112 protein-coding genes and 2 pseudogenes (1 of these 114 cut by a window edge) are annotated in these 113,596 nt (G+C 69.4%); 73 read left to right on the top strand and 41 right to left on the bottom strand.

Annotation, left to right across the window (positions count from 1 at the left end):
* Positions 1-239: the 3' portion of a RidA family protein gene (locus tag BN39_RS16800; RefSeq protein WP_019203606.1), read on the top strand. 136 nt of this gene lie to the left of the window's left edge; 239 of the gene's 375 nt are visible here — the last part of the coding sequence; its start codon lies beyond the left edge, outside the window; its stop codon occupies positions 237-239.
* Between the two features lie 70 nt (positions 240-309).
* On the top strand, positions 310-885 hold the full coding sequence (locus BN39_RS16795; protein ID WP_019203605.1) for a MarR family winged helix-turn-helix transcriptional regulator: 576 nt from the start codon (positions 310-312) through the stop codon (positions 883-885).
* 15 nt (positions 886-900) lie between these two features.
* Here the strand turns inward: BN39_RS16795 and BN39_RS16790 are convergent, their stop codons facing one another.
* The 12 genes from BN39_RS16790 to BN39_RS16735 form a co-directional block, all read right to left on the bottom strand.
* Positions 901-1,929, bottom strand: a complete 1,029-nt coding sequence (locus BN39_RS16790) for an aromatic ring-hydroxylating dioxygenase subunit alpha (protein WP_019203604.1) — start codon at positions 1,927-1,929, stop codon at positions 901-903.
* A 3-nt stretch (positions 1,930-1,932) separates the two neighbouring features.
* The gene (locus tag BN39_RS16785) at positions 1,933-2,163 is read right to left on the bottom strand and encodes a recombinase-like helix-turn-helix domain-containing protein (RefSeq protein WP_019203603.1); all 231 of its coding nucleotides are present in this window, start codon (positions 2,161-2,163) and stop codon (positions 1,933-1,935) included.
* A 41-nt stretch (positions 2,164-2,204) separates the two neighbouring features.
* Positions 2,205-3,161 carry a PDR/VanB family oxidoreductase gene (locus tag BN39_RS16780; protein WP_019203602.1) on the bottom strand — a complete coding sequence of 319 codons (957 nt, stop codon included), beginning with the start codon at positions 3,159-3,161 and terminating at the stop codon, positions 2,205-2,207.
* Between the two features lie 69 nt (positions 3,162-3,230).
* Positions 3,231-4,868 (bottom strand): thiamine pyrophosphate-binding protein, encoded by a 1,638-nt coding sequence (locus BN39_RS16775; protein ID WP_019203601.1) that lies wholly within the window; start codon positions 4,866-4,868, stop codon positions 3,231-3,233.
* Between the two features lie 44 nt (positions 4,869-4,912).
* A complete protein-coding gene (locus BN39_RS16770; protein WP_019203600.1) occupies positions 4,913-5,695 on the bottom strand; it encodes an SDR family oxidoreductase in 783 nt (260 codons plus the stop codon).
* Between the two features lie 34 nt (positions 5,696-5,729).
* Positions 5,730-6,515: an SDR family oxidoreductase gene (locus tag BN39_RS16765; RefSeq protein ID WP_019203599.1), complete on the bottom strand. Its 786-nt coding sequence runs from the start codon at positions 6,513-6,515 to the stop codon at positions 5,730-5,732.
* A gap of 2 nt (positions 6,516-6,517) precedes the next feature.
* A complete protein-coding gene (locus tag BN39_RS16760) occupies positions 6,518-7,039 on the bottom strand; it encodes a cupin domain-containing protein (RefSeq protein WP_019203598.1) in 522 nt (173 codons plus the stop codon).
* Positions 7,040-7,094: 55 nt separating this feature from the next.
* Positions 7,095-7,874, bottom strand: coding sequence for an alpha/beta fold hydrolase (locus tag BN39_RS16755; RefSeq protein ID WP_040768560.1), 780 nt, complete (start codon positions 7,872-7,874; stop codon positions 7,095-7,097).
* Positions 7,871-8,827: a VOC family protein gene (locus tag BN39_RS16750; RefSeq protein WP_019203596.1), complete on the bottom strand. Its 957-nt coding sequence runs from the start codon at positions 8,825-8,827 to the stop codon at positions 7,871-7,873. Before BN39_RS16750 ends, BN39_RS16755 begins: the two co-directional genes overlap by 4 nt.
* Positions 8,828-8,906: 79 nt before the next feature.
* Positions 8,907-10,430, bottom strand: coding sequence for an aldehyde dehydrogenase family protein (locus tag BN39_RS16745; RefSeq protein WP_019203595.1), 1,524 nt, complete (start codon positions 10,428-10,430; stop codon positions 8,907-8,909).
* Positions 10,427-11,794 carry an MFS transporter gene (locus BN39_RS16740; protein ID WP_040768158.1) on the bottom strand — a complete coding sequence of 456 codons (1,368 nt, stop codon included), beginning with the start codon at positions 11,792-11,794 and terminating at the stop codon, positions 10,427-10,429. Before BN39_RS16740 ends, BN39_RS16745 begins: the two co-directional genes overlap by 4 nt.
* Before the next feature lie 456 nt (positions 11,795-12,250).
* On the bottom strand, positions 12,251-13,051 hold the full coding sequence (locus BN39_RS16735) for a hypothetical protein (protein WP_019203592.1): 801 nt from the start codon (positions 13,049-13,051) through the stop codon (positions 12,251-12,253).
* A 101-nt stretch (positions 13,052-13,152) separates the two neighbouring features.
* On the opposite strand from BN39_RS16735, the gene BN39_RS16730 reads away from it, so the two are divergent.
* Complete coding sequence (locus tag BN39_RS16730; RefSeq protein ID WP_019203591.1) at positions 13,153-13,776, top strand: TetR/AcrR family transcriptional regulator; 624 nt, start codon at positions 13,153-13,155, stop codon at positions 13,774-13,776.
* Position 13,777: 1 nt separating this feature from the next.
* Here BN39_RS16730 and BN39_RS16725 read toward each other — a convergent pair whose 3' ends face one another.
* Complete coding sequence (locus BN39_RS16725; RefSeq protein ID WP_019203590.1) at positions 13,778-14,530, bottom strand: isocitrate lyase/phosphoenolpyruvate mutase family protein; 753 nt, start codon at positions 14,528-14,530, stop codon at positions 13,778-13,780.
* A gap of 76 nt (positions 14,531-14,606) precedes the next feature.
* Between BN39_RS16725 and BN39_RS16720 the strand changes: the two genes are divergently transcribed.
* On the top strand, positions 14,607-16,595 hold the full coding sequence (locus BN39_RS16720; RefSeq protein ID WP_019203589.1) for an ABC transporter ATP-binding protein: 1,989 nt from the start codon (positions 14,607-14,609) through the stop codon (positions 16,593-16,595).
* Positions 16,592-17,353 (top strand): energy-coupling factor transporter transmembrane protein EcfT, encoded by a 762-nt coding sequence (locus BN39_RS16715; RefSeq protein ID WP_019203588.1) that lies wholly within the window; start codon positions 16,592-16,594, stop codon positions 17,351-17,353. The genes BN39_RS16720 and BN39_RS16715 overlap by 4 nt, the downstream gene beginning before the upstream one ends.
* Positions 17,354-17,411: 58 nt before the next feature.
* Here the strand turns inward: BN39_RS16715 and BN39_RS16710 are convergent, their stop codons facing one another.
* The 5 genes from BN39_RS16710 to BN39_RS16690 all read right to left on the bottom strand — a co-directional run bounded on the left by BN39_RS16710 (position 17,412) and on the right by BN39_RS16690 (position 21,515).
* On the bottom strand, positions 17,412-17,804 hold the full coding sequence (locus BN39_RS16710) for an ectoine synthase (protein ID WP_019203587.1): 393 nt from the start codon (positions 17,802-17,804) through the stop codon (positions 17,412-17,414).
* Complete coding sequence (gene ectB, locus BN39_RS16705; RefSeq protein ID WP_019203586.1) at positions 17,801-19,099, bottom strand: diaminobutyrate--2-oxoglutarate transaminase; 1,299 nt, start codon at positions 19,097-19,099, stop codon at positions 17,801-17,803. The genes BN39_RS16710 and ectB overlap by 4 nt, the downstream gene beginning before the upstream one ends.
* 31 nt (positions 19,100-19,130) lie before the next feature.
* On the bottom strand, positions 19,131-19,661 hold the full coding sequence (gene ectA, locus BN39_RS16700; RefSeq protein ID WP_019203585.1) for a diaminobutyrate acetyltransferase: 531 nt from the start codon (positions 19,659-19,661) through the stop codon (positions 19,131-19,133).
* Positions 19,662-19,770: 109 nt separating this feature from the next.
* Positions 19,771-20,655 carry a hypothetical protein gene (locus tag BN39_RS16695; RefSeq protein ID WP_019203584.1) on the bottom strand — a complete coding sequence of 295 codons (885 nt, stop codon included), beginning with the start codon at positions 20,653-20,655 and terminating at the stop codon, positions 19,771-19,773.
* A complete protein-coding gene (locus BN39_RS16690; RefSeq protein WP_040768156.1) occupies positions 20,652-21,515 on the bottom strand; it encodes a PfkB family carbohydrate kinase in 864 nt (287 codons plus the stop codon). Before BN39_RS16690 ends, BN39_RS16695 begins: the two co-directional genes overlap by 4 nt.
* Before the next feature lie 40 nt (positions 21,516-21,555).
* Here BN39_RS16690 and BN39_RS16685 point away from each other — a divergent pair, with 40 nt between their 5' ends.
* Positions 21,556-21,936: a VOC family protein gene (locus tag BN39_RS16685; RefSeq protein WP_019203582.1), complete on the top strand. Its 381-nt coding sequence runs from the start codon at positions 21,556-21,558 to the stop codon at positions 21,934-21,936.
* A 68-nt stretch (positions 21,937-22,004) separates the two neighbouring features.
* Positions 22,005-23,414 carry an LLM class flavin-dependent oxidoreductase gene (locus BN39_RS16680; RefSeq protein WP_019203581.1) on the top strand — a complete coding sequence of 470 codons (1,410 nt, stop codon included), beginning with the start codon at positions 22,005-22,007 and terminating at the stop codon, positions 23,412-23,414.
* Here BN39_RS16680 and BN39_RS16675 read toward each other — a convergent pair.
* Complete coding sequence (locus tag BN39_RS16675) at positions 23,387-24,991, bottom strand: alkaline phosphatase (RefSeq protein WP_019203580.1); 1,605 nt, start codon at positions 24,989-24,991, stop codon at positions 23,387-23,389. The two genes, BN39_RS16680 and BN39_RS16675, sit on opposite strands and share 28 nt — an antisense overlap.
* 326 nt (positions 24,992-25,317) lie before the next feature.
* Between BN39_RS16675 and BN39_RS16670 the strand changes: the two genes are divergently transcribed.
* The 7 genes from BN39_RS16670 (at position 25,318) to mutM (ending at position 30,912) form a co-directional block, all read left to right on the top strand.
* Positions 25,318-26,622 carry an MFS transporter gene (locus tag BN39_RS16670; RefSeq protein ID WP_019203579.1) on the top strand — a complete coding sequence of 435 codons (1,305 nt, stop codon included), beginning with the start codon at positions 25,318-25,320 and terminating at the stop codon, positions 26,620-26,622.
* 20 nt (positions 26,623-26,642) lie between these two features.
* Complete coding sequence (gene rsmD, locus BN39_RS16665; RefSeq protein ID WP_019203578.1) at positions 26,643-27,203, top strand: 16S rRNA (guanine(966)-N(2))-methyltransferase RsmD; 561 nt, start codon at positions 26,643-26,645, stop codon at positions 27,201-27,203.
* Entirely contained in the window at positions 27,200-27,676 is a 477-nt protein-coding gene (coaD, locus tag BN39_RS16660) for a pantetheine-phosphate adenylyltransferase (RefSeq protein ID WP_019203577.1), read from the top strand. Before rsmD ends, coaD begins: the two co-directional genes overlap by 4 nt.
* A 184-nt stretch (positions 27,677-27,860) precedes the next feature.
* Positions 27,861-28,652 (top strand): DivIVA domain-containing protein, encoded by a 792-nt coding sequence (locus BN39_RS16655; protein WP_019203576.1) that lies wholly within the window; start codon positions 27,861-27,863, stop codon positions 28,650-28,652.
* 60 nt (positions 28,653-28,712) lie between these two features.
* Entirely contained in the window at positions 28,713-29,291 is a 579-nt protein-coding gene (locus tag BN39_RS16650) for a DUF177 domain-containing protein (RefSeq protein WP_019203575.1), read from the top strand.
* Positions 29,288-30,028 carry a ribonuclease III gene (gene rnc / locus BN39_RS16645; RefSeq protein ID WP_051159035.1) on the top strand — a complete coding sequence of 247 codons (741 nt, stop codon included), beginning with the start codon at positions 29,288-29,290 and terminating at the stop codon, positions 30,026-30,028. Before BN39_RS16650 ends, rnc begins: the two co-directional genes overlap by 4 nt.
* Positions 30,028-30,912 (top strand): bifunctional DNA-formamidopyrimidine glycosylase/DNA-(apurinic or apyrimidinic site) lyase, encoded by an 885-nt coding sequence (mutM, locus tag BN39_RS16640; protein WP_019203573.1) that lies wholly within the window; start codon positions 30,028-30,030, stop codon positions 30,910-30,912. The genes rnc and mutM overlap by 1 nt, the downstream gene beginning before the upstream one ends.
* Positions 30,913-31,025: 113 nt before the next feature.
* On the opposite strand, the gene BN39_RS16635 is transcribed toward mutM, so the two are convergent.
* The 7 genes and pseudogenes from BN39_RS16635 to BN39_RS16605 form a co-directional block, all read right to left on the bottom strand.
* A complete protein-coding gene (locus BN39_RS16635) occupies positions 31,026-31,445 on the bottom strand; it encodes a nuclear transport factor 2 family protein (protein ID WP_019203572.1) in 420 nt (139 codons plus the stop codon).
* A 106-nt stretch (positions 31,446-31,551) separates the two neighbouring features.
* Positions 31,552-32,043, bottom strand: coding sequence for a tautomerase family protein (locus tag BN39_RS16630; RefSeq protein ID WP_019203571.1), 492 nt, complete (start codon positions 32,041-32,043; stop codon positions 31,552-31,554).
* A 55-nt stretch (positions 32,044-32,098) separates the two neighbouring features.
* On the bottom strand, positions 32,099-32,902 hold the full coding sequence (locus tag BN39_RS16625) for a crotonase/enoyl-CoA hydratase family protein (RefSeq protein ID WP_019203570.1): 804 nt from the start codon (positions 32,900-32,902) through the stop codon (positions 32,099-32,101).
* Positions 32,903-32,968: 66 nt separating this feature from the next.
* Positions 32,969-33,731 (bottom strand): annotated as a pseudogene (locus tag BN39_RS22835) (SDR family NAD(P)-dependent oxidoreductase).
* A gap of 45 nt (positions 33,732-33,776) precedes the next feature.
* Positions 33,777-35,351, bottom strand: coding sequence for an AMP-binding protein (locus BN39_RS16615; RefSeq protein WP_019203568.1), 1,575 nt, complete (start codon positions 35,349-35,351; stop codon positions 33,777-33,779).
* Between the two features lie 32 nt (positions 35,352-35,383).
* Positions 35,384-37,075 (bottom strand): aldehyde dehydrogenase family protein, encoded by a 1,692-nt coding sequence (locus BN39_RS16610; RefSeq protein WP_040768152.1) that lies wholly within the window; start codon positions 37,073-37,075, stop codon positions 35,384-35,386.
* 27 nt (positions 37,076-37,102) lie between these two features.
* Positions 37,103-38,332, bottom strand: a complete 1,230-nt coding sequence (locus BN39_RS16605) for an oxygenase MpaB family protein (protein WP_051159034.1) — start codon at positions 38,330-38,332, stop codon at positions 37,103-37,105.
* 224 nt (positions 38,333-38,556) lie between these two features.
* Here BN39_RS16605 and BN39_RS16600 point away from each other — a divergent pair, with 224 nt between their 5' ends.
* On the top strand, positions 38,557-39,222 hold the full coding sequence (locus tag BN39_RS16600) for a TetR/AcrR family transcriptional regulator (RefSeq protein ID WP_019203565.1): 666 nt from the start codon (positions 38,557-38,559) through the stop codon (positions 39,220-39,222).
* Positions 39,223-39,379: 157 nt separating this feature from the next.
* Here BN39_RS16600 and BN39_RS16595 read toward each other — a convergent pair whose 3' ends face one another.
* Positions 39,380-40,117, bottom strand: coding sequence for an SDR family NAD(P)-dependent oxidoreductase (locus BN39_RS16595; protein ID WP_040768150.1), 738 nt, complete (start codon positions 40,115-40,117; stop codon positions 39,380-39,382).
* A 48-nt stretch (positions 40,118-40,165) separates the two neighbouring features.
* On the opposite strand from BN39_RS16595, the gene BN39_RS16590 reads away from it, so the two are divergent.
* Positions 40,166-40,678, top strand: a complete 513-nt coding sequence (locus BN39_RS16590) for a MarR family winged helix-turn-helix transcriptional regulator (RefSeq protein ID WP_019203563.1) — start codon at positions 40,166-40,168, stop codon at positions 40,676-40,678.
* Between the two features lie 62 nt (positions 40,679-40,740).
* Here the strand turns inward: BN39_RS16590 and BN39_RS16585 are convergent, their stop codons facing one another.
* Complete coding sequence (locus BN39_RS16585) at positions 40,741-41,679, bottom strand: iron-siderophore ABC transporter substrate-binding protein (RefSeq protein ID WP_019203562.1); 939 nt, start codon at positions 41,677-41,679, stop codon at positions 40,741-40,743.
* A 132-nt stretch (positions 41,680-41,811) separates the two neighbouring features.
* Here BN39_RS16585 and BN39_RS16580 point away from each other — a divergent pair, with 132 nt between their 5' ends.
* The 4 genes from BN39_RS16580 (at position 41,812) to BN39_RS16565 (ending at position 48,062) form a co-directional block, all read left to right on the top strand.
* Positions 41,812-42,996, top strand: a complete 1,185-nt coding sequence (locus BN39_RS16580) for an ROK family transcriptional regulator (protein WP_040768148.1) — start codon at positions 41,812-41,814, stop codon at positions 42,994-42,996.
* Positions 42,997-43,119: 123 nt separating this feature from the next.
* Positions 43,120-44,601 (top strand): sugar porter family MFS transporter, encoded by a 1,482-nt coding sequence (locus BN39_RS16575; RefSeq protein WP_019203560.1) that lies wholly within the window; start codon positions 43,120-43,122, stop codon positions 44,599-44,601.
* A 100-nt stretch (positions 44,602-44,701) separates the two neighbouring features.
* Positions 44,702-45,676 carry a carbohydrate kinase family protein gene (locus BN39_RS16570; RefSeq protein WP_040768546.1) on the top strand — a complete coding sequence of 325 codons (975 nt, stop codon included), beginning with the start codon at positions 44,702-44,704 and terminating at the stop codon, positions 45,674-45,676.
* 4 nt (positions 45,677-45,680) lie between these two features.
* Entirely contained in the window at positions 45,681-48,062 is a 2,382-nt protein-coding gene (locus BN39_RS16565) for a glycoside hydrolase family 65 protein (protein WP_019203558.1), read from the top strand.
* A 15-nt stretch (positions 48,063-48,077) separates the two neighbouring features.
* Here BN39_RS16565 and BN39_RS16560 read toward each other — a convergent pair whose 3' ends face one another.
* The 4 genes from BN39_RS16560 to BN39_RS16545 form a co-directional block, all read right to left on the bottom strand.
* Positions 48,078-48,458, bottom strand: a complete 381-nt coding sequence (locus BN39_RS16560) for a MerR family transcriptional regulator (RefSeq protein ID WP_019203557.1) — start codon at positions 48,456-48,458, stop codon at positions 48,078-48,080.
* Positions 48,455-49,414: an aldo/keto reductase gene (locus BN39_RS16555; protein ID WP_051159033.1), complete on the bottom strand. Its 960-nt coding sequence runs from the start codon at positions 49,412-49,414 to the stop codon at positions 48,455-48,457. The genes BN39_RS16560 and BN39_RS16555 overlap by 4 nt, the downstream gene beginning before the upstream one ends.
* A 103-nt stretch (positions 49,415-49,517) precedes the next feature.
* Entirely contained in the window at positions 49,518-49,802 is a 285-nt protein-coding gene (locus BN39_RS16550; protein ID WP_148281518.1) for a hypothetical protein, read from the bottom strand.
* A gap of 249 nt (positions 49,803-50,051) precedes the next feature.
* Positions 50,052-50,534, bottom strand: a complete 483-nt coding sequence (locus BN39_RS16545) for a DUF1648 domain-containing protein (protein WP_019203554.1) — start codon at positions 50,532-50,534, stop codon at positions 50,052-50,054.
* Between the two features lie 122 nt (positions 50,535-50,656).
* Here BN39_RS16545 and BN39_RS16540 point away from each other — a divergent pair, with 122 nt between their 5' ends.
* From BN39_RS16540 to BN39_RS22825, 11 genes are all read left to right on the top strand, one after another.
* The gene (locus BN39_RS16540) at positions 50,657-51,094 is read left to right on the top strand and encodes an OsmC family protein (RefSeq protein ID WP_019203553.1); all 438 of its coding nucleotides are present in this window, start codon (positions 50,657-50,659) and stop codon (positions 51,092-51,094) included.
* Between the two features lie 2 nt (positions 51,095-51,096).
* Positions 51,097-51,378 (top strand): acylphosphatase, encoded by a 282-nt coding sequence (locus tag BN39_RS16535; protein ID WP_040768147.1) that lies wholly within the window; start codon positions 51,097-51,099, stop codon positions 51,376-51,378.
* 66 nt (positions 51,379-51,444) lie between these two features.
* Positions 51,445-52,179, top strand: a complete 735-nt coding sequence (locus BN39_RS22370) for a hypothetical protein (RefSeq protein WP_202803306.1) — start codon at positions 51,445-51,447, stop codon at positions 52,177-52,179.
* Position 52,180: 1 nt separating this feature from the next.
* Positions 52,181-53,386 carry a glutathionylspermidine synthase family protein gene (locus BN39_RS16525; RefSeq protein WP_040768146.1) on the top strand — a complete coding sequence of 402 codons (1,206 nt, stop codon included), beginning with the start codon at positions 52,181-52,183 and terminating at the stop codon, positions 53,384-53,386.
* Complete coding sequence (locus BN39_RS16520) at positions 53,383-53,832, top strand: DUF350 domain-containing protein (RefSeq protein ID WP_019203549.1); 450 nt, start codon at positions 53,383-53,385, stop codon at positions 53,830-53,832. Before BN39_RS16525 ends, BN39_RS16520 begins: the two co-directional genes overlap by 4 nt.
* A gap of 10 nt (positions 53,833-53,842) precedes the next feature.
* Positions 53,843-54,862, top strand: coding sequence for a LacI family DNA-binding transcriptional regulator (locus BN39_RS16515; RefSeq protein WP_019203548.1), 1,020 nt, complete (start codon positions 53,843-53,845; stop codon positions 54,860-54,862).
* Positions 54,863-55,039: 177 nt separating this feature from the next.
* The gene (locus BN39_RS16510; RefSeq protein ID WP_019203547.1) at positions 55,040-56,341 is read left to right on the top strand and encodes an MFS transporter; all 1,302 of its coding nucleotides are present in this window, start codon (positions 55,040-55,042) and stop codon (positions 56,339-56,341) included.
* Positions 56,342-56,352: 11 nt separating this feature from the next.
* On the top strand, positions 56,353-57,834 hold the full coding sequence (locus BN39_RS16505) for a glycoside hydrolase family 32 protein (RefSeq protein WP_019203546.1): 1,482 nt from the start codon (positions 56,353-56,355) through the stop codon (positions 57,832-57,834).
* A 49-nt stretch (positions 57,835-57,883) separates the two neighbouring features.
* Positions 57,884-61,474, top strand: a complete 3,591-nt coding sequence (gene smc / locus BN39_RS16500) for a chromosome segregation protein SMC (RefSeq protein WP_019203545.1) — start codon at positions 57,884-57,886, stop codon at positions 61,472-61,474.
* 127 nt (positions 61,475-61,601) lie between these two features.
* Positions 61,602-62,711: a DNA cytosine methyltransferase gene (locus tag BN39_RS22830; RefSeq protein WP_086010311.1), complete on the top strand. Its 1,110-nt coding sequence runs from the start codon at positions 61,602-61,604 to the stop codon at positions 62,709-62,711.
* 83 nt (positions 62,712-62,794) lie between these two features.
* Positions 62,795-63,184, top strand: coding sequence for a very short patch repair endonuclease (locus tag BN39_RS22825; RefSeq protein ID WP_081586179.1), 390 nt, complete (start codon positions 62,795-62,797; stop codon positions 63,182-63,184).
* Here BN39_RS22825 and BN39_RS16490 read toward each other — a convergent pair.
* The 5 genes from BN39_RS16490 to BN39_RS16470 form a co-directional block, all read right to left on the bottom strand.
* Positions 63,175-63,948, bottom strand: coding sequence for a hypothetical protein (locus BN39_RS16490; RefSeq protein WP_237741708.1), 774 nt, complete (start codon positions 63,946-63,948; stop codon positions 63,175-63,177). The two genes, BN39_RS22825 and BN39_RS16490, sit on opposite strands and share 10 nt — an antisense overlap.
* 1 nt (position 63,949) lies before the next feature.
* Positions 63,950-64,612 carry a hypothetical protein gene (locus BN39_RS16485; protein WP_237741707.1) on the bottom strand — a complete coding sequence of 221 codons (663 nt, stop codon included), beginning with the start codon at positions 64,610-64,612 and terminating at the stop codon, positions 63,950-63,952.
* A gap of 223 nt (positions 64,613-64,835) precedes the next feature.
* Positions 64,836-66,689 (bottom strand): hypothetical protein, encoded by a 1,854-nt coding sequence (locus BN39_RS16480; protein ID WP_148281517.1) that lies wholly within the window; start codon positions 66,687-66,689, stop codon positions 64,836-64,838.
* Positions 66,686-67,678 carry a PD-(D/E)XK motif protein gene (locus BN39_RS22360; RefSeq protein ID WP_051159032.1) on the bottom strand — a complete coding sequence of 331 codons (993 nt, stop codon included), beginning with the start codon at positions 67,676-67,678 and terminating at the stop codon, positions 66,686-66,688. Before BN39_RS22360 ends, BN39_RS16480 begins: the two co-directional genes overlap by 4 nt.
* Positions 67,675-70,260, bottom strand: a complete 2,586-nt coding sequence (locus BN39_RS16470) for a Z1 domain-containing protein (protein WP_019203539.1) — start codon at positions 70,258-70,260, stop codon at positions 67,675-67,677. The genes BN39_RS22360 and BN39_RS16470 overlap by 4 nt, the downstream gene beginning before the upstream one ends.
* 273 nt (positions 70,261-70,533) lie before the next feature.
* Here BN39_RS16470 and gndA point away from each other — a divergent pair, with 273 nt between their 5' ends.
* Entirely contained in the window at positions 70,534-71,976 is a 1,443-nt protein-coding gene (gndA, locus tag BN39_RS16465) for an NADP-dependent phosphogluconate dehydrogenase (RefSeq protein ID WP_019203538.1), read from the top strand.
* A 113-nt stretch (positions 71,977-72,089) separates the two neighbouring features.
* Here the strand turns inward: gndA and BN39_RS22355 are convergent, their stop codons facing one another.
* Positions 72,090-72,743: a hypothetical protein gene (locus tag BN39_RS22355; protein WP_019203537.1), complete on the bottom strand. Its 654-nt coding sequence runs from the start codon at positions 72,741-72,743 to the stop codon at positions 72,090-72,092.
* 282 nt (positions 72,744-73,025) lie between these two features.
* Between BN39_RS22355 and BN39_RS16455 the strand changes: the two genes are divergently transcribed.
* The 13 genes from BN39_RS16455 to BN39_RS16395 all read left to right on the top strand — a co-directional run bounded on the left by BN39_RS16455 (position 73,026) and on the right by BN39_RS16395 (position 83,213).
* Positions 73,026-73,991, top strand: coding sequence for a tripartite tricarboxylate transporter substrate binding protein (locus BN39_RS16455; protein ID WP_019203536.1), 966 nt, complete (start codon positions 73,026-73,028; stop codon positions 73,989-73,991).
* The gene (locus tag BN39_RS16450) at positions 73,988-74,494 is read left to right on the top strand and encodes a tripartite tricarboxylate transporter TctB family protein (protein ID WP_019203535.1); all 507 of its coding nucleotides are present in this window, start codon (positions 73,988-73,990) and stop codon (positions 74,492-74,494) included. The genes BN39_RS16455 and BN39_RS16450 overlap by 4 nt, the downstream gene beginning before the upstream one ends.
* A 2-nt stretch (positions 74,495-74,496) precedes the next feature.
* Positions 74,497-76,005 carry a tripartite tricarboxylate transporter permease gene (locus BN39_RS16445; protein WP_019203534.1) on the top strand — a complete coding sequence of 503 codons (1,509 nt, stop codon included), beginning with the start codon at positions 74,497-74,499 and terminating at the stop codon, positions 76,003-76,005.
* Between the two features lie 3 nt (positions 76,006-76,008).
* Positions 76,009-76,371: a universal stress protein gene (locus tag BN39_RS16440; RefSeq protein ID WP_019203533.1), complete on the top strand. Its 363-nt coding sequence runs from the start codon at positions 76,009-76,011 to the stop codon at positions 76,369-76,371.
* Positions 76,372-76,475: 104 nt separating this feature from the next.
* A complete protein-coding gene (locus BN39_RS16435; protein ID WP_019203532.1) occupies positions 76,476-76,778 on the top strand; it encodes an urease subunit gamma in 303 nt (100 codons plus the stop codon).
* Between the two features lie 8 nt (positions 76,779-76,786).
* Positions 76,787-77,113, top strand: coding sequence for an urease subunit beta (locus BN39_RS16430; RefSeq protein ID WP_040768535.1), 327 nt, complete (start codon positions 76,787-76,789; stop codon positions 77,111-77,113).
* Positions 77,110-78,822 (top strand): urease subunit alpha, encoded by a 1,713-nt coding sequence (gene ureC, locus BN39_RS16425; RefSeq protein ID WP_019203530.1) that lies wholly within the window; start codon positions 77,110-77,112, stop codon positions 78,820-78,822. The genes BN39_RS16430 and ureC overlap by 4 nt, the downstream gene beginning before the upstream one ends.
* Positions 78,823-78,832: 10 nt before the next feature.
* Positions 78,833-79,318, top strand: a complete 486-nt coding sequence (gene ureE / locus BN39_RS16420; RefSeq protein WP_019203529.1) for an urease accessory protein UreE — start codon at positions 78,833-78,835, stop codon at positions 79,316-79,318.
* Complete coding sequence (locus BN39_RS16415) at positions 79,318-80,022, top strand: urease accessory protein UreF (RefSeq protein ID WP_019203528.1); 705 nt, start codon at positions 79,318-79,320, stop codon at positions 80,020-80,022. Before ureE ends, BN39_RS16415 begins: the two co-directional genes overlap by 1 nt.
* Positions 80,023-80,033: 11 nt before the next feature.
* Entirely contained in the window at positions 80,034-80,645 is a 612-nt protein-coding gene (gene ureG / locus BN39_RS16410) for an urease accessory protein UreG (protein WP_019203527.1), read from the top strand.
* 7 nt (positions 80,646-80,652) lie between these two features.
* Positions 80,653-81,474: an urease accessory protein UreD gene (locus BN39_RS16405; RefSeq protein WP_019203526.1), complete on the top strand. Its 822-nt coding sequence runs from the start codon at positions 80,653-80,655 to the stop codon at positions 81,472-81,474.
* Between the two features lie 17 nt (positions 81,475-81,491).
* Positions 81,492-82,622, top strand: a complete 1,131-nt coding sequence (locus tag BN39_RS16400; protein ID WP_019203525.1) for a HoxN/HupN/NixA family nickel/cobalt transporter — start codon at positions 81,492-81,494, stop codon at positions 82,620-82,622.
* A 15-nt stretch (positions 82,623-82,637) separates the two neighbouring features.
* Positions 82,638-83,213, top strand: coding sequence for a GNAT family N-acetyltransferase (locus BN39_RS16395; protein WP_019203524.1), 576 nt, complete (start codon positions 82,638-82,640; stop codon positions 83,211-83,213).
* A gap of 27 nt (positions 83,214-83,240) precedes the next feature.
* Here BN39_RS16395 and BN39_RS16390 read toward each other — a convergent pair whose 3' ends face one another.
* Positions 83,241-84,260 (bottom strand): LLM class flavin-dependent oxidoreductase, encoded by a 1,020-nt coding sequence (locus tag BN39_RS16390; protein WP_019203523.1) that lies wholly within the window; start codon positions 84,258-84,260, stop codon positions 83,241-83,243.
* A gap of 436 nt (positions 84,261-84,696) precedes the next feature.
* Here BN39_RS16390 and ftsY point away from each other — a divergent pair, with 436 nt between their 5' ends.
* The 8 genes from ftsY to BN39_RS16350 all read left to right on the top strand — a co-directional run bounded on the left by ftsY (position 84,697) and on the right by BN39_RS16350 (position 95,117).
* Complete coding sequence (gene ftsY, locus BN39_RS16385; RefSeq protein ID WP_019203522.1) at positions 84,697-86,244, top strand: signal recognition particle-docking protein FtsY; 1,548 nt, start codon at positions 84,697-84,699, stop codon at positions 86,242-86,244.
* 3 nt (positions 86,245-86,247) lie between these two features.
* Positions 86,248-87,120, top strand: a complete 873-nt coding sequence (locus tag BN39_RS16380) for an alpha/beta fold hydrolase (RefSeq protein ID WP_019203521.1) — start codon at positions 86,248-86,250, stop codon at positions 87,118-87,120.
* 226 nt (positions 87,121-87,346) lie between these two features.
* Positions 87,347-88,612, top strand: a complete 1,266-nt coding sequence (locus BN39_RS16375) for an ammonium transporter (protein ID WP_051159030.1) — start codon at positions 87,347-87,349, stop codon at positions 88,610-88,612.
* A 50-nt stretch (positions 88,613-88,662) separates the two neighbouring features.
* Positions 88,663-89,001 (top strand): P-II family nitrogen regulator, encoded by a 339-nt coding sequence (locus BN39_RS16370; protein WP_019203519.1) that lies wholly within the window; start codon positions 88,663-88,665, stop codon positions 88,999-89,001.
* Positions 89,002-89,007: 6 nt separating this feature from the next.
* Positions 89,008-91,452, top strand: a complete 2,445-nt coding sequence (locus BN39_RS16365) for a [protein-PII] uridylyltransferase (protein WP_019203518.1) — start codon at positions 89,008-89,010, stop codon at positions 91,450-91,452.
* 19 nt (positions 91,453-91,471) lie between these two features.
* Positions 91,472-93,046: a signal recognition particle protein gene (gene ffh / locus BN39_RS16360; protein WP_019203517.1), complete on the top strand. Its 1,575-nt coding sequence runs from the start codon at positions 91,472-91,474 to the stop codon at positions 93,044-93,046.
* A gap of 14 nt (positions 93,047-93,060) precedes the next feature.
* Complete coding sequence (locus BN39_RS16355; RefSeq protein WP_019203516.1) at positions 93,061-94,140, top strand: amidohydrolase family protein; 1,080 nt, start codon at positions 93,061-93,063, stop codon at positions 94,138-94,140.
* A 107-nt stretch (positions 94,141-94,247) separates the two neighbouring features.
* The gene (locus BN39_RS16350) at positions 94,248-95,117 is read left to right on the top strand and encodes an endonuclease domain-containing protein (RefSeq protein ID WP_019203515.1); all 870 of its coding nucleotides are present in this window, start codon (positions 94,248-94,250) and stop codon (positions 95,115-95,117) included.
* A gap of 73 nt (positions 95,118-95,190) precedes the next feature.
* Here the strand turns inward: BN39_RS16350 and BN39_RS16345 are convergent, their stop codons facing one another.
* Together BN39_RS16345 and BN39_RS16340 are read right to left on the bottom strand one after the other, a co-directional pair.
* Positions 95,191-96,078 carry a MerR family transcriptional regulator gene (locus BN39_RS16345; RefSeq protein WP_019203514.1) on the bottom strand — a complete coding sequence of 296 codons (888 nt, stop codon included), beginning with the start codon at positions 96,076-96,078 and terminating at the stop codon, positions 95,191-95,193.
* Between the two features lie 34 nt (positions 96,079-96,112).
* Positions 96,113-97,372 carry an acyltransferase gene (locus BN39_RS16340; RefSeq protein ID WP_019203513.1) on the bottom strand — a complete coding sequence of 420 codons (1,260 nt, stop codon included), beginning with the start codon at positions 97,370-97,372 and terminating at the stop codon, positions 96,113-96,115.
* 452 nt (positions 97,373-97,824) lie between these two features.
* Between BN39_RS16340 and rpsP the strand changes: the two genes are divergently transcribed.
* The 20 genes and pseudogenes from rpsP to BN39_RS23545 all read left to right on the top strand — a co-directional run.
* Positions 97,825-98,292: a 30S ribosomal protein S16 gene (gene rpsP / locus BN39_RS16335; RefSeq protein WP_019203512.1), complete on the top strand. Its 468-nt coding sequence runs from the start codon at positions 97,825-97,827 to the stop codon at positions 98,290-98,292.
* The gene (locus BN39_RS16330; RefSeq protein WP_019203511.1) at positions 98,292-98,540 is read left to right on the top strand and encodes an RNA-binding protein; all 249 of its coding nucleotides are present in this window, start codon (positions 98,292-98,294) and stop codon (positions 98,538-98,540) included. Before rpsP ends, BN39_RS16330 begins: the two co-directional genes overlap by 1 nt.
* A 4-nt stretch (positions 98,541-98,544) precedes the next feature.
* Positions 98,545-99,066: a ribosome maturation factor RimM gene (rimM, locus tag BN39_RS16325; RefSeq protein ID WP_019203510.1), complete on the top strand. Its 522-nt coding sequence runs from the start codon at positions 98,545-98,547 to the stop codon at positions 99,064-99,066.
* Positions 99,067-99,077: 11 nt separating this feature from the next.
* On the top strand, positions 99,078-99,773 hold the full coding sequence (gene trmD, locus BN39_RS16320; protein WP_019203509.1) for a tRNA (guanosine(37)-N1)-methyltransferase TrmD: 696 nt from the start codon (positions 99,078-99,080) through the stop codon (positions 99,771-99,773).
* A gap of 144 nt (positions 99,774-99,917) precedes the next feature.
* Complete coding sequence (locus BN39_RS16315) at positions 99,918-100,274, top strand: hypothetical protein (RefSeq protein WP_019203508.1); 357 nt, start codon at positions 99,918-99,920, stop codon at positions 100,272-100,274.
* 79 nt (positions 100,275-100,353) lie between these two features.
* Complete coding sequence (locus tag BN39_RS16310) at positions 100,354-101,025, top strand: response regulator transcription factor (protein ID WP_019203507.1); 672 nt, start codon at positions 100,354-100,356, stop codon at positions 101,023-101,025.
* Positions 101,022-102,209 (top strand): cell wall metabolism sensor histidine kinase WalK, encoded by a 1,188-nt coding sequence (locus BN39_RS16305; protein ID WP_019203506.1) that lies wholly within the window; start codon positions 101,022-101,024, stop codon positions 102,207-102,209. The genes BN39_RS16310 and BN39_RS16305 overlap by 4 nt, the downstream gene beginning before the upstream one ends.
* A gap of 42 nt (positions 102,210-102,251) precedes the next feature.
* On the top strand, positions 102,252-102,551 hold the full coding sequence (locus BN39_RS16300) for a YbaB/EbfC family nucleoid-associated protein (RefSeq protein WP_019203505.1): 300 nt from the start codon (positions 102,252-102,254) through the stop codon (positions 102,549-102,551).
* The gene (locus BN39_RS16295; RefSeq protein WP_148281516.1) at positions 102,548-102,823 is read left to right on the top strand and encodes a hypothetical protein; all 276 of its coding nucleotides are present in this window, start codon (positions 102,548-102,550) and stop codon (positions 102,821-102,823) included. Before BN39_RS16300 ends, BN39_RS16295 begins: the two co-directional genes overlap by 4 nt.
* Complete coding sequence (locus BN39_RS16290; protein WP_019203503.1) at positions 102,820-103,704, top strand: hypothetical protein; 885 nt, start codon at positions 102,820-102,822, stop codon at positions 103,702-103,704. Before BN39_RS16295 ends, BN39_RS16290 begins: the two co-directional genes overlap by 4 nt.
* Positions 103,688-104,107: a hypothetical protein gene (locus BN39_RS16285; protein WP_019203502.1), complete on the top strand. Its 420-nt coding sequence runs from the start codon at positions 103,688-103,690 to the stop codon at positions 104,105-104,107. The genes BN39_RS16290 and BN39_RS16285 overlap by 17 nt, the downstream gene beginning before the upstream one ends.
* A 9-nt stretch (positions 104,108-104,116) precedes the next feature.
* Positions 104,117-106,540, top strand: coding sequence for a Tex family protein (locus BN39_RS16280; protein ID WP_040768137.1), 2,424 nt, complete (start codon positions 104,117-104,119; stop codon positions 106,538-106,540).
* Between the two features lie 64 nt (positions 106,541-106,604).
* The gene (locus tag BN39_RS16275) at positions 106,605-107,582 is read left to right on the top strand and encodes a hypothetical protein (RefSeq protein WP_019203500.1); all 978 of its coding nucleotides are present in this window, start codon (positions 106,605-106,607) and stop codon (positions 107,580-107,582) included.
* Positions 107,583-107,643: 61 nt separating this feature from the next.
* Complete coding sequence (rplS, locus tag BN39_RS16270) at positions 107,644-107,985, top strand: 50S ribosomal protein L19 (protein ID WP_019203499.1); 342 nt, start codon at positions 107,644-107,646, stop codon at positions 107,983-107,985.
* Positions 107,986-108,128: 143 nt separating this feature from the next.
* Positions 108,129-109,424, top strand: coding sequence for a sensor histidine kinase (locus tag BN39_RS16265; protein ID WP_019203498.1), 1,296 nt, complete (start codon positions 108,129-108,131; stop codon positions 109,422-109,424).
* Positions 109,421-110,122, top strand: a complete 702-nt coding sequence (locus BN39_RS16260) for a response regulator transcription factor (RefSeq protein WP_019203497.1) — start codon at positions 109,421-109,423, stop codon at positions 110,120-110,122. Before BN39_RS16265 ends, BN39_RS16260 begins: the two co-directional genes overlap by 4 nt.
* 72 nt (positions 110,123-110,194) lie before the next feature.
* Positions 110,195-111,100, top strand: a complete 906-nt coding sequence (locus tag BN39_RS16255; RefSeq protein WP_019203496.1) for an ATP-binding cassette domain-containing protein — start codon at positions 110,195-110,197, stop codon at positions 111,098-111,100.
* Positions 111,101-111,111: 11 nt separating this feature from the next.
* On the top strand, positions 111,112-111,837 hold the full coding sequence (locus BN39_RS16250) for an ABC transporter permease (protein ID WP_202803305.1): 726 nt from the start codon (positions 111,112-111,114) through the stop codon (positions 111,835-111,837).
* 1 nt (position 111,838) lies between these two features.
* The gene (locus BN39_RS16245) at positions 111,839-112,591 is read left to right on the top strand and encodes an ABC transporter permease (protein WP_019203494.1); all 753 of its coding nucleotides are present in this window, start codon (positions 111,839-111,841) and stop codon (positions 112,589-112,591) included.
* A 144-nt stretch (positions 112,592-112,735) separates the two neighbouring features.
* Positions 112,736-113,596 (top strand): annotated as a pseudogene (locus BN39_RS23545) (hypothetical protein); the annotation flags it as partial.

Genomic DNA, 113,596 nt, shown 5'->3' with positions numbered 1-113,596 from the left:
CGCTGGACGCCGCCGTCGACAGGATGACGGAACGCCTGGCCACAGTGGGTGGCTCGCTCTCCGACGTGGTCAAGCTGACGTACTATGTGACCGATGTCAGCCTGCGTGCTGACGCGAACACGCAGTTCGAGAGGCTGTTCGCCGAGCCGCGGCCTGCGCGCACCTTCCTCGAGGTGTCCGGCCTGCCGTACGGCGCGACGGTCGAGATCGACGCGATCGCCTCCGTCCCCAGCGCGTAGCGGCGTCCCGGACGGACGAAGGTGGTATTGCTGTAGCCGAGCGCGGTGCGCGGCAGGAGGGGACAGGACGATGGGCGACAGACGACCCGGGACGGCGTCGGCCGGGCGGTCGCGCGCCCGCAGGGAACCCGACACCGTCGACTTCGCGACCGCGCAGTGGGCGGAGAACTGGCCCGATCTGGACGTGTCGCCGCTCGCCGTGCTCGGCCGCCTGCATCGCACCTACCTGTTGTACTCGCAACAGCTCAACGACGTTTTCGAGAAGCACGGGATCAACCTGGCGTCCTTCGACGTGCTCGCCACCCTGCGCAGGTCGGGCCCGCCCTATCAGATGGCCTCGCGGGAACTGGCGCTCGCCTCGCTGGTGAGCACCGGCGGGGTGACGCTGCGCGTCGACCGGCTGGAGGCGGCCGGCCTGGTCGAGCGGGAGCGCGACAGGGACGACAGGCGCGTCGTGTACGTGCGGCTCACCGACGCCGGCCTGGAGAAGATCCACACCGTGGCGCGCGAGCACTTCGCGAACGAGGCCCGGCTGCTCGAGGGGCTGAGCGCGGCGGAGCGCTCCAGCCTGGGCGAACTGCTGTCCACGCTGGAGCGCTCGATCGTGGCGGCCGGCGGTGCGGAGCCGGAGTCCGACTCCGCGTGATCCGCCGGCGCCCCGTCATCCGATGAGGGCCTTGGCCTGTGCCTGCGCCTTGCCCTTGAACAGTCGACGCAGCCGCACGATCCCCAGGTCGTGCTGGTAGAGGTTCTCCGCGGAGTCCGCGTCGGCGGCCATCGCCTCCAGCATCACCCTGTCCTGCTCGAGGACCACCCAGTGGTCGGCCTCGAGTCGCGTGCGGTAGAGGAATCGCCACACGTCCCGCTCCCAGCCCTGCACCCGGCGGTACCGCCAGAAGAAGACCGCCGTGCGCTCCTCGTCGATCGGGGTGCCCATACCGACGATGCCGAAGTCGCCGCCCGGTCCCGCCGACGGCGGGTACGGGATCGAGAGGTCCACCCAGTCGGCGCCGGTGTGGCAGTACTCGACCCAGTCGAAGTTCTTACCGCGCTGGTCCGTCTTCTCGAAGAAGAAGCCCCGATCGGTCTCGCGGATCCGGAACCGGGCCGACGATTCACCGCCCGACATCGAGTGCGACTCCGCGTGCAGGTACGCGCCGTGCATGGGGTCCAGCAGGTTCTCCAGGGTGTACCGCCACGGGGTGTTCCACTCGGCGTAGCACAGGAAGCTCTCGACCTCGGGGTCGGCGAGCGGGTCCGGCACCTCGAACGGGGCCGTCTCCGACTCGCGGTCGGCGGGCAGGAACGCCATGATCGCGCCCGCGACCTCGCGGACGGGGAGGCTGGTCACCAGGTCCTGGCCCTCGAGCGGGCATCCCGGCATGCCGGGGACCGCGACCACCGTGCCGTCGCCGTCCACCTGGACGCCGTGGTACTTGCACTGCACCCGGTCTCCGAGGTGCATGCCCTGCGAGAGCGGGGCGCCGCGGTGCGGGCACCGGTCCGCGAGCATCCGCACGGCGCCGTCGGACCGGCGGAACAGCAACCAGTCGCGGCCCCACCGGGTGATCCGGCGCATGCCGCCCCGCTCGACGAAGGTCGACGGGCAGATCGCGTACCACTGATCACGCAGACCGGTGGCGAGGATCCGCTCGGCGTCGAGGCCCTTCTCGGTGTAGTAGTTCGCCATGATCTACGCTCCCTTCACACTCATCTCGGCGGTGAACGATTCACCGGTCCAAGGGTTTCCGTCCGGGGCGTGGATGCCCATGCCGTTGAGCCCGGAGACCACGGCGTCGAGCGCGTGCGCTCCCGAGGCGAAGATCTCCCGGAGCGCGCCCGCGAGCTTGTCGTCGTACGGCGTGTTCGGCGCCGTCCGGGCCTGGTCCGGTTCCAGGTATTGGCTGTCGTCGGTGTGGATCATCTCTCTCGTTCTCCAGTTCTGATGGGCTGCGGGTTCGGACGTCAGATGTCGAGTACCAGTTCGTCGGACAGGGAGCGGGAGACGCACAGCATCATGGTGTCGCCGGTCTCCTGCTCCGCCGCCGAGAGGATCGAGTCGCGGTGGTCGGGGGTGCCGCACAGCACGCGGGTCTCGCAGCTTCCGCAGATACCGTCGCGGCACGAGTTCGGCACGTCGATGCCCACTCCTTCGAGGGACTCCATGATCGACGTGCCGGGGGCGACGGTGACCGACATCTCGGACTGCTCGCACACGACCGTGAACTCGGTGTCGCCGGCGTCGTCACCGGCCTCGCGGGGCGCGGCCTTGAAGCGCTCCAGCTGGATCGCGCCGCCGGGCCAGCCGGCGCCCTGCTCCTCGACCGCGGCGAGAAGCCCCTCCGGACCACAGGCGTAGACCAGGGTGTCCGGGCGGGCCTCGCCGAGAAGCGTTTCCAGGTCGAGGATCCCGCAGGTGTCCTGCGGCACCAGGTGCACCCGGTCCCCGTACTCGGCGAGTTCGCCGAGGAAGGCCATGCTCGCGTGGGAGCGTCCGCCGTAGTGCAGCTCCCAATCGGCGCCCCGGCGCTCCGCTTCGCGGACCATCGCGAGGATCGGCGTGATGCCGATACCGCCGGCCAGGAACAGGTAACGCGGCGACTCCTGGAGGTCGAAGTTGTTGCGCGGACCGGCCACCGGCACGGTCTGTCCGGGCCGCAGGCTCTCGTGGACGTAGCGCGAGCCGCCGTGGCCGGCCTCCTCGCGCAGGACGGCGACCCGGTACCGGGTCTTGTCGTCGGGGTCGCCGCACAGCGAGTACTGGCGGATCAGGCCCGACCCGAGGTGAAGGTCGACGTGTGCGCCGGGATCCCAGGACGGGAGCGACGCGCCGTCGGCCTGCTCCAGGAGGAGCGAGACCACGTGCTGTGACTCCCAGCGGATCTGGCGGACCAGCAGGTCGAGTGTCTCCGGTGCGTTCATGTGCTTCTGCCTTCGTGATGCGTGATGGTGGCGGTGGCTGTGGCTGTGGCTGTGGGGCCCGGCGCGGTGTCAGGCCTTGCCCGGTACCGAGACCGGCGGGGTGAACGGCGCGGGCATCTCCCCGTAGCTCGCCAGGTCGACCTCGACGAGGACGGGACGGCGGCGGGACGCCGCGTCGCGCAGCACGTCCCGCGCCTCCGCGGCACCGCCGATGCGGAGGTACTCGATGCCCAGGGCCGCGGTCAGGCCCGCGAAGTCGGGAGTGGCGAGGTCGACGCCGTAGGGGCGCTGGCCGAGGCTCTCCTGCATGTTCCGCAGCACCCCGTAGCCGCGGTCGTTGAACACCAGCAGCACCAGCCAGGGCTGCTCCTGGGCGAGCGTCATCAGCTCGCCGAAGTGCACGGCGAGCCCGCCGTCGCCGACGATGCCCAGGGTGGGCCGGGTCTCGTCGGCCACGGCGGCACCCAGGGCCATGCCGAGGCCCTGGCCGATGCCGCCGCCGCGGGGGAAGACGTTGGTCCGCGGGTCGTGGATGGGGAGGAGCCGGTTGCCCCACGAGCTCGACGCGATGGTCACGTCGCGGGCGATCACGGCGTCCGCCGGGAACACCTCGGCGATCGCGTCCGGCAGCTCGGCGTGCGGCCCCAGGCCGGCGCGCTGTCGGGTGCGCGCCTCGAGGCGGGTATCGCGGCCGCGCGCCGTCCATTCCGGATCGACGGTGGGCGCGGCGCCGGGCTCGTCGAGAAGCGCCCGGAGGGCTGCGGAGGTGTCGGCGACGACGCCCGCCGTGGCCGGGTAGACCCTGCCGACGGCGCGCGGATCGACGTCCACCTGGATGTGCTCGGCGGGCACGGGCATGGTGTAGTCGCCGGTCTCGTTGGAGCGGAAGTGCGTTCCGAGACTGATCAGCAGATCCGATTCGGCGAGCAGCGCGCGGCCCAGGGGCGAGTTGGCGTAGTTGCCGATGCAGAGCTCGTTGTCCTCGTCGACCGCCCCGCGGCCCGAGTTGCTGGTGAGCAGCGGGATTCCCCACCGCTGCACCATCTCCGTGAGCTCTGCTCCGGCGCGCGCCGCGCCGCCGCCGGCCCAGATCACCGGGCGGCGTGCTGCCCGCAGGAGCGCGGCCGCCGCACGGAGTTCGGGCGCCGCCGGCTCCGGTGCGGCGGCCCGGGCGGGCGGCGCCTCCGGCTCGGGCGACTGGGCCGCGTACTGCAGGTCGATCGGCCACTCGATGCTGACGGGGCCGCCCGGGGCGGCCAGTGCCCGGGAGATGCCGTCACGCAACTGCTTCGCGGCGTTCGCGGGGTCGAGGATGGTCTCCGCGTGGTGCGAGACGGCGGTCAGCATGCCCAGCTGGTCCTTGGTCTCATGGATGAAGCCCCGGCCCGAGCCGAGGTGTGCGCTGTCGATGTTCCCGGTCACGTGCAGCACGGACGTTCCCGCACTGAGGGATTCGATGAGCGCCCCTGCCGCGTTGCCCGCGCCCGTACCGGTGCTGGTGAGGGCGCATCCGAGGCCGCCGGTGGCGCGCGCGTAGCCGTCGGCGGCGTTCACGGCGGAGGCCTCGTGCCGCACCGGAACGAAGCGCAGGTCCCGGCTCACCGCCTCCACCAGGGGCTGGTTGTGGACGCTGACGATGCCGAAGACGGTGTCGACACCGGCCTCGCGCAGCACCTGGACGAGAAGGTCGCCGCCGTTCGGGTTCATCGTTGATATCTCCTGTTACTGAGGGCTGGTGGGGGAGCGGTGGGTCATACGTAGCGGGCGACGCCGCCGTCGACCTCGACGGTGGTGCCGGTGACGTACGAGGACAGAGGGGACAACAGCATCGCGATGATCGGGGCCACCTCATCGGCGCGGCCGAACCGGCCGAGTCCGATGCCGCGGTCGGCGGCGATCTCGGCCTCCCACTCGGCGAACGAGTGCGAGGTCACCTCCGCCTCGTAGCGGCGGCGCCACTGCCCGGTGTCCACGAGGCCGAGCGCCACCGAGTTGACCCGGATGCCTTCGGCGGCGAGTTCCAAGGACATCGACTTGGAGAGGTTGAGCAGGCCGGCCCGTGCCGCGCTGGTGGTCACCAGGCGCGGTTCGGGCTGCCGGGCGAGGACGGCGTTGATGTTCACCACGGACGGCGCCGTCGACCGCCGCAGGAGCGGCAGGGCGGCCTCGACGGTGTTGAGTACGCCCGCGAACTTGAGGTCGAGTTCGTCCCGCCAGTCGTCGAGGGTGACCTGCTCGCGCGGCTTCATCCGGGATCCGCCGGCGTTGTTGACGAGGCCGTCGAGGCCGCCGAACCTGTCGGCGGCCGCGGCGACCAGCCGGTCGACCGATGCCCGGTCCCGCACGTCCGCGGCGCCGGTGAGAAGCCGGTCCGTGCCCGCCCCGCCGTCGTGGACCGCGGCGAGGCGATCGGCATCGCGGGCGCAGGTGGCCACGTTGGCGCCCTCCGCCAGGAGCACGCGCACGGTCGCCAGGCCGATGCCCGAGCTTCCGCCGGTCACCAGGTAGGTGCGGCCGCTGAGGGTCAGGTCCACGTCGGTTCCTCGTTTTCGTTGTGACGGTTGATGTTCAGTGGAAGACGAATCCGCCGTCGACCACGAGCTGTTGCCCGGTGATGTATCCGGCCTCGTCGCCGAGCAGGAACGAAACCGCTCCCACCAGGTCTTCGGGCCGCTGATCGCGGGTGAGGGCCCGGTTGTCGCGGTAGAGGCGATGCCGGTGCTCGGGGACGAGTTCGGCGGACTCGGATTCGGTCAGCCCCGGTGCCACGGTGTTGACGGTGATCGCGTGCGGCCCGAGGTCCCGCGCCATCGCGCGGGTGAGGGCGGAGAGCCCTCCCTTGGAGGCGATGTAGTGGCACAGGCGGCCGGAGCCGTAGAGCGCCGCGTCCGAGCCGATGTTGACGATCCGGCCCGCGCCGCCGGCGAGCAGCTGCGGGATCACGGCCCGGCTCACCAGGAAGCTGCCGCGGAGGTTCACGTCGAGAACGCGGTCCCACTCGGAGACCTCGAGCTCGTGCACCGCCTTGCCGCCGACCCCGTCGGCGAGGGCCGCGTTGTTGACCAGTCCGTACAGCGGCCCACCGGATTCCGCGGCCTCGCGGGCGACCGTCTCGGCCATCGTCGCCACCGAATCCTCGCTGCGCAGATCGACCGGGACGAAGCGCGCCTCGGCCCCGTCCGCGCGGAGTTCGGCGACGGCGGCCTCGCCCCAGTCCGTGCGGACGTCGGCGAGCCAGAGCGCCGCCCCTGCGCGTGCCAGGCGTCCGGCGATGGCGCGGCCCAGGCCGCGGCCGGCGCCGGTCACGAGGACGCGGCGGCCGGCCAGCGGCCGTGCGGGATCGGGTGCGGTCATGTCTAGTCCCGGGTGACGCCGTGCATGGCGGAGGTCTCGGGGTACGTCGGCAGCTGCGGCTTCTGCGTGCCGATGATGACGCAGAACAGGGCGTCGGTGTCGCCGGTGTTCTTCAGGCTGCGGGGTACCCCGGCAGGCACCACGATCATGTCGCGGTAGCCGAGTACGCGCGTGACGACCTCGCCGTCTCGATGCACGCCCACCTCGACCTGCCCCTCGAGCACGAAGAAGGCCTCCTCCACGTCGTGGTGAGTGTGCTCGGGGCCCTCGCCTCCGGGCGGGAGCAACATGTTGGAGAAGGTGAAGCCGCGCGACGGGATGGTCCGCGAATCGGCCGCGTGGTCGCCGGTGGCGCCGGACCCGACGTAGCGGATCTGCGCGCGGCGGAACTGGTCCCCGGCCTTGGCCTGGAAGCCCAGGGTGTCCCAGTCCTCGTGGCGGCTGTCCTTGGTGAGGATCAGGGAGTCGGTGTACTCGGTGAGATCCTGCTCCAGGTAGTCGATCGGTGCGCTCGCGGTGGTCATGGTGTTTCCTCCTCGGTGTGGTGTTCTCTGTGGGTTCGTCGGTGCCGACACGGTGTCAGCGGGTCATGAGGCGCTCGGTGATCTGGACGAAGGATTCGATCCAGGCGTTGAAGGCCTCGGGCTGTTCCTGATTGGCGAGGTGCCCGGCGCCCCGCACGGTGACGAACACCGCGTCGGGGATCCCGCCCGCCAGGATCTGGCTCGCGTCCCTCCCCGTCACGCGGTCCTCGTCGCCGCACAGCACGAGGGTCGGTGCGGTGATCCGGGGGAGGTCCGCGGTGTGGTCCGTCGCAGCGAGAGCCTCCGCCGCCCACCGGTATCCGGGGAGGCGGACGGACTCCGCCATCCGCGCCGCCGCGGTGGCCACGGCGTCCTCGGAGGCGCCGGGAGCCAGGAGCCGCCGGGCGCGGCGCTCCGCGAATCGCTGCGCGCCGAGCTCGTCGAGTTCGGCGCCGCGGGCGCGCATCGCGTCCGCCTTCTCCGCGGTGACGCCGGATCCGACGAGCGAGTCACCGAGCATCAGGCTGCGAACCAGGTGCGGGTACTTGAGTGCGAGACCGATGGCGATGGTCCCGCCCCAGGACATCCCGAGGACGTGCGCGCCGCCCTCGCCGGCGTGTTCGGTGAGGACCTGCGCCGCGGCGTCGACGTAGCCGTCCGCGCCGGGAGCGTCGCCGGGATCCGCGCTGCGCGCGTAGCCCGGTGCGTCCCAGGCGATCAGGCGGAGCCCGTGGATACCGCGGAACTGCTCGGCGAAGCTGTCGGCGGAGCCGCCGATGCCGTGCAGCATCAGCAGCGCGGGCCCGGTCCCCGCCGCGTCGACGTGGACGGTCATCGCGCGGGCTCCGGTGCGGGGATCGCGGAACCGGCGGCGTCGACGCGCCCGGCGCACGGTCCGGGGTCGGGGATGCCGGCCATGTGGGTGCGCACGTCCTTCGACGGCGGCCCCGCGGTGCCCCACGTGTCGGACAGCTCCGGTACGCGCCGCCACACCCGGCAGAGCCACGCGTCCTCGTCGACCTGCGCGATCCCGGACGTGTACTCGCACACCAGGCCCGCGGGGTCGGCGAAGTACGAGAAGGTGTTGTCGCCCGGCCCGTGGCGGCCCGGGCCCCACAGCGGCGTGATGCCGTGGTGCCGGAGCCGGCCGATGCCGCGCATGAAGTGGTCGACGGTGGGCATCTGATAGGCGACGTGGTTGACGGACGTCCACTGGGCCTGATTGAACGCGATGCTGTGATGGTCGGAGTTGCAGCGCAGGAACGCCATCTGGTGCTCGGACCAGTCGGAGACCCGCATGCCGAGGACGTCGGTGTAGAACGCGACGGCGGCATCGATGTCCACGGTGTTGAGCACGACGTGCGTGACCCCGACGGGCACGGCGTCGTCGGCGCCCCGCTTGGTGACGGCCAGCGTGTCCGCGGACAGCTCGATCAGTCGCCCCTCGGGGTCCACGAAGCGGAGTCCGTACCCGCCGCCCACCTGGTCGAGCGGTCCGGGGCCGAACAGGACGGGCATGCTCCGCTGCTCGAGCCGTCGGGCGGCCTCGTCGACCTCCCGCGGGGTGGCCACGGCGAAGGCGATGCGGCCCAGCCCGTTCCGATCCGCGTCGGACAGCTGGAGAACATGGTGCTGTTGGCCCGTGCCGCGGAGCCACGACGCGCCGTCTTCGCGCTCGACGACCCGCAGGCCCCAGACGTTCTCGTAGAAGTCGGTCGAATCGCCGACGGTGGGCACGCGCAGTTCCACGGACCGCAGGCTGCGGAGGTGTGCGATCGGTTGGCTCATGGCGATCCCTCTCATGATTGCTTAGCGCTAAGGTGATTTCTGGGCATGGGAGGCCCTTTCGATGCGTGACGGGCGGCGGCTAGTCGGCCCAGGGGTTGGGCTCGGTCCCGAGCCCCAGGTACACGGACTTCTGCCGGGAGTAGGCGGCGATACCGGCGCGCCCCTTCTCCACGCCGAGCCCGCTCTCCTTGACCCCGCCGAACGGCGTCGAGATGCTGAACTGCTTGTAGGTGTTCACCCAGACGGTGCCCGCCTGCAGACGGCGGGCGAGCCGCCACGCGCGGCGGTAGTCCGCCGTCCACACGCCGGCGGCCAGGCCGAACACGGTGTCGTTCGCCTGCGCGATGAGGTCCTCCTCGTCGGTGAACGGCAGCGCGATCAGCACGGGCCCGAAGATCTCCTCCTGGCACACCCGGGCCGAATTGGGCAGTCCGTCGATCACGGTGGGCAGGTAGTAGGCGCCGGCGGCGAGCTCGGGGTCGTCCGGAACGGCTCCGCCGCACAGGATCCGGCCGCCCTCGGACCGGGCCAGGTCGACGTATCGCGCCACGTCGCCTCGGTGGCGCGGGTGTACGAGCGGCCCGACCTGCGTGCGAGGATCGGTACCGGGGCCGACCCGCAGCGCCCGGGCGCGGCGCACCAACCGGTCGACGAACTCCTCGTACAGGCGGTCCGCGACGAAGAGCCGGGACCCCGCGATACAGCTCTGGCCGCTCGACGAGAAGATCCCGTACAGCACGCCGTTGACCGCGACGTCCAGGTCCGCATCGTCGAGGACGATGGTGGGAGACTTACCGCCGAGCTCCAGCGACACCGGCATGAGCTTCTCGGCAGCCTCGTGCGCGAGAGCACGCCCGGTGCCGGTGCCTCCGGTGAACGTCACCTTGCCCACGCCGGGATGCCGGACGATCGCGTCGCCGACCACGGAGCCCCGCCCCGGGAGGACGGACAGCAGGCCGTCGGGGAGTCCGCTCTCCTGAATGATCCGCGCGAGCGCCAGCGAGACCAGCGGGGTCCAGGCCGCGGGCTTGAGCACGACGGCGTTCCCGGCGGCCAGCGCCGGCGCGATCTTCTGGGCGTCGCTGGCGATCGGTGAGTTCCACGGCGTGATGGCACCGACGACGCCGATCGGCTCCCAGAGGCTCATCGTGAGGTACTCGCCGCGCGGCGCCGTGAGATCCGCGTCGGACGTCTCCAGCGCGGCGGCGAAGTACCGGAAGGTGCCGGCCGCACTCGCCACCAGCGCCGAGGTCTCCGCGAGGGTCTTGCCGGTGTTCGCGGTCTGCAGGGCGGCGAGCCGGGGAGCGTTCTCCTCGATCGCGTCCGCGATCCGGACCAGGTACCGGGCGCGCTGGTGGGGGAGCAGGTCTCGCCACTCCGGCGCCGCCGCCGCGCGGTGCCCGGCCGCGACGGCCGCGTCGACGTCGTCGACGGTGGCGTGTGAAACGGTCTGCAGCACTGCGCCGGTCGCGGGATCGAGCACCTCGGACGTGCCGCCGTCGCCGGTGATCCAGCGGCCTCCGACGAGGATCTCGTCGGGCACCGGCCGGAACTGCGCCGGGGCGTGCTCGTGGGCCTGATGTGTGGTGGTGGTGACGGTCATCGGTTGATCTCCTCCAGGCTGCGCTCCTTGGTCTCGATGCCGAACAGGGCCACGATCAGGCAGCCGACCAGGGCCACCACACCGAACACCGTGAACAGCAGGCTCAGCGAGTTGTTGCCGAGCTCGAGCACCTGGCCGACCACGATCGGCCCGAGAATGATGCCGATCCGCGCGGCCGCGCCGCCGATCGCGCTGCCCTGTGCGCGCACCGCCGTCGGGAACAGCTCGGCGGTCCACACGTACAGGGTCATGTTCACCGCGAAGATGAACAGGGCTGCGGGGGCCACCCACATCACGACGCCGGCCGCGCTCCCCGTGCCGACGAGCGCGAGGAGGAACAGGAACACCGCCGCGAGGGCGAGCGCACCGGCGATGCAGATCCGGCGTCCCAGGCGGTCCACCAGCAGAGCGACGGCGACACAGCCGATCAGGCCCGCGACGGACGTGATCACGGTGTAGTGCAGGGCCGTCGACTCGTCGACCTTGTAGACGCGGGTGAACAGGGTGGGGAGCCAGGACGCGATCCCGTAGTTGACGAAGTACGCGGTGGACCACGCGGCGCACAGCATCAGAGTGCGGTGCAGGTAGCGGCGGCTGAACAGGACCAGGAAGCTGCTCCGCACCACGGACTCGGCGGGAGGATCCGGGTCGTACGCGGGGAGCTCGCCGAACTGCTTCGCGACCTTCGCCTCGATCCGTTCCAGGCTCCGGACCGCGTCGTCGATCCGGCCGCGGGAGGCCAGCCAGCGGGGCGACTCCTCCAGGCGCAGGAGCGAGGGCACCAGCAGCAGCGGGATCGCGCCCATCGCGAACAGCACCTCGTAGCCCCATCGGGGGACGACGAACGACGAGACCAGGGCGGACGCGACCAGGCCGACGGGGAAGATGGTCTCGTACAGGAGGACGAATCGGCCGCGGCCGTGCGCCCGCGTGATTTCGCCGATGTAGCTCGCGGCGACCGGAACCTCGGCGCCGAGTCCCACGCCCTGGATGAACCGGAACACCATGAACCACTCGAGGTCGCCGGTGAGGGCCATCGCGATGCTGAGCGCCGAGTACAGCACGAGTGAGCCGATGATGACCGGCAGCCGGCCGAAGCGGTCCGCGCACCACCCGCCCAGCAGGGCGCCGAACAGCATGCCGATGCCGCCGATGGCGATCAACCACGCGATCGCGCCCGAGCCCAGGTGCCACTGCGCCGCGAGCTGCGGCATCGAGTAGGCGATCATGAGCTGGTCGAAACCGTCGAAGAAGGTGACGGCTCCCACGAGAACGCGGGCCTTGATGTGCCAGCGACCGCGGGGCAGCCGCTCCATCCGGGCGCCGATCACTTCAGCGCGAACCGGAGTTGCAATGGTACTCATCGATTGAGGGCTCCTCGGGGCTGGTGGAGCGTGAGCAATTATCTAAGCGCTCAACTACTTACCCCAAAGATGTAAGCGCGGTCACAGCGCTGTGTCAAGTGTGATCCTCGCATTTGCGGGTCTGATCGCCTCATGGTGCGGGAATGAATCGTGCGCCGACGGCGGCCGCGGGGCGGGTTTCGCTCGAACATCCGCTGCGCGTGGCGGATCGGGCCCGATCATGTTGCGATCGCAGGGTGGAGGAGGTGGTGGTGCCTGTTGGGTGCCGGGTGGTCCGCTCGATGTGCGATCGCACGAACGGCGCCGTCGCCCAGCGTATCCGGGCCCTGTGCGGCACGGCGGTGGACGCCCGTCGCTTCCGGTAGGGGTTGAAACCGTTGGTCTGCAATAGAATTCGATCGCATGACGGCTACGATCCGGCTGATCCGGTCTTCCCGGCGTCCCCTCGGTGGCGGATCAGGACGGGCGCGACGCGCCCGTCTCGCGCGCGTACGAGGCGAGCCAGTTGCCGAATTCGACGGCCAGGTGCCACTCGTGCTGCCGGAGCATCCAGGGAGGCGTGGTCGCGGGGAACTCCACCGTGAGCAGTGCCTCGAGGGTGCCGTCGCGATCGCGGAACTGGTGCCGCACCCCGCCGATGCGGGTGCCGTCGTCGAGGACGGCCTCCCCGGCGATCTGGACCGGGTATCGAGGGTCGGGCGGCGTGGCGAGGCGGTCCGTCCGCGCGTAGTCGACGAGGAATCGGGTGGCGACCGGCGATCCGCCCGTGGTCTCCACGACCTCCTGCCGGCCGTCCGGCAGCGCTCGGAGCAGGTAGTGGTCGGGGCATGCCCGCACCATCACGTCCTCGCGGTTCGACGCGACGAGGTCGTCGAACCAGGTGTCGATCCCGTCCGCCGACGGGCCCCGGGCCTCGAGTCGGGTGACGGAGAACGCGGACCGCCCGCGACTCGCGGCGACGGCCACGCGCGCGGTCGCCTCGGACGCCGCGAGGTCGGGGCGCAGCAGGGCGTACACCCCCGCGTGCCCGAGCCGGGCCTTCATCGCGGTCAGCGCCGCACGCTGCACATCGACCGGATCGGCGCGCAGTTCGCCGAGGGCTCGGCCGGCGAGGAGCTCGCCCATCGCACGCCGCCCCAACCGCGTCGCCAGCGTGCGCATCACGGCGCGCGCCCGCCGTTCCTCCCAGCGCCGGACGTCGTCGGCGGCGACCCGGCGGCCCTGGATGAAGGTGCGGACGTCGATCGGGTCGGTCATGGCGCTCTCCGTGCAGCCGAGAATGTTAACGCTATGAATAGTAGCGATAATCTCGATTGCTGCCTAGCCCCGTCGACACCCGGCGGGGTATGAATACCGGTATGGACGGCGGCGGAGGCGATGCTGTGGGCGGGGCCGCGGGGCCGCAGCGCAGGCGCACCGGTGGACGGTCCGCGCGGGTGCGCGAGGCGGTGCTCGCCGCTGCGCTGGCGCAGGTCGCCGAGCGCGGCATGGAGGGGCTGCGGATCGCCGAGGTCGCGGCGCGCGCGGGGGTCGCGGAGACGACCGTGTACCGGCGCTGGCCCACGTCGACGGCGCTCGTCGCGGACGCCGTCACCGAGCTGGCCGCGCGGGAGAATCCGCTGCCGGACACGGGAACGCTCCGGGGCGACCTCGTGTGCGTGGCGGAGCAGATCGCCCGGCTGCTCGACGGCCCGGGGATCGTCAGGCTGCTCGGCACGACCCTCGCCCTGGCCGTCGATCCCGAGGTGGCGGGGGCCCGTCGCCGGTTCTGGGAGGCGCGGTTCGCCGCCACCGCGCCCGTGATCGAGCGGGCCGTTGGCCGCGGCGAGTTGCCGCCCGGGGCCGAGCCCAGGGCGATTCTCGAGGCGGTGGCCGCGCCGCTGTACTTCCGGGTGTTGGTGGGGGAGCGCGTCCCCGACCGGGAGGCGGTCGAGCGGTGCGTGGACGACGCCCTCACGCTCCACGGCGGGCCGCGCGGCTGACTCAGCGCCAGCGCGCGAGGAGCTCCTTCGAGCGCTCGGTGAGATCCATCTGCCAGATCGGCCCGAAGCTGATCCGGCCGGCACCGGCGGCGGCGAGGCTCGCCAGATCCCCCGTGGCCGGGTTCGCGATGGCGTTCACCGGGAGCGGCAGGCCGTCGGCGAGGCGGCGCAGCGTGGCGTCGTCGTGGAAGCCGACCGGGTACAGGGAGTCCGCACCGGCGTCGGCGCACAGCCGCATCCGCTCGATAGCGCGGTCCACCCGGTCTGCCTCGTCGCCCACCTGGTTCTTGAAGAGGTCGGTGCGGGCGTTGATCACCACGTGCACCCCCGCCGCGTCGGCCGCGGCGCGGAGCGCGGCCACCAGGTCGGCGTGCTCCTGGGCGTCGCGGAATCGGCCGCCCTCGGAGTGGACAGTGTCCTCGATGTTCAGGCCCACCGCGCCGGCCTTGAGCAGACCGTCGATCAGCCGGTCCGCGGGCAGGCCGTAACCCGATTCGATGTCCACCGAGATCGGCACGTCCACGGCCGCGGTGATCTGGGCGACGCGGGTCATCGCCTCGTCGTACGACATGCCCTCCCCGTCGGGCCTGCCGATCGAATCGGCCATGGGGTGGGATCCGACGGTGAGGGCGGCGAAGCCGGCCGAGACCGCGGTGCGCGCGGACCAGGCGTCCCAGGTGGTGGGGAGGACGACGGGATCGCCCTTGCGGTGGAGGGATTTCAGTGCGGTGGCCAGATCGGCGAGCGACGTCATGCTCCCATTCTGGCCCTCGGGTGCGGATTTCTCATCCGCTCCGAACGGGTGATCGGTCAATGGATAATCTGCTGTGATGAACGAACGACGTTCCGGACCCCTCCGCCCCGTCGAGCTCGCTCACGCCGCGACGACCGCCGCCCTCATGGGCGCGATCGCCGTCCTGTCGATGGTGGTTCCGGGTGCGGTCGTGTTCGCCTGGGCCGGAGCCGTTCCCATGGGTGTGCTCTCCTACTACCACCGCGCCCGCGCGGCCGTCGCCACAGCGGTGGCGTCCGGTGTCATCGCGTTCATGATGGCGGGATTCGGCGGACTCGTCTCCGCGTGGACCTGCGTGTACATGGGGGTCATCTGCGGTCAGGTCCGCCGCCGCGGGCGCGGCCGGGGCACGATGCTCGGCGTGGCTGCGGCGTGGGGTGTGGTCGTCGCGTCCGTCGTCCTCGCGTTCCTCGCCGCGCTGCCCGGGATCCGGAACCTGGTGATCGGCGTGTTCGCCGCGAACGTGCACGGGCTCGGGGCGCTCCTCGAGCCGGTCCCGTTCCTCGCCGGAGCCGGTCGGGCGCTGCACGGGCTCGCCGACTTCGGCCTGGAACGCTGGCCCGTGTTCGTCTGGGTGTCGGTCTGGCTCATCGTGATCTTCGGTTGCTCCTTCGCCTGGCGGATCCTGACGCCGGTGCTGCGCCGCGTGCGGGCCACGAGCGCGGCGCCCCGGGACCTGTTCCCGGACACCGTCGAAACAGGGGCGCCGCGCCCCCTCCCGCTGGAGTTCCGCGACGTCGACTACCGCTATCCCGGCGCCGATCGGGACACCCTGTCGGCCGTGTCCTTCACCGTGGCGCCCGGCGAGCACCTCGCGGTGACGGGGGCGAACGGGACCGGGAAGTCGACGCTCATGCGGGTGCTCGCGGGCGCGGAACCCACCGGCGGTTCCGTGCTCCGACCCGGTCCGGTGGGGCTGGGACGAGTGGGCGGGACGGCGCTGGTACTGCAGCACGCCGACAGTCAGGTCCTGGGGATACGCGTCGCCGACGACGTGGTGTGGGGGCTGCCGGCGGACCACGCCGTGGACGTCGACGGGATGCTGCGGGAAGTGGGGCTGGACGGCATGGGGGACAGGGACACCGGGGCGCTCTCCGGCGGCGAGGCGCAGCGCCTCGCGGTCGCGGCGGCCCTCGCCCGCGAGCCGGCGTTGATCGTCACCGACGAGGTGACCACGATGGTGGACCGGGACGGTCGCGACGCCGTGCTCGGGCTGCTGGGCGGGCTCACCCGCCACCACGACCTGGGGCTGGTGAACATCACGCACTACCCGGAGGAGGCTGCCGGGGCCGACCGCGTCGTCGACCTCGGTGCCGCGCCGCGAGCGGTGAGGCCCGTCGAGACCGGGTCGCCCACGCGCCCGCCACTCGGCGACACCGTGCTGTCGCTCCGTGCTGCGTGCTTCGAGTACGACGCGGGAACCCCGTGGCGGCGAACGGCTCTGCGCGGAGTGGACCTGGACGTGCGGCAGGGGGAGGCGGTGCTGCTCTGCGGAGGCAACGGCTCGGGGAAGTCGACGCTCGCATGGGTGATGGCGGGCCTGCTCGCACCGACCGCCGGCAGCTGCTTCCTGGACGGCCGACCCGTCTCGGAGTGCGTGGGTTCCGTCGCGCTGGCGCTGCAGGCGGCGCGATTGCAGCTCATGCGCGGCACGGCGGGCGCGGCCCTCGCCGCCCTCGCCGGCTACCGCGAGGACGACGGGCGGGCGATCGAGGCGGCGCTCGCCGCCGTGGGGCTCCCCGCCGCTACCGCATCGCGGCTCGTGGACCGCCTGAGCGGCGGCCAATTGCGTCGCGTGGCCCTCGCCGGCCTGCTCGCCCGCGACCCGCGGGTGGTCATCCTCGACGAACCCCTCGCGGGGCTCGATCTCGACTCCCAGCGCGAGCTCATCGAGCTCCTCGTCGGTGTCCGCGACGGCGGGCGCACGCTGATCGTGATCTCCCACGACGTGGACCACCTCGACCGACTCTGCGACCGCACCGTGCACCTCGAACGCGGTGTCGTCGACCGGGAGGAGGTCGCGTGAGCGCGCTCGTACTGCGCCGGCTGCCCGGCGAGTCGTACCTGCACCGCCTGTGGGCGGGGACCAAGCTGCTCGCGGTCGTCGCGGTGTCGATCGTGCTCACCGTCGACCCCGGGTGGCCGGTCGTGGCGCTGTTCGCCGGGTTGCTCCTGGCCGCGGCCGCCGCCGCGCGGATCCCGTTGTCCTGCATCCCCTCCGTGCCGCGATGGCTGCTCGTGGTGTTCCTCGTCGGCGGCAGCCTGTTGGTGGCGAGCGGCGGCGATCCCGTCGTCTCGCTGGGGCCGCTGTCGGTCGGCCTGGGCGGCCTGCTCGGCCTCGCGCGCGCCACGCTCCTGGGGTTGGTGCTCGTGGGTGCGGGTGCGCTCATCGCCTGGACCACCGACCCCGGCGACGTGGCGCCCGCGCTCGCCCGGCTCGGAGCACCGCTCCGGCGGCTCGGCGCCCCCGTCGACGAGTGGGCGGTCGCCGTGGCGCTCGCACTGCGTACGTTCCCGCTCATCCTCGACGAGTTCCGCACGCTGGCCGCGGCACGCCGCCTGCAGCCGCCGGCCGCCGTGAAGCGCTCGCGCCGTGCGGAGTCGGTGGACCTGTCCGTGGCGGCGATGGTGGTCGCGCTGCGCCGCGCGACCGAGATGGGGGAGGCGATCGCCGCCCGCGGCGGGACCGGACGCATCGCCGCCCGGCCGGGCGGCCCCGGTCGCCTCGATGCGGCGGCGGCGTTCGTGGTGCTCGTGGCCTGCGTCGTGGCACTCGCCCTGTAGAGACGGCGATGCCCGACGGTGCCGGGCACCGTCGGGCATCGCCGGAAGCGACTGGGGCTCAGTCCGGTACGGCCACCAGGGGGTACACGCCGTTCTCGTCGTGCACCTCGGTGCCGACCACCGGCGGGTTGAACACGCACAGCATGCGCATCTGCGTCCTCGTGGTCACGGTGTGCCGCTCGTTCCCGTCCAGCAGGTACATCGTGCCCGGCGCGAGCGGGTACTCGATGCCCGTCTCGCGGTCGAGGAGCGTGCCCTCGCCCTCCACGAGCCACACGGCCTCGACGTGGTTGGCGTAGTGGAACTCGTTCACCGAGCCCGCCTCGATGGTGGTCTCGTGGAACGAGAAGCCCACCTTGTCGCCGCCGAGCACGATGCGCTTGCTGCGCCAATGGCCGGCGGCCACGTCCCGGTCGGTGCCGGTGATCTCATCGGTCGTACGGACGATCATGCGGACAGCACCTTCCGGGTAGCGGTGGCGAGGATGTCGAGGCCCAGATCCAGGTCCGAGTCGCTGATGGTCAGCGGCGGCAGCAGCTTGACCACCTCGTCGGACGGGCCCGAGGTCTCGGCGAGCAGGCCCTGCTCGTAAGCGGCCGCGCACACCTCGTTGGCGCGCTCGGCGTCCTCGAACACCAGGCCCTGCACCATGCCGCGACCGCGGTGGCTCAGCTGGCCGGGGAACTCCGCCGCGAGCTCGTCGAAGCGCTTCTCGATGTGGGCGCCCTTGCGGAGGGTCTCCTTCTCGAGGGTGTCGTCCGACCAGAACTCGTCGATGGCGTGCTTGGCCGTCACGAACGACGGGTTGTTGCCGCGGAACGTGCCGTTGTGCTCGCCGGGCGACCACACGTCGAGCTCGGGCTTCATCAGCGTCAGGGCCATCGGCATGCCGTAGCCGCCGATCGACTTCGACAGCGTGACGATGTCCGGCTGGATCCCGGCGGCCTCGAACGAGAAGAACGGGCCGGTACGGCCGCAACCCATCTGGACGTCGTCGACGATGAGCAGCATGTCGTGGCGCTCGCACAGCTCGGCGAGGGCGCGAAGCCATTCCGGGCGTGCGACGTTCACGCCGCCCTCGCCCTGCACGGTCTCGACGATCACGCCGGCGGGCTTGTTCAGGCCCGAGCCGGAGTCGGCGAGCACGGCCTCGAACCACTGGAAGTCCGGTGCGACGCCGTCGAAGTAGTTGTCGAACGGCATCGGCGTGGCGTGCACCAGCGGGATGCCGGCGCCACCGCGCTTCATCGAGTTACCGGTCACCGACAGCGCGCCCAGCGTCATGCCGTGGAACGCGTTGGTGAAGTTGATGATCGACTCGCGGCCCTTCACCTTGCGGGCGAGCTTCAGAGCCGCCTCCACGGTGTTGGTGCCGGTCGGGCCGGGGAACTGGACCTTGTAGTCCAGGCCGCGCGGCTTGAGGATCTTGTCCTCGAAGGTCTGCAGGAAGTCACCCTTGGCCACGGTGGACATGTCCAACGAGTGGGTGATGTGCCCCTCGGAGATGTAGTCGACCAGAGCCTGCTTGAGCTTCGGATGGTTGTGCCCGTAGTTCAGGGCGCCGGCGCCCGCGAAGAAGTCGAGGTACCGGTTTCCCTCACGATCGACGACCCACGATCCCTCGGCCCGGTCGAATACGGCGGGCCATCCGCGGGAGTAGCTGCGTACCTGCGACTCGCGCGTGGTGAAGATCGAGGGCTGCTCGAAATCGGCAGTGCTGGGGTGGTCTTCGGTAAGGGCGGACATGTGATCCTCCTTGTCGGGCCCTGCTGCGTCGTCAGGCTGGGTCGATGACATACAGCTGCTCGGGCTCGTGGGGGTCGGATTCGGTAGGGGAGATGTGATGCGAGGCGAACAGGTCGTGCACCACGAGGGTGGAACCGCGTCGCTTCGCGACGGAGCCGAACAGCTCCTGGGACGCCGTGTTGGATGCGGTGATCGTGGTCTCCAGGCGATTGACGCCCTCCACCGCTAGACGGTCCAACAGGTCGATGAGCATCCGGGATGCGATGCCGTGGCCGCGATGTGCGGCGTCCACCGCCACCTGCCATACGAACAGGGTGTCCGGGCGTTCCGGACGGCGGTACCCGGTGACGAAGCCTGCCACCGCGCCGTCGCGCTCGGCGACGATGGTGGTGGCGGCGAAATCGCGACACCACAGGGTGTACGCGTACGTCGAATTGAGGTCGAGAACCTCCGTGTCCCTCGCGATCTCCCACAGTCTGATTCCGTCCTCGACGGACGGTAGACGGGTGGTGACCTCCGTCGGGGCGGGGGTTGCGGGATTGCTCTGGTGAGACTGGCTCATCGCTTTCGACGCTAACAACAGGGCGATCGGAAGTCACCTGACGTGCATGATCCGCTCTCGGAACCGCCGAGTATCCCCAGCGAGGCGGGTCGATGTGAAATGGGTCACATCAGGAGGCGGATGGGGCGACTCGGGCCAGTGCCCCGACCTCCAGCGCCGCCCAGACGGCGCCGTCCGGGCCGAGGGCGATCCCGTGCGGTTCGGCGGCGGAAACCGGCAGGTCATGGCGGTCGATCCGGCCGTCGGGGCCGAGTGAGCCGATCGCGTTGCCCGCCCACTCCGTGAACCAGACCGTTCCGCCGGGCCCCGCGCACACCGCGTGCGGACGGGCACCGGGGTCGGGCAGCGCGACGTGGGTGGCGGCACCGTCGGGCGTCATCCGGCCGATCCGGCCCGCCCCGATCTCGACGAACCACAGCGCACCGTCGGGTCCCGCGGTGAGTCCGACGGGCGCCGAACCGGGGGGCCCGGAGGGGAACAGCGTGATGTCGCCGCCCGTGTCGATGCGGCCGATCTGGTCGGCCTGATTGAGGGTGAACCAGAGCGCACCGTCGGTCCCGGTTGCGATCGCAGAGGGGAAGGCGCCGGCGTGGGGCAGCGCGAACCCGGTCACCACCCCGTCGGTGCCGACCCGCCCGATCCGGTCGGAGGCCGTCTCGGTGAACCACAGCGCGCCGTCCGGGCCCGGGGCGATACCGAACGGACCGGACTCGCCGGGGAGGTCGATGTGGGTGATCACCGGGTCGGGGCCGGTGGTGATCCGGCCGATCCGGTGGGCGCGGTACTCGGTGAACCACAGGGCGCGGTCGGGGCCGGTGGTGATGATCGTCGGGCCGGTGTCGTCGCCCACGGCGTAGCGGGTGTGTTCCCCGGTGCGCACGTCGTACCGCCCGATCTCGCCGCTCCCGACGAGGGTGAACCACAGCGCACCGTCGGGTCCGGTGGTCAGCGCGTACGGGCCGTGCCCGCCCACTTCGTGGATCGTGACCGTCATCGGGACGTCCCGTTCGACTCGAGGAACGCGTCGACCTGCGCGGCCGACGGTGCCGCCGCCGCGCCGGGCGCCGTCGCGGTGAGGGCGCCCGCCGCGTTCGCGCGGCGCAGGCGGTCGGCGGGAGGCAGGTGCCAGGCCGCGGCGTAGGCGCCGGCGAAGGCGTCGCCCGCGCCGGTGGTGTCGACGACGTCGACCGCGTAGCCGGGGGACTCGGCGGTGCCGTCCGGGCCGCGTTCGCGGGCGCCGTCGCCGCCGAGGGTGGTGACCACGCGGGGGACGCGCGCCAGCTGCGCCGCCAGCGCCTCCTCCTCGTCGCGGTTCACGACGACGCCGTCGAGAAGGTCGATGAGCTCGTCCGGGAGTCGCTGCACAGGTGAGGGATTGAGCACGACGGCCGTGCCGCCGGCGCGTGCCGCCTTAGCCGCGTCGATCACCACGGGCACGGGGATCTCCAGTTGCAGCAGCAGCACGTCGGCGGCCGCGATCGCCGCGGCCGAATCGGGCCCCAGCTCCACGTGGGCGTTCGCGCCGGGCACCACCACGATGTGGTTCTCACCGGTGCGATCAACGGTGACGTTCGCGAACCCGGTGCCGCCCGGCACCCGCTGCACCTGTCCCACATCGACGTTCGCGGATTCGAGGGAGGCGAGTACTGTCGCGGCACCGGCGTCGTCGCCCACTGCGCCGATGAACGTGGTGCGGGCGCCGGCCCGCGCCGCCGACCGGGCCTGGTTCGCGCCCTTGCCGCCCTGTCCGAACGAGACCGAGACGCCCGTGACCGTCTCGCCCGGCGCGGGGAAACGCTCGCACACCGTCACCGCGTCCAGGTTGATGCTGCCGACCACGACCACTGATGTCATGCCCGAACCCTACGGCCCGCCGCGGCCGTAGGCTGGGCGCATGACCACGATCCGACCGTTCCTCATGTTCCAGGGAGGTGTCGCCCGGGCAGCGATCGACCTGTACGTCACCGCGTTCGACGGTGCGGTGCTCTCGTCGGTCCCGCACCCCGAGCCAGGGCAGGGCGTCATGCTGGCCGAGCTGGTGCTCAAGGGGCAGCACGTGCTCGTGAGCGACAGCTCCGTTGCACACGGCTTCGATTTCACGCCCTCCTCGTCGCTGTTCGTCGACTGCGACGACCGGGCGGAGCTCGAGCACCTCGTGGCGACGCTCGGCGAGGGCGGCTCCACGATGATGCCGCTGGGGGAGTACGGGTTCTCCACCGCGTTCGCCTGGATCGCCGACGCGTTCGGCGTCTCCTGGCAGCTCAACCTGCCCTGAACCGGACCTCGCGTCACGCTGAGCGCAAGGGTGGGAGCGGGCCCGGGCGCCGCATACCGTCGGCCACCATGACCCGCCAGATCCGCTTCAACGCCTTCGACATGAACTGCGTCGCCCACCAGTCCCCGGGGCTGTGGCGCCACCCGGAGGACCAGTCCCACCGGTACAAGGAGCTCGGGTACTGGACCGACCTCGCGAAGCTGCTGGAACGGGGCACCTTCGACGGCATCTTCATCGCCGACGTCCTGGGCATCTACGACGCCTACAAGGGCAACGGCGACGCCGCGATCAAACACGCGGCGCAGGTGCCCGTCTCGGACCCGATCCTCCTGGCGTCCGCGATCGCCGGCGCCACCGAGCACCTGGGGATCGGCATCACCGCGGGAACGGGATTCGAGCATCCCTTCCCGTTCGCGCGGCGCCTGACCACGCTCGATCACCTCACGAACGGCCGCATCGGCTGGAACGTGGTGACCGGGTACCTGCCCTCCGCGGCGAAGAACATGGGGCAGCTGGATCAGTTGCAGCACGACGAGCGCTACGACCACGCGGACGAGTACCTCGAGGTGCTCTACAAGCTGTGGGAGGGCTCCTGGGAGGACGACGCCGTGATCCGCGACCGCGAGTCCGGCGTGTTCACCGACCCGTCCAAGGTGCACCCGATCAACCACCACGGCAAGTACTTCGACGTGCCCGGCATTCACGTGGGGGAACCCTCGCCCCAGCGCAGCCCCGTGATCTACCAGGCCGGCGCCTCGCCGCGCGGCCTGCGGTTCGCCACGGGCAACGCCGAGGCGATCTTCGTGGCGGCGCCCACCAAGGCGATCCTCAAGGACGTGGTGCGCACGGTGCGCGAGGGTCTCGTGGCGAACGGCCGCGACCCGTACTCGGCCAAGGTCTACACGCTGCTGACCATCGTGACCGACGAGACCGAGGCCAAGGCGCAGGCCAAACTCGAGGAGTACCACCGGTACGCCAGCATCGAGGGCTCGCTGGTGTTCATGTCCGGCTGGATGGGCGTGGACCTGGGCGCGTACGATCCCGGCGATCCGGTGGGCGATGTGCAGTCGAACGCGATCATCTCCGCGGTCTCCAACTTCCAGCAGGCCGACCCGTCGGGCAAGGAGTGGACGGTCGAGGACATCGGTAGATGGGGCCGGATCGGCGGCATGGGCCCGGTGCTCGTGGGCTCCGCCGAACGCATCGCGGACGAGCTGCAGGAGTGGGTCGAGGAGACCGATGTGGACGGGTTCAACCTGGCCTACGCGATCACCCCCGGCACCTTCGAGGACATCGTCGAATTCGTGGTCCCCGAGCTGCGCAGGCGCGGCGCGTACCCGTCCGAGTACGCGCCGGGCACGCTGCGGAACAAGCTGTTCGGGCAGGGTGACCGCCTCGCTGCGGATCACCCCGCCCAGCGCTTCCGCTACGCCGGCGCGAGCGCCGAGTCCTACGCCGGCGCGAGCTCCTTGGTGTAGAGGGCGGCGCCCTTCGCGTCCCGCAGGTTCACGGTGAGGGCGCGCGTTCCGCCGTTGATGGTCACCTCGCCGAAGTGCTGGAAGCCCTCGGCGGGGGAGATGTTCGCCGCGGCCGGCGCGTGCACGAACTCGTAACGCGCGCCGAACGTCCCGTCGAGCGGACTCTGCGGGAACGCACCGGCGTTGAGCGGGCCGGAGACGAACTCCCAGAACGGGGCGAAGTCCTGGAAGCCGGCCCGGTCCGGGTGGTACGAGATCGCGGCCGTGTAGTGCACATCGGCCGTGAGGTAGACGATGTTCTGCACCTCTTTGGTCTGGGACAGGATGCGGGAGAACGCGATCTCGCGTCCCAGCGGCGCGCCGTTCTCGCCCTGCGCCACGCCCTCCATCGACTTGGGGCCGCCGTCCTTCGGGTCGGTCGACGCATCCGGGACCACGATGCTCAGCGGCAGGTCGTTCGCCACCACCTTCCACGTGGCGGTGGAGGCCTTGAGCCCGTCGATCAGCCACTGGGTCTGCTTGGCGCCCAGGACGCCCGCGTCGTCGGACTGCGCCCAGGCGTTGGGGTTCGGGTTCTTGTAGCTGCGCATGTCCAGGACGAACACGTCGAGCAGCGGGCCGTACGAGATCCTGCGGTAGAGGCGGCCGTCGGCGGCCTCGCTGGGCTGGACCGGCTGCCACTCGCGCCATGCCCGGTAGGCGAAGTCGGCGAGCTTGTTCACGTCGGTCTCGGTGTAGCCCTTGCGGTTCTGGCCGGCGAGTGATTCGCCCGGGAACCAGTTGTTGACCACTTCGTGGTCGTCCCACTGGATGAGCTGCGGGACGTTCGCGGCGAACCGACGGTAGTGCTCGTCCGTGAGGTTGTAGGCGTAATTGCCGCGGAAGTCGTCGAGCGTCTGAGCGACATGCTCCTTGGCCTTCGCGGTGACGTTGCGGTACACGCCGCCGTCCTTCTGCTCCTGCGTCTCCGGGACCGGGTTGTCCGCGTAGATCGCGTCGCCCGAGTGCAGGAAGAAGTCCGGGCGGGTGTCGGCGATCGCGCCCATGATCGCCATACCGCCGTGCCGGTTGATGCCCCACCCCTGGCCCACGACGTCGCCGGACCAGGCGAACTTCACGTCGCCCGCGGCGCCGGGAGCGGTGCGGAAGGTGCCGGTCACGGGCTCGGACTTCGCGCCGTTCTCGCCCTCCAGGGTGACCCGGTAGTGCACCGTCCGACCCGGTTCGAGGCCGGTCACCCGGAATCGGCCGGCACCGTCCGAGGACGGGCTCAGGGCGGGGCCCTGGAACCGGCGGGCGTTGCCGAAGGACTCCGACGACGCGGTCTCGACGATCATCGTCGCGGGGGAGTCGGAGCGGGCCCAGATGAGCGCCCCGTCCGTGCGGGGATCGCCGGTGGCCACGCCGTGGGTGAGGCTGGGCCGCCCGCGCACCACCCCGGGGGACGACGGTGCCGCGCCGCCGCCCGGGGACGAGCCGCAGGCGGCGAGGAGCGAGCCCGCGGGGATGAGGAGTGCACCGGCCGCACCGGCCTGCAGGATCGAACGACGTGAGAGCTGAGAACGGCTGAGGGACATGCGGGAGACCATTCCGTAACCGAGTTCCCGAACCGCGAACACTGGGTTACCAGCGCGGATGCAAACCGGTGTCCACCAGGTGAACCGTCGGGCCGAGAAGACTCTTCGATTCTGTTAACGTCGACCGCGCGGTAATCACACGTCCGGTGGGCCCGCTCGTCTAGAAACAGGCAGCCCGAGGTCCGCACGGTGACCAACGCCAGGGGCTGATGAGCATGCCTGATAACTCAACATCGCCCGGAAACTCCCCTCTCTCAGCTGAGGGGCTCCGGGAGACCGAACAGCAGCGGAAATCGAAGCTGCACAAAGCCATCGCCGCGTCAGCGATGGGAAACTTCACCGAGTGGTTCGACTACGGCGTCTACGCCGCGACCACCGCTTACCTGACCCAGGCCTTCTTCCCGGGGTCCCTCGGAACCATCGGTACCCTGCTCGGTTTCGCGATCTCGTTCGCCCTCCGTCCGTTGGGCGGCTTCATCTGGGGCCCGCTCGGTGACCGGCTGGGACGCAAGGTCGTTCTCGCGACCACGATCCTCCTCATGGCCTCGGCGACGGCGCTGATCGGCGTCCTACCCACGCATGCGCAGGTGGGTGTGCTCGCACCGATCCTGTTGATCACGCTGCGCGTGATCCAGGGCTTCTCCACCGGTGGCGAGTACGGCGGAGCGGCCACCTTCATGGCGGAGTACTCGCCGGACAACAAGCGTGGCCGGTACGGCAGTTTCCTCGAATTCGGCACCATGTGCGGCTTCGCCGGCGGTACCGCGATCGTGCTCCTGCTCCAGCAGATCCTCAGCCGCGAGGAGATGTACTCGTGGGGCTGGCGGCTCCCGTTCTTCATCGCGATCCCGCTGGGCTTCGTCGGCTGGTACCTGCGGCACCAGCTCGACGACACCCCGGTGTTCGAGGAGATGGCCGACGAGCAGGAGGAGCAGGGCAGCGCCTGGGACCGGTTCACCTCGCTGCTGACGAACTACAAGCGCCCCATCCTCATCATGTTCGGCATGGTGATCGCGCTGAACATCGCCAACTACACGCTGATCGCGTACATGCCGACGTACTTGCACAGCTCCATCGGCATGACCGAATCCGACTCGTCGATCCTGCTGCTCATCGGCCAGGTGCTGATGGCGGCGTGCATCCCCTTCTTCGGCGCGCTCTCGGACCGCACGGGCCGCAAGCCGATGTGGTGGATCTCGCTGGTCGGCCTGTTCGTGATGGCGTGGCCGATGTTCTGGCTGATGGGCAAGGGCTTCGGATGGGCGGTGCTCGGTTTCGTCGTGCTGGGCCTGCTGTACATCCCGCAGCTGTCCACCATCACCGCGACGTTCCCGGCCATGTTCCCCACGCAGGTGCGGTACGCCGGGTTCGCGATCTCGTACAACGTGGCCACGGCCGCGTTCGGCGGCACCGCGCCGCTGGTCAACGACGCCGTCGTGGAGAACACGGGGTGGATCCAGTTCCCGGCGTTCTACATGATGGGCGCCTGCGTGATCGGCATGATCGCGCTGCCGTTCCTGCAGGAGACCAAGGGCTGCTCGATCCGCGGCACCGAGGTGCCCGGTCCGGACACGGACGCCACACGACTCGCGAAGATCGAGGAGGCGCGGCTCGCGAAGGCCGATTCGTGAATCCGTGACAGAGTGGAGCGATGACCAGGATCATCGCCGGGGCGGCACGCGGGCGCAGGCTCGCTGTGCCGCCCCGCGGCACTCGCCCCACCTCGGATCGCGTGCGGGAGGCGGTGTTCAGCGCCCTCGCCGCACGCATGGACTTCGACGGGCTCGCCGTCCTCGACCTCTACGCGGGCTCCGGGGCGCTGGGCTTCGAGGCGCTGTCCCGAGGGGCTTCCCGGGTGGTCCTGGTGGATCAGGATCCCAAGGTGGTCATGGTGATCAACCAGAACGCGCGCGCGGTCGGCCTCGAGGGGGCCACCGCGCACCGTCGGGCCGCGAGAACGTTCCTCGGGCTCCCGGCCGAACCGTTCGACCTGGTGTTCCTCGACCCGCCGTACGACGTGCCGTCCGACACCGTCGACGGTGACCTGGCCGCGCTGACCGGCGGATGGCTCGCGCCGGACGCCTGCGTGCTGGTCGAGCGGTCGTCCCGGACCGCGCCGATCACCTGGCCCGAGGGCTTCGAGGTCGACGTGGCGCGCGACTACGGGGAGACGCGGATCGAGTTGGCCTTCTGGCAGGATCGGACCCCATGAGCAAGGCGTGCTGCCCCGGATCGTTCGACCCCATGACGCAAGGCCACCTGGACATCTTCCGGCGGGCCGCCCGGCTGTTCGACGAGCTGATCATCACGGTGGTCGTGAATCCGAACAAGCAGGGCATGTTCACCACCGACGAGCGCATCGCGCTCATCGAGGAGAACGTGGCCGACCTGCCGGGCGTCACCGTCGAGCAGTGGACGGGCCTGCTCGTGGACTACGCCCGCGAGCGGGACGTGGCGTGCATCGTCAAGGGCCTGCGCAACTCCACGGACTTCGACTACGAGCTGCCGATGGCCGGCATGAACCAGCACCTCACGGGCGTGGAGACGGCCTTCCTCACCACCAGCCCCCAGTACTCCTACGTGTCCAGCTCGCTGGTCAAGGAGGTGTTCAAGCTCGGTGGCGACGTCTCGGCGCTCGTGCCCGCGAACGTGCAGGCCGCGCTCGACGCCAAGGCCGGGCGCTGACCGAAACCGGCCCTCATTCGGGAGACGATGCGAATGCTGCGTCGTCATCGAGAATCGGCCCGGTTTCGGAACCGCGGGGGCGCGACCGACACGCGCCTGATCGGATCCCGCGAATCAGCGGCACCACGCGTAACAATGGTGTAGCGATCGCCACGAGGCGGTCGTGGGCGAAGGGGTTGAAGCCGTGTACCGAGTTTTCGAAGCGCTCGACGAGTTGGGCGCGATTCTCGAGGAGGCGCGCAGCGTCCCGATGACCGCCGGGTGCCTTGTGCCCCGCGGCGACGTACTGGAGCTCCTCGACGACATCCGCGACGCCTTCCCGGCCGATCTCGACGACGCACAGGACGTGCTCGATCAGAAGGACCGGCTGATCGGAGAGGCGCGCAGCCACTACGACACCACCGTCACCCAGGCGAATTCCGAGGCGGACGCCACGCTGAGCCGTTCCCGGGCCGAGGCCGATCGCCTCCTGGCGGACGCGAAGGCCCAGGCGGACCGCATGGTCGCCGAGGCGCACCAGCACGCGACCGGGATGGTCGCGGAGGCGCGGGCCGAGGACGAGCGGATCCGGCGCGGTGCCCAGCGCGAATACGAGGCCGTCACCGGCCGGGCGCGGGCCGAGGCCGAGCGGCTCGTGGCCGACGGCAACACCGCATACCAGCGGTCGGTGGCCGAGGGCATCTCCGAGCAGGAGCGCCTCGTGGCCGAGACCGAGGTCGTTGCTGCGGCCAAGGCCGAGTCCGACCGGATCATCGACGCCGCGCACGCCGAGTCCGACCGTCTGCGCGGCGAGTGCGACGTGTACGTCGACACCAAGCTCGCGCAGTTCGAAGAGGTGCTCGGAGCCACGATGCGCTCGGTCAACCGAGGCCGCCAGCAGCTGCGCACCGCTTCCGGTGTGCACGACTACAGCGACCACGGCGCCGCCGACGAGTACCTCGAGGAGTTCGCCGAGACGCACGCGGACGCGCGCTGAACCTGAGCTGACGTACAATCGGATGTTCGGCATCGTCGACCACGATTCTCCGAGGTAGTAGTGAACGAAAGCAGTGCGCCCGTACGCCAGCCCGCCGGCAAGCCGTACGTCCTGGACGTCCGCGCCTTCGGCCGTCGGCCCGGCACCTCCACCCAGGTGCATCGCACGGTGGCCGCCCCTGAGCGGATCGGCGTGGATCTCGTCGGCATCGACGCGGGCGAAGAGATCGACCTGGACCTCAAGGTGCAGGCGGTGTCCGAGGGGATCCTCGTGACCGGCACCGTCAGCGCCGACACCACCGGGCAGTGCGCGCGCTGCCTGGGCGACGTGTCCGGGGCGTTGAACCTGTTCCTGACGGAGCTGTTCGCGTACCCGGACAGCGAGACCGACAAGACCACCGACGACGACGAGATGTACCGCGTCGAGGACGACATGATCGACCTCGAGCAGGCGATCATCGACGCCGTGGGCATGGAACTCGATCTCGACCCGGTGTGTTCCGAGAACTGCCCGGGCCTGTGCCAGGGCTGCGGAGAGCGGCTGGCGGATCTCGAGCCCGGCCACAAGCACGAGGTCATCGACCCGCGCTGGGCCGGTCTCGCCAAGTTCGCGTCCGCCGACGGCGAAGACACCAAGTGAGCAAACGTCTGCCCACGCCTCCCGCGTCGAACCGCGCCCCGTTGCTGGACGCGCTGGGGGTGGGGCTCGACGACGATCTGCTCACCCTCGCGCTGACGCACCGCTCCTACGCCTACGAGGCGGGCGGCCTGCCCACCAACGAGCGACTCGAGTTCCTCGGGGACAGCGTGCTGGGCATCTCCGTGACCGAGTGGCTGTACACGACGCACCCGGACAAGCCGGAGGGCGAGCTCGCGAAGATCCGCGCCAGCGTGGTGAACATGCACGCCCTGGCCCGCGTCGCCCGCAAGCTGGGGGAGGGCGGCCTCGGCGCGCACCTCTACCTGGGGCGGGGCGAGGAACTGACCGGCGGCCGGGACAAGGATTCGATCCTCGCCGACGGTATGGAGGCGCTCCTGGGTGCCGTGCACATCGCGCACGGCATCGACACCGCGCGCTCCGTGGTCCTGCGGCTGTTCGAGCCGATGCTGACCACGTCCTCGTCGATGGGCGCCGGCCTCGACTGGAAGACGTCGCTGCAGGAGCTCACCGCCGAGCGCGACCTCGGCGCTCCCGCGTACCGGATCTCCTCGACCGGGCCCGATCACGACAAGGAGTTCACCGCTGTGGTCGTGGTCGACGAGAGCGACCTCGGCGAGGGCATCGGCCGCACCAAGAAGGAGGCCGAGCAGAGGGCCGCCGCGGCCGCCTGGAAGTCGCTCGACGGCGCCGACGCGCCCTCGAGCGAGCCCGCCTGATGCCCGAGCTCCCCGAGGTCGAGGTCGTCCGACGCGGCCTCGCGGATCATCTTGTGGGACGGTCGATCACGGCCGTCGAGGTGCTGCATCCGCGCGCCGCGCGGCGGCACGTCGCCGGCGACGCCGACCTGATCGGCCAGATCGCCGGCAGCACCGTGGCCTCCGCGGAACGGCGCGGGAAGTTCCTCTGGCTGCCGCTCGCCCGCGGCGGCCGCCCCGCCGACGCCGCGATCGTGGTGCACCTCGGGATGAGCGGGCAGATGCTGGTGGACGGCGGCGGCGCCGTCCGTCGTGACGGCGAGAGTGACGACAGGCACCTGCGCATCCGGGCGGAACTCGACGACGGTGCCGTGCTGCGGTTCGTGGACCAGCGCACGTTCGGTGGCTGGGCGGTGGACCCGCTGGTCGCGGTGGACGGCACGGTGGTCCCCGCGTCCGTCGCGCACATCGCCCGGGACCCACTGGATCCCGCGTTCGACCGCGCCGCGGTGATCGCCGCGATGAAGCGCAAGGACACCGAGGTCAAGCGAGTGCTGCTGGATCAGACCGTGATCTCCGGCGTCGGGAACATCTACGCCGACGAGGCACTGTGGCTGTCGAAGGTGCACGGGCGGCGGCACGCCGCCGCGCTCACCCGACCCGCGCTCGGGCGGCTGATCGACGATGCGACCGCCGTCATGCGGTCCGCACTGGACCAGGGCGGCACCAGTTTCGACTCGCTGTACGTGAACGTCAACGGCCAGTCGGGGTACTTCGAGCGGTCGCTCAACGCCTACGGGCGTGACGGTGAGCCCTGCCGCCGGTGCGGAGCGATCATGCGCCGCGAGCAGTTCATGAACCGCGGGTCGCACTTCTGCCCGAAGTGTCAGACCCGGCCGCGCTGACCGGTCCGTTTCGACACGGGTAGGCGCCGTGGCGGCGTGCTTCGCCATGAACCTCTGTGTGCCTGAGATGCCCCGCTCTACGACCGGAAGATTCTGCCACAGAGCGGATTCGGTCAGGACTTGAGAACACCCTCGCGAACGAGACCCGCATGCATGCGTTCAGCGAGTGCGTCGAGCCCGTTTCGAGGGCGCAGCATGACGGTGAATTCCTCGATCAGGCCTGATTCGTTCAGGTGAACGAGGTCCAGGCCGTGCACCTGTCGGTCTCCCACGGTCGCGCGAAACACGAGGGCGTGAGCGGTCGGAGTGCCGCCAGAGCCCGTCTCGCAGGTGCCGGAGAGATCCCCGATGTATCGGAAGTCGTCGAACACGCTGGTGAGCAGAACGCGGAACACCGTGCCGAGTGCTGCTCGACCGACGAGCGGGGAGAACTTCATCGGGCTGTAGAACCTCGCGTCGTCAGCGAAGAGCGAGTCCAGTTGCTCCACGTCGCGGGCCAGCACGGCGGCGCGTAGTCGTTCGATGGTGGTCATGTGCACCCTCCTCGGGGATAGGGAGTGGAGTGAGCGGGTATCTGCGAGCGCTGATCTCGCCGGGGATGCAGGGCCTGCGTCCCCAGCGAGAACGATTCGCCGGTGCCTACTCGGCGCCGCGACCGTGCCCGGCTCGACTTATCGCGATGCGGCGCTCTGCGACTTCGGCTGCCGTTTCCTCGTCGCCGATGACGGTGTTGATGATGTCCGCGAGGCCCATGATCGTGCCGCCGGCTCCCCAGTGGCCTTCAGGGATTTCGAGGGGGAACACCCAGACGCGGTGGTGTGCGTCGGGATCGTCGGAGTCCTCGGCCTTGACGACGGCGGCGGTGACGTCGGCGACGAGCGCCTGGCGGCGATCGAGCGTGTTCACTTGACCTTCGGGGACGGAGGCGATGACGCGGTAGTGCGGCTTCGCGGGCAGGCTCCCGCCCGCGTAGATCGGTGTGTGGTTGACGACCACCCATGCGATCTGCCGGACTACCGGGTTGGTGGGGTCTGCGCCTTCGGCTTTGACGAGGATCGTGGTCAGTTCGTCGACGAGCTGCTGCTCGCGTTCCGGCGTCAGTGCGTCGGCGGGCAGGTTGAGGTCGATCATGGGCACGGTTGGTTCCCTTCGTCGTTGTTGGCTCTGGTGTGGGTGACGGTGTCGTCTATTTGCCGGTGAAGCGTGCGTCGCGTCGTTCGATGAAGGACTGCATGCCTTCGCGGCCGTCGTCGGTGTGGAGGAGGGCCGTCATGTCGCTGTCGAGTCGTGCGAACGCTGCCTGGTCGCCGTCGTTGCGGGCGCGGTGTGCGGATTCGAGGGTGGTCTTCACGCCGAGTGGGGCGCTCTTCTCCGCGATGTGTTCCGCAAGCTCGAGGGCTCGTTCGAGCTGGTGGCCGGGTTCGACGACTTCCTGGACGAGGCCGATGCGCAGCGCTTCGGCGGCGTCGTAGGGCTCGCCGGTCAGCAGCCAGCGCATCGCGTTGCCCCAGCCGGCAGCGCGGGGGAGGCGCACGGTGGCGCCGCCGAATGCGTAGATGCCGCGGTTGATCTCCATCTGGGTGAACTTGGCGTCGGAGGAGGCGATCCGGATGTCGGCGGCGAGCGCGAGTTCGATTCCGAGGGTCATGACCCATCCGTGGACGGCCATCACGAGCGGTGTCGTCCAGATGTTGGAGCGCCGCCATGGGTCGAGGCGCCCGGGGCGGTCGTAGTCGACGCCGCCCTTCTCGATCTGCGGTCCGACCTCGTGGAGGTCGAGGCCACCGGTGAAGTTCTTGCCGTGCGCGAAGAGCACGCCGCAGCGGATCTCGGGGTCGTTCTCCAGGCGGTGATACGCCTGGGCGAGTTCGTCGATCATCCGCAGGTTGAACGCGTTGAGCTTGTCTGGGCGGTTGAGCCCGATCAGCAGAACGTGCCCGCGTTGCTCGACGGTGACCGTGGGCTCGATCGGGGTCGTGTTGTCCGGCATGAGGATTCCTTCCAGGAGAGGGCTTAGAGAGCGCGCTGATGCGCCGCGGTGTAGTCGGCCACGGGGTTAGGTGATGGTGACGCCGCCGTCGACGGGGAGGGTGGGGCCGGTGATGTATCCGGCCGCGTCCGAGGCGAGAAAGACCACCGTCGCGGCGAGTTCCTCGGGGCGTCCGAACCGTCCCGCTGAGGACGCGGCCGAGAGTCTTCTCGACGTAGTCGGCCGGGTACTGGTCGGTCATCTCCGAGGCGAAAAAGCCAGGGGCCACAGCGGTGACGCGGATGCCCTTGCGACCGGTCCACTGCGCGGCGAGATCGCGGGTGAGGCCGATGAGGGCGGCTTTGCTCGAGGCGTAGGCGGCCTGGGGCAGGCCGGCGGTCGTCAGCCCGATGACGCTGGAGATGTTGATGATCGCCGAGCCGGGCTTCATGACCCGGCCGCAGGCCTGGGCGAACCAGTAGGCGCCGTTGAGGTTGACGTCGATGACCTGGCGGAACTGCTCGGGGGTTTCCTTCGTCGCCGGCACTGCCGTGCCGATTCCCGCGTTGTTGACGAGAATGTCGACCTTCCCGAAGGCCGCCATGGCCTCCGCGACCACACGGTCGGCGTCCTGGGGATCGGCGACGTCGGCGCGGATCGCGACGGCTCTGCGGCCCAGCGCCTCGACCTTCGTCTTGGTTTCGGCGAGTTTGTCCTCGCGGCGGGCCGCGAGGACTACGTCGGCGCCGGCTTCGGCGAGCGCGACGGCGAACGCCACCCCCAGCCCCGACGAGGCACCGGTGACGACAGCGACTTTGCCGTCGAGCTTGAACATGTCGAGTACACCCATTGGTGACCTCCTACTAGTTGGAATCGTTGTCATAGCCGACCGTGGTCAGGACAGCGCTTTGAGGTCCTTGCGGAGGATCTTCCCGGCAGCGGACTTCGGGATCGTCGAGATGAAATCGACCATGCGGATGCGTTTGTGCGGTGCGATGCGGGAGCGGACCCAGTCGATGATCTCCTCGCTGCTCGCGCTCGCGCCCTGCTGCGGCACGATGAACGCTCGCGGGATCTCGCCCGCTTCCTCGTCCGGGTGCGCCACGACCGCGACGTCGGCGACCGCGGGATGTGTGAGCAATAGTGCTTCGAGCTCCGCGGGTGGTACTTGGTAGCCCTTGTACTTGATGAGTTCCTTGAGCCGGTCGACGACGTACACCTCGTGCCGGGGTCCGACCTCGACGATGTCGCCGGTGCGCAGCCACCCGTCCGGGGTGATCGTCGCTTCGGTGGCCGGGGCGTTGCCGAGGTAGCCGAGCATGACGTTCGGGCCGCGGACGAGCATCTCCCCGGGGCCGGTCCGCGCGCCCGGCGCCTGGGGGACATCGTCGCCGGTGTCGACGTCGACGACACGGAACTCGATGTTCGGCACCGCGATTCCGATCGATCCGATCGAGATGCTGTCGTCGCCGATCGGTGTCGTGTGCGAGAGGGGGCTCAGTTCGGTCATTCCAAAGCCCTGCATGAGCTCTGCCGGAATCCGCTGCAGCAGTGCGGTGCCGAGCGCTTCGTCCAAAGGGGCGGCGCCGGTGAGGATCCGGCGGATCGACGTCAGGTCGTAGTCGTCGACGATCGGGTGCTTGGCGAGGGCGACGGCGATCGGCGGGGCGATGTACAGGTACGTCACGCGACGGCGCTGCACGAGGTCGAGGAACGCCGGCAGCTCCATCTTCGGCATCGTCACCAGTGTGCCGCGGCGGTACAGGGTCAGGTTCATGATGGTGTTCATCCCGTAGATGTGGAAGAACGGGAGAACGGCCATGACCCGGTCGTCGCGGCTGACATCGATGGGGACACTGCTTTGCGCGATGTTGGCCACGAGATTGCGGTGAGTGAGCATGACGCCTTTCGCCAACCCGGTGGTGCCAGATGAGTAGGGCAGGGCCGCAAGCGCTGTGGACGGGTCGATAGCGACCTCGGGGACCGGATGATTGCGCTCGATGAGGTCGGCCAGCGATGTCCGGCGGTCCGAATGATCGGCGATGATGACCGCCTCGGGTGGGATATCGGCGTGTCGGGCGGCGGCGTGAGCAGTTGGCAGCAGCGGCGAGATTGTGATGTACGCCTTGGCATTCGAGCCTTGGAGCTGTTTGGCGACCTCGGTGACCGAGTAGAGGGTATTGAGCGTGGTGACCGTCGCGCCGGCACGCAGAATCCCGTAGTAGGCGACGGCGAACTCGGGCGAGTTGGGCACCTGCAACGCGATGACGTCGCCGGGCGCGATGCCGCGTGCTGCGAGTGCTCCTGCGAAGGCGTCGGCCTGTCGTCGGAGCTCGCGGTAGGTGAGGTCGACGGCACCGTCGGTGATGGCTGTGCGGTCCAGGTCTTCGTCGGTGAGGGATCCGAGGACCTCGGTGTAGACGTCTCCACGCGGAATCTCGACCGGCGGATAGGTGCTGCTGTAGATCATGTGGTTGTCTTCTGCTCTCTGTCTCAGGCTGGTCAGGCCCGGAACGCCTGGTTGAAGATGCCGGGTAGCGCGGCCCAGCTCGGGTGCGCGGCGAATCGGGTGAGCCGCTCGGCGACGCCCTTCGCCGAGCGAGCAGTGACGAACCACGCCGGCTTAGGTGACAGGGCGATCTCGCCGCCGGCGATCGATCGTGGGAACGGGCGGAAGGGCCCGTTGACGATGCTCCGTTCGACCTTGTCCAACAGGTGCGCGTTGTGCACGATGCCGATGCCGGAACCGACCTCGCGGAGGGTGTTGCCGGGGTACGCGCCCCACGAGAGTGCGGGCATGAGAAAGCCGACTGCGCTCCACACGTTGATCCCGATCGTGCCGTAGCGCAGGTCGGCCACCGCTTCCTCGAAGGCTGAACCCATGGCCGTGCGGTCGGCCGGGGCGATGACCATACTTGCGCCCAGGGTGCCGTCGAGTTTGTCGTTGGAGAACGTGATCGCGGCGCGGAGGAAGTCGAGGCCGGTGCCGGGGAGCTCGGTGTGCGCGAGCACTGGGCCGAAGTACTCGGTGGTCAGCGCGTCCTGCGAGGAATTCGCGTCCAGCCGCACGAGGGTGCGGCCGGTGACGACCTCCGCATCGGGATAGGAGGCCTGGGCCGCGGCGGTCTTCGCCTCGGTGCCCGGATACCAGGAGGTCCGGTCGGGCAGTCCGGCTACGACGCGGCGGATCTCGGCAAGGAAGGCATCCTTCTGCGGCCACGCCTCGGAGAGGATGAGTACCTGGCCGCCGATGCAATTGTGGCCGCAGTTGTGGAACCGCTGGGTCGCAACGTGTTCGGCCTGATACCGCAGGTCCTCGTCGTCCCAGTTGCCGGGTACGACGATGATCGGCGAAACGCCGCCCAGTTCACTGGTGATCGGCTTATCGAGAGTCGGCTTGCCGCTCTTGTCCGAGTCCGGGCCCCACACGATCGCGTCGTGCGTGTTGCTGCTGCCGGTGATGTGAATGTGGTCGATGCCCGGATGTCGGGTGAGGTAGCGGCCGACATCGGGCCCTCCGTTGACGATCCGCAGCAGGTCCGCGTCGATCAGGGGCTTGAATGCGGTCTCGTAGGCCGTGGTGAGGCCAGCGAACGTCGGGTTGAGCTTGAGGATGCTCACCCGGTTGTGGGCGATGAGCTCGTAGAGGACGTCGAGCGGTCCGATGGCTGAGACGTTGCCGGCGCCGAGCACGAGGCCGACACCGCCGTTGTCGCCAAGGCGCAGTGCGCCCAACCCTGCCGTTCGGCGGGCCTCAGCCGCTGTCACACCGGGCTTGAGCCACACCTCGGCAGTGAACCCGTTGAACAGGTTGAACTCGAACAGATCGGTAGGAAGCATCGCGAACGCGGTGCGGTCCCCCGGCGCGGGACGGGTCTTCAGGCCCGATGCCGGCGACTTGCCCACCGCGATCTTCTTCAAGCTGTCGGTGACCGCAGCGATCCCGGTGAGCGTGGCGTACGGGCCCGACATCCACTCCTCACCTTCGAGTGGCCCGGCGGGGATGTTCTTCGCGGCGATGGCGGCGGCCGCCCAGTCATCGGCGGCGGCCACCGCCCGGTGCGTCCGCTTGAGGAGTGTGATCCGCTCAGCGGTGCCCATTACGGCCCATCGCCGCGCTCCGCGGGTGAGGTCGTCCACAGCGGTGTCCACCTGGGCTTCGGTGGCGACGTCAGCACGATCGGTTGTAGTCATGAGAGTGTCCTGTCGGCGGTAGGAGAGCTACTGGTCGGTCGGGCGGCCATGGACCGGCGTGCCGCGGTACTGAGGCTTGACTCCGTTCAGGCCGCGTTCGATGGCGCGGTCGAGGATCTTCTGACCGTTCTTGTCGAAGTAGTTGCGCACCACTTTGAGTCGGGTGAGCTGGTTCGGGATCCTCAGCAGGATCGATGCCGCGCGGACTACCGCTTCCGCTACGGGGACCGGCTCGACGCCGAGGCATTCGCGGACGTCGCGGCCGGGCAGCGTGGCCGTCATCCTCGGGGCGAGCAGGTGGCGCGACAGTGCCTGATTGAGAGCTCGCGAACCACCGAAGTAGCCCATCTGTGTCGCGCCGGCGATAACGTTCTCGGTCAGTTCAGCGCCCTTGACGCACGGCTCGTACAAGTACTGGTGCTGGCGAGACTGGAGCTCGAACTCCTCGGCGTGGGTGCGGCCGAGCAACTGATTGTTGGCACCCTGGATGCGAGAGACCCAGCGCCACATCAACGCGAACCCGTCGCGCTCCTCCTGGCTGACGACACCACCGGCGAACTCGATCACGTTGACGCGATGCTGCCCGAAGATGTACGTGCACGCCGCGGTGGCGAGCTGGCCGATCGGTGCTCCCTCGTCACGGCGCTCCCACTGTCCGCTGCGGTGAATGCCAAGGCGGATCATCGTATGCAGCAAACGGATACGAACCCACAGAATCCAACGCTCGCCACCGGGAAGCATGCCGTCCGCATCGAGAGCGCCAACGAACCCCGCAACCGTCTCCAGCATCCGCCGCCGATAGTCACCCTTGCCGCCGGAGAGACGACCGGTCGAGGACATCACTTCAGACGTCGCCGGGTCGATGTAAGTGAACGGCAGCGCGGAGTGCGTGCCGATGTTCATTCCAAGAAGATTGCGGCGCCCCATGCTGCCACCCGCCCGCATCGCGTCGAGGTCGAACCAGGACGGCAGAGTCTCGACGTCCTGAAAGAAGGCGATTGCCTCTTCAGCACCGTCGACCTCAAGCTTCCGGGCATTGACGTAGAGGTCGCCGCCCATCATCTTCCTCTCACGCATCAGCTCGATCAGATCCTCGGCGAGTGGATCACCGACGTGACTCCACGCTTCGTAGTCGACCTCGTCAGGCGCGAGGTACACCTCGGCGCCGGGGATCCGAGCGAGCGCCGTCAGTTCGGTCACCCTTTCGGACAGCGGGCCTCGCAGTGCTGACTTGTCGGATGTGAGGGCTGTGCTCATGTTTCTCTCCTTGACTTGTGAGATGTCGCGCGACCAGGGCAAGTGCAACAGCTCGTGTCTGTAACGCGAATCTCACTGTAAATCAGAGTCAGACTCTAGTCTAGAGTCTGGCTCTGATTTATTGTGGAGTGATGATGCATCCGACACGTCGTCCACCCGCCTCGACGGCCGTGCGTCGGCGCAGAAGTGGGGCACAACGTTCAGCTGCACTACGATCTGCGACGATGACGATCGATAAGTCGGCTACTTCGACCGTTGAGCAGGCGGGGCCTGCAGCACGTGGCGAGCGGCGCCGGGCTAAGACTCGCGCGGCGATCATCGCTGCCGCCGAGGAGCTCCTGGGCCACACTGCGCCGGATTCCGTGCGAATCGAGGACGTCGCCACGCGTGCGGGGGTCTCGCCGGCAACGGTGTATGTGCATTTCGGCAGCAAGGACGGCCTGGTCGCGGCGACGACCGAGCATCTCCTCGAGGTAGCGACCGCAGAGGTTGCCAGTGTCACCAGCGGTGACGGTCCTGCCGTTGAGCGCATCATCGCGACGGGGCGCGCGTACCTCCAGCTCCTGATCGATCATCCGGCGTTGACCCGCTACCTCACCGGTAGGCAGTTGCGTACCGACGCGATTGTGTCCGCGTCCGACTTGCGTATCGATGAGCAGCTCGAAGGCTCGCGCCTCGCGTTCGAGCAGCTGATCCAGGACGCGATCGACGCGGGTGAGGTGCTGCCCCATGACGCACGCCTGATGTCGCACTTCCTCTTCGGCGCATGGGTAGGACTGGCCGCGTTATCCCTGGAGGGAAATCCCCGACCGCTCACCGACGAAGACGTCAGCAGAGCCGGCCTGCAGGCCCTGGAGGTCCTGACGCGGGGTGCCGCCGCTCGGCCATAGAGGTCGAATGTCGTTGCCGACGAGGTGCTGCGGTACGACCGTCACAGCGCCGTGCTCCCGAGCCGCAGCTGGTAGGCCGCTCCGACGATGCGAATCAGGTTGTACACGAACGGAGTGCTGACAGTGTCATCGCGAGTTCCTACTTTCTGCCGAACGGTCAGCGGGCGAGTTGGGCGCCGCCGTTGATGGGGAGGACCTGCCCGGTGATGTGTCCGGCGCCGGGGCTCGCCAGGAACGCGACCAGCTCGGCGACGTCCTCGGGCGACCCCGGCCGCCCGGTGGCTGTGCGTTCGACGAGTCTCCGGCGCCGGTCGTCGGTGAGTGCGCCGCCGAAGAACTCCGTGTTCACGACCAGCCCGGGCGCCACCACGTTGACCGTGATGCCGCGGGGGCCGAGGTCGAACGCCGCGTACGCCGTCCACGCCTCCAGCGCCGCTTTGGCCGCGCCGTAGCTGCCTCCTCCTCCGTCGCGTGCGGCGATGGAGCCGATCGCGATCACCCGGGCGTCGGTGGTGAACCGGTCGCGGAGCGCCTCGGTCACCAGCACGGTGGTCAGTACGTTGGACCTGAAATTCTCCTGCCACCCGACCGCTAGGTCGGCCAACGGATCCGCGAGTGTCCGACGCCCGAACTCGGTATTGGCGCCGGCGTTGTTGACCAGTGTGTGCACCTCCTCGGGTAGGGCCGCGAGCGCGGCGTGAATCTGATCGGGCTGCGATGCGTCGAAGCACACGGGGTGCGCGCCGATCTCCTCGGCGGTCGTGCGCAACACATCCGGGCGTCGCCCGGTCACCCAGACCTCCCAACCGCTGTGTATCAGCTTGCGCGCGACCGCCTTCCCGATCCCCGTGCTCCCGCCGGTGACTACCGCGTTCATATTTAGGTCTAAACTCATGGGTCGAAGAGTAGAGTATTTTTAGGTCTAAAGACAAGGGGCGCGTTGATGGCGGATATTGCCGGAGAGATCGTGCGGGCGTGGCAGCGGGAGTTGCCCGGCACCCCCACGGATTCCATCGAGATCATCACCCGTATCTGGCGGGCGGGGAAGCTCCTCGAGGACGAGCGCCGCCGAACGCTCGCAGCTCTCGGCATCGACCGGGCGACCATGGACCTGTTGTCGATGTTGCGGCGCGCGGGTGAGCCGTATCGGCTGGCACCCGCCGAGCTCGCCGCCCAATCGCTGGTCAGCGCCGGTGCCATGACTCAACGAGTCGCCAAGGCCGAGGCCGCAGGCCTGGTGACTGTGCGAAGGACTCCCGCCGGTACGCGCACGATCGACGTTGGACTCACTGCGGACGGACACAGATGGATCGATATCTCGGTCGCGGACCTACTGACACACGAATCGACGCTGGTCGAGCACCTGAGTGTAGAGCAGCGAGCCCAGCTGGCGGATCTGCTCGAAGTCTTTCTGGGGGGTCTGCACGCCCGTCTCGACGCTCCCGGTCGCCCGTAGCGCGACGAGGGGCTGATCGTTCGTCAGTCGGGTCGATGCGGCGCAGGGAGAGCGCGGTGGCGCTACTTCGTCATGAATTTCTGCATGTCCGAGAGGACCCGCTCCGCGGCGACGGTGGAGGCGTTGACGAACCAAGGATCGACGTCGACCTCGAAGGCGTGCCCGCGTTCGACGACCGGAAGCTTCTGCCACAGTGCGGATTCCGTCAGGCTGCGGGACGCTTTCGGGAAGGAGTAGAAGAGCCAGTCGGCGTCGAGCATGCCCACCTCCTCCGGCGAGAGCGGTCGGCTGGCCACATCGGTGAATCGTTGGGCCGGAGGGCGGGTGAGGCCCGCGTCGGTCCCGACGATGCTCGCGAGCGCCAGCTCGCCGAAGTACAGGTACTGATCTCCGCGCGCTCGGACCAGCGAGATCGTGGCGGAGTCCCCGCGGGTTCGCCCCCATTCGCGGGCCCGGTTCTCGTAGTCGGCGAGGAGCTTCTCGCCCGCCCGGGGTTGCTTGAGGGCGTCGGCCACGATGGCGAGGTCGGCCTTGAACGCCTCGGAACCGCCGGTGGTCTGGACGGTGGTGGCCATCCTGGACAGCTGGTCGTTCAGGGACTTGTCGTTGCGCTTGTTGGTCAGGATCAGGTCCGGTTGCAGTGCGGCGATCTTCTCCGGGGACGGAGAAGTGCGTTCGCCGACGATCTGGATCGCATCGAGGTCGTACTTGTCGCCGAAGGCGTCCCTGATGAACCGGGGGATTCCCGTGCTGTTGGTCGCGTCGGGTGCGACGACGGCGAGGCCCACCGGCACCGTGCCCAAGGCGAGGCAGTAGTCCAGGTGGCCCGTCGAGAGCGCTACGACGCGCTTCGGGGCATCGTCGTCGCGCGTCTCCTCAGGGGTGGAGCTGTCGCACGACGACAGGAGGGCCGCGGCGCCGAGCCCGCAGGCGCCGCGGAACAGCGAACGCCGGCTGACCCGAGGAGCGACGTCGACATCGGAGGGAGTCCATGTGAGCACTGCATTAGGTTAGCCTAAGATCGGTGCTCGATCTGCTGACCGCCCGGGTTTCGAGGCGCGGTCGCTTGTCGAAGGCATGCGTGGCCGCGCTAGTGCTGCCCGAATGCGCCGGGGTGCGTCATAAATCCTGGCATGATCTCGGCCATGGCTGAACGGTCCGGTCGCCCAGGGGCGCCGAGTGCGCTCCGTGAGCAGAATCGGCGCAGGGTGATTCACGCGCTCGAGGCGCACGGAGATCTGACCCAGGCGGATCTCGCGCGCGAGACGGGGTTGGCCACGGCGACGGTGTCGAACATCGTGCGCGCGCTCATCGGTGAGGGAACGGTGGCGACCGACAGCTCCCGCGCGCGGCGGACGGTGCACCTCGTGCGTGCGGCCGGCCACGTCGTGGGAATCGATCACGGGCACAGGCACGTTCGGGTGGCCGTGGGCGATCTCTCCCACACGATCCTCGCGGAGACGCGCGCCGAGCTCGCGATCGGGGTCACGGCGGAGGAGGGGCTGGCGGTCGCATCCTCGTTGTTGACCGACGTGCTGCAGCGCGCGGGCGTGGATCGGTCGACGGTGGTCGGCGCCGGGATGGGGCTCCCGGCGCCGATCGAGCGCGCGACGGGCAGGGTGGGCTCCCCGTCGATCCTGCCGGGTTGGGTGGGTGTGGACGCCTCCGCGGTCGCGACTCGGGCGCTGGGCCTTCCCGTGACCGTCAAGGTGGGGAACGACGCCAACCTCGGCGCACTCGCGGAGCGCCGCTGGGGAGCGGGCATCGGGGTGACGGACATGGCCTACCTGAAGTTGTCGGAGGGGGTCGGCGCGGGACTCATCATCAACGGCGACGTCTTCTCGGGGATGACCGGTACCGCCGGAGAGATCGGGCACACGACGACGGACGAGTTCGGAGACGTGTGCCGGTGCGGCAATCGGGGGTGCCTGGAGACCCTCGTCTCGGCCGGTCGCGTGTCCCGCTTGCTGGAACCCACCCTCGGGCGGCGCGCCACCATCGCCGAGATCGCCGACCAGGCGCGGCTGGGCCAGCGGGCCTGCGTCCGCGTGCTCGAGGACGTCGGACGCCTGGTGGGCCGGGCGCTCGCGGATCTCTGCAACGTCTTCAACCCCGAGCTGATCCTCGTCGGCGGGGAGCTGGCGCAGGCGTCGCCGGTTCTCATCCCCGCGATCCGTGGAGTCGTCGACCGGTGCGGCGTTCCCTCGGCCACCGCGTCTCTGCAGATCGTTCCCGCCAAGCTGGGGGAGAGGACGCACATCCTCGGCGCCTTCGCGCTCGCGGTGGAGGGGATCCCCGCGCCGACGTTCACAAGTTGAACGAAGTTTTCGGTAGTTCGGCCGCGTCCGAGGAATTCGTGGCCTCCAGTCCGCGCGGATGGCATTAGATGTGGTGAGTATCACGCATGGCGTCTGCGGTTGCAGCGACGAGAAAGGCCTGAGATGGAAAGTGGCGGAGGGTTCTCGAATGAACCGTCGGTATTCGGAGAGGACGAGAAGTCCGCGGGCAACCGGATCGTCCTGATCGCCGCGGTCGCGGCGCTCGGCGGGTTGCTGTTCGGCTTCGACAGCGCGGTGATCAACGGCGCCGTGAAAGCCATCGAGCAGGACTTCGAGGTGAAGGGCGCGGTCCTGGGATTCGCGGTGGCGTCCGCGCTCCTGGGTGCCGCCGCCGGCGCGATGACGGCCGGCCGCATCGCCGATCGCATCGGTCGCCTCCGCGTCATGCAGATCGCGGCGGTGCTGTTCTTCGCGAGCGCGGTGATCACCGGTCTCGCCCCCGAGATCGTCACGTTGGTGTTCGGTCGCATCGTCGGCGGGCTCGGCGTCGGTATCGCGTCGGTGATCGCCCCGGCGTACATCGCGGAGACGTCGCCGGCCCGCATCCGCGGCCGCCTGGGGTCGCTGCAGCAGCTCGCGATCGTGTTGGGCATCTTCCTGGCCCTCCTGGTCGACTACGTGCTCGCGGAGCTCGCCGGTGGCGCGAACCAACCGCTGTGGTTCGGCTTGGACGCCTGGCGCTGGATGTTCCTGTCGATGGCGATTCCCGCGGTGGTGTACGGCGTGCTGGCCACGACCATTCCCGAGTCCCCCCGATTCCTGGTCGCCACGCACCGGATCCCCGAGGCGCGCAAGGTGCTCACGCTGCTGTTCGGGGAGAAGAACCTCGATATCACCATCACCCGCATCCAGGAGAGCCTCGAGGGCGATACGAAGCCGTCGTGGCGTGACCTGAAGGGCCCCGGCGGAAAGGTGTACCCGATCGTCTGGGTGGGACTCCTGCTGTCCGTGTTCCAGCAGTTCGTGGGTATCAACGTGATCTTCTACTACTCCAACATGCTCTGGCAGGCAGTCGGTTTCGAGGAATCGCAGTCGTTCCAGATCAGCGTGTTCACCTCGGTGGTCAACATCGCGACCACGATCGTCGCGATCATGTTGGTCGACAAGGTCGGCCGCAAGCCGCTGCTGATGGTCGGCTCCGCGGGTATGACCGTCACGCTGGCGACCATGGCGGTGTGCTTCAGCACCGCCACGGAGGGGCGCAACGCCGCCGGCGAGGTGGTTCCGCATCTCGACGGCGCGTGGGGCCCGATCGCCCTGGTCGCCGCGAACCTGTTCGTCGTGTTCTTCGGGATGAGCTGGGGCCCGGTGGTGTGGGTCCTGCTGGGAGAGATGTTCCCGAACCGCATCCGCGGCGCCGCTCTCTCGCTGGCGGCGGCGGGCCAGTGGGCCGCCAACTGGCTCATCACGGTCTCCTTCCCGGAACTCGCGGATCTGTCGCTGGTGTTCGCGTACGCGATGTACGCCGGGTTCGCACTGCTGTCGCTGTTCTTCGTTTCGCGGTACGTCAAGGAGACGAAGGGCATGTCCCTGGAAGACATGGACGCCGCGGCGGGGATCGCACACCCCAAGAGCCCCGCCTGACGCCCGGCCCCTCTTCCCACACCTCTCGGAGTTCATGATGTCCCTTCCTGGTTCCCCCGTGCCCGAATCCGGTCCGGCCGCCGTCCGTAAGCCACGCAAGGTGGCAGTGCTCGGGCCGATCCCACGCGATCACGTGATCACGCACCGCGGTGAGGTCTTCGACAAGTACGGCTGCGTCCTCTACACCGTGGCGGCCCTGGCGGCGCTGCTCGGTCCGGATGACGTGGTCCGGCCGATCGTCCACGTACGCAAGCAGGACATGCCGCAGATCATGGCGATCCTGTCCCGCTTCGACAACATCGACTACACCGGCCTGCGGGACGCCTCGGACCGTGGAGACGTGATCGAACTGACGTTCCGCGACCAGAACTACCGCGACGAGCGGCAGGTCGGCTTCATGCATCCGATCACCCCGGAGGACGTCGAATTCGCCTTGGACTCCGACGCTTTCATCTGCGTTCCGGTCACCGACTACGAGGTGGCGCAGCCGACGCTCGCCTACATCCGCGCGAACAGCAACGGCGTCATCCTCCTGGACGCCCACGGGCCCACGGTGTCCCTGACATCGGCGGGGCACCGCGTGCCCAGGATGTGGATCGACCGCGACGCCTGGTTGCCCAACATCGACATCCTCAAGATGAACCTGGAGGAGGCGGGATGCAGTTGGTTCCCGCCGCCCGGTCACGATCCCGACCTCTTGGGCGCCGAACTCGCGCTCGACGAGTTGCCCGTGTTCGCCGAGCACTGCCTGCGGCACGGCGTGAAGGCGGTGTGCGTCACCCTCGACGAGGAGGGGTGCAGGGTCTTCTGGCTCGACGACGGCGTGATGCAGCAGCAGACCGTGCCGCGGATTCCCGTCGCAGAGGTGGTGGACACCACCGGGTGCGGTGATTCCTTCGCCGCTGGGATGGGATTCGGATACCTCGAGAGCGGGGGAGACTTCATCGCCGCCGCGCGGTACGGCAACGCGATGGGCGCGCAGCGGTGCGCGGGTCGCGAGATCGACGTGTACCTGCCGCTGGCGCAGACCAAGGCCCAGATCGACGCGGTCTACACGACGTCCGGGAGCGAGTGAACCGATGAACGACACCGATACACAGGATCCCGCCATCACTCCCGCCGGAGTCGGCTCGGGCGGCCCGTGGGAGATCGTCGAAGAATCCTGGGAACCGGGACGCGCCAACTATTTCGAGACGATCTTCACCGTGGGGAACGGTCGCCTCGGCACCCGGGGCTCCTTGGAGGAGGGGCACCTGGGGAGCGTCTCGGGCACCTACCTCGCCGGGGTGTACGACGCCCATGACTCCCAGGTCATCGATCTGGTGAACGCGCCGGACTGGTTGGCCACCGAGATCTTCGTCGACGACGAGCGTCTCGACACCGAAACCGCCTCCGTCACCGAGCATCGCCGCGTCCTCGACCTGCGGACCGGGGTGCTCGCCCGGACCACGGTGTTCACCCGCGGCGACGGTTCCCGGGTGAAGGTGCAGTCGCGACGTTTCGCGTCGATGCACGACCGCGACGCCTGCCATCTAGCCCTTTCGGTGACCCTGCTGGACAAGGCCGGAACAGTCACCGTCGCGACGAGCGTGGACGCGCACCGTCGGAACATGGAGTGCCTCCCGGTGTACCCGGAGGGCACCGTGTTCACCCACGAGCGGAAGTGGGAGAAGTGGGCGCTGTCCCAGCACCTGCACGAACAGGGCCACGGCTTCGCCGAGGACATCGGCTGGGTGGTGACCCGGACCATCGATTCGGGCATCGATGTGGCGTACGCGATGCGGGTGGCCCCGGTGGGCCGAACCGAACCGCAGACCCGCCGTCGTGGTCGGCACGAATCGGTGACCACCGAGCTGGCCTTCACGGCGGCGGTCGGCGAAACGGTCGGGATCGAGAAGACCGTCGCGGTCGCGACGTCGCGCGACGTGGACTCGGGCGACGCGGGTGCGCTGCTGCGGGCGCGCCGGACCGTCCTTGCGGCGCCGGGATTCGACGAGGCGCTGGCCGATTCGTCGGAGGCGTGGGCGGACATGTGGCGGGCGGCCGACTGCCGCGTCATCGGGGACGATCGCGCGGCCCTCGCCATGCGATTCGCCATCTACCACCTGTTGATCGCGGCGAATCCGGACGATCCCACCGTGAACATCGGCGCGAAATCCCTTTCCGGAGAGGGGTATCGGGGGCACGTGTTCTGGGATACCGAAGTGATGATGCTCCCGTTCTACCTCTTCACCCAACCCGGCACCGCGCGAGCGCTGCTCGGGTACCGGTTCCACACCCTCGACGGGGCACGTGCGGTCGCGGCGAACGACGGCAACGCCGGCGCGCGGTACCCGTGGGAGTCGGCTGACACCGGGCGGGAGGAGTGCCCGATCGTCACTCCCGACGGACAGAACCGCTTCTACACCCGCGACCAGGAACTGCACGTGACGGCGAACGTGGCCTACGCGATCGGCCGCTACCGCGAAGTCACCGGCGACACGCGTCACCTCCTCGACGAGGGGGCGGAGATCGTCTTCGACACGGCCCGGTTCTGGCTGGACCGATGCGAGGACGACGGCGGCAGACTGGTGCTCAAGACCGTCATGGGGCCCGACGAGTTCCATTCGTTCGTCGACAACAACGCGTACACGAACCGCATGGTGCGCTGGCACTGGGACTTCGCGGTATCGGTCTTCGACGAGCTGACGCGCGACGAACCCGCTCGCCTCGCCGAGATCTGCGCAGACCTCGGAGTCGGCGTGTCCGACCGTGACGCCTGGGCGGAGGCCGCCGAGCGGATCGTCGCTCCCCGAGACCCCGACTGCGGGCTCATCGAACAGTTCGACGGGTACTTCGCGCGCGAGGAGGTGCCCGTCACCGAGTGGGACGACAACGACATGCCGCGCTATCCCGCCGGTTTCAACCATTTCAACTGCGAGACCACCACGCTCCTCAAGCAGCCGGACGTGGTCCAACTGATGTTCCAATTACCGGACGACTACACCGAATCCACGCGGCGGGAGAACTTCGAGTTCTACGAGAAGCGGACCCTGCACAAGTCCTCACTGAGCCCGTCGATCCACGCGATCGTCGGACTCCGGGTGGGTGATGCGTCGATGGCCGAACGGTACTTCGCCCGATCGGCGTACGTGGACCTCGACGACAATCAGGGCAACACCGAGGACGGGATGCACATCGCGTCCGCCGGCGGTACCTGGCAGATCGCGATCCTCGGATTCGGCGGCTTCGGGGCCAACGACACCGGCCTGCACTTCGCGCCACGCCTCCCGGCATCGTGGGAGCGGCTGCGTTTCACGATCCAGTGGCGCGGCCGCGAGGTCGAGGCGGATCTGGGGCACGACGAGTCCCGGTTCCGCCTGCTCGGTGACGGTGGTCCCGAGACGATCACGGTCGACGGACGCGCCGTCGAACTCGAGGTCGGCCGCACTGCGACGATCGCGACCGCCGCGGTGAGATGACGCTCGCGCCCGACCTCACCGGCTCCGGCGCGGGGGCAGGCGCCGCGCGTAGTCGTCGATCTTCCCGTCGACGAGGTCGAGAGCGTCGTCGAGGCGTCGACGACGGTCGAGGATGCGTTGCCGGTGCTCCCGGAGAAGGGCCAGTCGTTCCGGGACTCCCGCGGGGTCGCGGGCGGCGTGGCGGGTGAACTCGGCGATGTCGGCGAGCGGCATGCCCGTCTCCCGGAGCCGCAGGAGGACTTCGATCAGGTGGACGTCGCCCTCCGTGTAGCGGCGTCTGCCGGCCGAGTCGCGGGTCGGCTCGGGCAGTATGCCGCGGCGCTCGTAGTAGCGGAGGGTATCGGCGTCCAGGCCCAGTCTGCGGGCGACGACACCGACGGGGTGGCCGGTGGTCATCGCCCCATCCTGGCAGCGTCGAGGGCCGTGAGGGAGTCGATCCCGAGAGAAGTCCGTACGGCCGTCGCGGCGGAGCGCAGCTGCGCGGGAGTGGACACCCCGACCACCGGCTGCACCCGCTGACGCCGCTGGCCCATCCACGCCAGAACGGTCTGGCCGGCGTCGAGCCCGGCGCTCGCCGCGACCTCGTCGAGAATGCGGAGGGCCCGTGCGGTGACCGCCGTGGCGTATCCGTCGGGGAGCGGGCGGTCGCCGCGGGTGTAGGCACCGGACAACAGCGGCGAGTACCCGAGCATCCCGATTCCGGCGGAGCCGCACGCGTCCGCGACCGCCTCGTCGAGGAGCACCTGTGGTGCGAGGTTCGCATCGGCGTCCGGTCGGAGGTAACTGAACCGCTGCTGGAGCAGCGAGTACCCCTCCCCGTTCCCGGCGCTCCTGATCGCCTCCCGCAGGCGCGGCGCGGGAAGATTGCTCGCGCCGATACGCCGGACGAGCCCGTCCCGCCGGAGCTCCTGCATCGCCCCGATCGTGTCGGCCAGCGGAACGGAGGAGTCGTCGATGTGGGCGTAGAGGAGGTCGACGTGATCGGTGCGCAGCCTACGGAGGCTGTCGTGCACCTGCGTCCGGATCGCAGTGGGGGACAGTCCGAGTGCGTCGGCGAGATCGCGACTGCCCGGACGCGGCCGCGCCCCGACCTTCGTGGCCACGTCGAGGGAGTCCCGTCGGCCGGGGTGGGTGCGCAGCCAGCGGCCCAGGACCGTCTCGGATTCGTCCCCGGATCCACCGGGGACCCAGAACGCGTAGTTGTTGGCGGTGTCCCACGACCGGATGCCGGAGTCGTACGCCTCGTCGAGCATGCGGGCCGCCGTGGGTTCCGGCACCGTGGTTCCGAAGTACATCGTTCCCAGCGTCATCGGGCTGCGGACCGTCGATGTGGTGTTCTCGTGTGACGTCATGGGGGGAATGGTCCGACCTGGACCGGGGTCCAGGTCAACCATCACCTCCCGGAGAGCGCGTCGGATGGGCGCCGCCGCGAATCCCGAGGTCAGAAGCGCGAGGTCAGAGGAACGGGTTGTTGCCCGTGCGGAGGCGCCGTACCGGTGGGGCGTCGCGGCGGGCGTCGATCACCGCGGGCGAGTGCAGGAACTTCTGGACGACGTCGACGGACAGCAGTACCTGGTAGGGCACGTTGAGGCGGTCGGAGAGAATCCGGATCGGATCGGCCGCGTCGGCGGCGTGCCGGGTCGCCCAGACCAGCGCCGCGTGCAGGTCCGGGAACCCGGCGGGTCGTGCCCACAGGTCCCACTTCGGCGCGGTACGGGCGATCATTCTCGCCGTGGGCACCGTCGGAGATGTCAAGGGGGCCACGGAATCTGGTTCGCGCTCGGTCATCTCGGTTCTCCCTCAGCGGTTTCCGTGGCGGTGCGCCCGGCCACCGCACATCACACGACAGCCGGTCGAGCGCTCACAAGGGTTGCTGAGGGTTGCATCGGATGTCAAATGGATTCAGCAGCAAGGACTTTCGTATTGCAACCGCACATTCGGCGAGGGTTCGGCGGGCGAGTTCGGAGGCCGAAACGATTCGATGAAGCGCTATTCCACGGGCGGGTGAAGGAGCTTCCAGATCAGGTACCCGACGGTCGCGAGTACGAGCACCGGAAAGATCCACGTGACCAGGCCGGTGGCCGCGTTGTCCTGCGGTGAGGCGATTGCACCGACCACCGACACCCCGACGAGCAGCTGCACGCCCGCGCCGATCCACAGCATCGAGCTCTGCAGGAGCGTGTCCAGTTCGCTGCGATGATCGGCGGCGAGCCAGTACTCGCGGTTCGGGGTGTTGATCATCCGCGCGGGGATCCGTGAGGTGAACGCGGCGATCGCGCCGAACAGGACCGCGGTGCCCAGGCTCGTGGCCGCGAGGAAGGCGACGGACTCGCCTCGCGGCCCCCACGAATCGGCCTTGCCGCTCGCGCCCCAATGGGTGGGGAAGGGGTCGGGCCCGGATGCCGCGGCCCAGGCCAGCGACACCGCGCAGAGGAGCACCGCGACGAGGAAGATCGACCACCGCGTGCGCATGTTACCCAGGCTACAAGATTGCCGGCGCCGTCTCGGCGACGCCGCGCGCCGCCCGCCGCACCGAATGTGTCCGTTGGATGTAGGTCGCAAGACGATGGGACAACTAACGGTAGATTGGTCACATGCCGGATGACACCACCGCACAGACCCCTTCGACCGAACTCTGGGTGGAGCGCACGGGCGTGCGCCGATACACGGGGCGCAGCTCGCGGGGCGCTGAGGTGCTCGTGGGCTCGGCCGATGTGGAGGGCGTGTTCACCCCCGGTGAGCTGCTCAAGATCGCTCTCGCCGCCTGCAGCGGCATGTCCACCGACCACGTGCTCGCGCGCCGCCTCGGTGAGGACTACGACGCCACCGTTCGCGTCTCGGGTGACGCGGATCGCGAGAACGAGACGTACCCCGAGCTCAACGAGATCCTCGAGCTCGACCTCTCCGAACTCGACGAGGCGGCACAGGAGCGCCTCATCACCGTGGCCCGGCGCGCCGTCGATCAGGTCTGCACCGTCGGGCGCACCCTCAAGGCGGGCACCGTCGTGAACCTCGACATCAGCACGGACTAGCGGTGGTCGACGAGCACGAGCGAATGACCGCCTGGGTCCACGGCAGGGTTCAGGGCGTGGGCTTCCGGTACTGGACCAAGACGCAGGCCCTGGAGCTCGGGCTCCTCGGATACGCGGCGAATCAGCCCGACGGCCGGGTGCGGGTGGTGGTGGAGGGTACGCGCAAGGCGTGCGACACTCTGCTGGAACGCCTGTGGTCGGGCAACGGACCTGGCAGGGTCGACCTGGTCGTGGAGCTGTTCGGACCCGCGCGCGGCGGGCTCCCGTACTTCGAGGAGAGGTGAGCGATGCAGCCATCGGTTCCTGAGAACCGACCGGCTGGGGAGATCCCTGGGCCGGAAACGAACTACATGCCCGTCCCAGGCATGCCCCCGAACGTCTCGATGCCCGATCCCTCGGCGAACCCGCAGGCGAACGGGCCCGACGGTCCGCCCGTGGGGCCCCGTCAGGGCCGCATCCGGCAGCAGGACGATTCGACGCGGGCGCGGCCCGAGACCGTCGCCGAGGCCCGCGCGCGGCAGCGTGCGCAGCGGCAGCGCGCCGAGGAGGAGGCCCGCCTCGCTCGCGAGGCGGCCGCGGAGGCGCAGAAGAAGGCCCGGCGCCGCAAGCAGATGATCGGCGCCGGCGTGGGCGTCGGCGTGGTCGGCGCCATCGCGCTGCTGTACGTGGCCATCCCCGACGGCAACGACTCGCAGCCCACGCAGACGGCGTACTGCACCACCGGCGACGGCCAGGTGGTGGCCGACAGCTACTGCTCGACGGGCTCCATGAGCCCCGTCACCGGGTTCATCCTGCTCAACGGCATGAGCTACCGGTACAACTACGGCGGCAACGTCGCCAACGGCCGCGTGACCGGAGGCAGTTACGACCGCCCCACGGGTACCGCGTTCCGCACCCAGTCCGGCACCGCGGTGGACCCGGGCAAGGCCACGTCGTTCAACTCCAGCGGGCAGACGAACGCCGGGAGCAAGCCCGCGCCGCCGGCGGCGAAATCCGGCGGCAGCGGCAAGAACATCGACCGCGGCGGACTCGGCACGTCCAACAAGGGCGGCTCGGGGTCCGGCGGCAAGTCGAGCGGGTCCTGACGTGCGACGGATGCGGGGAACACCCCGCGCGGGCTGGCAGCAGACCGTCGAATCGCAGGGACTGGTGTTCGGCACCCCCGCGCGCGACAGCGCCGGGAACGACCGCGATTACTGGGACGAGTCGGTCTACTACGAGTTCGACATGGACGAGGTGCTCTCCCTCGAAGCCCAAGTGGGCGTTCTCCATTCGATGTGCCTGAAGGCCGTGGAGAACGTGATCCTCACCGAGCGGTACGCCGATTTCGGCATTCCCGAATGGGCGTGGGGCGCGATCGAGGAGTCGTGGAAGCGCCAGGATCCGCACGTCTACGGCCGCTTCGACCTCCGCTACGACGGGCGTCGGCCGCCGAAACTGTTGGAGTACAACGCCGATACGCCCACCTCGCTGCTCGAGGCCGCCGTCGTGCAGTGGTACTGGTTCCAGGACACCGCGCCCGACACCCGCCCCTGGGACGAGGGCGGCTACGACCAGTGGAACTCGCTGCACGAGATGCTCGTCGAGCGGTGGGGCGAGGTGAAGAACGTGCTCCCCGCGTCGGAGCTCCACTTCACCTGGTCCGGTGCCGACGCCACGGGCGAGGACCACGTGACCACCGGCTACCTCCAGGAGACGGCCGCCGAGGCCGGGTTCGACACCGTCGGCCTGCCGATCGAGGACGTCGGCTGGGATCACGACCTCGCGACGTTCGTCGACCTCGAGGACGCGCCCATCAACGCGACCTTCAAGCTCTACCCGTGGGAGTGGATCCTCGAGGACGACTTCGGCAGGCGCGTCGTCGAATCCATCCCGAAGACCACCTGGATCGAACCGTTGTGGAAGACGATCCTCTCCAACAAGGCGATCCTCGCCGTGCTGTGGGAGATGTACCCCGATCACCCGAACCTGTTGCCCGCGTACATCGACAACCCGGGCTTCCTCACCGAGTACGTGAAGAAGCCCAAGCTGGGGCGTGAGGGCGCGAACCTCACGATCGTCGACGCGGGCCGGGAGACGGCGACCGGCGGCGTCTACGGCGCCGAGGGGTATGTGTACCAGCTGTTCGACCCGCTTCCCGAGTTCGACGGCTTCCGTCCCGTGATCGGGGCGTGGGTCGTGGGCGACGAGCCCGCCGGGATCGGCATCCGCGAGACGTCCGGCCTCATCACCGACGACGGGGCGGCTTTCATTCCGCACCGCATCACCCCGAAAGGCACCTCCGCATCATGAACACGACACTTCTCGCCGCCGCTGACTTCGGCACCCTGGGCAAGGGCATCGGCGCGATCTGCCTGTACGCGCTGGTCGGCCTCGTGCTGATGGTGGCCGGCTTCTACGCCGTGGACCTCTCGACGCCCGGCAAGCTGCGCGACCTGGTGCGGCTGGGCAAGCCCAACGCCACCTACATCACCGCGGCGGGCATGATCTCGATGGCGTTCATCATCGTGGTGGCGATCTACGCCGCCGGCGGCCGCCTGGTGGAGGGCGTGACGTACGCGGTGGTGTACGGGCTGGTCGGCATCGTCGCGCAGATCATCTGCGTGCGCGTGCTGGACCTGGTGACCAGCATCGACATGGACGACCTCATGTACTCGGACGTGTTCCTGCCGCAGGCCCGCGTGATCGCCGCGGCGCACGTCGCGCTCGGCCTGATCGTGGCGATGGCGGTCTTCTGATCGGCCACCGGTGACACCGCATCGCGTCACTCTGGCCGACGTCGCGCGGGAAGCGGGCGTTTCCGTGGCGACGGTGTCCTTCGTGCTGTCCGGGCGCGAGGGCATGCGGATCACCGAGTCGACGGCCGACCGCGTGCGCGCGGCGAGCGAACGCCTCGGGTACCGCCCGGATCTCGCGGCCCGCAGCCTGCGCGCGAAATCGACGATGACGCTGGGGCTGGTCTCGGACACGATCGGCTCGGAGCCCTACGCCGGCTACATGGTCCGCGGCGCGATCGAGGAGGCGTCCGCGACCTCGCGGATGGTGATCCTCGCGGAGACGGAGGACTACCGCGCGGACGGGGCCGACCTCGTGGAGGCGATGTTGGACCGGCGCGTGGACGGCCTGATCTACGGCGCGATGTTCACCCGGGACGTGGTCCCGCCGGCCCGGCTCGCCACCGTTCCCCACGTCTTCCTCAACTGCCTTCCCGCGACGCTGTCCGGACCGGCGGTCGTGCCCGCGGAGCGTGCCGCGGGCCGCACGGCCGCGGCCGCCCTCCTCGAAGCGGGGCACCGCGACGGGATCCACCACATCGGCGGGCGCCAGGTGTGCGACAGGCACCCCGACGGCATCTACGCCGGGCACGAGCGCCTGGCCGGTGTGGGGGAGGAGCTGGCGTCCTCCGGGGTCGAGCTCGCGGGTGTCGCCGAGTGCGAGTGGATACCCGAAGAGGGGTACCGCGTGGTGGCCGACCTGCTCGAGTCGACGCGTCCGTCGGCCCTCATCTGCGCGAACGATCGGACCGCGTTCGGCGCCTACCAGGCGTTGCAGGATTCCGGATTGTCCGTGCCGCAGGACGTTTCCGTCGTCTCGTTCGACGACTCCCAGCTCGCCGGGTGGATGCGCCCCGGGCTGACGTCGGTCGCGCTGCCGCATCTCGAGATGGGGGCGCGCGCGGTGGAGCTGCTGGTGTCCGGCGACCTGACGCCGGTGATCCACGAGGTGCCGATGGCCCTCGTCGCCCGGGATTCGATCTCCGCTCGCTGAGCGGACCCGGCTCCTTCCACGATCCGCTCGTCTCGTTCCGGCTGACGCGCCACGCGCCCGTCGTGCTGAAACGATTAGCTAAATCGTTTAATCCCTTGTCAGGGCGCTGCGTCGGATGTAGTCTTCGTCACACCCGGTCGCGACGATCGGGAGCAGACAGCGAGAGTTTGGAACCCCATGGCGTCGTTCACCCGGGCGTTGAGGAACAGGGCCTACCTGCATTCCTCCGTCTCCTTCCTGTTGTTCTTCGCCTCCTGGGGCATCTGGTGGTCGTTCTTCTCGCCGTGGCTCCTCAAGAGCCCGGAGGAGGGCGGTCTCGGCCTCACCGGCGCTGAGCAGGGCACGGTGTACTCCACCAACTCGGTCGCCGCACTGATCGTGATGTTCCTGTACGGCACGGTGCAGGACAAGCTCGGTCTCCGCCGGCACCTGGTCATCCTGGCCTCCGTGGCGATGGCGGGCGTGGGCCCGTTCTTCATCTACGTCTACGAACCACTTCTCAAGGGACAGTTCATGGTCGGCGTCGTCGTGGGCGCGATCTACCTGTCTTTCGGATTCCTCGCCGCGGCGGGGCTCCTGGAGGCGGTCAGTGAGCGCACCAGCCGCCGATTCGGGTTCGAGTACGGCCAGGCCCGTATGTGGGGCTCCTTCGGTTACGCGATCGTGGCCCTGGTGGCCGGCTTCCTGTTCTCGATCGACCCGCACCTGAACTTCATGGTCGGCTCAGCCTTCGGTATCGCCTGCCTGCTGGTCCAGATCTTCTGGAAGGACGAGACTCCGGCCGAGGCGGCGACGCACATCGAGCCGAGCACACCGTCCCTGAGCGATATGGCTGCGCTACTGAAGATGGGCCGGCTGTGGAAGATCATCCTGATCGTCTTCTGCACCTGGACCTTCTACACCGTCTACGACCAGCAGATGTTCCCCGACTTCTACACCCACCTGTTCGGCGACGTGAAGCACGGCGAGCAGGTGTACGGCGTGCTCAACTCGGTCCAGGTGTTCCTGGAGGCCGCCATGATGGGTGTCGTCCCGATCCTCATGCGCAAGGTGGGAGTGCGGAACATCCTGCTGCTCGGGTTCACCGTGATGACCCTGCGCATCCTGGGCACCGCGATCTTCAGTGATCCGATCATGGTCTCGATCGTCAAGATGTTCCACGCCCTCGAGGTGCCGCTGTGCATCCTCGGCGTCTTCCGCTACTTCACACTGCACTTCAACTCGAAGCTGTCCGCCACGCTGTACATGGTGGGCTTCCAGATCGCCTCGCAGGTGGGCGTGGTCATCCTCTCGCCGCCGCTGGGCGCGCTGCGCGACGCCATGGGCTATCGCACCACGTTCCTCATCATCTCCGGCATCGTCGCGGTCGCCAGCACCGTCGGCTACATCATTCTGAAGAAGGACGACGAAGAGGTCGACGGCGATCCCTTCTACCGGGACCGCCAGGAGCCCCTCGACACCGCGAAGGCCGGCGCATGACGGGCAGGGACATGACGGGGGTGACCATGGAAGCCGAGCTGGCGCGCGCCGAGCGCGCGGTGGCGGAGCTGGCCGCCGGACGCGGGGACCGCTGGTACCCTCTCGTGCACATCGCGGCCGACGCCGGCTGGATCAACGACCCGAACGGCCTGTGCCACTTCGCCGGCCGCTATCACGTGTACTTCCAGCACCACCCGTACGGCGCGCAGTGGGGTCCGATGCACTGGGGGCACGTCTCCAGCGAGGACATGGTGACGTGGCGGCACGAGCCGATCGCCCTCGCGCCCAGCCTGCAGGAGGACCGCGACGGCGTGTTCTCCGGCTCCGCGATCGTCGACGGCGACGACCTGGTCGTGTTCTACACCGGTCACCGGTGGCGGAACGGTGTCGACGAGGACGACGGGAACCTCCAGGTCCAGTGCGTCGCGCGATCGGGCGACGGGACGACCTTCGTCAAGGAGGGCGTCGTCGTCACCGGACCGCCCGAGCTCCCGCACTTCCGCGATCCGAAGGTCTGGCGGATCGGCGACACCTGGTACATGGTGTTCGGCGTGTGCTCGGCCGACGAGCGTGGCGAGGTGTGGCTCTACACCTCGACCGACGGCGCCGCGTGGGAGTTCGACCGCGTCGTGTTCCGCGACCCCGACCCCGAGGCGTTCATGCTCGAATGCCCGGACATGTTCCCGCTCGGCGACAAGTGGGTCATCGTGTACTGCCCCATGGGCCCGAAGCCCCGCGGATACGGCCTGCGAAACGGGCACAACGCGGGCTACGTGGTGGGGGACTGGGAGCCGGGCGGCGATTTCGTGCCGCTCACCGGCTTCCGCCCCGCCGATTGGGGCGGCAACTACTACGCGCCGCAGAGCTTCGAGGCGCCGGACGGCCGGCGCATCGCCTACGGCTGGATGGGCGGGTTCGACCACCCCATCGCGTCGATGCGTGATTCCTGGTGCGGTCAGCTCACCGTGCCGCGCGAGCTCGGGCTGGGCGCCGACCTGCGGGTCCGCTCCCTGCCGGTCCGCGAGTTCGCGCAACTCCGCACCGGCACCGTCGACCTCGGTGAGGTGACGATCGGGCGCGACGAGGAGGTCACGCTCATGCCGGGGCTGGACGCCGCCGACATCGAGCTCACCGTCCCGCTGGCCGACGGCGACGCGGAACGGCTCGGGATGGTGCTGCGTACCGACACCGGCAACGAGATCGTCATCGCGTACGACGATCAGGCGGGCCGCGTGCTCATCGACAGGCGGCGTGCGGGGTACGGCGAGCGCGGCTACCGCGCGGCCCCGGTCGACGGTCCTGTCCTGGAGCTGCGCATCGTCGTGGACCGGGGGAGCGTCGAGGTGTTCGTGGGCGACGGTGCCGAATGCGTCAGCTCGCTGGTCTTCCTCGGCGAGGGGGTGCGGTCGGCGGTGCTGTTCGCCGAATCCGGCACGGCGCGGTTCACGCGCGCCGTTGCGCACCGGCTGGGATCCATCTGGGAGGGCGTGTAGCCGCGTCGGGCGAACATCGGGCCCGTACCAGCGGGTAGTCTCACTGATCGTGTATCTCAAGTCTCTGACGTTGAAGGGCTTCAAGTCCTTCGCTTCGGCGACGACGCTTCGCCTCGAGCCCGGCATCACGTGCGTGGTCGGGCCCAACGGCTCGGGTAAGTCCAACATCCTCGACGCCCTGCGCTGGGTGATGGGGGAACAGGGCGCCAAGGGCCTGCGCGGCGGCAAGATGGAGGACGTCATCTTCGCCGGCACGTCCGGCCGGGCGCCTCTGGGCCGCGCCGAGGTCACGCTCACCATCGACAACGCCGACGGTGCGCTGCCCATCGACTACTCCGAGGTGTCCATCACGCGGCGCATGTTCCGCGACGGCGCCGGTGAGTACGAGATCAACGGCTCCAAGTGCCGGCTCATGGACGTGCAGGAGCTGCTCTCCGACAGCGGCATCGGCCGCGAGATGCACGTGATCGTGGGGCAGGGGCAGCTGTCCGCGATCCTCGAGTCCAAGCCGGAGGAGCGGCGCGCCTTCATCGAGGAGGCGGCGGGCGTGCTCAAGCACCGTCGCCGCAAGGAGAAGGCGGTCCGCAAGCTCGACTCCATGCAGGCCAACCTCGCGCGCCTGACCGACCTCACCACCGAGCTGCGCCGCCAGCTCAAGCCGCTGGGCAGGCAGGCCGAGGTGGCCCGTCGTGCCCAGACGATCCAGGCGGACCTCCGCGACGCCAAGCTCCGGCTGGCCGCCGACGATCTGGTGCGGCGCCGCGCCGAGCTGGAGGACCAGAGCGGCAACGAGGCGTCCATCCGCGCCGAGCAGCAGGAGGTGGCTGCCGCCCTCGACGAGGCCAACGCGCAGGTCGCCTCCCATTCCGAGGCCGTCGCCGCCCTCGATCCCGCTGTGAAGGCCGCGGGCGAGGGCTGGTTCTCCCTGTCGGCGCTCGCCGAGCGGGTCTCGTCGACGGGCCGCATCGCCTCCGAACGGGCGCGGTTGCTGTCCGAGCCCGTGCAGCACGCGCCCGGCCGCGACCCCGACGAGCTGGACGCCGAGGCGGAGCGCGTCGCCGAGGAGGAGGCCGAGCTCATGGAGGCGCTCGAGGAGGCCGCCATGGTCCTTGAGGGCGCCACCGACGAACTCGCCGAGCGCGAGGAGGCCGCTCGCGCCGCCGAGAACGCGCACATGGCCGCCGTCGCGGCCGTCGCGGACCGTCGGGAAGGGCTGGCCCGGCTGGCCGGCCAGGTGGAGACCCTGCGGACCCGCGCCGAGTCCGTCGAATCCGAGTCCGGGCGCCTGACCGCCGCGATCGCCGAGGCCGTGGAGCGGGCCGAGGGCGCCGAGACCGAGTTCGAACAGGTGCAGGGGCAGATCGCCGAGCTGGACGCCTCCGAGGCCTCGCTCGACGAGCACCACGAGCGCAGCATGGCGGCGTTCAACGCCGCGCAGGCGCGCGTCGAGGAACTGCAGGCCGAGGAGCGCGCCGCCGAGCAGAAGGTGGCGTCGCTGATCGCCCGCATCGAGGCGCTCGGGTTCAACCTGGAGCGCGGCGACGGCGCCGCGTGGGTCGTCGAGCACGTGGACGGCGTGACCTCCGCGGTCGCGGAACGGCTGTCGATCCGCGACGGCTACGAGAAGGCCGTCGCGGTGGCGCTGGGCCCCATCGCGGAGGCCGTCGCGGCACCGTCGGTCTCGGTGGCGGAGGCCGCCCTGACCCGGCTGCGGGAGGCCGACGGCGGCCGCGCCGCGCTGGTCGTGGAGGGCGTTGCGCCGGGCGGGCGCTCGGCGAGCGGCGCTCTGCCCGACGGTGCCGTCTGGGCCCTGGACTGCGTGAGCGCACCGTCGGAGCTGGAGGGCGTGGTCTCGTCCGTGCTCGCGGGGTGCGTGCTGGTGCGGACCGTCGGGGAGGCGGTCGCCGTGGTCGCCGAGAGGCCCGAGCTGCGGGCCGTGACGCCCGACGGTGACGTGGTCTCGCACGGCGTGCTCACCGGCGGTTCGGCGGCGCGGCAGTCGGCCCTGGAGGTGCAGAAGGCGATCGAGGCCGCGGAGGCGTCGCTGGAGGAGACCCGGCGGTCCGCGCAGTCCGTGGGCGCCGCGCTCTCGGGGGCGACCGAGGACCTGGCCGCGCGGCGCGAGGTGACCGAATCGGCGCTCGCGGCGCTGCACGAGTCCGATGCGCAGCTGGGCGCCGTGTACGAGCAGCTGGCCCGGCTGGGGCAGGCCGCGCGGAGCGCGCGCGACGAGGCGGAGCGGCTCGTGGCGCAGCGGGAACGGATCGAATCGTCGCGGGACGAGACGCGGGCGGCGCTGGCCGAGCACGAGGAGCGGCTGCGGCTGGCCGAGGAGATGCCGGAGGACGCCGGCGGCTCGGTGGGCACCGAGGCGCGCGACGCCGCGGTGGCGGCGTTGTCCGCCGCGCGGGGCGTGGAAATGGAGGCCCGGCTGGCGCGGCGCACCGCCGAGGAGCGTGCGGCCGGCGTGCGAGGGAAGGCGGAGGGCCTGCGACGGGCCGCCGCCGCCGAGCGTGCCGCGCGGGAGCGGGCCGAGAAGGCCGCGGCCGCGCGGATGGAGGCGGCCGCGGTGGCGGCGTCGGTGGCGGAGAGCGCCGAAATGGTGTCGTCCCGGTTGGGGCGGGCCGTGGCCAGGGCTGCGGCGCACCGGGATTCGCTGGAGCGGCAGCGGGCCGAACGCGGGGGAGCGCTGGACGTGGCGCGCCAGGAGTCGACCGCGCTGAGCGCCCGGCACACGCAGCTGACCGACGCCGTGCACCGCGACGAGGTGGCCCGCGCGCAGGCGGCGATGCGGATCGAGCAGCTCGAGGAGCAGGTGCTGGAGTCGTTCGGCATGGCACCGGACGATCTGGTGGCCGAGTACGGGCCCGACGTGCCGCTGCCGCCGTCGTCGTTGGAGCTGTCGGAGTACGAGGCTGCTCGGGAGCGCGGGGAGCAGGTGGTGCGTCCCGTGGGCATGCCGTTCGAGCGCGCGGCGCAGGAGCGGCGTTTGAAGCTCGCGGAGAAGGACCTGGCGACCCTGGGCCGCGTGAATCCGCTTGCGCTGGAGGAGTTCGCGGCGCTGGAGGAGCGGTACAACTTCCTCTCGACCCAGCTCGAGGACGTGAAATCGGCGCGGCAGGATCTGCTGAACGTGGTCGAGGAGGTGGACGCCAAGATCCTGCAGGTGTTCACCGAGGCGTGGGTGGACGTGGAACGCGAGTTCGTGGAGGTGTTCGCCACCCTGTTCCCGGGCGGCGAGGGCAAGCTGGTGCTCACCGACCCGTCGGACATGCTGGCCACGGGCATCGACGTGGAGGCGCGTCCGCCGGGGAAGAAGGTGAAGCGGCTGTCGCTGCTGTCCGGTGGCGAGAAGTCGCTGACCGCCGTCGCGATGCTGGTGGCCATCTTCCGCGCCCGGCCGTCACCCTTCTATGTCATGGACGAGGTCGAGGCGGCCCTGGACGACACCAACCTGCGGCGCCTGATCTCCCTGTTCGAGCAGCTGCGGGACAAGTCGCAGCTCATCGTGATCACACACCAGAAGCCGACGATGGAAGTGGCCGACGCCCTCTATGGCGTCTCCATGCGTGGCGACGGCATCACCCAAGTCATCTCCCAGCGGATCCGCGGCCAGGAGCTGGGCGCCCTGCCGGTGTAGGCATCCCGAACGTTCGATCGATCTTGTCGGTTGGGTCGGCTATCGTTTCGACCGCTGAGAGCGACGGGTGGGTGGCGCCGGCGCGCCTGCACCGTGTGGTCGCGAGAGACGAATAGAGTGGTGATTCATGTCCGACAATCGTTCTGGCGTCTTGGCGCCAATGGAGTCGCCGAGGATTGTGGACCTCTTCGCTGGGCCTGGAGGGCTCGACGTTGCCGCAACGTGGCTCGGGGTCGAGTCAATTGGCATCGAGCTGGACGAATCGGCGTGCGCGACGCGCGAGGCGGCGGGACTGAGGTATCGGCAGAGCGACGTTCGTGAGGTCGATCCCTTGGAATACCTCGACTACAACGTATTGGCGGGAGGACCGCCGTGCCAGACGTTCACCGTTGCGGGAAACGGAGCAGGCCGTCGGCAGCTCGACCTGGTGTTGCGTTTGGTTGAGTTGCTTGGTCGACATCGATACGGCGAGGTCAAGACTTTGCTGGCGGATGTCGACGATGAGCGCACGGGGCTGGTCCTTCAGCCGTTGCTCTGGGCTCTGAAGCGAGTCGGTTATCGAGCACCCTTCCAGGCGATCGTTCTGGAGCAGGTGCCGGCGGTACTCCCTGTGTGGAAGGCCATGGCCGACGTTCTGCGTGACCACGGCTACGGAGTGAAGTGTGATGTTCTATACACGGAGGAGTATGGCGTGCCTCAGACGAGGCGACGAGCGGCCCTGGTGGCTCGTCACGGAGTACCGGACTGTGCAGTCCGTCTGCCGGAGGCGACCCACGACCGATTCGACCCTCGGCGACCGGAGCTGAACACGAATGTGAGGTCGATGGGGGACGCGTTGCCAGAATTAGGCGCCTTCGAGGTCATTTCGAACTATGGATCGGGAGGGGTTTCGACTGCGCGTGGTCGTCGATTCTCGACGGCACCTGCGTTCACCGTGACTGGCAAAGTGTCGCGCAATCGTGTCCAGTGGGCAGATGGGAACGAGAGACGGTTCAGCGATGATGAGGCCGGCAGACTGCAGACGTTCCCCCGCGACTTCCCCTGGCGAGGCCTAGACGTTTCGCAGCAGATCGGTAACGCTGTTCCGCCGGCATTGGCAGTGCACGTCTTGGCGGCGGCATTCGGTTGGAGTGCGGCACGCCGTGATGATGCTCTGTCTTGTGTGAACCTGCGGTGGGACGAGCGGACCGGGACAGATCAGACGAACCAGGGAAGGTTCCAGGCCGCACTTGCGTGACGAGTCGGTCTGCGTAGACAGTGAATGACGTGCCTCGGAAGCATCAGACGTCCTGGGCGTCGTCCCCGGGAGTGCGGCGCTCGATGCAGGCGAACAAGAGTCGAGACACGCGACCTGAGCTGGCCCTCCGGCGCGCGGTTCACGGACTCGGCCTTCGATACCGCGTAGACAAGGCTCCCATTGCCGGCCTTCGACGGCGGGCGGATCTCGTGTTCCCTCGCCAGAAGGTGGCGGTATTTCTCGACGGCTGCTTCTGGCATGGTTGTCCTGAGCACCATACGGTGAGCAAGACAAACTCGGCCTTCTGGCAGGAGAAGGTTGAGGTGAATCGTCGACGCGACCGCGAGACCGACCGCCGCTTAGCCGATGAAGGGTGGACCGTCGTGCGGGTGTGGGAACATGAGAACGTTTCTGCAGGTGCCGCACGTGTCTATGCAGCGGTCCGACGGCCTACGACTGAACTTCAGTGCTGAAGGCTCGAGGTTGAGGTTTCGATGATCCTAAGTACCCAGTCTTCGATCTCGCGACCGCTCATGACTGAATCGTCGACGAATGCCATCTCTCGAAGTAGTCTCTGAGCTGCGTCGCGAATGAGATGTCGCCGGTCGATCTGTGAAGTCTTTGTGGCTTCTAGGTAGTGTGCGGCGAACGCGGACACGAGGACCGGATTCGCCCCGATCGTTGTGGCGCGTTCTGTGAGCTGGTTGAAGTCTGACTCCATCAGCGAGTCGAGTACGGTTGGGTTCGGTTCGAACTGAACGGCGCGCCACCACTGCCTTGCCCAAGAATGCCGCGTGAGGTCCGACCCGATCCAACGCTCTGTGTTCCAGGTTCCCCGCTTTCCAACCCACCGCCAGCGCCAATGGGTCACGTCAGGAAGCAGTGCGAGAGCGCACCAGGACCACACATCGCGCGACCCTGCCTCTGACCAGTTCATCGGCATCAACACAGGTAGAGCGCTCAGCACTTGGAGATCGAATCGGGCACGGGAGTCATCGCCGGGGTCTCCCTCCTGGTCGAACCCGCGTCTGCGATTGAAACCGAACTGGTTGGCGATGTCGACGACGCCGTCGCGCAGGGCGTTGATATCACGGCGGTTCGCTCTCGTACCCACGCTGCTGAACGAGAACTGTGAAGTGTCGAGATCGACCTTGGGGCCGCTGGTATCTGAAATCTCGGCCATCGCCGGCACCGACTTCGATCGGTCCATGCGGGGCCAGATCAACGGACCATCCACTTCAGAACATCCTTCCAGCCGAGATGCGTCGCGCGACACCCTGGAACGTCGATCTGCGGATCGACAGGGACGATGGATCACTCATATCAGCCAGGTTCATGTCGCCGGTCTGAATGAGGATGCCGCGGAGGACGTCGCCAACGGTCCCGTCGGCGTAATCGTCCGTTGTCAGCTCGCCTCGTGATTTCAGGGCGTAGGCAAGCTCGATGACCGTCTGCATGACACCGGCACTGAGCTCATCCAGTAGCGCCTGCTGCTCTCTGGTCGGCTTCTCGGTCTCGATCGCTCTGATCAGGTGGACGTCACGTTCATTGATCATCACCTGGAAGGTTGAGCTGAAGTTTGCATCCAGCGCCGTGGTCGTTTCGACGTGCCAGGATGCATCGTTGTCGTAGACCTTCCCAGCGAAATCAACCACCGCCATCGGGAACATCGAGCCGTCGCCTTCAAGAGTCGTGGCAACGGAATCGCGCGCGAGGATCGAGCCGCGATGACGTGGCGCCCCAGGAAGAGCGTCTTCGTTGTCGTCGAGCAACACCAATGCAGTCGTGATATGGACGGTTCCGCCGATCTCGGTACCGGGTAGGCGGGCCGTTATCTCGTTGCGAGGTTCGATGATCACCTTCTTGAACACGTGTCGTCGGATCTTGGAAGCGTCGCTCATCCAGCTCACTGTCAGCCCGAGTCTGGTGTCAGACGCGAGCATGCAGCGTTCTCGCACTGCGTCGATATCGACGTGGACCCCACGAGACAGAGCGAGGTCCGTACCTGACACCCAACCCTCCAACGGTGAGGTCAGCGGAGTCGAGTCACCATGTCGTTCAAGAGACCAGGGAAGCATCTCGACAGCAGTCGGGTTCGGTGTCATGTAAGGCGGCGTGAAGGTCTTAGACACGGGGCTCGACCTCCGATACGGACAGGCGGACCGCGACATCGTCGATCGCTGTAGCGCGGACCGTCCATTTTCCGACGCGCAAGTCCTCGGGCTTCACGTAATTACCTTCGACACGCATCGCGGTGTCATCGCCCGCATACCAGAACAGAATTGTCGGTGTCGCCGTTCGAGTCGGTGCGTCTCCGGGCTTCTCGCGTCTACCGCCTGCGAGTATCACAGCGATCTCGGCCTGCAACGCGAAATCGAACGTCTCGCGCGGAGCAACGATCACCGAGCACTCGACGTAGGCGACTCCAGCGTCCACGACCACATGCGAATCGGTGTCGGGCTCGACTCGCCTGGAACTTCTCGACCCGGACCCCCCGGTCTCGGTGGAGGATCGGTGTCCGCGGTCGTCGATGGAAGCTCTGGTGCCGGTCGCATTCTGAACGAGTGCTCCGAGCGAGCTCGACAGTCGGCCCAGACCCTCGACAGCCTTCGAACGTGAACCCGCACGCGCTTCGACCTGAAGCTTGCACTGTTCCAGGATCCACAGACGTGCCCTCTGAACGATCCCCTTACCTGGAGCGACGAGAGTCCCGATCTCCCAGGCGTCGTGGGTCGGCGGTTCGGCCTGAGCGAAGTATTCGTCCGTGTTCTCCGAGGCGACGAAGGCACCGACGTAGCCGACATTCGACGTGGGCATCGGGTCACCGGCGAGATAGTCAACGATGAGCTCCGTCTGTCGCATTCGTGCAATGTGCCGATACGGTGGAGCTATCGGTGCTGAATCGCCGCTCAATGTCTTCCATAAGGGCGTCGCGACGTCGAACATCTCGGGCATCGTTGCTTCGATCGAGAGGTGGCCCAGCCGACCCAGCGTCTTCTTGTGGGTCTGCATCTCGAAGTCGCTTCCTGAACGGAGGTAGACGCCGTCAAGGGCGGTTGCGAAGTCTGAGAGCACAGGCAGAGACTGAAGTGATGTGAAAGGGAATTGTTCACCGTCGACACTGACGGTGAAGTCGATGTTGCGAGAACGCCTCTCTGACCCCATTTTCGGCCACAAGTACCAGTACATGTAGGCGCGGAGCCGCTCAGCTAGGGTCTTGACATCGCCGCCCGTGTCGTCGAGATCGAGATTCGGCAGGATGACTGCGACGTCCGTCCCGGTGACCCCGTCGTCGAAACCTGGTAGGCCGAGCTCGCGCGAGACGGAGGCGGCGAGATCTCCCGTCAGTGGGTCGGGAATTCCATCGTTGATCTCACCCCACCAATGTCGGCCGGTAAGCCTGCGGCCGCTCGGGTCCACCTCGATCCCACCTAACGCTGCTCCCATCAACCGTCGTGAGGCGGAGTCAGCGTCGTTGTTGAGCGTGTCAACGAGTATCGCGCCGGCCGCACTGGTCCGGTAGAAGATCCCCTTTCCGAACCCGTAGGTTCCGCCGCCGAGTCGCTTGTCCCGTGGTTCGCCGACGTTCCGGATGAACTGAACGAAATTCGCTGTTCGGCCATGGGGATCATTCTCGTCTGAGCGGACAGGGCCACCCAGGCCGGTTGTCCCTCTGTCGGAAATCGTGAGGATCCACGAAGCGGAGTCCAATCGCGACAGTCGCCCCCGTTCCTCGCTTGATCGGCTGCTGTCGCCGAGCCTCGACCTCCACGCGACCGCTGAGTTTCCGAGCCGGCGTATGTCGACTCCGAAGCTGATGCGATCGGTCAGTCGCGCATCCCAGCTGTTCTGAGCGGCTTCCCTCACCAGGACGGCGTACTCGGGTAGGTGTGGGCGACCGAGTTGACGTTTGATTCCCTCTGCGGTCTGACCTCCCTCTGGCGGGAAGGGCTGTGACCACCATCGGATGTCGTTCAAGTGTCCGACTCCAATCGATCGATTCTGGTTGGGCGAAGGAACGGCGACAGTGATCGGAGGTCCAACTCGTAGCTGATACGGCGGATGGACTCCGAGACGTGGGGTGCGACTGTGGCTTTGATGATGCGAGGAAAGTCGCCTATCACCTCGGCAATCATGGTGGTCTGGACTTCGAAACGGGTCGGGTCAGCGTCGGTGTCGGACACCCCGAGTTTTGCGGCGGCATGTCGAATTCCGTTGGGATCGACGCTGGCGCAGAGGATTTCGCCGAGGACTTCGGATATCGTTCGACCCGATGCGCTCTCTATGATCGTTCGTACGACCAGGTAGAGCGGCTTGTCGTTCACGGAGTCGAGCTGGTCGAGGCCGTGGATGGTGACCGTCGTTGAGTCCTCTCCGATGGACTTCACCTCGATTGACTGCTCGGAGAGTTCGAAGTCATGGGCAGCGTGGTCAGGGCCGGTCCATGACGCGACCTCGAACCCTCCATCGTGTTCCATCAGTTCCTGCAGAACGGTGAGTTCCCCGAAGACCGCGATCTTCTCGGGGTAGGACAGGGTATGGCCATCGGCGAGGATCGCGAACAGTCTCCGCCATGCCCCCACGGTGGCGACCGCGGAGACGGCAGGGGTTGAGGAACCTTGCACGACATCGACGACGTCGGAGATAACCTTGTCGAATTGTGCGTTCAGTGCGTCGATGCGACAGTGGATATCCAAATAGTGGCCGGACACGTGCTCGAGCGAATCATGACCAAAACTGAAGTCCCGCACGGAAACTGCAAGCGGACTTCGTGTATTGGTGGGCACGCTCCCAGGCGCTTTCGGGACGAGCAGATGATGTTGCCCTTGGTCATCGATCGCCAGTGTGAGTCGTCGGCCGTCCTCCAGCGGGTCGATCTGCTGAAACCTCCACTCGCCGTCCGCATGGGTGGGGTGCGATTCGATCTCCGCCCAGATCGACGGCAAATCATTGCCCGTCGGCATCATTCCACTCCGTACATCTCGTCGGACGTGTCCACGACTTCGGCGTGCTGCGAGAGTTCGACAGCGAGGTGAGTCGACTGCACAGCGTCGCGCTCGCTCGCCGAGTACGTGGTCTTGGGGAAGACGATGGCTAGACCGAGGACAGGCGCGACGGCATCCATCGGGCCGCGGACTTCCTCGCTGGATGCTGTCTTCGGGACGCTGTTCTCATCGATCGGATACAGAACGATCAGGCCCTTGTCTTGGGTCTCCTCGTCCTGAATCCTCTTGACCTTGAGGGCTGCTTCCGTCATGTCACGGGCTTCTTTGAGCGAGACGCTGGGAACATCGACGACGAGGTCGGCCTTGCTCATCAGGGTCTTGATGTCCGCGAGATCGCCGGAGTCGGCGTAGGGCGCACGATTCGCTCTCTTCACGGATTCGCCTGCGAGGGTCACCTCGGGCCCTGAGCCGCCCACCACGGCGATGTTCCACTTCGTCAGTCGCGGTTCGTCCAGTTCGTTCTGTTGGCGGACGTACTCCAGAATCATCGGGAGGTCCATGTCCGCCTGCTTCGGTACCACGGAGTACGTGCCCAGGAACGAACGAACGCTGGCGACGTTGACGTTCCTGAGAAGTACGCCGTTGTCGAGGGGTTCGACGTTGATGAAGCGCTTCGCGTACGCAACGAGTTGCTCGCCGGCTGCCCAGTTGTTGTCCAGCCATTCGCGGTCGCGACGGAGGAAGTACCGAGTCTGGAGGCGAGCGCCGCCGAACGAGATCTGTGACGGTTGCGCCGCGCCCATCTTGGCCGTCACCCGAAGTGATGGATGAGTCCTGATCCGGACGGCCGCCTCCATCGGGGTGATGCCTTGGATCTCGTAGGCGGCCATGTCCTGGCGCATCTCGTATTCGACTAGCGATAAGTGGCGGAAGGCATCTCGCAGGGCGTTCGTGGTCCAGATCCGGGGGAGGTCCTCGTAACCGGGCCGGAAGCCGAACCAGCGGCCCATCTGCAGCAACGAATCGTATGTGTTGGTCGGACGCAAAAACACGCTCGAGACCAGACCTTCGAGCGTGATGCCGCGGGACAGGGTGTTTCCGCCGATCGCGATGATTGTATTCGTCTGGTCGGGGTGATATGCAAGTCGTTCGTCGCTCAAGTAGTTGTCCATGATCACCCTGGTGTCGTCGATGACACCGACGATTTGCGTCAACAGTTCGTCGAAGGTCTCCGATTGCCGCCCCCAGTCGCAGGCATCGACACGGGCCGTCTCATCCGCCCAGAGTTCCGCGAGCGCGGCTACCACTTCCGGGTCTTTATGTACGATGCCTGATCGTGTCTTCCGCAGGACCGACTCGACGACGCCCGTGTACGAGTGATGGATTTGGGTCTGGAATGAAGTGTGGATGAGCATCGAGCTGTCCGACGCGTCGCCGCGAACCCATCGCGCAGTCGTGGCGAGGAGGAACCAATGAATTGCGGCTCGCAGTTCTGCGGTCACAACTGGGACGAATCCGTCGGCCTCTTTCTTGTTCATGGGGCGGAGTTTAAATTCGTCGGCGTCCGGGATCAGTCGGATCATGTCCTTTCCGGAGTCGCCGTCGTTGTCCAAGTCGGTGGATTCGCGTCCGAACAAGGTCTCCGGTCCGAAGTATCCATCGGGTTGTGGTAGCGGATAGATGAAGTCGCGAGGGTAAAGGTCATCAGAGTCGGCGGGGTTGATGAAGACGTTCGCGAATGGGGTCGCGGTGTAGCCGATGTACGTCCCTCGAGGAAACAATGCCAACAGGTCGCGGATGAGAGGATTGATAGTTCCGGTTTCGACGGATGCCTGGTCTGCTTCGTCGTCGATCACCAGCACGGGGGCAGTCCGCAGTGCGTTCTTAGCCGAGGGCTTGTTGAGCCAGAGCAGGAGTTTGCGTAGGACTGCCGCGTTCTTCTTGACTACAAGCAGAGTGGTCTTGTCCTGGCTGGTCAGATAGGCGGTGGCGTCATGCTTGTGTGACGTCCCCGTGGATAGGCGCGTCAGGTCGAAATCGCCTTCTTCACCGGTGACGACGAACCAACGCTCAGGGTCGCTCGCGAGGTCATTGTTCAGTCTGGCCTGAGTCTGTCGCCGCAGTGCGTTGTGGATGCCCGCCAACACGATGACCATGCGATATCTGCGATCTGCCAACTTGGCTGCCACGGCGGTGAAGTTGGTCGTCTTGCCGCTCTGAATGAATCCGACGACGAGCCCCCGGGCGGAACGTGCGTCCCCGGTCGGGTTCGGCGTGAGGCCGACGATGGTGTTCGAAGACTCGTCGAGGTCGGGGATCAGTGTCTCGCGCCCCTTGTTGATGAGCTTCTCCTTGAAGGCTCCCCAGATGCGGTCGGAGTCCAGTGCGCCCTGGTACCACGTCTCCTCGTGCCGAGGCTTGATGACCGGCCCGCCCGTGCTCACTCGATCGCGATTGGTCTCGAATCTGTTGATGAGGTCGTCGGCCTGCGCGTCGTCGATCATCCCCGCATCGAGGAAGTAATCAGCGGCGTTTCGCGGGCCACCGTTCTGCATCGCCCACGTTGCGAAGATGTTATAGAACTTGTCTGGATCCTTGATCACTCTGAGGCCCCGTTTTCGACTTGTATCGCGCTGCGCGACGTCCCCTGCGTCGGCGGGCCCAACGGTACAACAGGCGGCTGACGATCTTGGACGAATCGCCCTCTGATCCAGTCGATCTGCCCGGATGCGGAACGGGAGTAGATGTTTCTGCGGTGGATGACGTGCGCGAGCGAACCAGCGCTCGCAGCGGACCATCTCGGCGCACCGTCGGGCGTGGGGACGTAACGTAGGGGCCGAGTGTGAACCACCATGAGGAAGAGGGAAGACCGGGCGATGACCAGCAACGATGCCAAGGCGAACATCGGAGTCGTGGGGATGGCGGTGATGGGCTCGAACCTGGCCCGCAACCTGGCCTCCCGTGAGGGCAACACGGTGGCGATCTACAACCGCTCGCCGGAGAAGACGCACGAGGTGGTCCAGAACCATCCCGAGGCGAACTTCGTTGCCAGCGACACCATCGATGAGTTCGTCGCCAGCCTCGCGACGCCGCGTACCGCGATCATCATGGTGCAGGCCGGCGCGGGCACGGACGCGGTGATCGAGCAGCTGCAGGAGCGGTTCGAGCCGGGCGACATCATCGTCGACGGCGGCAACGCGAACTTCCACGACACGATCGCCCGCGAGGCGAAGATCGCGCCGACGGGTATCCACTTCGTCGGCGCCGGCATCTCCGGCGGCGAGGAGGGCGCGCTCAGGGGACCGTCGATCATGCCCGGCGGCACCGCCGAGTCGTACAAGACCCTCGGCCCGATCCTCGCGTCGATCGCCGCGGTCGCGGAGGGGGAGCCGTGCGTGACTCACGTGGGCACCGACGGCGCCGGTCACTTCGTCAAGATGATCCACAACGGCATCGAGTACGCCGATATGGAGCTCATCGGCGAGGCCTACGACCTGCTGCGCAACGTCGCCGGCTACACGCCCGCCCAGATCTCGGACCTCTTCGCCACGTGGAACGAGGGGCCGCTCAACAGCTACCTCATCGAGATCACGATCGACATCCTCAAGCACGTCGACGCCGAGACGGGCAAGCCCTTCGTCGACATCGTCACCGACCAGGCCGGTAGCAAGGGCACCGGCGTCTGGACCGTGCAGACCGCCCTCGACCTGGGCGTGCCGGTCGGCGGCGTCGCCGAGGCCGTCTTCGGCCGCGCCGTCTCCTCCAAGCGCAATCAGCGCGACGCGGTGCAGGCCCTCGGTATCGAGCGCCCCACGGCCCCGCGGGTCGACGATTCCTTCGTCGACGACGTCGCGAAGGCCCTCTACGCCTCCAAGATCGTCGCCTACGCCCAGGGCTTCGACGCGATCATCGCCGGCGCGGAGAAGTACGGCTGGAACATCGACAAGGGCGCCGTCGCCAAGATCTGGCGCGGCGGCTGCATCATCCGGGCGCAGTTCCTCAACGTGCTCGCCGACGCCTACGAGGACAACCCGAACCTCGCGACCCTCCTCGAGGCGCCGTACTTCGCGCAGGCCATCCGCGACGGCGAGGACGCCTGGCGTCGCGTGGTCATCACCGCCACGCAGGCCGGCGTCCCCGTCCCGGGCTTCGCCACCGCACTCAGCTACTTCGACTCGCTCAACGTCGACCGCCTGCCGGCCGCGCTCGTCCAGGGCCAGCGCGACTTCTTCGGCGCGCACACCTACAAGCGCGTCGACAAGTCCGGCACCTTCCACACCCTGTGGTCGGGGGACCGCAGCGAGGTCCAGACGGACTAGGAGGACCACAACGAAGGGGCGCAGCCGCGATCGGCTGCGCCCCTTCGTGATCGTACGAACCGAACGGTACCGCGCCGCGGACCGTCGATGGGGGCCACCGGTACGAGCGTCGATCAGGCCCCGGGCTCGTCGCACGGGCCGGACGGCGGGCACCGGAGGTACCCCTTGAGAACGAAGCTGACCGCGAACGCGATCACGCACACCGACTCGAGCCAGAAGAACAGATTCGTGCGTCGGTAGAACTCGGGGACAAGGGCGTTCAGCGCCACCATCGCGACGATGGCCGCCCAGATCGTGAACCCCAGCGCCCGGTAGAGGCGCGCCTGCCACGCCTTCGAGGGCGGCACATCGCTCGGGAAGAGGAACACGGCGATCGCGCCCAGCAGCGCGAACAGGACCCCGGCACACGTTAGATGCACTGCCGCCAAGACGGACTCGGTGGGCGTCGGATCCGGGGGAGCGGCGTGGAAGAACGCCACGCCGAGCGCGGCGAGGCCCGCGACGGTGGTCACCACGTTCTCCACCGCCGCATCGCCGAACCGGTACGCCAGCAGGAACACGCCGATCACGCACACCGTGCCGGTGAAGTAGGGGCCGACGTCGGTGTAGTAGTACGCGCTGAGCGACTGCTGCACGTGACCGTCGAGCACACCGGCGACGAGCAGGACAGCAGGCAGGCTCAGCCCGACCCAGCCGATCAGCGCCCGCAGGCGCCGGTAGGTCATGGCGCTGTTCTCGCCTGCGGCGACGCGCACCCTGGTGTGCATCCGTGTTCACCTCGCTCCGGCGCGCGGGCGCACGCCGTGACGATTCCAGCGTAGGGCGGCGTCGGGCGCAGGTGCGGGAACGATCGCCGGGGTGTTCGCGCAGGTCGTCGAGAATTGCGTGTTTTGCGCGAACTACGCGTTATGGATAGATGTGGTTTTCGTTACGTTTCGTTGACAGATCGCTAGCGTGAGCGCTCACACACGGCTCATGAGGAGGTCAGCGTGACGGACGGCCCGGACGAAACAGGAACAGTGGATCGCCCACCAGGCAAGCGGAACATCGTGGGACTGGCGATCTACGGGATCATCGCGGTCGTCGTCATCGTGGCGGCGGTCGGGTTCTCCTTCCAGCGCGGCGGGCTCTCGGCCGACATCCGCAACAAGGCGACGCTCATCGCGCCCGCCGGCGCGGGCGGCGGCTGGGACCTCGTCATGCGCGAGTCGCAGGCGATCATGCGGGAGAAGAAGATCGCCACCAACATTCAGGTGGTCAACGTGCCCGGCGCAGCCGGAACCATCGGCCTCTCCCGGCTGCACTCGATGCACGGCCGCGCCGATGTGGTGATGGTCGGCGGCACCGGCCTCGTCGCCGGTGTGCAGCAGACGAAGTCGGCAGTGAAGATGAACGACGTCACCCCGATCGCGCGGATCTTCGAGGAGTACGACATCCTGGTCGTCCCCGCGAACTCGCCGTACAAGACGGTGCAGGATCTGGTGGCCGCGTGGCGGCAGAATCCGCACGGCATCGCCTTCACCGGCGGCGGCAGCTTCGACCAGCTGGTCATGGCGCAGTTCGCCAAGGCGGCGGGGATCGACCCCAAGAACACCACCTACATCCCCAAGGCCGGCGGCGGCGAAGTGGCGCAGGCGCTCGTCACCCACACGGCCGCCGCGGCGTTCTCCGGCTACGCCGACCTCATCGACCAGGTCGAGTCGGGGCGCCTGCGTGCCCTGGCGGTGGCGGCGAAGGACCCCGTGGAGGGTGTCGACCTGCCGACCCTCCGGCAAGCGGGATTCGATGTGACCCTGGCGAACTGGCGTGGCCTCTTCGCGCCCCCGGGCGTCTCGGACGGCGACGTAAAGAACATCCGCGACGTGTTCGACGAGGTGATGCAGACGCCGGACTGGGCCGAAGCGGAGAAGACCAACAAGTGGACGCGGGCGTGGCTCGAGGGGCCCGCGGTATCCACCTTCATCGCCGACGAGGACCGCGTCATCGCCGACCTGTACAAGGAGCTGGGCAAATGACCACGCAGGCACATGAATCCGCCGCGGCGGGGTCCGGTACGGGTCGCGGCGCACTGGTGGTCCCGGGGATCCTCGCCGTCGCGAGCACACTGGTGGTCATCGGCAACCTCATGATGGACGTGCAGTCCTCGGACACGCCGGGCCCCACGTTCTTCCCATGGCTGCTGGCGATCGCCGGGTACGCCCTGGCCGCCGCGCTCGCGGTGCACTACGTGCGGAACCCCGATGAGCTGGCCCGCTCCGAACGGCGCTTCCGGACCTACACCGACTGGGTGTCCGTGGGCTGGATCGTCGGCGGCATCGTCGCCTTCGCCGTCCTGCTGAACGTGCTCGGCTGGATCCTTGCCGCGGCACTGTTGTTCTGGTGCGTCACCCGCGCCTTCGCGAGCAAACGGCCGCTGTTCGACATCTCGGCCGCCCTGCTCATGTCGAGCTTCGTGTTCCTCGTGTTCGGCGTGCTGCTCGATGTACCCCTCCCGTCCGGAATCCTCGGAGGACTGTAGACATGGACCAATTCGGACTGCTGCTCGACGGATTCGCGGGCGCGCTGTCGCCGGCGAATCTCATGTGGGTCGTCATCGGCTGCCTCATCGGCACCGCCGTCGGCGTCCTCCCCGGCCTCGGTTCGTCGATGGCGGTGGCGCTGCTGCTGCCGATGACGTTCGCGCTCAACCCGACGGCGGCGTTCATCCTGTTCTCCGGCGTGTACTTCGGCGGCCTCTTCGGCGACTCCACGATGGCGATCCTGATGAACACCCCGGGCCAGGCCTCGTCGATCGCCTCGACCTTCGAGGGGCATCAGATGGCCAAGGCGGGCAAGGCCCCACAGGCCCTGGCCATCGCCGCGATCGGTGCGTTCATCGGCGGCATGATCGCCTCCGTCCTCGTCGTGTTCCTCGCCCCCTACATGGCGGACCTGTCGACGAAGTTCGGCCCGGCCGAGTACTTCGCCCTCTCGCTCCTCGCGTTCGGCGCCATCTCGTCCGTCGTTTCGGACTCCGTGGTGAAGGGCCTCGCCTCGCTCGTCATGGGCCTCATGCTCGCGACCGTCGGCATCGACCAGATCTCCGGCACCGAGCGCTTCACCTTCGGGTCCGCGAACCTGTTCGACGGGATCTCGCTCGTGATCGTCGCCGTCGGCATGCTCGCGCTCGGCGAGATCATCATCGTGGCCAGCCGTATCCGCCGCGACAGGGCACCGGAAGCCCTGGGCGCCAAGGCGGGCCGCGCGTGGCTCTCGCGCGCGGAGTTCATGGAGGCGCTTCCGGCCTGGGGTCGCGGCACCGCGATCGGCCTGCCGTTCGGCGTGGTCCCCGTCGGTGGATCCGAGGTGCCGACCTTCCTCGCCTACGACGTGGAGCGCCGACTCGACCGCCGCCGCAAGGTGCCGATGTTCGGCAAGGGCGCGCCCCGCGGCCTCGCCGCCCCGGAGGCGGCCGGCAACTCGACCACCGGCATGGCCATGGGCGCCCTTCTCTCCCTGGGGCTTCCCGTGTCGGCCACCGCCGCGATCATGCTGGCCGCGTTCCGCCAGTACGGCCTGCAGCCCGGCCCGCTGCTGTTCGACAACTCGCCCGACCTGGTGTGGGCGCTGCTCGCGAGCTTCTTCATCGCCATGGTGGTGCTGCTCGTCATCAACCTGCCGTTCGCGCAGCTCTGGGCGAAGCTCCTGCTGATCCCGGCGCCCTACCTGTATGGCAGCATCGTGGTCTTCTGCGGCCTCGGCATCTACGCCACCTCGCCCACGATGTTCGACCTGCTGCTGTTCCTCGGCGTCGGACTGCTCGCCTTCGTGTTCAAGCGGTACGACGTGCCTATCGCGCCGCTGCTCATCGGCATGGTCCTCGGCCCCCTCGCCGAGACCAGCATGCGCGACGCGCTGCTCTCGTCCGACGGGAGCTACTCCGTGTTCGTCTCGTCGCCCATCTCGATCGTCCTCTACGCCCTGCTGCTCGCCGTCCTGCTCCTCAAGGCGCGCCAGGTCGTCACCTCCCGTACCGGAAAGGATGTCTGACCCATGACCGTTCTCACCGCCCACTCCAACACCCCCGAGAGCGCCGCCGCGCTCGCCGCCTCCTACGAGGAGGCCGGCCGCCGAGGCAACGACGACGTCGTCGTCTTCGTCCTCGACGGCGACGCCCCGGACGTCGCGGATGCGCAGGCGCGGGGCCTGAAGGTCACCGTCGAGCATCCCAACGAGAGGGACAAGGATCCGGTGGGCGGCCTCGTGGACGCCGCGACCCGCCTCGACGCCGCCGTGATCGTCATTGGCATCAAGCACCGCACGGCCACGGGCAAGCTGCTGTTCGGATCGTCCGCGCAGAGGATCCTCCTGGACGCCCCGTGCCCGGTGCTCGCCGTCAAGATCCCGCAGGGGTAGCCCGACGGTCCGCGGGCCGGTCACGTTAACTTCGTGTTTCCAGCCTGTTGCGCCTGACGATCTGGCTTGACGGCCACGGGGGCAGGGGATTTGAGTGATCCTTCATGCACCTCTTGCCCCGCGAGCAGGACAAACTGCTCATCGTGGTCGCGGCCGACCTGGCCCGGCGCCGTCAGGCCCGCGGACTCAAGCTGAACTACCCCGAGGCCGTCGCGATCATCACGTACGAGCTGGTCGAGGGCGCACGGGACGGGCGCACCGTCGCCGACCTGATGACCTACGGGGCCACCATCCTGACCCGTGACGACGTCATGGACGGTGTTCCGGAGATGGTCCACGACGTGCAGGTCGAGGCCACCTTCCCGGACGGCACCAAGCTCGTCACCGTCCACCATCCGATCCGGTGACCACGGTGATGATCCCCGGAGAACTGCGGCTCGCCGCCGAGCCCGTCACCTGCAACGCGGGACGCCCGACCCGCACGGTGCGCGTCGTCAACACCGGCGACCGCCCCGTGCAGGTCGGCTCGCACTTCCATTTCGCCGAAGCGAACCCGGCCCTCGAGTTCGACCGCGCCGCCGCTCGCGGCCACCGCCTCGACATCCCGTCCGGGACGGCCGTCCGATTCGAGCCCGGCGACGGGAAGACGGTGCGCCTCGTCGCCCTCGCCGGGACGCGTGAGGTGTACGGGCTGGCGAACAAGGTCAACGGCCCGCTCGACCGGGATGGCGGTGCGTCGTGAGCTTCGACCTCAGCCGCCGCGAGTACGCGGACCTCTACGGCCCCACCACCGGCGACGCCGTCCGCCTCGCCGACACCGACCTGTTCGCCGTGGTCGAGAAGGACCTCACCGTGCACGGCGAGGAGGTGGTGTTCGGCGGCGGCAAGGTGATCCGGGACGGTATGGGCCAGAACGGGACCCTCACTCGCGACCACGCCATCCCGGACACCGTGATCACCAACGCGCTCATCATCGACCACACCGGAATCGTCAAAGCCGATGTGGCCCTGCGGGACGGGCACATCCTGGCGATCGGCAAGGCGGGGAACCCGCAGATCTCCGACGGGGTGACCATCACCATCGGCGTCGCCACCGAGATCATCGCGGGGGAGGGGAAGATCCTCACCGCCGGCGGCATCGACACCCACATCCATTTCATCAGCCCCGGGCAGATCGACACCGCGCTGAACTCCGGTGTCACCACCATGATCGGCGGCGGCACGGGGCCCGCGTCGGGCACCAACGCCACCACCGTGACGCCGGGGCCCTGGCACATCGCCCGCATGCTGCAGGCGCTCGACGACGTGCCCATGAACATCGGCCTGCTCGGCAAGGGGCATGCCGGCGCGACCGAGCCGCTCGCGGAACAGGTCCGCGCCGGCGCCATCGGGCTCAAGGTGCACGAGGACTGGGGCGCCACCCACGCCGCGATCGACAACTCGCTCACCGTGGCCGACGAGTACGACGTGCAGGTCGCGATCCACACCGACACCCTCAACGAGTGCGGCTTCCTCGAGGACACGGTGGCGGCGATAGGCGGCCGGGTGATCCACACCTTTCACACCGAGGGAGCCGGCGGCGGGCACGCGCCGGACATCATCGCGATCGCGGGGCTGCCCAACGTGATCCCGTCGTCGACCAACCCCACGCTCCCGTTCACGCGGAACACCATCGTGGAGCATCTCGACATGCTCATGGTGTGCCACCACCTCAACGCCGACATCCCCGAGGACGTGGCCTTCGCCGATTCCCGGATCCGCCCCGAGACCATCGCGGCGGAGGGGGTGCTGCACGACATGGGCGTCATCTCCATCACCTCCTCGGATTCGCAGGCCATGGGCCGCGTGGGGGAAGTGATCACCCGCACGTGGCAGCTCGCCGACTCCATGAAGCGCCAGCGCGGCGCGCTCGACGGAGACCCGGACGCTGGGGACAACGCGCGGATCAAACGGTACGTCGCGAAGTACACGATCAATCCCGCTCTCGCGCAGGGCATCGCCGACTACGTGGGCAGCGTGGAGGCGGGGAAGTTCGCTGACCTCGTGCTGTGGGACCCGGCATTCTTCGGCGTCAAACCGTCGCTGGTGATCAAGGGCGGACAGATCGCCTCCGCCCTGATGGGGGACGCCAACGCCTCCATCCCCACGCCGCAGCCCAGGACGATGCGACCCATGTTCGGGTCCATGGGCCACGCCGTGCACGACGCGGCGATCACGTTCCTGTCCACGGCAGCAGCGGAATCCGGTGTCGCCGAGGAGCTCGGCCTGCGCAAACGCACGCTGCCCGTCCGCGGGGTGCGGACGCTCCGCAAGCAGGACCTGCCGCACAACGGCGCGACGCCGGAGATCACCGTCGACCCCGAGACGTACACCGTCACCGTCGACGGTGCGTCCGCGCGTTCCGAACCCGCGTCGGCCCTGCCCATGACCCAGCGTTACTTCCTGTTCTAGGAGGCGAGAAGTGATCATCGACAGCGTCGCCGGAAACCTGGCCGACCTCACCGACGACGAGACCGCGGGCCTGCACATCGAGCGGGTCCCGCTCGCGGGTGCCGACCTGGTGAAGCGGATCCAGCGGGTGCGCACCGACCACGACCGCGAGATCGGGCTCCGGCTGGCCGCACCGGCCGGCCCGGACGGCGACCTCCGCGACGGCGACATCCTCCATCGGGACGACAAGAACCTCATCGTGGTCGCCGTGGAGGCCACCGACGTGCTCGTCATCGCGCCCCGCGGCATCACCGAGATGGGGCGCGTGGCACACGGACTCGGCAACAGGCACCTCCAGGCCCAGTTCTTCGACGCCGGATCCGAGTACGAGGCCGAAGTGATGGTGGTCCAGTACGACCACACCGTCGCCGATTACCTGGACCACCACGGCGTCCCCTACACCCGGCAGGACCGCGTGATGCCCACGCCGTTCCGGCACGCGGAGCACACCCACTGATGACCGTCCTGCCCACCTCGCCGTCGTACCTGCTGCCGCTGCTGCAGCTGAGCGATTCCGCCCTGCCCACCGGGGCGTTCAGCCACTCCTTCGGGATGGAGGCCTACCTCGCGGACGGGACGATCCACGACGAGGCGACCTTCGCGGCGTGGTTGCGGGCGTACATCGGACGCCAGCTCACCTACACCGACGGGATCGCGATCCGCCGGGTGTACGACGCGCTGCACGTGGGCGACCTCGACGCCGTGTGGCACCTGGACCGGCTGCTGGCCGCGCTCACCCTGCCTGCCCAGATGCGCGGGGCGACGGCCACGATCGGCCGGCGCACCGCCGAGGTCGGGGTTCTCGTGACGCCCGAATCCTTCCTCGGCGACTACCTCTCCGAACTGGACGCCGGGCGGTGCCACGGCCACCCGGCGATCGCGTTCGCCCTGATGGCGCACGCGGTGGACGCCCCCGTCCCGGCCGCGATCGAGGCGCACCTGTTCGCCGCAGCCGCGTCCCTGACGCAGAACGCGGTGCGTGCCATCCCCATCGGGCAGACGGCGGGGCAGCGGGTGCAGCGCGCGATGCACGACGTGGTGGGGGACGCCGTCGCTGAGGCGCTCACGCTGCTCGACGACGACCTCGGCGCCGTCTCGCCCGGTCTGGAGATCGCCCAGATGCGGCACCAGCGCCAACGGGCACGAATGTTCATGAGCTAGGAGGAAACACGATGACGACGATCCGGATCGGTGTCGGCGGCCCCGTCGGCGCCGGCAAGACCCAGTTGGTGGAGCGCATCACCCGGCACCTGGCCGACGAGGTGTCGATGGCCGCCGTCACCAACGACATCTACACCACCGAGGACGCGAAGATCCTCGCCCGCAACGGAATCCTGCCCCAGGACCGCATCGTGGGCATCGAGACGGGCGGCTGCCCGCACACCGCCATCCGTGAGGACACCTCGATGAACGAGGCGGCGGTCGCACGACTCGTGGCCGCGCACCCGGACCTGCAGATCGTGTTCATCGAGAGCGGCGGCGACAACCTCTCCGCCACCTTCAGCCCGGAATTGGTCGACTTCTCGATCTACCTCATCGATGTGGCGCAGGGCGAGGAGATCCCGCGTAAGGCCGGGCAGGGGATGATCAAATCGGACCTGTTCGTGATCAACAAGACCGACCTCGCTCCGCACGTGGGCGCGGACCTCTCGGTGATGGCCGCCGACTCCCGAGTGTTCCGCGGCGAGAAGCCGTTCTGCATGACCAACCTCAAGACCGACGAGGGCCTCGACGGGGTTCTGGACTGGATCCGCCGCGACGTCCTCATGCTCGACCTCGCCTGATCCTGCCGTGAACCCACCCACCGGCGAGCTCGCCCTGACCCTCGCACCGCGCGGTCCCCGCACCGTCGCGGTGGCGCAGCGGCACGCCGGCACCCTGCAGACGCTGCGGCCCGTCTACCTCGACGACACCGGCCAGGTTTGCTATCACATCGTCAATCCCGGCGGGGCCTGCCTGCAGGGCGACCGGTACACCATCGACGTCGACCTGGAGTCGGGCGCGCGGGCGCTGCTCACCACGCAGTCGGCCACCAAGGTGTACCGCACGCCCGGCGGCCACGCACACCAGGAGATGCGGCTGCGGCTCGGTCCCGGCGCTTCGCTCGAATACGTCCCGGACCAGCTGATCCTGTACCGGGAGGCCACCTATCGGCAGAACTGCGTCGTGGAACTCGACGAGACCGCGTCGCTGCTCATGACCGAGATCGTCACGCCCGGATGGTCGCCCGACGGTGCGCGGTTCCGCTACGACGAGCTGCGGCTGCGCACCGAGATCCACCGCGGCGGCGACGTGCTGGCCGTGGACAACGTGCTCGTGGAGCCCGGCGCGGCGGACCCGTCCGGCATCGGATTCCTGGAGGGCCGGAGCCATTTCGGTTCGCTGACCGTGGTCGACCCGCGCGTCGACGACGCGCTCCTAGATCGCATCCACGACGTCGCCGAGGCGGCCGGCGGGGTGCGGAGCGGGTTGACCGCGCTCGCCGGACCGGGCCTCGTGCTGCGCTGCCTGGGCGACGACACCGACGAACTCACGGCTCTGTTCGGGGCGATCATCGCGGAGCTGCGCGCGCGGTGGACCGGACAGGCGCCGCTCAACCTGCGAAAATACTGACGCTCGAAGGGAGCGAGATGACAACCGAAGGCGTATCGAACCGGCTGGCCGCGGCGTGGGCCGGGCTGGGCGGCGCGGACCGTCGGTCCCTGCTCGGCATGACCGCGTTCGTGGTGGCGCTGCACGTCGTGGGCATCGCGGTCCTGGTGCTGCTCATCGCGCCGAACCACTACGGGATCGGCGGCGGCGCCGAGTTCACGGTGGGGATCGGCCTGCTGGCGTACACCTTCGGGCTGCGGCACGCGTTCGACGCCGACCACATCGCCGCGATCGACAACACCACCCGCAAGCTGCTGGCCGACCGTGAGGTCGCTCTCGCGGCGGGGGAGAAGGAACCGAGGCGGCCGCTGTCCGTGGGATTCTGGTTCTCGCTGGGCCATTCGACGGTGGTGTTCGGCCTCGCAGCGCTGCTCGCCCTGGGCGTGCGTGCCCTCGCGGGCCCGGTCGAGGACGAGAACTCCACGATGCAGACGGTGCTCGGCCTCATCGGCACCTCCGTCTCCGGGGTGTTCCTGTGGATCCTCGGCATCATCAACCTGGTCGTGCTCGTGGGCATCGTGAAGGTGTTCCGGGACATGCGCCGCGGCCGCTACGACGAGGCCGAACTGGAGGAGCGGCTCAACCGTCGCGGCTTGATGAACCGGCTGCTGCGCGGCGTCTCGGGTTCGGTGCGGAAGCCGTGGCACATCTACCCGATCGGCGTGCTGTTCGGTCTCGGGTTCGACACCGCGACGGAGGTGGGCCTGCTGGTGCTCGCCGGCGGCATGGCCGCATTCACGCTGCCGTTCTACTGCATCCTGGTGCTGCCCGTCCTGTTCGCGGCCGGCATGTCCCTCATGGACACCATCGACGGGGTGTTCATGAACGCCGCGTACGGCTGGGCGTTCGCGAAGCCGGTGCGGAAGGTGTACTACAACATCACCATCACGTCGCTCTCCGTCGCCGTGGCGCTCGCGATCGGCACCGTCGAACTCCTGGGTGTGCTGGCCGAACGCGCGCACGTGGAGTCGGGCCCGCTCGCGTGGGTCGCCGGGATCGACCTGGACTACGCGGGGTTCGTCATCGTCGGCCTGTTCGTGGTCGTCTGGGCCGCGGCCCTGCTGATCTGGCGGTACGGCCGGATCGAGGATCGCTGGTCGGTGCGCTGAGCTAGCGTGAGCCGCATGAGCGGTATCGACGTGCGGGCGGCCGATGTCTTCGAGGACGTGCGGCAGGTGATCGGGCCGAAGAAGGAGACGTCGAACGTCTGCTTCTGCCTCAGCTACCGCATCGGGGCCAAGGAGAACCAGTCGCTCCGCGGACAGGAGCGCGCCGACCGTGTTCGGGGGCTCTGCGCGGAGGACCCGCCGCCGGGGGTGCTCGCGTACGACGGTGCCGAGCCCGTCGGGTGGGCCGCCGTCCACTCGCGCGCGGACACCAGCTTTGCGACCAACCGCCGGATCCCGCACGTCGACGGCCACGTCGATCCGTGGTCGCTGTGGTGCGTGCGGGTGCGGCCCGGTCACCGGAAGCAGGGGATCAGCCACCACCTCGTGGCCGGCGCGGTCGACTTCGCCCGCGAGCGCGGCGCGTCCGTCGTCGAGGCGTACCCCGTCGACAATCAGGGCGCCAAGGTGGATCTGACCATGGCGTACGTGGGAACCCGCGCGCTGTTCGAGCGCGCGGGTTTCGAGTACGTCATGGACACCACGTCGGTGCTGAACGGCTTCACCCGCGTCCTGATGCGGAGGGAGACGTAGGCGCCGGCGCCCAGGTCAGCGCCCAGGTCAGCGCCAGCCGAGGCCGGGGGCCACGTCGTTCACCAGGGCGCTCAACAGCTTCGTGTTGTACTCCACGCCCAGTTGGTTCGGGACGGTGACCAGAAGGGTGTCGGCCTCCGCGATGCCCTCGTCGTCGCGGAGCTGCTCGACGAGTTCGTCGGGCTCGGCGGCGTAGGTGCGGCCGAACACGGCGCGGAACGAGTCGATGTTCCCGAACTGGTCGCTACCGCGGCCCTCGTGCCCGAAGTAGGCGCGGCTCTCGTCGTCGACGATGGGCATGATGCTGCGGCTGACCGAGACCCGCGGCTCCCGGTCGTGCCCCGCTTCGGCCCAGGCCTCGCGGAACCTCCGGATCTGCGTGGCCTGCTGCACGTGGAAGGGCTCGCCCGATTCGTCGGTCTTCAGCGTCGAGCTCATGAGATTCATGCCCAGCTTCGCAGCCCACTCCGCGGTGGCGTCGGACGCCGCGCCCCACCAGATCCTGTCGCGCAACGTGGGGGAGTGCGGCTCCACCCGCAGCAGCCCGGGCGGATTGGGGAACATGGGCCGCGGATTCGGCTGCGCGAACCCGCCGCCCTCCAGCACCTTCAGCGCGATCTCGGTGTGCTCACGCCCCATGTCGGCATCGGTCTTGCCCTCCGCCGGCTCGTAGCCGAAGTACTTGTAGCCCTCGATCACCTGCTCCGGCGATCCGCGGCTCACGCCCAACTGGAGGCGCTCGCCGGCGATGAGGTCCGCCGCCCCGGCGTCCTCGGCGAAGTAGAGGGGATTCTCGTAACGCATGTCGATGACGCCGGTGCCGATCTCGATCCGCGACGTCTTCGCGCCGATCGCGGCCAGCAGAGGGAACGGCGAGCCCAACTGCCGCGCGAAGTGGTGCACGCGGAAGTAGGCACCGTCGGCCCCCAGCTCCTCCGCGGCGACCGCGAGGTCGATCGACTGGAGCAGCACGTCCGACGCGGAACGCGCGCGGGAGCCGGGGGAGTCGGTCCAGTGGCCGAAGGACAGGAACCCGATCTTCTTCATGCCCGCTCCAACCTCGGACTGCGGTCCGAATATTCCGCGGCCCCCGTCCGCTCGCTCGGGTCGCTTCGCGGGGTGTGCTGCTCCCAGCCGGGAGAAGGCGTCCCCGATGAGATTCGACGTCCCCCATGAAACTGTGTGCGCGCTGCCTGAAAACCATGGGGACGTCTTCTCCCGGCTGGGAGACGGAAGCCGGCGGAGCGTTGCGGCGGGGGATGGAAGCCTGCGGAGCGTTGCGGCGCGGGGTGGAAGCCTGCGGAGCGTTGCGGCGGGGGATGGAAGCCGGCGGAGCGTCGCGGTGAGGGGCGGTCGACGGGTGGTGGACGGTGGCGGCGGTGCGGCCGGGGCAGGTGCTCGCGGAGCGGGCCGGTGCGGGCGGGCGACGGGGCGATCGCGTGCGGCGCCGGACCGGCGGACACCCGTTGACTACAGTCGAGGCGTGAGTAATACGGGCATCGCGATCCTGATCGCCGTCGTCGTCGTCCTGCTGGTCCTGGCCGCGCTGGCCACGGGCCTGTACCTCAACAAGCGGCGCAAGGTGTCGCTCAAGGAGGAGACGCCGGAACCGAAGAGCCTCGACAAGTCGGGCGGCTACAAGGCCGGCGGCGGATTCAGCTTCAGTGAGGGCGCGCGCGAGCCCGAGGCCGTCCCCGTCACCCCACCGAAGGCGACGCCGAAACCGAAGGCCGAAGCGGCACCGCAGGTTCCGCTCAGCGACCTCGCCGAGACCGAGGAGCAGCGCCGCGCCGAGGAGAAGCAGGCGGACGCCGACGCCCGCCTCGCCGAGGCCGAGGAGATCAGCCCCGACATCGCGAACGTCGAGCCCGAGGCCCCCACCGAGATCGAGCTGATCGAGGACGCCGAGGACGCGGAGAAGGACGCCACGACGACGGCGGAGAAGCCCGACACCGGGGCCGCGCCGAGCACCGTCGAGCCCGAGAAGGCGCCCGCGGAACCCGCGGAACCCGACACCGACGAGGCGCTCGAGGCCGAGGTCGAGGCCGAAGTCGCCGCCGACGACGTGGTCGAGGTCGAGCCTGAGACCGCCCCGCAGCTCGACGAGATCGCGCCCACGTCGGGCCGCCTCGACCGGCTCAAGGGCCGCCTCGCGCGTTCCCAGTCGACGGTGGGCGCCTCCCTGCTGGGCCTGCTCGGCGCCGGTGACCTCGACGAGGACTCCTGGGAAGAGATCGAGGACACCCTGCTCATGGCGGACCTCGGCACCCCCACCACCCTCAAGGTCGTCGAGGAGTTGCGCGAACAGATCGCGTCCCGCGGCGTGGCCAGCGCCGCCGAGGCCCGGGCCCTGCTCCGCGAGGTCCTGATCACGGAGCTGCACACCGACTGGGACCGCAGCATCCGCGCGTTGCCGCACGCCGGCGCACCGTCGGTGCTGCTCGTGGTGGGCGTCAACGGCACCGGTAAGACCACCACCACCGGCAAGCTGGCCCGCGTGCTCGTCGCCGACGGCCGGCGCGTGCTGCTCGGCGCCGCCGACACCTTCCGCGCCGCCGCGGCCGACCAGCTGCAGACCTGGGGCGAGCGCGTGGGCGCGGGCATCGTCCGCGGCAAGGAGGGCGCCGACCCCGCGGCCGTCGCGTTCGACGCCGTCGCCCGCGGCACCGACGAGGGCGTCGACGTGGTCATGATCGACACCGCCGGCCGCCTGCACACCAAGACCGGCCTCATGGACGAGCTGGACAAGGTCAAGCGCGTGGTGGAGAAGAAGGCCAAGGTCGATGAGGTGCTGCTGGTGCTCGACGCCACCATCGGCCAGAACGGCCTCGCCCAGGCCAAGGTGTTCGCCGAGGTCGTGGACATCACCGGCGTGGTGCTGACCAAGCTCGACGGCACCGCCAAGGGCGGCATCGTCTACGCGGTGCAGCACGAGCTGAACGTGCCGGTGAAGCTCGTCGGGCTCGGCGAGGGCGCCGACGATCTGGCCCCGTTCGAGCCCGCCGCCTTCGTCGACGCCCTGCTGGGCTAGACGGTGCCCGTCGGCCGGTGGCGCTCCGGCGCGGGGCGCGACGCCTACCTGGCCGCCTACGACCGGGTCGTCGCTGCTCTGCCCGCGCACGAGACCGCCGACGTGCCCACCGCGTTCGGGACGGTGCGCGCCTACCGGTTCGGGAGCGCCGACGGTACGCCGCTGGTCCTGCTCCCGGGCCGCGGGAGCGGAGCACCGATGTGGCGCGAGAACCTCCCCGGCCTGGCGGAACGGCGCACCGTCTACGCCCTCGACGCGCTCGGCGACGCCGGGCGCAGCGAACAGACCGCGCCGCTGCGGGACGCCGCCGACCTCGCCGCCTGGATCGACGAGGCCCTCGCCGGCCTCGGCGTCGGCCGCGCCCACGTCGTGGGGCACTCCCTCGGCGGCTGGTCCGCCGTGAATCTGGCGGCCCGACGCCCGCGACGCGTGGCGAGCGCGACCGCGCTCGACCCGGTGCTCACCTTCGGCGACCTGCGGTGGCAGATGTACGCCGCATCGGTCCTCATGGTGCTGCCCGGCGTCCCGCGGCCACTCCGGGACCGCGCGCTCGGGTACGTCGGCGGCGGCCCCGTCGACCGGGAGGACCCGCTCGCCGCGATGGTCGCGCTCGGCAACCAGCACTACGAGGCGGCGCTGCCGCGGATCCGCCGCATCCCCGACGACGTGCTGCGCGGAACGACCGTGCCCGTGTACGCCGCGTTGGCCGCTGATTCCGCGGTCAACGGCGATGCACGCCGCGCCGCCGATACGGCCCGTGACCTCGTGCCCGACGTGGTCGCCGAGGTCTGGCCAGGCACCTCGCACTCCCTCCCGATGGAGCGGCCCGAGCGCGTGGCAGCGGCGATCGAGCGGTTCACCCGCGCCCACGAATGACGTCCGGGTCGTCCGACGACTCGAAACATTCGCGTAACGGAACGCGGGTGCACTGCCCGAACCGGTTACACACGGGCAACATCGGCGCGACGGGTGGGAAACCGCAGCCGCCGAAGCTTTTCTCAGCTGCGCCGCAAGGGCGCACCCGAGGAGGTTTTCACCCGTGCTCTTGGCTTCCGTACCCGATGAACTGTTCGGGAAAGTAGACACCGGCACCACTGCGTGGATGCTGATGTCGGCCGCGCTCGTGCTGCTCATGACGCCGGCGCTGGCGTTCTTCTACGGCGGGCTCTCCCGCCAGAAGTCCGTCCTGAACATGATGATGATGTCGATCGGCTCCCTCGGCGTGGTCTCCGTGGTCTACGTCCTGTGGGGCTACTCGACGTCGTTCTCCGGCGAGGGCAACTACCTCGGCCTGTTCGACAACCCGTTCACCTTCTTCGGCCTGGATCAGCTGACCCAGACCAAGGACGTCGCGGGCGAGACCCAGTACGTGCTCAACGCCGCGGGCAGCGGGCTCCCCGCGATCGTGTTCGCCGGGTTCCAGCTGACCTTCGCCGTGATCACGGTGGCCCTGATCTCCGGCGCCCTCGCCGAGCGCGTGAAGTTCGGCACCTGGCTGCTGTTCACCGCGATCTGGACCACCGTCGTGTACCTGCCCCTGGCGCACATGGTGTGGGGCGGCGGTCTGCTCTCCGGTAAGGAGGGCGGCATCGCGGCCGCCATGTTCGGCACCACCGACGGGGCCGCGAACGTGGCGCCCATCGACTTCGCCGGCGGCACGGTGGTCCACATCAACGCCGGCATCGCGGGCGGCATCCTCGCCATCGTCGTGGGCAAGCGGCTCGGCTTCGGCAAGACCGCGTACCGCCCGCACAACATCCCGTTCGTCATGCTCGGCGCCGCCCTGCTGTGGTTCGGCTGGTTCGGCTTCAACGCCGGCTCCGCGGGCACCGCGAACATGACCGCCGGCCTGGCCTGGGTCAACACCACCGCGGCCACCGCCGCCGCGATGCTCGGCTGGCTCGCGGTGGAGAAGTTCCGCGACGGCCACGCCACCACGGTGGGCGCCGCATCGGGCGTCGTCGCCGGCCTCGTCGCGGTGACCCCCGCCTGCGCCAACATCACCCCGGTCGGGGCCCTGATCCTGGGCGTCGTCGCCGGTGTCGCCGCCGCCTTCGGGGTGGGCCTCAAGTCCAAGTTCGGGTTCGACGATTCGCTCGACGTGGTGGGCGTGCACCTGGTGGCCGGCGTGATCGGCACCGTGTCGCTGGGCTTCCTGGCCAAGGACACCGGCCTGTTCTACGGCGGCGATTACAAGCAGCTCGTGGTCCAGGTGGTGATCGCAGCCGTGGCAATGGCGTTCACGGCGGTCCTGACCATCGTGATCGCCCTCGCTCTCAAGCCCCTCGGGTGGCGTGTCGACAAGGAGTCCGAGGCCGACGGCATCGACAACTCCGAGCACGCGGAAACCGCGTACGACCTGGTCTGACCGACCGACACATAAGCTGGCTACCACCCGAGTCGAGTAAGGAACTTTCAATGAAGCTGGTCACCGCGATCGTCAAACCGTTCACGCTCGAAGACGTGAAGGCGGGCCTGGAACAGGCCGGCATCCTGGGCATGACCGTCAGTGAGGTGCAGGGATACGGCCGCCAGAAGGGACACACCGAGGTGTACCGCGGCGCCGAGTACTCCGTGGACTTCGTGCCCAAGGTCCGTATCGAGGCCGTCGTCGACGACGCCGTCGTGGACTCCGTGGTCGATCTGATCGTCGACGCCGCCCGCACCGGCAAGATCGGTGACGGCAAGGTGTGGGTCACTCCCGTCGAGTCGGTGGTGCGCGTGCGCACCGGCGAACGCGGCGCCGACGCCCTGTAGCCCCGGGTGTCTCCGACCGCGGGCGGGCCCGGCGCCGCCACCGAGCTGGTGGCGGCCCGGGCCCGGCTGCTCGAGCGGGCCGTCGGCACTCACCGCATCGACCCGCCCACCCTGCGCGCCTCTCTCGCCGACCTCGCGGAGGTGTGGCTCGCCACCCACGGCTCCGCGGCCGGGATCGGCCCGGACAGCGGGCTCGCCCTGGTCGCCGTCGGCGGCCTCGGGCGACGGGAACTGCTGCCGTACAGCGACTTCGACCTCCTGCTCGTGCACGACGACGGGCTCGACCCGGCGCATGTCACCGAGGTCGCCGAGAGCATCTGGTACCCGCTCTGGGACGCGCACATCAAGCTCGACCACAGCGTGCGGACCGTGCCGGAGGCCGTGCGCGTCGCGGCCTCGGACCTGTCCGCGGCGCTGGGTCTGCTCGACGCCCGGCACATCGTGGGCGACGAGGAGATCACCAACCTGCTCATCAGCGGCGTCCGCAAGCAGTGGCGCGCCGACATCCGCACCCGCGTCGACGACCTCGCCGCGCAGGCCCGCGACCGGTGGCGCCGCTCAGGCGAGATCGCGCACCGCGCCGAACCCGACCTCAAGAACGGCCGCGGCGGCATGCGCGACGTGCAGCTGCTGCAGGCCCTCTCGCTCGCCCAACTGGCCGACGGCATCCCGACACCGTCGAGCATCGGCGGCGGGAGATCGGCGGGCGAACTGGCCGCGGCCTACTCCCGCCTGCTCGACGTGCGGACCGAGCTGCACCGCACTTCGGGCCGCGCCCGCGACCAGTTGCGCGCCCAGGACGCCGACGAGATCGGCGCCGCCCTCCGGATCGGCGACCGGTTCGACCTGGCCCGCGTGATCAGCGACAGCGGGCGCACCGTCGCCTACGCCGTCGACGTGGGCATCCGCACCGCGAGCAACGCCGTGCCCCGTCGTGGCCTGTCCCGGCTGCGCCGTCCGCCCGTCCGGCGGCCGCTCGCCGAGGGCGTCGTCGAGCACGCCGGCGAGGTGACGCTCGCCCGCGACGCGCACCCCGACCGGGACCAGGGCCTGACGGTGCGCGTTGCCGCCGCGGCCGCGACCTCCGGGCTCCCGATGTCGGCGTCGACGCTGGCCCGGCTCGCCGACGTCGCGCCCGCGCCGCGCAGCCCGTGGCCCGCGGAGACCGTCGCCGACTTCCTCGCCCTGCTCGGCGCGGGCCGCCGCGCCGTGCCCGTCATCGAGGCGCTCGACCGCACCGGCCTGTGGGGGCGCCTGCTGCCGGAGTGGGGTGCTGTCCGGGACCTGCCGCCGCGCGACGCGGTGCACACCTGGACCGTGGACCGGCACCTCATGGAGACCGCCGCCTACGCCGCGAACCTGGCCACCCGCGTCTCCCGGCCCGACCTGCTGGTGCTCGGCGCCCTGCTGCACGACCTGGGCAAGGGGCGGGGCGGCGACCACAGCCTGATCGGCGCCGAGCTCGCGGCGGCCATCGCCGCCCGGATGGGCCTGAGCGCCGCCGACACGGAGCTGCTCACCGGCATGGTGCGGCACCACCTGCTGCTGCCGTCCATCGCCACCCGGCGGGACCTCGACGATCCCGCGACCATCGATCTGGTCGCGGAGAAGATCGACCGCGACCCCGTGCTGCTCGAACTGCTCCGCGCCCTCGCCGAGGCGGACTCCCTCGCCACCGGCCCCGGGGTGTGGGGTGACTGGAAGTCGCGCCTCATCGGCGAGCTCGCCCGACGCACCGCCCGCGCCCTGGCCGGCGACGAGACGCCCCATCCGGAGCCCGTCGCGCCCGAGGTGGCCGCACTCGCCGCCGAGGGCGGCACCCACGTGCGGATCGCGCCGACCCCCGAGCTCGGCCCGCACACGTTCACCGTCACCGTCGTCAGCGAGGACCGGCGCGGAGTGCTCGCCCGCATGGCCGCCGTGCTCGCCCTCGCCGGGCTGCGGGTGCAGCGCGCCGTGGTCTCGGCCGTGGGGGAGTCCGCCGTCAACACCTTCGTCGTGGTGCCCACGTTCGGCGACCCGCCGGACCCCGCCGTCGTGCGGCAGCGCCTCCTCGCCGCGCTCGGCGGCGCCGACGTGCTCGCCGAACTGCGCGAGCGCGAGCGGGCGGCCGTCGCGCCGGTCGAGGGGGCCGTGACGGCTCCGCCGCTGCAGGTGGCGGCGCCGCCCCTGCTGCGCTGGTTCGACGGTGCGCCCGGCACCGTCGTGCTGGAGGTCCGGGCGGGCGACACCCCTGGCCTGCTCGCCCGCATCGCGGAGGCTCTGGAGGCCGCCGGGCTGGACGTGCGGTGGGCGAAGGCCGCCACCCTGGGGGCCACCGTGCTGGACGTGTTCTGCCTCGCGGTTCCCGGCGACGAGGCCGCGCTGCGGGCCCGCGCGGAGGCCGCCGTGATCGCCGTCCTGCCCGAGGCCGCGCCGCCCACGCCACCGGACGAAGCGGTGAGGCCCTAGCCTCCGATAGGCTGGAGCAATGTTCGAATCCCTTTCCGACCGGCTCGGCGGCGCGCTCACGGGACTCCGCGGCAAGGGCCGGCTCACCGACGCGGATATCGATGCCACCGCGCGGGAGATCCGGCTCGCGCTCCTCGAGGCCGACGTCGCGCTGCCCGTGGTCCGCACCTTCGTCGCGCGGATCAAGGAGCGCGCGAAGGGCGCCGAGGTCTCGGCGGCCCTGAACCCGGCCCAGCAGATCGTCAAGATCGTCAACGAGGAGCTCGTCGCCATCCTCGGCGGCGAGACCAGGCGCCTGAACCTCGCGAAGACGCCGCCCACGGTGATCATGCTGGCCGGCCTGCAGGGCGCCGGTAAGACCACGCTGGCCGGCAAGCTGGCGAACCACCTCAAGAAGCAGGGCCACACGCCGCTGCTCGTGGCCTGCGACCTGCAGCGTCCGGGCGCCGTCAGCCAGCTGCAGATCGTCGGCGAGCGGGCGGGCGTGCCCGTGTACGCGCCGCATCCCGGCACCTCGGTCGGCGGCGAGGGCGCACTCGGCGTCAGCGCCGCGGACCCCGTCGAGGTGGCGCAGGGCGGCATCGACGAGGCCCGCTCGCGCCAGCACGACGTGGTGATCGTGGACACGGCCGGCCGCCTCGGCATCGACGAGGAACTCATGGGCCAGGCCCGGGCGATCCGCGATGCGGTGAACCCCGACGAGGTGCTGTTCGTCCTGGACGCCATGATCGGCCAGGACGCGGTGACCACCGCCCAGGCCTTCGCCGACGGCGTCGACTTCACCGGCGTGGTGCTCACCAAGCTCGACGGCGACGCCCGCGGCGGTGCGGCGCTCTCCGTCCGCGAGATCACCGGTAAGCCCATCCTGTACGCGTCCACCGGCGAGAAGCTGGACGACTTCGACGTCTTCCACCCCGACCGGATGAGCTCGCGGATCCTCGGCATGGGCGACGTGCTCACCCTGATCGAGCAGGCCGAGCAGGTCATGGACCAGCAGAAGGCCGAGGAGGCCGCGGCCAAGATCACCTCGGGCGAGCTCACGCTCGAGGACTTCCTCGACCAGATGCTGATGATCCGCAAGATGGGCCCCATCGGGAACCTGCTGGGCATGCTGCCCGGCGCGGGCCAGATGAAGGACGCCCTCGCCGCGGTCGACGACAGCCAGCTCGACCGGATCCAGGCCATCATCCGCGGCATGACCCCCGCCGAGCGGTCCGATCCGAAGATCATCAACGCGTCGCGGCGGCTGCGCATCGCCAAGGGCTCCGGTGTCACCGTGACCGACGTGAACCAGCTCGTGGACCGGTTCTTCGAGGCCCGCAAGATGATGGCCCAGATGTCCGGCGTCGGAGGCGGTCCCAAGCGGATCCCCAAGCGCAAGCAGAAGGGCAAGAAGGGCAAGAAGAGTTCCGGCCGCGGGCCCACCCCGCCCAAGGGCGCACGGGGCGGGTTCCCCGGCGGCATGCCGGGGATGCCGGGCGCGCCGGCCGGGATGGACCTGTCGAAGATGCCGAAGGGCCTCGACCAGCTTCCCCCGGGGCTCGAGGGCATCGACATGGCGGCGCTGGAAGAGCAGCTGCGCAAGAAGCGCTGAGCTACAGTGCGCCCATGAGCATGCACTTCTCGGGAGTGGTGTTCCCCGGCGGGGAGCACGCCGAGTTCTGGGTGTCCGACGGTGCCGTCACGTTCGAGCCGGCCGCCGCCGACGTGGAGCTGACCGGCTACGCCGTCCCCGGGTACGTGGACGCGCACTGTCACGTGGGCATCGTCGAGGAGGGCGAACCCGATCTGGTGCGCGGCCGCGCGCTGGCGCTGGAGGACGTGGCCGTGGGCGTCACCGTCATCCGCGAGCCCGGGTCCGACCTCGACACGTCGCCGCTCGACGGGCAGGAAGGCCTGCCCCGGTTCGTGCGGATGGGGCGCCACATCGCCCTGGTCAAGCGGTACACCCGCGGCCTGGGGGAGCAGCTGGAGGACCCGTCGCAGCTGGTGGACGCCGTGCGGCACCGCGCCGCCGAGGGGCATCCGTGGATCAAGCTCGTCGGGGACTGGATCGACAGGGACGCGGGCGATCTCGCGCCGCTGTGGCCCGATGACGTTCTCGCCGAAGCGATCACCCTGGCCCACGACGCGGGCGCCCAGGTGACCGCGCACGTGTTCGGCGAGGACGCGCTGCCCGGGCTCCTGGATGCCGGGATCGACGCGATCGAGCACGGCTCCGGCCTCACCGACGACACCATCGACGTGATGGTGGAACGCGGGATCGGGCTGGTGCCCACCATGATCCAGGTCGAGAACTTCCCGTCGATCGCCGCGCCCGCCGTGGACAAGTACCCGGTGTACGCGCGGCACATGCAGGCCCTGCACGACCGGCGCGAGGAGACCTACCGCAAGGCGTGGGAGGCCGGCGTGGCCATGTACGCGGGTACCGACGCCGGCGGTTTCAACCCGCACGGCGCCCTGCCGCGGGAGATCGCCGCGCTCGCCGCGGTCATGCCGCCGGAGGAGGCGATCGCCGCCGCCTCGTGGCGGGCTCGGCAGTGGCTCGGCTTCGCCGGGATCGAGCAGGACGCGCCGGCCGACCTCGTCGTGTACGCCACCGACCCCCGTCGGGCACTGGCCGACGGTGCGCTGCCGGCCCCGTCGGCGGTCGTGGTCCGCGGCGAGCTCGCCGACCTGCCGCGCTGACCCGACCTGGAGGCGGAAACTGCGGCCGGGCGGCTCGTTCCGCCGCACAATCCGTCTATGAGTTCAGGGTGAGGGATCCTCGCGGCCCCCTGGTGCGTCCAATGTGTATGCAGGAGCGGACGCGGTCGCTGCGCACCGAATTCACCGCCCACGACGTGCGCACGCGATTCACCCAGGTGATCCACGGTGTGCGTCGCGACGGGGCCGGTGAGGTCACCGTCCGCGACAGGTACGACGCCCTCGCGGAGGTGTACCCGGATGCGGTCTTCATCGGCTGGTCGGCGGCGGGCCTGCACGGAGTGCCATACTCGGTGGGCCACCCGCCGGAGATCTGGCTCCCCACGCAGCGCCGCCGGACGGGTGTAGTGATCCGGACCGGACGGCTCCCCGACGAGGACGTCGTACCCGTGCTCGGCCGCCGCGCCACCACGGGGGTCAGGACCGCGGTCGATCTCGCCCGCACGGTCCGGGGCGATCACGCCGTCGCGGCCCTCGACCAGTGCCTGCACCTCGACGCGTTCGGCAGGTCGGTGACGACCCTTGAGGAAGTGCGGACCTACCTGAACGGGCATCCCGGGTTGCATCGCGGCGCCCGCGCGCGTCGAGTCCTGCGCGAAGCGGCCGTCGGAGCAGACTCGCCGTGGGAGACGTTCACCCGCCTAGTCGTGCATCGGGCAGGACTCCGGATGTTCCAGCCGCAGACGCCGATCGAGGGCACCCCGTTCCACGTCGATCTCGGCTCCCGAGAGCACCGAGTGGCCGTCGAATACGACGGCAAACCGCACCGGGATTCGCGGCAGCACGACAGGGACGCCGAACGGCTCAACGCGATCGTGGAGGCGGGCTGGTCGGTCGTCCTGGTGACAGCCGGCCAGTTACTCCACAAGCGCGAGCGTCTCCTCGCCGGGATCGCCCAGCGGCTGACTGATCGCGGCTGGAGCGGGCGGCCACCGTCGATCCCGCGCCTGGAGTTGTAGACGGAAACTGCGGCCGGGCGGCTCGTTCCGCCGCAGAATCCGTCTACAACCCCCCGACCAGACGCGGAGATGGCTATCCGTGTGCGCGGAGCGCGGCGATGAGCCACTCGGCCACCGGGACCGTCGCCGGACGCTGCGGCCAGCCGTTCAGCGTGCCCAGCAGCGACCAGTAGCGCTCGACGCGGGCGTCGGTGAACGTCGCCATCCGGTCGGCCAGGGCCGCGCGGTCCGTGCCCGCGGGTACGAGCGACTCCAGCAGCGTGGCCGCCTCCGGGGACGCGGGATCCGTGCCGTCCTCCGCGGGGCCGCGGGCGGCCTCCATGTCCAGCATCACGGGCGGCTCGGTCGCCGCTGCGCCCGTCACCGCCATCTCCCGGCAACGGTCACGGAAGTCCTTCTCGGACACCAGCTCCGCCAACTCGATCCACGCGTCCACCTGTGCGGGCGACGGATCGTCGGGCAGCACGGCGGGCATGGACCGCATGCCGTTCGCAATGTGGGCCCCGGGCGCGTCGGGTTCGATGCCCGCGAACGCCTCGTCGACGAACGCGTCGATGATCCGCTGGCGCTCGGCCGCGGACAGGTTCGCCATCTCGGTCATGATTCTCAACTCCTCGGTCGAACTGTTCCTTCGTGCGACCGAGCGGAGAACGGCCCGCCGGACCCGCAGGGTGCGGATCTCGGCGTCGAGCGCCTTCGCGTGTGCGTCGGCGACATCGGCCAGGCTCGACTGCTGCGCGAGGACGGATCGCACCGTCTTCACGTCGAGCCCGAGGTTGCGCAGCGTGCGGACCAGCTCGAGCCGGGCCACCGATTCCGCGTCGTACAGCCGGTATCCGGCGGCGCTGCGGTCGGCGGGCGGAACGAGCCCCTCGTCGGACCAGAACCGGATCGTCTTCACGGACAGGCCGGTGCGGGCGGCGAGGTCGCCGATGCTGAACAGGGTCTCTCGTTCGGTCACGGGAACCACCCTGGAGTCTCCAGCGACGGGAGAGTCAAGACGCGGTCTTCGCGGGCCGCTTCTTCACCGGGCGCGGACGGCCGATCCACCACTGCGCCTTGGGCGCGCGGCTGAGCAGTTCCACGATCGCCAACGTGATCGCGAGGGTCACGACGAACGCCACCGTCGTGTCGATCGGGTCCGGCAGCACCGAGGTGAGCCAGGGCGCACCGTCGGACGTCTTGGGGAGGACCAGTAGCGAGAGCACCATGACGTGCACCAGGAACACGCCGAACGAGCGCTTCGCGCCGAACGAGGCGAAGCGGGTGAGGCGGGGGAGCCGGTGCCGGTTACGGGCCAGGAGGAGCCCCGTGGTGTACACGGCGGCGACCAGTGCCACGTAGAGCACGAAGTTCGCGGGCTGGAAGACGGCCGAGGCGACGATCGGCGCGGTCTCCTCGTCGAGCCGCACCCGGTAGATCACCTGGCCCGCGACCACGGTGGTCGCCGCGATCGCGAACACCAGGGGAGCGTGCCGCAGCAGCACCTCCTCGACCCGCTCCCGGTGGAACGCGGTGATGACACCCAGGAGGATGAAGAACTGATACGGGATGAACGTGGCGTAGAGGTGCCAGAAGTTGTCGCCCCACCATCCCGTCGTGGGGTTCCAGTACGTCGCCGCCGTGTAGATCCCCAGCTGCAGAACCGCGCTCACCGCGAGCACCGGCACGTGGTAGCCGCGGGTGCGCTCGGCGAACGCCAGGATCAGCGGGAACAGCAGGTAGATCTGGATGGTGACGAAGATGAAGTACAGCTGGTAGCCGTTCATCCCGCCCCACTTCAGGTTGTCCCAGAAGTCGCCGAGGCTGGTGGGGATGGCGCCGCCGTTACCGGCGACGATCATGTCGAACACCCAGTAGGCGAAGGCCCACAGCACGAACGGGATCACCACGAGCCGGAGCCGCTTGCGCCAGAACTGCGTGGCGGGCAGCCGCGCGCCGCGCTCGACCACGCCGTACGCCAGGACGAGACCGGTCAGCGCGAAGAACGAGTTCCGGGTGAAGTGCAGGTTCATCGCGATCGCGTTCGTGATCGTCCCGTTGACCTCGTCGTTGGTGTTGGTCAACGAGTGGATGAAGACGACCAGCAGGAAGGTGATCGTGCGAACGAAGTCGAGCTGGTACAGGTATCCGGCGCCCTTGGTCCTGCGCGGTGACGCGGTGGCGCCGGGGGCGGCCCCGCCGGCCGTGGACGACGACCCGCTGCCGCCCCGGGCCGGGGCGGTCTCGGTGGTGCGATCCAGGTGCGTGGCCATAGGGGTGAGTCTGCGGTCCCATCCTGCGAGGTAGCTGTACGCGGCCTGGCAGGGGCTACACCGGGCTGAGGTGCTCCGCCGAGGCCGACAACGGGTCCGAAGTTTACTGACCCGTAACCTTCCAGCCGCATCCAACGCGCCAGGAGTGGCGAGTGTCACGTACGCACCGTGTTCCCCTTCAGTCTACCGGTGACGGTGCCCGGGGCCGGAAACCCGAACGCGCCGCGCGGTTCCCCGGCGCGCCGGCCGACGGACCGATCGCGGTGCCGACGCGGACGGCGCACCGCCGATTTCGCCCAGCTCGCGGGGCATGGCAGAATGGATCGCTGCTGACCGGCAGCGGCTGAGATACCGCCCGGCGGTCACGCTTACCAGACGGCAAAACCGGGTGCGTCCATCCTGGCGCATCGCTGAATTGCACGGTGACTACAACGAAAGAGGAGACGCCAACCATGGCTGTCAAGATCAAGCTCACGCGGCTCGGCAAGATCCGCAACCCGCAGTACCGCGTCGTGATCGCCGATTCGCGCACCCGCCGCAACGGCCGCGCGATCGAGTCGATCGGCAAGTACCACCCCAAGGAAGAGCCGTCGCTCATCCAGATCGATTCCGAGCGCGTCCAGCACTGGCTGAGCGTCGGCGCGCAGCCGACCGAGCCCGTGCTCGCCCTGCTGAAGATCACCGGCGACTGGCAGAAGTTCAAGGGCCTCCCCGGCGCCGAGGGCACCCTCAAGCAGCCGGCCGAGAAGCCGTCCAAGCTGGACCTGTTCAACGCCGCCCTCGCGGAGGCCGACAAGGAGCCCGCCGCTTCGGCCACCACGCCGAAGAAGAAGGCCGAGAAGAAGGCCGACGACGCCGCCGAGGCTCCCGCTGAGGCCGCCGCCGAGGCTCCCGCCGAGGCCAAGGCCGAGGGCGAGTAGTGAGTGCCGTCGTCGCCGACGCCGTCGAGCACCTCGTGCGCGGCATCGTGTCGAACCCCGACGATGTGCGGGTCGACCTCATCACCGGCCGTCGCGGCCGCGTGATCGAGGTGCACGTGAACCCGGATGATCTGGGCAAGGTGATCGGCCGCAGCGGCCGCACCGCCACCGCCCTGCGCACCCTCGTCACCGGCATCGGAGGCAAGGGCATCCGGATCGACGTCGTCGACACCGATCGCATCCGCTGATCGTATGGAGCTCGTGATCGGGCGGGTCGCCAAGTCGCACGGCATCCGCGGCGAGATCGTCGTGGACGTGCGCACCGATTCGCCCGAGCTCCGCTTCGCGGACGGCGCCGTCCTCACCGGCCGGCGCCCCCGCGAGAAGAGCACCAGCACGTACACCGTGGCAGCCTCCCGGAATCATTCCGGGAGGCTGCTGGTGCGTCTGCAGGGCGTCGCGGACCGGACCGCCGCCGACGAGCTGCGCGGCGTCCTCTTCGTCATCGACTCCGCGGACGTCGAACCCAGCGACGACCCCGACGAGTTCTACGACCACGAACTCGAGGGGCTGGCCGTCCGCATGTCCGACGGTGCCGAGATCGGCGTCGTCGCCGAGGTCCTGCATCCGCCGGGCGGCGAGCTGTTGTCGGTGAAGACGCCCGAGGGGCGCGAGATCCTGATCCCGTTCGTCAAGGCGATCGTCCCCGTGGTGGACGTGCCCGGCGGGTACATCGAGGTGGACCCGCCCGACGGCCTGCTGGATCCGGAGTAGCGGGGACGCGCATGCGGATCGACGTGGTGACGATCTTCCCCGAGTACCTCGCGCCGCTCCGGCAAGCGCTGCTGGGGAAGGCCGTCGACAAGGGGCTGCTCAAGATCGGTGTGCACGATCTGCGGGACTGGACCCACGACGTGCACAAGGCCGTCGACGATTCCCCCTACGGCGGCGGGCCAGGCATGGTCATGAAGCCGACGGTCTGGGGGCCCGCACTCGACGACGTGTGCCCCGACGACGCCCTGCTCGTGGTACCCACGCCGGCCGGCGTCCCGTTCACCCAGGCCATGGCTCACGACTGGGCGTCCGAGGAGCACATCGTGTTCGCCTGCGGGCGCTACGAGGGCATCGACCAGCGCGTCTTCGACGACGCCGCCCGCCGCGTGCGCGTGGTCGAGGTGTCGATCGGCGACTACGTGCTCATCGGCGGCGAGGTCGCCGTGCTGGTCATGGTCGAGGCCTTCGCCCGCCTGATCCCCGGCGTCCTGGGGAATCGCATGAGCCACCAGGACGATTCGTTCTCCGAGGGTGCCGAAGGGCTCCTGGAGGGGCCGTCCTACACCCGGCCCGAGACGTGGCGGGAGCTCGGGGTGCCGCCCGTCCTGCTGTCCGGCGACCACGCCAAGGTGGCCAGGTGGCGCCGTGAGCAGTCCGTCGAGCGGACCAGGGAACGGCGACCCGACCTGCTTCCGGACGACGACTGAAACTCTCTCCTGCTCAAAGCTATTCGTACTCGCTGAAGGCGTCTTCAGGTGGCTTCAGGTACGCCACAGCACCTTCCGGGCAACGTCGTGGCATCGAAGCGAGCGCTTCGACCGGCCCCGGCCGGTGACCCGAAGGAGAGACTCATGTCCACCCACCGCATTCCCCGTACCGTCCTCGCCGCCGCCGGCGGCCTCGCCGTCCTGGGCGGCGTCGTCCTCGGAGCCGGGAGCGCCGCCGCCGCGCCGGCGCCCGGCCCCGCGCAGCCCACCGCCGTGTGCGGCACCACCGGTCTCGACGGATCGCCCTCCCGCACCGTCCCGTGCAGCGAGATCCCCGCGGCGGCGACGTCCGACGGTGCGCGGTTCACCCTCGACGCGGACGGCACGATTCGCGACGCCGCCGGGAAGGTCGTGGGGAGGGCGGCCGTGCCCGCAGGTGCCCCCGGCGCCGTGAAGGTCGTGGAAGTGCGGGCGCCGCACAGCGAACCGGTAGGCCGCTGACAGTGTCCCGCCAGGCTGCCGGCGGTACCGTCGGCAGCCCGGCCGGCTCGCGTGCCGCCGTGAGCCCGAGGAGTGAGCCGTGCCCCGAATCCTGATCGCCGACGACGACCACCGCCTGGTCCGCGGCCTCGCCGAGGGCCTGCGCTATGAGGGATACGTCGTCGAGACCGCTCCGGACGGCGAGGCCGCGCTGGTCGCCGCCGAGGCCGGGACGTTCGACGTGATCGTCCTCGACATCCAGATGCCGGGGCGCAACGGGTATCAGGTGCTGCGGGCGCTGCGGGCCCGCGAGGACTGGTCCCCGGTGCTCATGCTCACCGCGAAGGACGGCGAGTACGACGAGGCCGAGGGCCTCGACGCGGGAGCCGACGACTACCTCACCAAGCCGTTCTCCTACGTGGTGTTGCTCGCCCGCCTGCGGACGCTGATCCGCAGGGGGCGCGACCGGCGGCCCGTCGTGCTCGGTGCCGGCGGGCTCGCGATCGACGTGGCGCGCCGGACCGTGGTGCGTGGCGCCGCGGCGATCCCCCTGACGGCGAAGGAGTTCGACGTGCTCGCGACCCTCGCCCGGGACGCCGGCCGGCCCGTCTCGAAGACCGATCTCGCGGCCGCCGTGTGGGACGAGGCCGCCGATGTGGCGGGCAACCGCATCGAGGTGTACATCAGCGCGCTGCGCCGGAAGGTGGACGCGCCGTTCGGCACCGACACCATCGAGACGCTCCGCGGGTACGGCTACCGGGTACGCGCGTGAGGTGGCCCGGTACGGTCCGAACGCGGCTCGCCGTACTCACCGGCGCGGTCGTGTTCGTCGGATACGCGGTGGTGGCCTTCGCGCTCGTGTGGCTCCTCACCGACGTGGTGCTCGCGGACATGAGGCCCGCGGCGCAGGCGCCGTCGGCGAGCGGGGACGCTGTGTGGGGACCGACCGGCGTCGACAGAATGGAAGGTGGCCCGGCGCAGGGTGTTCCGCGTCAGGCGACCGTCGCGGTGCGGGTGGAGCAGGTGCTCTCCGAATGGGGGCGGATCGGCGTGATCGCGACCGCGCCGCTCGCCGGGCTCATCACCGGCCTGATCGCCTGGCTCGTGGCGGGACGCGCGCTGCGCCCCGTCGGGGACATCGAACGACGCTTCCGCGAGTTGTCGTCCGGTGACCTGAGCCTGCGTGTGCCCGAGGTCGGCGGCCGGGACGAGGTCGCGCGCCTCGCCCGCACCATGAACGTCACCCTCGGGCGGCTGGAGGAGTCCGCGGACCGTCAGCGCCGGTTCGTCGCCGACGCCGCGCACGAGCTGCGCGGACCGATCGGCGTGGTCCGCGCGGATCTGGAGGTGGCGGCCGCGTACCCCGACCGCGTCGACCAGGCGGAGGCGGTCCGCGAGGCGCTGCTCGACGTGGACCGCCTGCAGAGCGTGGCCACCGACCTGCTCACGCTCGCCCGGCTGGAGGCGGGGGAGCAGGCGCTCGCAGTGGAAGTCCCGCTCGCCGCGGTGATCGGGGACCTCGACGCGCCGGGCGGCGTGGGATTCGCGGTGCGCGAGAGCGGCGGCGCCCGGGTCCGGGGCTCGCGGGCGCAGCTGGCGCGACTGGTACAGAACCTGGTGGACAACGCCGGCCGGCACGCGGCGTCCGCCGTCGAGCTGACGATCGGCGCGGCCGGCGACGAGGTGACGATCGCCGTGGACGACGACGGCCCGGGGATCCCCACTGATCAGCGCGAGCGCGTCTTCGGCCGGTTCCATCGCCTGGACGACGCCCGCTCGCGCGATGCCGGAGGCACCGGGCTGGGCCTCGCGATCGTCGCCGAGACCGCGCGGGCACACGGCGGTTCCGCGCGAGCCGTGGACTCGCCACTCGGCGGAGCCCGGATCCTGGTGACGCTACCGGCCGCGGACGGGATCGGAGGATCCCCGGGCACGGGCGGGACGTCCGGGGCATGATGATCGCAGTGGGCGTGGGGCGCCCGCGGACCTGGGGGATTCATGGAACACACGGGCGCCGCCGCGCTGCTGGCGGAGGTCGAACGGCGCGAGGCCGAACTCGCGCGACTGGACGAGGAGTTCCGGTGCGCGCGCGTCACGGCCCGCTCGCAGGACAGGCTGGTCGCGGTCACCGTCGACGTGCGCGGGCACGTGGTCGGCGTGGAACTCGCGCCCGGCGCGCCGCGCGCCCATCCACCCGAGCGTCTCGGGCCGCTGATCGCGGAACTGGCCGGGCGGGCGGTGGATTCGTTGCAGGACCACTACCGCGCCCGGGCCGAGCTGACAAGGGGCCCGTCGTGATGGAGATGGAACGCGCGGCGTGGGAGCGGGCCGCGCGCACCGTCGACGCGCTCGCGGACGGCCTGGGCGACCCGCCTCGGCTGGACCTGCCCGCGGACCGCTACGGCCGGGCGCTCGGGGGCGTCCCCGCCGCGTCGGACGCCGCGGCGCGCGACCTCCACGCCGCCGCGGTCGCCGACCTGCGCGCACTGGCCACCCGGATCCGCCGGCACGCCCGGGCGGCCGTCGATGCGGACGAGGCCGGAGCCCGCGCCATCGAGGCGGTGCGATGACCGCGGACGACCTCTGGCCCGTCGCCCCCGCCCCCTATGAGGGACGGTCCGGCGCCTACCTCGCGGCCGAGGCCGAGGCCCGGCGGATCGCCGCCGATCTGGCGGTGGCCGCACCGTCGGGCGTGCTGACTCGTGCGGCCGAACTCGACTCGGCCCGTGCCCGATTCGTGGACGACTACGCGCATCTCGTCGACGCGACCCGCGAACGCCTCACCGACGTGGCGGCGCGCACCGGGCTCGCCCGGCTGCAGGCCCGCGGGCAGGCGCCGCCCGACGATCCCGGGGCCGAGCAGGCCGCAGACCTCGCGGACCAGCGCGGCCGCGCGGAGGCCGAGGACGCCGCGCAGGAGGCGCAACGACGGTCCGCCGAACTCGCCGCCGGCCACGGCGCCGCGCTGTCCGGATTCGCGCCGATGGCGGCGATGGGGATGATGGGCCGCGCGATGGGCGGGGACGGGCAGCACCGGGCCGCGCATTACGACGTCCCGGGCGCCGCGCCCCAGGACCTCAACCTCCGGCTACGCGAATTGTGCGCCGCGGTAGGCGGTCCCGCGCGGTCCTGGGTGCGTATGGCCGTCGCCGCCGTCACCGATGAGGACGGACGCCCGTGGCGCCTCATCGGCACCACCGAGCTCGACGGTTACCTCCGGCCCGGCGTGGAACTGCGCGAGGGCGAGCTCGCCGCCGGCAACGAGGCGTGGCCGGAGCTCTCCGTCGCGACGTTCTGCGCCGCACACGGATTCGCGCCGGGCCCCGTGGTCGGCACCGTCGAACCGCCCGGCGACGTGAGCGAACACCTACGCGCTCTGGGCTTCCACCCCACGTGGTCACCGGATGCGTGGGCCGCGGGCTGGGAGGACGCCGATGCACCGCAGTACTAGCCTGCCGGACCTGGCCGAGACCGTCGCCGCCGTGCCTCCCGCGCGGCGGCACGCGGCGGGGGTCTCGCTCGTCGCCGACTCCCTGGACCGCGCAGCGGATCCGCGGCTCGACGCCGCGGGAGAGGTCCTGCTCGACGAACGCCGCGCGCCGGGCTCCCGGAGGGGCGAGGCGGAGCGCCTCGCCGCGGCGGTCGAGAGTCTCGACCGGGCCGCCCAGGCGTGCCGGGCCGACGGCGATCACACCGGCTACATCCTGGGCTTCCAGTCCGCGCGGGCGATGTCGGCGCTGTACTTCCTCGTCCGTGACGGCGGCGACGGGCTGCCCGATGTGGCCTACGAGGCGGTGATGGTGTGCGGCGCCACGGAGCCGGTGCTCGCGGAACTCGTCGGGGACCGTCGGTAGGGTGGCCGCGTGAATTCGAGCGCGCCCGTGAAGTCCGTATCCGCCCGCATCGCCGACGAGTTGTCGGTGGGGGAGAACCAGGTGGCCGCGGCCGTCAAACTCCTCGACGAGGGCTCGACGGTGCCGTTCATCGCCCGGTACCGCAAGGAGGTCACCGGCAGCCTCGACGACGCCCAGCTGCGCACCCTCGAGGAGCGGCTCGGATACCTGCGCGAACTCGATGAGCGCCGCGACGCGGTGATCGCCTCGATCGAGGAGCAGGGCAAGCTCACCGACGAGCTGCGCGCCGCCCTCCTCGCCGCCGAGACCAAGGCCAGGGTCGAGGACATCTACCTGCCGTACAAGCCGAAGCGGCGCACCAAGGCGCAGATCGCCCGCGAGAACGGGCTCCAGCCGCTCGCCGAGCGCCTCCTCGAGGACCCGTCCCTGGTTCCGGAGGAACTGGCCGCCGAGTTCCTCGGCGAGAACGTCGCCGATGCCGCGGCCGCGCTCGAGGGTGCGCGGCACATCCTCGTCGAGCGCGCCTCCGAGGACGCCGAGCTGGTGGGTTCCGTCCGCGAGAAGTTCTGGACCGACTCCACGCTGCGCACCGCCGTCCGCGAGGGCGCGGACCCGCAGAAGTCACAGAAGTTCCGCGACTACTTCGAGTTCTCCGAGCCGCTGGAGCAGATGCCCAGCCACCGCGTGCTGGCCGTGCTCCGCGGGGAGAAGGAGGAGGTGCTCTCGCTCGCGTTCGACGGCGGCGAGGACGCCGAGTACGAGGCGATGGTCGCCCGCACCCTGGGTGTGCGCAACGAGGGCCGCGCAGCCGACAAGTGGCTCGGCACGGTGGTGCGCTGGGCGTGGCGGACCAAGCTGATGGTGTCGGCCACCGTCGACGCCCGCACCCGGCTGCGGCAGCGCGCCGAGGACGACGCCGTGGGAGTGTTCGCGACCAACCTCAAGGACCTGCTGCTCGCCGCACCCGCCGGCACCCGGCCCACCCTCGGCCTGGACCCGGGCTTCCGCAACGGCGTGAAGACGGCCGTGGTGGACGGCACCGGCAAGGTGCTCGACACCCTGATCATCTACCCGCACCAGCCGCAGAACCAGTGGGACAAGTCCAAGGCGCTGCTGGCCGCGCTCATCGCCCGGCACGACGTGGAGCTCGTGGCCATCGGCAACGGCACCGCCTCGCGCGAGACCGACGCGCTGACCGCGGAGCTCCTGGCGGAGATCAAGAAGGCCGGCGCCAAGGTCCCGGCGAAGGCCGTGGTCAGCGAAGCCGGCGCGTCGATCTACTCCGCGTCCGAGTACGCATCGCAGGAACTGCCCGATATGGACGTCTCGCTGCGCGGCGCGGTGTCGATCGCCCGGCGCCTGCAGGATCCGCTCGCCGAGCTCGTGAAGATCGATCCCAAGTCGATCGGGGTGGGCCAGTACCAGCACGACGTGGCGCAGGGCAGTCTCGCCAAGAGCCTGGACGCCGTCGTCGAGGACGCGGTGAACGCGGTGGGCGTCGACCTCAACACCGCCTCGGCGCCGCTGCTCGCGCGGGTGTCGGGTGTCACCGAGACCCTCGCCACGTCGATCGTGGCGCACCGCGACGCGACCGGCGCGTTCCGCAGCCGCAAGGCCCTCCTCGACGTTCCGCGCCTCGGCCCCAAGGCCTTCGAGCAGTGCGCGGGCTTCCTCCGCATCCGCGGCGGCGACGATCCGCTGGACGCGTCCGGGGTGCACCCCGAGGCGTACCCCGTGGTGCGGACGATCCTCGACCGCTCCGGCCTGGCGCTCGCCGAACTCATCGGCAACGGTCCCGCGCTCGCGAAGCTGCGTCCCACGGACATCGCCGCGGAGCTCGCCGACGAGCGTTTCGGCGTCCCGACGGTGACCGACATCCTCGCCGAACTGGAGAAGCCCGGCCGCGATCCGCGCCCCGCGTTCGCCACCGCCACCTTCGCCGAGGGCGTCGAGAAGGTCTCCGACCTCACGCCCGGCATGGTGCTCGAGGGCGTCGTGACCAACGTCGCCGCGTTCGGCGCGTTCGTCGACGTGGGCGTGCACCAGGACGGGCTCGTGCACGTCTCGGCCATGTCCGACCGGTTCGTCTCCGACCCGCACGAGGTGGTCAAGTCCGGGCAGGTGGTCAAGGTCAAGGTGGTCGACGTGGACGTCGACCGGCAGCGCATCGGGCTCTCGTTGCGGCTCAACGACGACGCGGCCAAGCAGCGCAGCGGCGGGCAGCAGCGAACTCAGGGCGGTGGCCAGAACCGGGGCCAGGGCGGCGACGGCCGCAGGGGCGGCCAGGACCGGGGCGGCCAGGACCGCGGGCGTCGCGGCGGTGGCCAGAACCGCGGCGGTGGCCAGAACCGCGGCGGTGGGCGCGGACGCGAGCAGGCGGCACCGTCGGGCTCGATGGCCGACGCGCTCCGCAAGGCCGGTTTCGGGAAGTAGACGCGAACGCGGACCGTCGACCGACCTGACCGGGGACGACGGTGCGCGGCGCTAGGTTGGAGGCATGTCCACCTGGTTCGCTCGTGACGTCGTGGAAGCGGGGCGGCTGCCGCTGTTCTCCTTCTTCGTCGGTCTCATCGTGGGCTTCCTGTGCATCCGGGTCAGCGTCCGGCTGATCCGCGCGCAGGTGCGGTGGTGGTTCGGGAACGTCCGGCCCGGCGGCCTGCACCTGCACCACATGGTGTTCGGAGTGGTGTTGTGCCTGGGCGCGGCGATCGGCCTGATCGCGACCTTCGAAACGGCGACCCCGACGACGGCCGCGGTGCTCTCCGGGATCTTCGGGCTGGGGGCGGCCCTCATCCTGGACGAGTTCGCCCTGATCCTGTACCTGCGCGACGTGTACTGGCAGGAGGAGGGCCGCACCTCTGTGGATGCGGTATTCGTGGCCGTCGCGGTGACGGGCCTGCTGCTGCTGGGGCTGCGGCCGCTGGACTTCGTGGACATCGGTGGCTTCCGCGATTCGCCCGAGCGCGCCGCTCAGATCGGGTTCGCGGTGATCAGCATGGCCACGGCCGCGATCGTGCTGCTCAAGGGCAAGATCTGGACCGGTCTGGTCGGCCTGTTCTTCTTCCCGCTGCTGCTGATCGGCGCGGTGCGGCTCGCGCGTCCCGGCGCGCCGTGGGCCCGCTGGCGCTACGACCAGGACTCCCGCCGGATGCTGCGGGCGCTCCGCCGGGAGCGGCGACTGCGTAGGCCGCTGATCCGGGCGAAGATCGCCGTCCAGGACCTCATGGCCGGCCGCCCCGACCTGCTGCCGAGCCTCCGTGAGGACGCCGAGAAGGAACTGGACCGCACCGTCGTGCCCGCCCCGGCGCCGCCCCGCCGGCCCCGCTCCATGGCCCGTCGCCTCACGATTTCTCGAAAGCGGCGTCGATCTGGCACAATCAACAGGTTGCCTGGGCTGCGTGCTGCCCGGGCGTATCCGGCTGCGGAGCGGCCGGCAAGCCAGGAGTACGAACCGGTCGAACCCCCGCGGCGGTAGTCGCGTCGGGCCGCCAGGGTCCTCTGCTCGCGAAGAAGAAGCAAGAAACGGTGATCAAGCGATGAACACGCTCGACTTCATTGACCAGCAGTCCCTGCGCAGCGATGTGCCCGACTTCCGCCCCGGCGACACCCTTGACGTGCACGTCAAGGTCATCGAGGGCAGCAAGGAGCGCGTCCAGGTGTTCAAGGGCGTCGTGATCCGCCGCCAGGGCGGCGGCGTGCGCGAGACCTTCACGGTGCGCAAGGTGTCCTTCGGCGTCGGTGTGGAGCGCACCTTCCCGGTGCACTCCCCGAACATCGCCAAGATCGACGTCCTCACCCGTGGTGACGTCCGTCGCGCGAAGCTGTACTACCTCCGCGACCTGCGCGGCAAGGCCGCCAAGATCAAGGAGAAGCGCTGATCTAGCGCTTCGGAGAGGCTCTGACCTGCGAATTGATCGCAGGTCAGGGCCTTTTCTTATGGCCGGAACCGGTTGGCCGCGGGTGCCGAAACGGCGAACCGCCTTCTCGGACCGGTCGTCGCGCGGCGCTACCCTTGGCGAACATGGGGCTGGGCAGCGGAGAGGCGGCGCAGTGGGCGGACGCGTCGATGCTCGACCCGCGCCCGCACGGTCGGTCCGGCGAGCCGGAGACGACGTCCCCGTCGAAGGTCGTCGACTGGTTCCGGCGGCATTCTGCGGCCGTGGACGTCGTGGTCGCGACGTCGATCTTCTTGTACGACCTGATGTACACGACCAGCCTGTACCTCGGTGACGTCGGCGTCGCACGTCTCGGCGCCGCGGCCTACGCCGCTCTCGTGGCATCGTCCGCGGCGATCTGCGTGCTCTACGTGTTCCGGCGCCGGTCTCCGCTGGTCTCGTCGATCGCCGTCTATCTGGCCTCGTGGTTGTACATGCTGCTCGCGTCGGGGTTCGGCGTCGCGCCCATGATCGTGCTCGCGCTCATGCTCTACTTCCTCAGCACACGGCGTGGCGGGCCCGTGGTCGTTGCGGCCGTGGTCGCCGTCGCCGTGTGGATGGTGGCCGCGAGCATCCCCCTGATCGACGTGGGATACATCAGGATCGGCGAGGTCGGCGTGCTCGTCCTCGCCGATGTGCTGGCGGCGATCATCGGCGCCTTGACCCGGGTGCGTCGTCGGTACATCGCCGGATTGCAGGAGGTGGCATGGCGGCTGGCGCGGGAGCGGGACGCGCACGCGAAGGTCGCAGCTGCCGAGGAGCGGGCGAGGATCGCGCGCGAGATCCACGACATCGTTGCGCACGGTCTCGGCACGATGGTCGTCGCCGCAGACGGTGCCACCGTCACCGTCGACGCCGAACCGGAGCGGGCGAAGGCGATGATCGCGCAGGTGCGTGACACCGGCCGGGCGGCGATGTCGGACATGCGAAGGATGCTCGACGTGTTGCGCGACGACGCCGAGCCGGCCATGGCGCCACAGCCGGGACTCGCGCACCTCGACCAGCTGATCGTGCCGTTGCGGGCGAGTGGGACGAGGGTCGATGTGTCGGTCGCCGGTCAACCGCGGGAACTGCCTCCGGGGGTGGATCTGGCCGCGCACAGGATCGTTCAGGAAGCGCTCACGAACGCGCGGAAGCACGGTGGACCGATGATGAGCGTGATCGAGGTGTCGGTGGCCTACGCCGACGACGTGGTCGAGGTGCGCGTCGTCGACGATGGCGATGGGCCTCGCAGCGATCTCGCCTGGACCGACACCGGCGGCCATGGCCTGGTGGGGATGCGCGAAAGGGTGAACGCGTACGACGGCGAGGTACGGTTTCGCCGCCGTGCCCGGGGAGGCTTCGAGGTCCACGCGGTGCTGCCCACCGGAGGTGAGCGATGACGATCCGACTCGTGCTGGTCGACGATCAGGAGATGTATCGGATGGGGTTCCGGGCGGTACTGGAGTCCCGGCCGGAGTTCGAGGTGGTCGGGGACGCCGACGACGGCGATACCGCTCTCGACCTGCTCACTGAAGTCGATGCCGACGTCGTGGTGATGGATGTGCGCATGCCGCGCATGAACGGGGTGGTAGCGACTCGCCGGATCAGGGAAGCCGGAGGGCCGCCGGTGTTGGTGCTGACGACATTCGATCTGGACGAGTACGCGTACGAGGCGATCGAGGCGGGCGCGTCGGGCTTCCTGCTGAAGGACGCCCCGCTCGCCGAGCTGGCGGCCGCGATCACGCACGTGCACAACGGTGACGCAGTCGTCGCTCCGAGCACGACCCGTCGGCTGTTGGAACACTTCTCCCCACCGGTCGCCGTTCCGCCGGCTCGATCCGGCATCCGTCTGGATGTGCTGACTCGACGCGAGCACGAGGTGCTCACGCTGATCGGCTACGGCCTGTCGAACGCCGAGATCGCGGAGCGCCTAGTGGTCGCCGAGAACACCGTTCGTGTGCACGGCCAGCGCATCCTCACGAAACTGGAGCTGCGGGATCGGGTTCAGGCCGTGGTCCTGGCGCATCGGCTCGGCCTCGTCACGGCCCGGAACCATGAACCGTGCCGCCGGACCGGCTGCCCTCAGTCGGCGGGATAGTGCGGATCGACTACGCGAAGATAGTCGTCTGAGCAGACGATATGCCGCTCCGTACACGGAAGCATCGAGGGCATGTCGTTCGTCGTCGCCACGGAGAAGCTGACCAAGAAGTACGGGGACCACCCGGTCGTGCAGGACCTCGACCTGCGAATCCCCGAGGGGGCCGTCTACGGGTTCCTCGGCCCGAACGGATCGGGCAAGTCGACCACGATGAAAATGCTGCTCAATCTCATCCGTCCGTCCAGTGGACACGTCGAAGTGCTTGGCAAGCCGATGAATCGGGGCACTCGGCGGGAGCTGCTGGGGAAGATCGGCTCGCTCATCGAATCGCCTCCCGGCTATGCCCACCTGACCGGGCGGGAGAACATGAAGATCGTCGCGCGCCTGCTGGGGCTCACCGACCAGCACGTCGACCACGCCGTGCGAACCGTGCGCATGGAGCGCCACATGGACAAGAAGGTCCGCGAATTCTCCCTGGGGATGAAACAGCGCCTCGGTATCGCCATGGCGCTGGCCCGCCGGCCCGAGTTGCTCATCCTCGATGAGCCGACCAACGGCCTCGATCCCGCCGGGATCGAGGAGATCCGCGGCCTTCTGCGCCGGTTGGCCGACGGTGGAGTGACCGTCATGGTGTCCTCGCATCTGCTGGGGGAGATCGACAAGACCGCCACGATGCTGGGGATCCTCTCCGAGGGGCGGATGATCTTCCAGGGCAGCCGCGATCAGCTCTTCTCCGCCGCGAGGCCCGACGTCCTCATCGAGTGCGCCGAGCCGCGCCACGCGCACAGCCTGTTGGCGCGGGAGTACGGCACCCGCCTCGATAACGCCGTCGTGCGCGTCCCCGGTGTCGACGACCGCACCACGGCCGGCATCGTGGCCGGTCTGGTTCGCGAGCGCATCGGGGTCTACGGCGTCCGCCGCGACGAACAGTCGCTGGAGGACGTGTTCATGACTCTGACCGCAGGTGGCTCCCTATGATCCCGTCGGTCGTGGTCAACGAGTTCGCCAAGATGCGCCGCCTGCGCAGCGGGCCGATCGCTCTCGCCCTGTTCGTGCTGACGCTCGCGATCGTCTTCTACTCGGCGTCGGGACCCGGTTTCGTCCCCGGGGCGGAGCACGCGTGGAATCTGCTGCTGACCGGTATCGGGCAAGGCGCGCTGACCGCGTCCCCTTTGCTGATCGCCGTGCTCGCCAGCCGCCAGGTCGACATCGAACACCTCAGCAAGGGGTGGCTGTCGTCTGCGACGTCCGGTGCGGCGGCGGGGCGCGTGAGCCGGGCGAAGTTCGTCGCACTCGGGGTGATCGTGACGACGGCAGTGGCGCTCGCCGCCGTGATCGCACTGGTCGCCGGGGTGTTCGTGCTCGGCAACGAGATCCCGCTCGGGCGGTGGTGCGGCATCACGCTATCCGTATTGGTCATCAACCTCGTCGTCCTGGCGGTGCACGTCGTCCTGGCGGCGCGGATCGAGAACCAGCTCGCCGGAATCGGCGTCGGCCTGCTCGGCCTCGTCTTCGCCCTCGTCGCCTCCGGGATGCCCGACTGGGTGAACCACTTGGTGCCGTGGGGGTACTACACGCTGGCGATGCCCGCCGAATATCGGGGCACGACACTGGTTTCGGTGCCTCCGGCTCACGTGAGTGTCGCCGTTCTCGGTGTGGTCGTCATTGCCGCGTTCGCGCTCGTCACCGGTCGGCTCGACCGTCAGGAGGCCTGACATGCGGACGATCGGCGCCGAGCTCATCAAACTCAAGCGATCCATGGCCTGGGTGATCGTCCTGATCCTGCCGATCGTGCTCGCCGTGACCGGCGTGGTCAACACCCTCGTCGACGGTGCGCCGCTCGAGGACGGTTGGCACACCCTGTGGCTGCGGTCCGTCGTGTTCTACGGGCTCTTCCCCCTCGCCATCGGCATCGGGGTCCTCGCCTCGCTGGTCTGGCGCTCCGAGCACCACGGCTCCAACTGGAACGCCCTCATGAGCGGACCCACCCGGTCCTCGTCCATCGTCGTCGCCAAGACCGCTGCGGTCGCACTGCCGGCGGTGACCATGCAATTGGTCATGCTCGGAGCCGTTGTCGTCCTCGGCAAGACTGTTTTCGGCCTCCCGGGCATGCTTCCGGCCGAGTACCTCCTCGTCAGTGGGCTCGTAGCCCTGTCGAGCGTTCCCGTCGCCGCTCTGCAATCGGGGCTCTCGATGCTGCTGCGGTCCTTCGCCGCACCTATTGCGGTCGCTCTGGTGGGATCGGGCCTATCCGCCGCATTGCTGACGATGAACGTGGAGGCCGTCATCTTCGTCAGCCCTTACGGATTGGTCAGCCGCGCGACCCAGCTCGGCACCGAATCCTTCGCCGACGACGGCATCATCGGCGTGGCGATCGTCGTCTCGATCCTGATCGCCGCCGCGCTCCTGACGACGCTCGTCATCGCGACCGTCGACCGCGTGCTCGAACACCGCGACACACGGATCTGATCATCGGGTGCGCCCGCGGTGTCCGTCGTCAATGCCACCGAATGGTGCGGATGTGTTATACGGTGCCAATGAGGCTCGTGATGCTCTTGGGACGTAGGGGTGTCGAGGAGCGGGGCGCCGGCCATGCACACAGGGAGGCGACTGATGGCACATCCCGATTCGAGATTCGCCGCACGATCGATCATGGTCGCGGTCGCCGCCGGCGCACTGCTGGTGGGCGAGGCGGCCGCGGCGGGAACGGCGCGGGCCGAGCCAGGCGGGGAGAACGTGGTCGCCCGCCTGGTCGACCGAGTCGCGCGGGCCGACCAGAGGATCGCCGACCTCCGCGGAGCGGTCGCCGCCCGGCGACAGGCGGTGAACCGCGCCGTCGTCGACGTTCAGAGTTCGCTCAACGCCAAGCAGGCCGCGTCGAGCGCCATCGCGATCGCCGACAAGCGCGTCGCCGAGGCCGACGGCCGGATCAGGTCCTCCCAGGAGCGCTTCGACCGCGTGGTCCGTGATCGGTACAAGCAGGGCAACACCGCCGGCACGCTCGTGAACGCGCTCGGCGGCAACGATCCCGGTGTCGCGATCGAGCGCCGCTCCACTCTCGATGCGCTCGCGCAGGACCAGCGGCGGGCCATAGAGAAGCTCCGCGTGGCCAAAGACAGGGCGGTGGCCTCGCGCGGCGCGGCCCGCGCGAGCAAGATTCAGGCCGATGCCGCCGCCCGTGCGGCCGTGGACCGCAGGCGCACTGCGGAGGATTCGATCACCGCGGCGGTGGTCGCGCTGCGGAAGCAGGAGGGGGAGCAACAGGCGCTCGTGCAGAGCCGCGAACTCGCGGGGAGGGCGCTGGCCGATGCCAAGGCCGCCGCCGACGACCGCGCCGAACAGCGCCGGATCTACGACGCGTACGTCGTCGCGGAGGAGCAGCAGGTGCCCGTCGCGCAGGCCCAGGCACCCGCCGCACCGGCTCAGGCCCCCGCGCCGCGGCCGCGCAGCCCCAGGCGCCGGCCGCGGGGCAGG

The sequence above is a fragment of the Tsukamurella sp. 1534 genome (genome assembly GCF_000312385.1).
Classification (GTDB): Bacteria; Actinomycetota; Actinomycetes; order Mycobacteriales; family Mycobacteriaceae; genus Tsukamurella.
This window is presented reverse-complemented; position numbering and strand designations above follow the sequence as displayed.

Excerpts from the sequence above, each read along its gene's own strand:
- ureG (WP_019203527.1), top strand. The coding sequence starts at position 80,034 with ATGACGACGATCCGGATCGGTGTCGGCGGCCCCGTCGGCGCCGGCAAG.
- BN39_RS16580 (WP_040768148.1), top strand. The coding sequence starts at position 41,812 with ATGATCTCGGCCATGGCTGAACGGTCCGGTCGCCCAGGGGCGCCGAGT.
- BN39_RS16340 (WP_019203513.1), bottom strand. The coding sequence starts at position 97,372 with ATGGCCACGCACCTGGATCGCACCACCGAGACCGCCCCGGCCCGGGGC.
- mutM (WP_019203573.1), top strand. The coding sequence starts at position 30,028 with ATGCCCGAGCTCCCCGAGGTCGAGGTCGTCCGACGCGGCCTCGCGGAT.
- BN39_RS16790 (WP_019203604.1), bottom strand. The coding sequence starts at position 1,929 with ATGGCGAACTACTACACCGAGAAGGGCCTCGACGCCGAGCGGATCCTC.
- rimM (WP_019203510.1), top strand. The coding sequence starts at position 98,545 with ATGGAGCTCGTGATCGGGCGGGTCGCCAAGTCGCACGGCATCCGCGGC.
- BN39_RS16730 (WP_019203591.1), top strand. The coding sequence starts at position 13,153 with ATGGACGGCGGCGGAGGCGATGCTGTGGGCGGGGCCGCGGGGCCGCAG.
- BN39_RS22370 (WP_202803306.1), top strand. The coding sequence starts at position 51,445 with ATGCCCGTCCCAGGCATGCCCCCGAACGTCTCGATGCCCGATCCCTCG.
- BN39_RS16560 (WP_019203557.1), bottom strand. The coding sequence starts at position 48,458 with ATGACCACCGGCCACCCCGTCGGTGTCGTCGCCCGCAGACTGGGCCTG.
- rsmD (WP_019203578.1), top strand. The coding sequence starts at position 26,643 with ATGACCAGGATCATCGCCGGGGCGGCACGCGGGCGCAGGCTCGCTGTG.
- BN39_RS22825 (WP_081586179.1), top strand. The coding sequence starts at position 62,795 with ATGCAGGCGAACAAGAGTCGAGACACGCGACCTGAGCTGGCCCTCCGG.
- BN39_RS16670 (WP_019203579.1), top strand. The coding sequence starts at position 25,318 with ATGGGAAACTTCACCGAGTGGTTCGACTACGGCGTCTACGCCGCGACC.
- BN39_RS16735 (WP_019203592.1), bottom strand. The coding sequence starts at position 13,051 with ATGACCGACCCGATCGACGTCCGCACCTTCATCCAGGGCCGCCGGGTC.
- BN39_RS16605 (WP_051159034.1), bottom strand. The coding sequence starts at position 38,332 with ATGAGCACAGCCCTCACATCCGACAAGTCAGCACTGCGAGGCCCGCTG.
- BN39_RS16740 (WP_040768158.1), bottom strand. The coding sequence starts at position 11,794 with ATGAGTACCATTGCAACTCCGGTTCGCGCTGAAGTGATCGGCGCCCGG.
- BN39_RS16600 (WP_019203565.1), top strand. The coding sequence starts at position 38,557 with ATGACGATCGATAAGTCGGCTACTTCGACCGTTGAGCAGGCGGGGCCT.
- BN39_RS16315 (WP_019203508.1), top strand. The coding sequence starts at position 99,918 with ATGTCCACCCACCGCATTCCCCGTACCGTCCTCGCCGCCGCCGGCGGC.
- BN39_RS16275 (WP_019203500.1), top strand. The coding sequence starts at position 106,605 with ATGTCCACCTGGTTCGCTCGTGACGTCGTGGAAGCGGGGCGGCTGCCG.
- BN39_RS16440 (WP_019203533.1), top strand. The coding sequence starts at position 76,009 with ATGACCGTTCTCACCGCCCACTCCAACACCCCCGAGAGCGCCGCCGCG.
- BN39_RS16415 (WP_019203528.1), top strand. The coding sequence starts at position 79,318 with ATGACCGTCCTGCCCACCTCGCCGTCGTACCTGCTGCCGCTGCTGCAG.
- BN39_RS16390 (WP_019203523.1), bottom strand. The coding sequence starts at position 84,260 with ATGAAGAAGATCGGGTTCCTGTCCTTCGGCCACTGGACCGACTCCCCC.
- BN39_RS16255 (WP_019203496.1), top strand. The coding sequence starts at position 110,195 with ATGTCGTTCGTCGTCGCCACGGAGAAGCTGACCAAGAAGTACGGGGAC.
- BN39_RS16595 (WP_040768150.1), bottom strand. The coding sequence starts at position 40,117 with ATGAGTTTAGACCTAAATATGAACGCGGTAGTCACCGGCGGGAGCACG.
- BN39_RS16785 (WP_019203603.1), bottom strand. The coding sequence starts at position 2,163 with ATGATCCACACCGACGACAGCCAATACCTGGAACCGGACCAGGCCCGG.
- BN39_RS16765 (WP_019203599.1), bottom strand. The coding sequence starts at position 6,515 with ATGACCGCACCCGATCCCGCACGGCCGCTGGCCGGCCGCCGCGTCCTC.
- BN39_RS16720 (WP_019203589.1), top strand. The coding sequence starts at position 14,607 with ATGAACGAACGACGTTCCGGACCCCTCCGCCCCGTCGAGCTCGCTCAC.
- BN39_RS16485 (WP_237741707.1), bottom strand. The coding sequence starts at position 64,612 with ATGAGCGACGCTTCCAAGATCCGACGACACGTGTTCAAGAAGGTGATC.
- BN39_RS16265 (WP_019203498.1), top strand. The coding sequence starts at position 108,129 with ATGGGGCTGGGCAGCGGAGAGGCGGCGCAGTGGGCGGACGCGTCGATG.
- BN39_RS22830 (WP_086010311.1), top strand. The coding sequence starts at position 61,602 with ATGTCCGACAATCGTTCTGGCGTCTTGGCGCCAATGGAGTCGCCGAGG.
- BN39_RS16260 (WP_019203497.1), top strand. The coding sequence starts at position 109,421 with ATGACGATCCGACTCGTGCTGGTCGACGATCAGGAGATGTATCGGATG.
- BN39_RS22360 (WP_051159032.1), bottom strand. The coding sequence starts at position 67,678 with ATGATGCCGACGGGCAATGATTTGCCGTCGATCTGGGCGGAGATCGAA.
- BN39_RS16575 (WP_019203560.1), top strand. The coding sequence starts at position 43,120 with ATGGAAAGTGGCGGAGGGTTCTCGAATGAACCGTCGGTATTCGGAGAG.
- BN39_RS16725 (WP_019203590.1), bottom strand. The coding sequence starts at position 14,530 with ATGACGTCGCTCGCCGATCTGGCCACCGCACTGAAATCCCTCCACCGC.
- BN39_RS16355 (WP_019203516.1), top strand. The coding sequence starts at position 93,061 with ATGAGCATGCACTTCTCGGGAGTGGTGTTCCCCGGCGGGGAGCACGCC.
- BN39_RS16680 (WP_019203581.1), top strand. The coding sequence starts at position 22,005 with ATGACCCGCCAGATCCGCTTCAACGCCTTCGACATGAACTGCGTCGCC.
- BN39_RS16520 (WP_019203549.1), top strand. The coding sequence starts at position 53,383 with ATGAACACGACACTTCTCGCCGCCGCTGACTTCGGCACCCTGGGCAAG.
- BN39_RS16710 (WP_019203587.1), bottom strand. The coding sequence starts at position 17,804 with ATGATCGTCCGTACGACCGATGAGATCACCGGCACCGACCGGGACGTG.
- BN39_RS16450 (WP_019203535.1), top strand. The coding sequence starts at position 73,988 with ATGACCACGCAGGCACATGAATCCGCCGCGGCGGGGTCCGGTACGGGT.
- ectA (WP_019203585.1), bottom strand. The coding sequence starts at position 19,661 with ATGAGCCAGTCTCACCAGAGCAATCCCGCAACCCCCGCCCCGACGGAG.
- BN39_RS16630 (WP_019203571.1), bottom strand. The coding sequence starts at position 32,043 with ATGATCGACCTCAACCTGCCCGCCGACGCACTGACGCCGGAACGCGAG.
- ectB (WP_019203586.1), bottom strand. The coding sequence starts at position 19,099 with ATGTCCGCCCTTACCGAAGACCACCCCAGCACTGCCGATTTCGAGCAG.
- BN39_RS16540 (WP_019203553.1), top strand. The coding sequence starts at position 50,657 with ATGCCGGATGACACCACCGCACAGACCCCTTCGACCGAACTCTGGGTG.
- BN39_RS16775 (WP_019203601.1), bottom strand. The coding sequence starts at position 4,868 with ATGAACCCGAACGGCGGCGACCTTCTCGTCCAGGTGCTGCGCGAGGCC.
- BN39_RS16300 (WP_019203505.1), top strand. The coding sequence starts at position 102,252 with ATGGAACACACGGGCGCCGCCGCGCTGCTGGCGGAGGTCGAACGGCGC.
- BN39_RS16350 (WP_019203515.1), top strand. The coding sequence starts at position 94,248 with ATGCAGGAGCGGACGCGGTCGCTGCGCACCGAATTCACCGCCCACGAC.
- BN39_RS16430 (WP_040768535.1), top strand. The coding sequence starts at position 76,787 with ATGATCCCCGGAGAACTGCGGCTCGCCGCCGAGCCCGTCACCTGCAAC.
- trmD (WP_019203509.1), top strand. The coding sequence starts at position 99,078 with ATGCGGATCGACGTGGTGACGATCTTCCCCGAGTACCTCGCGCCGCTC.
- BN39_RS16690 (WP_040768156.1), bottom strand. The coding sequence starts at position 21,515 with ATGACATCAGTGGTCGTGGTCGGCAGCATCAACCTGGACGCGGTGACG.
- coaD (WP_019203577.1), top strand. The coding sequence starts at position 27,200 with ATGAGCAAGGCGTGCTGCCCCGGATCGTTCGACCCCATGACGCAAGGC.
- BN39_RS16745 (WP_019203595.1), bottom strand. The coding sequence starts at position 10,430 with ATGACCGTCACCACCACCACACATCAGGCCCACGAGCACGCCCCGGCG.
- BN39_RS16375 (WP_051159030.1), top strand. The coding sequence starts at position 87,347 with ATGCTGATGTCGGCCGCGCTCGTGCTGCTCATGACGCCGGCGCTGGCG.
- BN39_RS16590 (WP_019203563.1), top strand. The coding sequence starts at position 40,166 with ATGGCGGATATTGCCGGAGAGATCGTGCGGGCGTGGCAGCGGGAGTTG.
- BN39_RS16435 (WP_019203532.1), top strand. The coding sequence starts at position 76,476 with ATGCACCTCTTGCCCCGCGAGCAGGACAAACTGCTCATCGTGGTCGCG.
- BN39_RS16610 (WP_040768152.1), bottom strand. The coding sequence starts at position 37,075 with ATGACTACAACCGATCGTGCTGACGTCGCCACCGAAGCCCAGGTGGAC.
- BN39_RS16615 (WP_019203568.1), bottom strand. The coding sequence starts at position 35,351 with ATGATCTACAGCAGCACCTATCCGCCGGTCGAGATTCCGCGTGGAGAC.
- BN39_RS16245 (WP_019203494.1), top strand. The coding sequence starts at position 111,839 with ATGCGGACGATCGGCGCCGAGCTCATCAAACTCAAGCGATCCATGGCC.
- BN39_RS16290 (WP_019203503.1), top strand. The coding sequence starts at position 102,820 with ATGACCGCGGACGACCTCTGGCCCGTCGCCCCCGCCCCCTATGAGGGA.
- BN39_RS16545 (WP_019203554.1), bottom strand. The coding sequence starts at position 50,534 with ATGCGCACGCGGTGGTCGATCTTCCTCGTCGCGGTGCTCCTCTGCGCG.
- BN39_RS16510 (WP_019203547.1), top strand. The coding sequence starts at position 55,040 with ATGGCGTCGTTCACCCGGGCGTTGAGGAACAGGGCCTACCTGCATTCC.
- BN39_RS16625 (WP_019203570.1), bottom strand. The coding sequence starts at position 32,902 with ATGCCGGACAACACGACCCCGATCGAGCCCACGGTCACCGTCGAGCAA.
- BN39_RS16505 (WP_019203546.1), top strand. The coding sequence starts at position 56,353 with ATGACGGGGGTGACCATGGAAGCCGAGCTGGCGCGCGCCGAGCGCGCG.
- BN39_RS16760 (WP_019203598.1), bottom strand. The coding sequence starts at position 7,039 with ATGACCACCGCGAGCGCACCGATCGACTACCTGGAGCAGGATCTCACC.
- rpsP (WP_019203512.1), top strand. The coding sequence starts at position 97,825 with ATGGCTGTCAAGATCAAGCTCACGCGGCTCGGCAAGATCCGCAACCCG.
- gndA (WP_019203538.1), top strand. The coding sequence starts at position 70,534 with ATGACCAGCAACGATGCCAAGGCGAACATCGGAGTCGTGGGGATGGCG.
- BN39_RS16565 (WP_019203558.1), top strand. The coding sequence starts at position 45,681 with ATGAACGACACCGATACACAGGATCCCGCCATCACTCCCGCCGGAGTC.
- BN39_RS16395 (WP_019203524.1), top strand. The coding sequence starts at position 82,638 with ATGAGCGGTATCGACGTGCGGGCGGCCGATGTCTTCGAGGACGTGCGG.
- BN39_RS16675 (WP_019203580.1), bottom strand. The coding sequence starts at position 24,991 with ATGTCCCTCAGCCGTTCTCAGCTCTCACGTCGTTCGATCCTGCAGGCC.
- BN39_RS16370 (WP_019203519.1), top strand. The coding sequence starts at position 88,663 with ATGAAGCTGGTCACCGCGATCGTCAAACCGTTCACGCTCGAAGACGTG.
- BN39_RS16400 (WP_019203525.1), top strand. The coding sequence starts at position 81,492 with ATGACAACCGAAGGCGTATCGAACCGGCTGGCCGCGGCGTGGGCCGGG.
- BN39_RS16795 (WP_019203605.1), top strand. The coding sequence starts at position 310 with ATGGGCGACAGACGACCCGGGACGGCGTCGGCCGGGCGGTCGCGCGCC.
- BN39_RS16635 (WP_019203572.1), bottom strand. The coding sequence starts at position 31,445 with ATGACCACCATCGAACGACTACGCGCCGCCGTGCTGGCCCGCGACGTG.
- BN39_RS16750 (WP_019203596.1), bottom strand. The coding sequence starts at position 8,827 with ATGAGCCAACCGATCGCACACCTCCGCAGCCTGCGGTCCGTGGAACTG.
- ffh (WP_019203517.1), top strand. The coding sequence starts at position 91,472 with ATGTTCGAATCCCTTTCCGACCGGCTCGGCGGCGCGCTCACGGGACTC.
- rplS (WP_019203499.1), top strand. The coding sequence starts at position 107,644 with ATGAACACGCTCGACTTCATTGACCAGCAGTCCCTGCGCAGCGATGTG.
- BN39_RS22355 (WP_019203537.1), bottom strand. The coding sequence starts at position 72,743 with ATGCACACCAGGGTGCGCGTCGCCGCAGGCGAGAACAGCGCCATGACC.
- BN39_RS16285 (WP_019203502.1), top strand. The coding sequence starts at position 103,688 with ATGCACCGCAGTACTAGCCTGCCGGACCTGGCCGAGACCGTCGCCGCC.
- BN39_RS16555 (WP_051159033.1), bottom strand. The coding sequence starts at position 49,414 with ATGACGTCACACGAGAACACCACATCGACGGTCCGCAGCCCGATGACG.
- BN39_RS16445 (WP_019203534.1), top strand. The coding sequence starts at position 74,497 with ATGGACCAATTCGGACTGCTGCTCGACGGATTCGCGGGCGCGCTGTCG.
- BN39_RS16780 (WP_019203602.1), bottom strand. The coding sequence starts at position 3,161 with ATGAACGCACCGGAGACACTCGACCTGCTGGTCCGCCAGATCCGCTGG.
- BN39_RS16685 (WP_019203582.1), top strand. The coding sequence starts at position 21,556 with ATGACCACGATCCGACCGTTCCTCATGTTCCAGGGAGGTGTCGCCCGG.
- BN39_RS16695 (WP_019203584.1), bottom strand. The coding sequence starts at position 20,655 with ATGACGGTCACGATCCACGAAGTGGGCGGGCACGGCCCGTACGCGCTG.
- BN39_RS16755 (WP_040768560.1), bottom strand. The coding sequence starts at position 7,874 with ATGACCGTCCACGTCGACGCGGCGGGGACCGGGCCCGCGCTGCTGATG.